Origin of the sequence: Castellaniella sp., assembly GCF_049651205.1 — a bacterium.
In the GTDB taxonomy this organism is placed as follows: Bacteria; Pseudomonadota; Gammaproteobacteria; order Burkholderiales; family Burkholderiaceae_B; genus Castellaniella.
On record NZ_JBASBR010000012.1, the window covers coordinates 115344 to 229570 of the forward strand.

The 114227-nt window shown below is 59.2% G+C and carries 105 protein-coding genes, 3 tRNA genes and 1 pseudogene (2 of these 109 cut by a window edge); 54 read left to right on the forward strand and 55 right to left on the reverse strand.

Features of this window, described 5'->3' with window-relative positions:
• Positions 1–673, forward strand: partial view of an HAD family hydrolase gene (locus WA928_RS07870; RefSeq protein WP_424302512.1) — the 3' portion only. It extends 8 nt beyond the left edge of the window; the window shows 673 of its 681 coding nt (coding positions 9–681); the start codon falls outside the window, past its left edge; it ends in the stop codon at positions 671–673.
• Here the strand turns inward: WA928_RS07870 and sstT are convergent.
• Positions 630–1862 carry a serine/threonine transporter SstT gene (gene sstT, locus WA928_RS07875; RefSeq protein WP_424301862.1) on the reverse strand — a complete coding sequence of 411 codons (1233 nt, stop codon included), beginning with the start codon at positions 1860–1862 and terminating at the stop codon, positions 630–632. The two genes, WA928_RS07870 and sstT, sit on opposite strands and share 44 nt — an antisense overlap.
• A 131-nt stretch (positions 1863–1993) precedes the next feature.
• On the opposite strand from sstT, the gene WA928_RS07880 reads away from it, so the two are divergent.
• On the forward strand, positions 1994–2983 hold the full coding sequence (locus tag WA928_RS07880; protein WP_424301865.1) for a diaminopimelate dehydrogenase: 990 nt from the start codon (positions 1994–1996) through the stop codon (positions 2981–2983).
• 10 nt (positions 2984–2993) lie between these two features.
• A complete protein-coding gene (locus WA928_RS07885; protein WP_424301868.1) occupies positions 2994–3554 on the forward strand; it encodes a DUF924 family protein in 561 nt (186 codons plus the stop codon).
• Here WA928_RS07885 and WA928_RS07890 read toward each other — a convergent pair.
• Positions 3546–4472 carry a DMT family transporter gene (locus WA928_RS07890; protein ID WP_424301871.1) on the reverse strand — a complete coding sequence of 309 codons (927 nt, stop codon included), beginning with the start codon at positions 4470–4472 and terminating at the stop codon, positions 3546–3548. The genes WA928_RS07885 and WA928_RS07890 overlap by 9 nt on opposite strands.
• 132 nt (positions 4473–4604) lie before the next feature.
• Between WA928_RS07890 and WA928_RS07895 the strand changes: the two genes are divergently transcribed.
• The gene (locus WA928_RS07895) at positions 4605–4943 is read left to right on the forward strand and encodes a carboxymuconolactone decarboxylase family protein (RefSeq protein WP_424301874.1); all 339 of its coding nucleotides are present in this window, start codon (positions 4605–4607) and stop codon (positions 4941–4943) included.
• A 64-nt stretch (positions 4944–5007) separates the two neighbouring features.
• Here WA928_RS07895 and WA928_RS07900 read toward each other — a convergent pair whose 3' ends face one another.
• Both WA928_RS07900 and WA928_RS07905 read right to left on the reverse strand, forming a co-directional pair.
• Positions 5008–5796, reverse strand: coding sequence for a lipoate--protein ligase family protein (locus WA928_RS07900; protein WP_424301877.1), 789 nt, complete (start codon positions 5794–5796; stop codon positions 5008–5010).
• On the reverse strand, positions 5793–6098 hold the full coding sequence (locus tag WA928_RS07905; RefSeq protein WP_424301880.1) for a biotin--protein ligase: 306 nt from the start codon (positions 6096–6098) through the stop codon (positions 5793–5795). Before WA928_RS07905 ends, WA928_RS07900 begins: the two co-directional genes overlap by 4 nt.
• A 143-nt stretch (positions 6099–6241) precedes the next feature.
• Between WA928_RS07905 and WA928_RS07910 the strand changes: the two genes are divergently transcribed.
• The gene (locus tag WA928_RS07910; protein WP_424301883.1) at positions 6242–7690 is read left to right on the forward strand and encodes an MDR family MFS transporter; all 1449 of its coding nucleotides are present in this window, start codon (positions 6242–6244) and stop codon (positions 7688–7690) included.
• A 704-nt stretch (positions 7691–8394) separates the two neighbouring features.
• The gene (locus tag WA928_RS07915; RefSeq protein WP_424301886.1) at positions 8395–8730 is read left to right on the forward strand and encodes a hypothetical protein; all 336 of its coding nucleotides are present in this window, start codon (positions 8395–8397) and stop codon (positions 8728–8730) included.
• A 348-nt stretch (positions 8731–9078) separates the two neighbouring features.
• On the opposite strand, the gene WA928_RS07920 is transcribed toward WA928_RS07915, so the two are convergent.
• The 3 genes from WA928_RS07920 to serS all read right to left on the reverse strand — a co-directional run bounded on the left by WA928_RS07920 (position 9079) and on the right by serS (position 11147).
• Positions 9079–9291, reverse strand: a complete 213-nt coding sequence (locus tag WA928_RS07920) for a cold-shock protein (RefSeq protein ID WP_417252237.1) — start codon at positions 9289–9291, stop codon at positions 9079–9081.
• 290 nt (positions 9292–9581) lie between these two features.
• Positions 9582–9672, reverse strand: a tRNA-Ser gene (locus WA928_RS07925).
• Between the two features lie 137 nt (positions 9673–9809).
• Positions 9810–11147, reverse strand: a complete 1338-nt coding sequence (gene serS / locus WA928_RS07930) for a serine--tRNA ligase (RefSeq protein WP_424302515.1) — start codon at positions 11145–11147, stop codon at positions 9810–9812.
• A 121-nt stretch (positions 11148–11268) separates the two neighbouring features.
• On the opposite strand from serS, the gene WA928_RS07935 reads away from it, so the two are divergent.
• The gene (locus WA928_RS07935) at positions 11269–11880 is read left to right on the forward strand and encodes a HutD family protein (RefSeq protein WP_424301889.1); all 612 of its coding nucleotides are present in this window, start codon (positions 11269–11271) and stop codon (positions 11878–11880) included.
• On the opposite strand, the gene WA928_RS07940 is transcribed toward WA928_RS07935, so the two are convergent.
• From WA928_RS07940 to WA928_RS07950, 3 genes are read right to left on the reverse strand one after another with little or no spacing between them, the layout of a single operon-like run.
• On the reverse strand, positions 11780–13162 hold the full coding sequence (locus tag WA928_RS07940) for a replication-associated recombination protein A (protein ID WP_424301892.1): 1383 nt from the start codon (positions 13160–13162) through the stop codon (positions 11780–11782). The two genes, WA928_RS07935 and WA928_RS07940, sit on opposite strands and share 101 nt — an antisense overlap.
• Positions 13162–13812, reverse strand: coding sequence for an outer membrane lipoprotein chaperone LolA (lolA, locus tag WA928_RS07945; protein WP_424301895.1), 651 nt, complete (start codon positions 13810–13812; stop codon positions 13162–13164). Before lolA ends, WA928_RS07940 begins: the two co-directional genes overlap by 1 nt.
• Positions 13813–13817: 5 nt before the next feature.
• Positions 13818–16172: a DNA translocase FtsK gene (locus WA928_RS07950; RefSeq protein ID WP_424301898.1), complete on the reverse strand. Its 2355-nt coding sequence runs from the start codon at positions 16170–16172 to the stop codon at positions 13818–13820.
• Positions 16173–16217: 45 nt separating this feature from the next.
• Between WA928_RS07950 and trxB the strand changes: the two genes are divergently transcribed.
• The 3 genes from trxB to WA928_RS07965 are packed head-to-tail and all read left to right on the forward strand — an operon-like array spanning position 16218 to position 18259.
• Complete coding sequence (trxB, locus tag WA928_RS07955; protein WP_424302518.1) at positions 16218–17177, forward strand: thioredoxin-disulfide reductase; 960 nt, start codon at positions 16218–16220, stop codon at positions 17175–17177.
• Positions 17164–17934: a Smr/MutS family protein gene (locus WA928_RS07960; RefSeq protein ID WP_424301901.1), complete on the forward strand. Its 771-nt coding sequence runs from the start codon at positions 17164–17166 to the stop codon at positions 17932–17934. Before trxB ends, WA928_RS07960 begins: the two co-directional genes overlap by 14 nt.
• Positions 17924–18259 carry a DMT family transporter gene (locus WA928_RS07965; RefSeq protein ID WP_424301904.1) on the forward strand — a complete coding sequence of 112 codons (336 nt, stop codon included), beginning with the start codon at positions 17924–17926 and terminating at the stop codon, positions 18257–18259. Before WA928_RS07960 ends, WA928_RS07965 begins: the two co-directional genes overlap by 11 nt.
• A 183-nt stretch (positions 18260–18442) precedes the next feature.
• Here the strand turns inward: WA928_RS07965 and WA928_RS07970 are convergent, their stop codons facing one another.
• The 3 genes from WA928_RS07970 to WA928_RS07980 all read right to left on the reverse strand — a co-directional run bounded on the left by WA928_RS07970 (position 18443) and on the right by WA928_RS07980 (position 23672).
• Entirely contained in the window at positions 18443–21082 is a 2640-nt protein-coding gene (locus tag WA928_RS07970; protein WP_424301907.1) for a bifunctional diguanylate cyclase/phosphodiesterase, read from the reverse strand.
• 80 nt (positions 21083–21162) lie between these two features.
• Positions 21163–23355: a DNA/RNA helicase domain-containing protein gene (locus WA928_RS07975; RefSeq protein ID WP_424301910.1), complete on the reverse strand. Its 2193-nt coding sequence runs from the start codon at positions 23353–23355 to the stop codon at positions 21163–21165.
• Entirely contained in the window at positions 23352–23672 is a 321-nt protein-coding gene (locus WA928_RS07980; protein ID WP_417252246.1) for a nucleotide pyrophosphohydrolase, read from the reverse strand. Before WA928_RS07980 ends, WA928_RS07975 begins: the two co-directional genes overlap by 4 nt.
• A gap of 219 nt (positions 23673–23891) precedes the next feature.
• Here WA928_RS07980 and WA928_RS07985 point away from each other — a divergent pair, with 219 nt between their 5' ends.
• From WA928_RS07985 to WA928_RS07995, 3 genes and pseudogenes are all read left to right on the forward strand, one after another.
• A complete protein-coding gene (locus WA928_RS07985; RefSeq protein WP_424301913.1) occupies positions 23892–25262 on the forward strand; it encodes an 8-oxoguanine deaminase in 1371 nt (456 codons plus the stop codon).
• Positions 25263–25342: 80 nt separating this feature from the next.
• A complete protein-coding gene (locus WA928_RS07990) occupies positions 25343–25534 on the forward strand; it encodes a hypothetical protein (RefSeq protein WP_424301916.1) in 192 nt (63 codons plus the stop codon).
• Positions 25516–25932 (forward strand): annotated as a pseudogene (locus tag WA928_RS07995) (solute carrier family 23 protein); the annotation flags it as partial. The gene WA928_RS07990 and the pseudogene WA928_RS07995, both read left to right, overlap by 19 nt.
• Before the next feature lie 150 nt (positions 25933–26082).
• Here WA928_RS07995 and WA928_RS08000 read toward each other — a convergent pair.
• From WA928_RS08000 to icd, 5 genes are all read right to left on the reverse strand, one after another.
• Positions 26083–26919, reverse strand: a complete 837-nt coding sequence (locus WA928_RS08000; RefSeq protein ID WP_424301919.1) for a universal stress protein — start codon at positions 26917–26919, stop codon at positions 26083–26085.
• A 114-nt stretch (positions 26920–27033) separates the two neighbouring features.
• Positions 27034–27462, reverse strand: a complete 429-nt coding sequence (locus tag WA928_RS08005) for a universal stress protein (RefSeq protein WP_424301922.1) — start codon at positions 27460–27462, stop codon at positions 27034–27036.
• Positions 27463–27574: 112 nt separating this feature from the next.
• A complete protein-coding gene (locus WA928_RS08010) occupies positions 27575–28246 on the reverse strand; it encodes an anti-virulence regulator CigR family protein (RefSeq protein ID WP_424301925.1) in 672 nt (223 codons plus the stop codon).
• Positions 28247–28365: 119 nt separating this feature from the next.
• A complete protein-coding gene (tehB, locus tag WA928_RS08015; RefSeq protein ID WP_424301928.1) occupies positions 28366–28932 on the reverse strand; it encodes a tellurite resistance methyltransferase TehB in 567 nt (188 codons plus the stop codon).
• 154 nt (positions 28933–29086) lie between these two features.
• The gene (gene icd, locus WA928_RS08020) at positions 29087–30343 is read right to left on the reverse strand and encodes an NADP-dependent isocitrate dehydrogenase (RefSeq protein WP_424301931.1); all 1257 of its coding nucleotides are present in this window, start codon (positions 30341–30343) and stop codon (positions 29087–29089) included.
• A gap of 211 nt (positions 30344–30554) precedes the next feature.
• On the opposite strand from icd, the gene WA928_RS08025 reads away from it, so the two are divergent.
• Positions 30555–31004, forward strand: a complete 450-nt coding sequence (locus WA928_RS08025) for a DUF1841 family protein (protein ID WP_424301934.1) — start codon at positions 30555–30557, stop codon at positions 31002–31004.
• Positions 31005–31059: 55 nt separating this feature from the next.
• Here the strand turns inward: WA928_RS08025 and WA928_RS08030 are convergent, their stop codons facing one another.
• Together WA928_RS08030 and WA928_RS08035 are read right to left on the reverse strand one after the other, a co-directional pair.
• The gene (locus WA928_RS08030) at positions 31060–31416 is read right to left on the reverse strand and encodes a c-type cytochrome (RefSeq protein WP_350380311.1); all 357 of its coding nucleotides are present in this window, start codon (positions 31414–31416) and stop codon (positions 31060–31062) included.
• 9 nt (positions 31417–31425) lie between these two features.
• Positions 31426–31782: a c-type cytochrome gene (locus tag WA928_RS08035; protein ID WP_424301937.1), complete on the reverse strand. Its 357-nt coding sequence runs from the start codon at positions 31780–31782 to the stop codon at positions 31426–31428.
• Positions 31783–31945: 163 nt separating this feature from the next.
• On the opposite strand from WA928_RS08035, the gene WA928_RS08040 reads away from it, so the two are divergent.
• Entirely contained in the window at positions 31946–32806 is an 861-nt protein-coding gene (locus WA928_RS08040; protein WP_424301940.1) for an AAA family ATPase, read from the forward strand.
• 59 nt (positions 32807–32865) lie between these two features.
• Entirely contained in the window at positions 32866–34035 is a 1170-nt protein-coding gene (locus WA928_RS08045) for a vWA domain-containing protein (protein ID WP_424301943.1), read from the forward strand.
• A gap of 17 nt (positions 34036–34052) precedes the next feature.
• Here WA928_RS08045 and WA928_RS08050 read toward each other — a convergent pair whose 3' ends face one another.
• The gene (locus WA928_RS08050; protein ID WP_424301945.1) at positions 34053–35384 is read right to left on the reverse strand and encodes an aspartate aminotransferase family protein; all 1332 of its coding nucleotides are present in this window, start codon (positions 35382–35384) and stop codon (positions 34053–34055) included.
• 211 nt (positions 35385–35595) lie between these two features.
• Here WA928_RS08050 and WA928_RS08055 point away from each other — a divergent pair, with 211 nt between their 5' ends.
• Positions 35596–37062 (forward strand): PLP-dependent aminotransferase family protein, encoded by a 1467-nt coding sequence (locus tag WA928_RS08055; protein WP_424301948.1) that lies wholly within the window; start codon positions 35596–35598, stop codon positions 37060–37062.
• Here WA928_RS08055 and WA928_RS08060 read toward each other — a convergent pair.
• Positions 37011–37976 carry a LysR family transcriptional regulator gene (locus WA928_RS08060; protein WP_424301951.1) on the reverse strand — a complete coding sequence of 322 codons (966 nt, stop codon included), beginning with the start codon at positions 37974–37976 and terminating at the stop codon, positions 37011–37013. The genes WA928_RS08055 and WA928_RS08060 overlap by 52 nt on opposite strands.
• 104 nt (positions 37977–38080) lie before the next feature.
• Between WA928_RS08060 and WA928_RS08065 the strand changes: the two genes are divergently transcribed.
• Both WA928_RS08065 and WA928_RS08070 read left to right on the forward strand, forming a co-directional pair.
• Entirely contained in the window at positions 38081–39592 is a 1512-nt protein-coding gene (locus tag WA928_RS08065; RefSeq protein WP_424301954.1) for a CoA-acylating methylmalonate-semialdehyde dehydrogenase, read from the forward strand.
• 140 nt (positions 39593–39732) lie between these two features.
• Positions 39733–42489: a M16 family metallopeptidase gene (locus WA928_RS08070; RefSeq protein ID WP_424301957.1), complete on the forward strand. Its 2757-nt coding sequence runs from the start codon at positions 39733–39735 to the stop codon at positions 42487–42489.
• Positions 42490–42509: 20 nt separating this feature from the next.
• Here WA928_RS08070 and dnaJ read toward each other — a convergent pair whose 3' ends face one another.
• The 4 genes from dnaJ to hrcA form a co-directional block, all read right to left on the reverse strand.
• Positions 42510–43640 (reverse strand): molecular chaperone DnaJ, encoded by a 1131-nt coding sequence (gene dnaJ / locus WA928_RS08075; RefSeq protein WP_424301960.1) that lies wholly within the window; start codon positions 43638–43640, stop codon positions 42510–42512.
• 148 nt (positions 43641–43788) lie between these two features.
• The gene (gene dnaK / locus WA928_RS08080; protein ID WP_424301963.1) at positions 43789–45711 is read right to left on the reverse strand and encodes a molecular chaperone DnaK; all 1923 of its coding nucleotides are present in this window, start codon (positions 45709–45711) and stop codon (positions 43789–43791) included.
• A gap of 77 nt (positions 45712–45788) precedes the next feature.
• On the reverse strand, positions 45789–46352 hold the full coding sequence (gene grpE, locus WA928_RS08085; RefSeq protein WP_424301966.1) for a nucleotide exchange factor GrpE: 564 nt from the start codon (positions 46350–46352) through the stop codon (positions 45789–45791).
• A gap of 165 nt (positions 46353–46517) precedes the next feature.
• On the reverse strand, positions 46518–47531 hold the full coding sequence (hrcA, locus tag WA928_RS08090; protein ID WP_424301969.1) for a heat-inducible transcriptional repressor HrcA: 1014 nt from the start codon (positions 47529–47531) through the stop codon (positions 46518–46520).
• Positions 47532–47651: 120 nt separating this feature from the next.
• Between hrcA and WA928_RS08095 the strand changes: the two genes are divergently transcribed.
• A complete protein-coding gene (locus WA928_RS08095; RefSeq protein ID WP_424301972.1) occupies positions 47652–48563 on the forward strand; it encodes an NAD kinase in 912 nt (303 codons plus the stop codon).
• A gap of 5 nt (positions 48564–48568) precedes the next feature.
• Positions 48569–50218, forward strand: a complete 1650-nt coding sequence (gene recN, locus WA928_RS08100; protein WP_424301975.1) for a DNA repair protein RecN — start codon at positions 48569–48571, stop codon at positions 50216–50218.
• Between the two features lie 47 nt (positions 50219–50265).
• Here recN and fur read toward each other — a convergent pair whose 3' ends face one another.
• Complete coding sequence (gene fur / locus WA928_RS08105; protein WP_424301978.1) at positions 50266–50691, reverse strand: ferric iron uptake transcriptional regulator; 426 nt, start codon at positions 50689–50691, stop codon at positions 50266–50268.
• A gap of 180 nt (positions 50692–50871) precedes the next feature.
• On the opposite strand from fur, the gene WA928_RS08110 reads away from it, so the two are divergent.
• Complete coding sequence (locus tag WA928_RS08110; RefSeq protein WP_424302521.1) at positions 50872–51429, forward strand: outer membrane protein assembly factor BamE; 558 nt, start codon at positions 50872–50874, stop codon at positions 51427–51429.
• A gap of 2 nt (positions 51430–51431) precedes the next feature.
• Positions 51432–52223 (forward strand): 4-hydroxy-tetrahydrodipicolinate reductase, encoded by a 792-nt coding sequence (gene dapB, locus WA928_RS08115; protein WP_424301982.1) that lies wholly within the window; start codon positions 51432–51434, stop codon positions 52221–52223.
• Here the strand turns inward: dapB and murB are convergent, their stop codons facing one another.
• The gene (gene murB, locus WA928_RS08120; RefSeq protein WP_424301985.1) at positions 52224–53234 is read right to left on the reverse strand and encodes a UDP-N-acetylmuramate dehydrogenase; all 1011 of its coding nucleotides are present in this window, start codon (positions 53232–53234) and stop codon (positions 52224–52226) included.
• A 231-nt stretch (positions 53235–53465) separates the two neighbouring features.
• Between murB and WA928_RS08125 the strand changes: the two genes are divergently transcribed.
• Positions 53466–53541, forward strand: a tRNA-Gly gene (locus WA928_RS08125).
• A 108-nt stretch (positions 53542–53649) separates the two neighbouring features.
• On the opposite strand, the gene WA928_RS08130 is transcribed toward WA928_RS08125, so the two are convergent.
• Genes WA928_RS08130 through WA928_RS08145 form a run of 4 tightly spaced genes read right to left on the reverse strand, consistent with a single transcriptional unit; the run spans position 53650 to position 57968 of the window.
• Positions 53650–54522, reverse strand: coding sequence for a carbohydrate ABC transporter permease (locus tag WA928_RS08130; protein WP_424301988.1), 873 nt, complete (start codon positions 54520–54522; stop codon positions 53650–53652).
• A 2-nt stretch (positions 54523–54524) separates the two neighbouring features.
• On the reverse strand, positions 54525–55460 hold the full coding sequence (locus WA928_RS08135; protein WP_424301991.1) for a carbohydrate ABC transporter permease: 936 nt from the start codon (positions 55458–55460) through the stop codon (positions 54525–54527).
• Between the two features lie 3 nt (positions 55461–55463).
• A complete protein-coding gene (locus WA928_RS08140) occupies positions 55464–56501 on the reverse strand; it encodes an ABC transporter ATP-binding protein (protein WP_350383720.1) in 1038 nt (345 codons plus the stop codon).
• Between the two features lie 12 nt (positions 56502–56513).
• Positions 56514–57968 (reverse strand): ABC transporter substrate-binding protein, encoded by a 1455-nt coding sequence (locus tag WA928_RS08145; RefSeq protein WP_417276489.1) that lies wholly within the window; start codon positions 57966–57968, stop codon positions 56514–56516.
• Positions 57969–58285: 317 nt separating this feature from the next.
• Between WA928_RS08145 and WA928_RS08150 the strand changes: the two genes are divergently transcribed.
• The gene (locus WA928_RS08150; RefSeq protein ID WP_424301996.1) at positions 58286–58741 is read left to right on the forward strand and encodes a hypothetical protein; all 456 of its coding nucleotides are present in this window, start codon (positions 58286–58288) and stop codon (positions 58739–58741) included.
• 29 nt (positions 58742–58770) lie between these two features.
• Here WA928_RS08150 and WA928_RS08155 read toward each other — a convergent pair whose 3' ends face one another.
• Positions 58771–59397, reverse strand: a complete 627-nt coding sequence (locus tag WA928_RS08155) for a VTT domain-containing protein (protein WP_424301999.1) — start codon at positions 59395–59397, stop codon at positions 58771–58773.
• 302 nt (positions 59398–59699) lie between these two features.
• Between WA928_RS08155 and WA928_RS08160 the strand changes: the two genes are divergently transcribed.
• The 3 genes from WA928_RS08160 (at position 59700) to WA928_RS08170 (ending at position 61434) form a co-directional block, all read left to right on the forward strand.
• A complete protein-coding gene (locus tag WA928_RS08160; protein WP_424302002.1) occupies positions 59700–60296 on the forward strand; it encodes an undecaprenyl-diphosphatase in 597 nt (198 codons plus the stop codon).
• Between the two features lie 147 nt (positions 60297–60443).
• A complete protein-coding gene (locus WA928_RS08165) occupies positions 60444–61115 on the forward strand; it encodes a 7-cyano-7-deazaguanine/7-aminomethyl-7-deazaguanine transporter (RefSeq protein ID WP_424302005.1) in 672 nt (223 codons plus the stop codon).
• A 97-nt stretch (positions 61116–61212) separates the two neighbouring features.
• Positions 61213–61434, forward strand: a complete 222-nt coding sequence (locus WA928_RS08170) for a YgdI/YgdR family lipoprotein (RefSeq protein ID WP_424302008.1) — start codon at positions 61213–61215, stop codon at positions 61432–61434.
• 7 nt (positions 61435–61441) lie between these two features.
• Here WA928_RS08170 and WA928_RS08175 read toward each other — a convergent pair whose 3' ends face one another.
• Positions 61442–62578 carry a metallophosphoesterase gene (locus WA928_RS08175; protein ID WP_424302011.1) on the reverse strand — a complete coding sequence of 379 codons (1137 nt, stop codon included), beginning with the start codon at positions 62576–62578 and terminating at the stop codon, positions 61442–61444.
• Positions 62579–62685: 107 nt separating this feature from the next.
• Here WA928_RS08175 and WA928_RS08180 point away from each other — a divergent pair.
• Positions 62686–62759 (forward strand) — tRNA-Cys (locus tag WA928_RS08180).
• Between the two features lie 48 nt (positions 62760–62807).
• On the opposite strand, the gene WA928_RS08185 is transcribed toward WA928_RS08180, so the two are convergent.
• The gene (locus WA928_RS08185) at positions 62808–64289 is read right to left on the reverse strand and encodes a M20 family metallopeptidase (protein ID WP_424302014.1); all 1482 of its coding nucleotides are present in this window, start codon (positions 64287–64289) and stop codon (positions 62808–62810) included.
• 141 nt (positions 64290–64430) lie between these two features.
• On the opposite strand from WA928_RS08185, the gene WA928_RS08190 reads away from it, so the two are divergent.
• The 6 genes from WA928_RS08190 (at position 64431) to WA928_RS08215 (ending at position 68673) form a co-directional block, all read left to right on the forward strand.
• Entirely contained in the window at positions 64431–64658 is a 228-nt protein-coding gene (locus WA928_RS08190) for a hexameric tyrosine-coordinated heme protein (protein ID WP_417252281.1), read from the forward strand.
• Positions 64658–65299 carry a DUF2946 family protein gene (locus WA928_RS08195; protein ID WP_424302017.1) on the forward strand — a complete coding sequence of 214 codons (642 nt, stop codon included), beginning with the start codon at positions 64658–64660 and terminating at the stop codon, positions 65297–65299. The genes WA928_RS08190 and WA928_RS08195 overlap by 1 nt, the downstream gene beginning before the upstream one ends.
• A gap of 66 nt (positions 65300–65365) precedes the next feature.
• A complete protein-coding gene (locus WA928_RS08200) occupies positions 65366–65953 on the forward strand; it encodes an NUDIX hydrolase (protein WP_424302020.1) in 588 nt (195 codons plus the stop codon).
• A 35-nt stretch (positions 65954–65988) separates the two neighbouring features.
• Positions 65989–66807, forward strand: coding sequence for a leucyl/phenylalanyl-tRNA--protein transferase (gene aat, locus WA928_RS08205; RefSeq protein WP_424302023.1), 819 nt, complete (start codon positions 65989–65991; stop codon positions 66805–66807).
• Between the two features lie 61 nt (positions 66808–66868).
• Entirely contained in the window at positions 66869–67600 is a 732-nt protein-coding gene (locus tag WA928_RS08210) for an arginyltransferase (protein ID WP_424302026.1), read from the forward strand.
• A 23-nt stretch (positions 67601–67623) separates the two neighbouring features.
• Entirely contained in the window at positions 67624–68673 is a 1050-nt protein-coding gene (locus WA928_RS08215; RefSeq protein ID WP_424302029.1) for a quinone-dependent dihydroorotate dehydrogenase, read from the forward strand.
• Positions 68674–68684: 11 nt separating this feature from the next.
• On the opposite strand, the gene WA928_RS08220 is transcribed toward WA928_RS08215, so the two are convergent.
• The 6 genes from WA928_RS08220 to WA928_RS08245 all read right to left on the reverse strand — a co-directional run bounded on the left by WA928_RS08220 (position 68685) and on the right by WA928_RS08245 (position 76697).
• Positions 68685–71849, reverse strand: a complete 3165-nt coding sequence (locus WA928_RS08220; protein ID WP_424302032.1) for an efflux RND transporter permease subunit — start codon at positions 71847–71849, stop codon at positions 68685–68687.
• An 11-nt stretch (positions 71850–71860) separates the two neighbouring features.
• Positions 71861–73066 (reverse strand): efflux RND transporter periplasmic adaptor subunit, encoded by a 1206-nt coding sequence (locus WA928_RS08225; RefSeq protein WP_424302035.1) that lies wholly within the window; start codon positions 73064–73066, stop codon positions 71861–71863.
• Between the two features lie 286 nt (positions 73067–73352).
• On the reverse strand, positions 73353–73919 hold the full coding sequence (locus tag WA928_RS08230; RefSeq protein ID WP_424302038.1) for a phasin family protein: 567 nt from the start codon (positions 73917–73919) through the stop codon (positions 73353–73355).
• Positions 73920–74080: 161 nt separating this feature from the next.
• The gene (locus WA928_RS08235; protein ID WP_424302041.1) at positions 74081–74884 is read right to left on the reverse strand and encodes an IclR family transcriptional regulator; all 804 of its coding nucleotides are present in this window, start codon (positions 74882–74884) and stop codon (positions 74081–74083) included.
• A 126-nt stretch (positions 74885–75010) separates the two neighbouring features.
• Positions 75011–75859, reverse strand: a complete 849-nt coding sequence (locus WA928_RS08240; RefSeq protein WP_424302044.1) for a competence/damage-inducible protein A — start codon at positions 75857–75859, stop codon at positions 75011–75013.
• A 46-nt stretch (positions 75860–75905) separates the two neighbouring features.
• Positions 75906–76697, reverse strand: coding sequence for an EI24 domain-containing protein (locus WA928_RS08245; protein WP_424302046.1), 792 nt, complete (start codon positions 76695–76697; stop codon positions 75906–75908).
• On the opposite strand from WA928_RS08245, the gene WA928_RS08250 reads away from it, so the two are divergent.
• Positions 76696–77124, forward strand: coding sequence for a thioredoxin family protein (locus WA928_RS08250; RefSeq protein WP_424302049.1), 429 nt, complete (start codon positions 76696–76698; stop codon positions 77122–77124). The two genes, WA928_RS08245 and WA928_RS08250, sit on opposite strands and share 2 nt — an antisense overlap.
• 20 nt (positions 77125–77144) lie before the next feature.
• Here the strand turns inward: WA928_RS08250 and WA928_RS08255 are convergent, their stop codons facing one another.
• On the reverse strand, positions 77145–78524 hold the full coding sequence (locus WA928_RS08255) for a DEAD/DEAH box helicase (RefSeq protein WP_424302052.1): 1380 nt from the start codon (positions 78522–78524) through the stop codon (positions 77145–77147).
• 122 nt (positions 78525–78646) lie between these two features.
• On the opposite strand from WA928_RS08255, the gene WA928_RS08260 reads away from it, so the two are divergent.
• Together WA928_RS08260 and WA928_RS08265 are read left to right on the forward strand one after the other, a co-directional pair.
• Entirely contained in the window at positions 78647–79567 is a 921-nt protein-coding gene (locus WA928_RS08260) for a branched-chain amino acid transaminase (RefSeq protein ID WP_424302055.1), read from the forward strand.
• A gap of 11 nt (positions 79568–79578) precedes the next feature.
• Positions 79579–79809: a zinc-finger domain-containing protein gene (locus WA928_RS08265; protein WP_424302058.1), complete on the forward strand. Its 231-nt coding sequence runs from the start codon at positions 79579–79581 to the stop codon at positions 79807–79809.
• Between the two features lie 44 nt (positions 79810–79853).
• On the opposite strand, the gene WA928_RS08270 is transcribed toward WA928_RS08265, so the two are convergent.
• Entirely contained in the window at positions 79854–81320 is a 1467-nt protein-coding gene (locus WA928_RS08270) for a M48 family metalloprotease (protein ID WP_424302061.1), read from the reverse strand.
• Positions 81321–81335: 15 nt separating this feature from the next.
• Positions 81336–82193, reverse strand: coding sequence for a cytochrome c oxidase assembly protein (locus tag WA928_RS08275; RefSeq protein WP_424302064.1), 858 nt, complete (start codon positions 82191–82193; stop codon positions 81336–81338).
• 83 nt (positions 82194–82276) lie between these two features.
• On the opposite strand from WA928_RS08275, the gene WA928_RS08280 reads away from it, so the two are divergent.
• Genes WA928_RS08280 through recQ form a run of 7 tightly spaced genes read left to right on the forward strand, consistent with a single transcriptional unit; the run spans position 82277 to position 89383 of the window.
• The gene (locus tag WA928_RS08280; protein ID WP_424302067.1) at positions 82277–83431 is read left to right on the forward strand and encodes an FAD-dependent monooxygenase; all 1155 of its coding nucleotides are present in this window, start codon (positions 82277–82279) and stop codon (positions 83429–83431) included.
• Positions 83432–83449: 18 nt separating this feature from the next.
• Positions 83450–84463 carry a tRNA dihydrouridine synthase DusB gene (gene dusB / locus WA928_RS08285; protein ID WP_417252298.1) on the forward strand — a complete coding sequence of 338 codons (1014 nt, stop codon included), beginning with the start codon at positions 83450–83452 and terminating at the stop codon, positions 84461–84463.
• Positions 84464–84503: 40 nt separating this feature from the next.
• The gene (locus WA928_RS08290) at positions 84504–84743 is read left to right on the forward strand and encodes a helix-turn-helix domain-containing protein (RefSeq protein ID WP_350383786.1); all 240 of its coding nucleotides are present in this window, start codon (positions 84504–84506) and stop codon (positions 84741–84743) included.
• Between the two features lie 27 nt (positions 84744–84770).
• Positions 84771–86363: a bifunctional phosphoribosylaminoimidazolecarboxamide formyltransferase/IMP cyclohydrolase gene (gene purH / locus WA928_RS08295; protein WP_424302070.1), complete on the forward strand. Its 1593-nt coding sequence runs from the start codon at positions 84771–84773 to the stop codon at positions 86361–86363.
• On the forward strand, positions 86363–86911 hold the full coding sequence (gene ruvC / locus WA928_RS08300; protein ID WP_350383791.1) for a crossover junction endodeoxyribonuclease RuvC: 549 nt from the start codon (positions 86363–86365) through the stop codon (positions 86909–86911). The genes purH and ruvC overlap by 1 nt, the downstream gene beginning before the upstream one ends.
• A gap of 47 nt (positions 86912–86958) precedes the next feature.
• Positions 86959–87543: a Holliday junction branch migration protein RuvA gene (ruvA, locus tag WA928_RS08305; RefSeq protein ID WP_424302073.1), complete on the forward strand. Its 585-nt coding sequence runs from the start codon at positions 86959–86961 to the stop codon at positions 87541–87543.
• 7 nt (positions 87544–87550) lie between these two features.
• Entirely contained in the window at positions 87551–89383 is a 1833-nt protein-coding gene (gene recQ / locus WA928_RS08310) for a DNA helicase RecQ (RefSeq protein ID WP_424302076.1), read from the forward strand.
• A 1-nt stretch (position 89384) separates the two neighbouring features.
• Here recQ and ruvB read toward each other — a convergent pair whose 3' ends face one another.
• From ruvB to WA928_RS08330, 4 genes are all read right to left on the reverse strand, one after another.
• Positions 89385–90443 carry a Holliday junction branch migration DNA helicase RuvB gene (ruvB, locus tag WA928_RS08315; protein WP_424302079.1) on the reverse strand — a complete coding sequence of 353 codons (1059 nt, stop codon included), beginning with the start codon at positions 90441–90443 and terminating at the stop codon, positions 89385–89387.
• 106 nt (positions 90444–90549) lie between these two features.
• Entirely contained in the window at positions 90550–92307 is a 1758-nt protein-coding gene (locus WA928_RS08320) for a ClcB-like voltage-gated chloride channel protein (RefSeq protein ID WP_424302082.1), read from the reverse strand.
• A complete protein-coding gene (locus tag WA928_RS08325; protein WP_424302085.1) occupies positions 92304–93353 on the reverse strand; it encodes a cytochrome d ubiquinol oxidase subunit II in 1050 nt (349 codons plus the stop codon). The genes WA928_RS08320 and WA928_RS08325 overlap by 4 nt, the downstream gene beginning before the upstream one ends.
• Complete coding sequence (locus tag WA928_RS08330) at positions 93350–94711, reverse strand: cytochrome ubiquinol oxidase subunit I (RefSeq protein WP_424302088.1); 1362 nt, start codon at positions 94709–94711, stop codon at positions 93350–93352. Before WA928_RS08330 ends, WA928_RS08325 begins: the two co-directional genes overlap by 4 nt.
• A gap of 32 nt (positions 94712–94743) precedes the next feature.
• Here WA928_RS08330 and WA928_RS08335 point away from each other — a divergent pair, with 32 nt between their 5' ends.
• The 4 genes from WA928_RS08335 (at position 94744) to minE (ending at position 98469) form a co-directional block, all read left to right on the forward strand.
• Complete coding sequence (locus WA928_RS08335; RefSeq protein ID WP_424302091.1) at positions 94744–96495, forward strand: glutamine--tRNA ligase/YqeY domain fusion protein; 1752 nt, start codon at positions 94744–94746, stop codon at positions 96493–96495.
• Between the two features lie 6 nt (positions 96496–96501).
• On the forward strand, positions 96502–97278 hold the full coding sequence (gene minC / locus WA928_RS08340; protein WP_424302094.1) for a septum site-determining protein MinC: 777 nt from the start codon (positions 96502–96504) through the stop codon (positions 97276–97278).
• 109 nt (positions 97279–97387) lie between these two features.
• The gene (gene minD / locus WA928_RS08345; protein ID WP_350383816.1) at positions 97388–98203 is read left to right on the forward strand and encodes a septum site-determining protein MinD; all 816 of its coding nucleotides are present in this window, start codon (positions 97388–97390) and stop codon (positions 98201–98203) included.
• A 2-nt stretch (positions 98204–98205) separates the two neighbouring features.
• Positions 98206–98469: a cell division topological specificity factor MinE gene (gene minE / locus WA928_RS08350; protein WP_350383819.1), complete on the forward strand. Its 264-nt coding sequence runs from the start codon at positions 98206–98208 to the stop codon at positions 98467–98469.
• A 69-nt stretch (positions 98470–98538) separates the two neighbouring features.
• On the opposite strand, the gene WA928_RS08355 is transcribed toward minE, so the two are convergent.
• From WA928_RS08355 to ettA, 5 genes are all read right to left on the reverse strand, one after another.
• Positions 98539–99423: an AEC family transporter gene (locus tag WA928_RS08355; protein WP_424302099.1), complete on the reverse strand. Its 885-nt coding sequence runs from the start codon at positions 99421–99423 to the stop codon at positions 98539–98541.
• Positions 99424–99493: 70 nt separating this feature from the next.
• Positions 99494–101299, reverse strand: a complete 1806-nt coding sequence (locus WA928_RS08360) for an acyl-CoA dehydrogenase C-terminal domain-containing protein (RefSeq protein ID WP_424302102.1) — start codon at positions 101297–101299, stop codon at positions 99494–99496.
• A gap of 193 nt (positions 101300–101492) precedes the next feature.
• Positions 101493–101717 carry a glycine zipper 2TM domain-containing protein gene (locus WA928_RS08365; RefSeq protein ID WP_424302105.1) on the reverse strand — a complete coding sequence of 75 codons (225 nt, stop codon included), beginning with the start codon at positions 101715–101717 and terminating at the stop codon, positions 101493–101495.
• A gap of 116 nt (positions 101718–101833) precedes the next feature.
• Positions 101834–102406: an isochorismatase family protein gene (locus WA928_RS08370; protein ID WP_424302108.1), complete on the reverse strand. Its 573-nt coding sequence runs from the start codon at positions 102404–102406 to the stop codon at positions 101834–101836.
• Entirely contained in the window at positions 102403–104076 is a 1674-nt protein-coding gene (gene ettA / locus WA928_RS08375; RefSeq protein WP_424302525.1) for an energy-dependent translational throttle protein EttA, read from the reverse strand. Before ettA ends, WA928_RS08370 begins: the two co-directional genes overlap by 4 nt.
• Before the next feature lie 110 nt (positions 104077–104186).
• Here ettA and WA928_RS08380 point away from each other — a divergent pair, with 110 nt between their 5' ends.
• Positions 104187–104609: a hypothetical protein gene (locus tag WA928_RS08380; protein ID WP_424302111.1), complete on the forward strand. Its 423-nt coding sequence runs from the start codon at positions 104187–104189 to the stop codon at positions 104607–104609.
• On the opposite strand, the gene WA928_RS08385 is transcribed toward WA928_RS08380, so the two are convergent.
• Together WA928_RS08385 and WA928_RS08390 are read right to left on the reverse strand one after the other, a co-directional pair.
• Complete coding sequence (locus WA928_RS08385; RefSeq protein ID WP_424302114.1) at positions 104610–105575, reverse strand: glycosyltransferase family 2 protein; 966 nt, start codon at positions 105573–105575, stop codon at positions 104610–104612.
• Positions 105576–105698: 123 nt separating this feature from the next.
• Positions 105699–105827: a hypothetical protein gene (locus WA928_RS08390; RefSeq protein ID WP_257215248.1), complete on the reverse strand. Its 129-nt coding sequence runs from the start codon at positions 105825–105827 to the stop codon at positions 105699–105701.
• A 209-nt stretch (positions 105828–106036) separates the two neighbouring features.
• On the opposite strand from WA928_RS08390, the gene uvrA reads away from it, so the two are divergent.
• The 4 genes from uvrA to WA928_RS08410 all read left to right on the forward strand — a co-directional run.
• Positions 106037–111676, forward strand: a complete 5640-nt coding sequence (gene uvrA, locus WA928_RS08395) for an excinuclease ABC subunit UvrA (protein WP_424302117.1) — start codon at positions 106037–106039, stop codon at positions 111674–111676.
• Positions 111673–112869 (forward strand): aminodeoxychorismate synthase component I, encoded by a 1197-nt coding sequence (gene pabB / locus WA928_RS08400; RefSeq protein ID WP_424302120.1) that lies wholly within the window; start codon positions 111673–111675, stop codon positions 112867–112869. Before uvrA ends, pabB begins: the two co-directional genes overlap by 4 nt.
• The gene (locus WA928_RS08405; protein ID WP_424302123.1) at positions 112862–113644 is read left to right on the forward strand and encodes an aminotransferase class IV; all 783 of its coding nucleotides are present in this window, start codon (positions 112862–112864) and stop codon (positions 113642–113644) included. Before pabB ends, WA928_RS08405 begins: the two co-directional genes overlap by 8 nt.
• Positions 113645–113803: 159 nt before the next feature.
• Positions 113804–114227 carry the 5' portion of a C40 family peptidase gene (locus WA928_RS08410; RefSeq protein ID WP_424302126.1) on the forward strand. Its footprint extends 230 nt past the window's final position, so only the first 424 of its 654 coding nucleotides appear in the window; the start codon lies at positions 113804–113806; the stop codon falls past the right edge of the window.

The window sequence follows — 114227 nt, forward strand, 5'->3', positions numbered from 1 at the left end:
CATGATTCTGTTTGATTTCGACGGCACCCTGGCAGATACTGCCCCCGACCTTGCAGCAGCCGCCAATCTGCAACGCGGATATCGCGGCTTGCCCGCCCTGGATTACGCCCTGTTGCGTCCATATGCCTCGCATGGGGCCCGGGGCCTGCTGAAAGCAGCCTTGGACATCGACGCCAGCCACGCCGACTACGAGCAGTGCCGCCAGCAATTTTTGCAGGATTACGCAAAGACCATGCTGGAACACGCACAGTTGTTTGCCGGGATTGACGAACTGCTGGAACACCTGTTTCAGGCAGCCATGCCTTGGGGGATTGTCACCAACAAGACCGAGGCGCTGGCTTTACCCATGGTGCGCCATCTGGGGCTTGAGAGCCGCTGCCGTGTCACCGTGGGGGGCGACACCACCGCCCACATCAAACCACACCCAGAGCCACTGTTGCATGCCGCCCGGCAGACAGGTTTCTTGCCTCAGCACTGTCTGTATGTGGGCGACGATGAGCGCGATATTTTGGCCGGCAAGGCGGCTGGCATGGCCACTGTGGCCGCCGGCTACGGATATTGCTCGCTGGGCGACCCCGAGCGTTGGCAGGCCGACGCAGTGGCCCACCAACCCTCTGATCTATGGCCGATTATTCAGGGCTGGACACAGGACGGAAAGATCCGGCCGCGGTAAACAGCACATCTGTGGATGAGTTCAGGGCAGTTTCTGCAGAGTCCTGCAGCACGCCAATAATGAAGCCCACACCTACTACCTGCATGGCGAGGTCGTTGGAGATCCCGAACAGGCTGCATGCCACGGGGATCAGCAATAATGACCCGCCAGCAACCCCCGAGGCCCCGCAGGCACTCACGGCGGCCACCACGCTCAACAACAATGCCGTAAAGAGATCAACCGAAACCCCCAAGGTGTTGACGGCCGCCAGCGTGAGCACGGTGATGGTTACCGCCGCACCAGCCATGTTGATGGTGGCACCCAGAGGAATCGACACCGAATACGTGTCTTCTTCCAGGCCAAGTTTTTCGCACAAGGCCATATTGACGGGGATATTGGCCGCCGAGCTGCGTGTGAAAAACGCCGTGACGCCGGATTCGCGCAGGCAGGTGAACACCAGAGGGTACGGATTGGAGCGGATGCGCCAGAAGACAATCAGCGGGTTGACCACCAACGCCACAAACACCATGCACCCCAACAACACCCCCAGCAGGCGGGCATAATCCAGCAAGGCGTCAAAGCCGGTATCGGCGATGGTGGCTGCCACCAGGCCAAAGATCCCCACGGGTGCTGTGCGAATCACCACACGCACAATAAACGACACACTCTCGGACAAATCCAGCAACATGGTTTTGCTGGCGCCATGCGCGTGACGCAACGCAATCCCCAGACCAACCGCCCAAGCCAAAATACCAATGTAGTTGGCCTCCAGCAAGGCATGAACCGGGTTGTCCACGACACTCAGCAAGAGATTTTTCAGCACTTCCAGCACACCGCTGGGCGGGCTGACGGCAGCATCCGTGAGCTGCAACTGGATCGTCAGGGGAAACATAAAGCTGGCCACCACTGCCACCAATGCGGCTGCAAACGTACCCACCAGATACAACATAAGAATGGGGCCTAGCTGCGTCTGCGAACCTTTATGGTGATTGGCAATTGACGCGGATACCAGCACAAACACCAGGATGGGGGCAATCGATTTAAGCGCAGTAACAAACAGATTGCCCAAAAGCCCCACAGATCTGGCCGCCTCAGGGAAACCATAAGCCAGGGCCACACCAGCAAGTAAACCGATGAGAATTTGGCCGACGAGACTCCCGTGTGTCACAAAATGCAGCAAGGGGTGGGATGAATGGGCAGAGCGCGCCATAAGAGTGTTCCATACCTGATAAAAATTGGCCGCCATTCTAGCACTCCCCTGCCAGACTGCCGGACGACGAGTGGATACAATAAGCGGAGTGCATCCTGCACAGGGCCCAGATACATCAGATAAGGAACTTCATGGATTCATCCCCGATTCGCATCGGCATCGCCGGCTATGGCAACCTCGGACGTGGCGCGCAGGCCGCCATCGCACAGCAGCCCGATATGCAGCTGATGGGCGTATTTACGCGCCGTAATCCTGCCTCGCTGCAACTGGCCGATCCTTCCGTCCCCGTGTGGTCGATCGACGAGGCTGCCGCCCGACGGGATGAGATCGATGTCCTGATTTTATGCGGTGGATCCAAGGATGACCTCCCCGTGCAAGGGCCTTCCCTGGCACAGTGGTACACCACCATCGACAGCTTTGATACGCATGCCAAAATCCCGGAATACTTCAGTTCGGTAGATACCGTGGCACGTGCTCACGGCAATGTTTCGATTCTGGCCGTTGGTTGGGATCCGGGCCTGTTTTCCATCAACCGCCTGATGGGCGAGGCCATCCTGCCTCAGGGTGCCACCTACACGTTTTGGGGCAAAGGGCTCAGCCAGGGGCATTCTGACGCCATCCGCCGGGTACCCGGGGTAGCCGCCGGTGTGCAATACACACTTCCGGTACAAGACGCTGTCAATCAGGTTCGGGCCGGGCAGCAGCCCCAGCTCAGCACCCGCCAGAAACACACTCGTGAATGCTTTGTGGTGTTGCAACCCGGTGCAGATGGCGATCAGGTACGCCAGGCCATTGTCACCATGCCCAACTATTTTGCTGATTACGACACCACAGTGCATTTTATTGATGCCGACACTCTGCATCGCGAACACTCCGGCATGCCACACGGTGGTTTTGTCATCCGCAGTGGGCAGTCTGGCCACGGCGATGGACAGGTCATGGAATTTTCACTGAATCTGGCCAGCAATCCGGGGTTTACCTCGAGTGTGCTGGTGGCCTATGCCCGTGCCGCCTGGCGCCTGAAAATAGCCGGCGAAACCGGCGCCCGAACCGTCCTTGATATTGCTCCCGGCTTGCTGTCACCCAAATCTGCGGCCGATTTGCGCCGCGAACTACTCTAGAGTCTGTCTCATGCCCACACGCCGTCCCTCAACCAAGCAAGCAAGCGATGCCCACGCAATGGTCGATTTTTGGCGGACGGCGGGGCCAAGCAAATGGTTTGCAAAAAACACGCAATTTGACGCGGATTTCCGTGAACGTTTTGCCCAGGCGCACTTTGCCGCTGCGCATCAAGAGCTGGCCGGCTGGCTGCAAGAGCCAGAGTCTTCCCTGGCTTTGATTCTGCTGCTGGATCAATATCCACGAAACGCTTTTCGGGACACCGGGCATATGTTTGCCACCGACGGCCTGGCGCTGTGCTATGCCCGGCAAGCACTTCGGCACCTGAAAGACATCGAGCCTGATCTGCGCAATTTTATTTGCCTGCCTTTCATGCACTCCGAGAACCTGCTCACGCAACAGGAATCCATCAATCTTTATCGCCAGCATGCACCGGGCTCCATGCGCTGGGCCCAGGAGCACCACGATATCATCGCGCGCTTTGGCCGGTTTCCCCATCGCAATGCAGCGCTGGGCCGCACCACCACCCAGGCAGAACAGGCGTTTCTGGATGCCGGCGGGTTTTCAGGCTGAATGTGCCCGCCACTGAGCGTACCAGCCATAGCCACTGAGCAACACAACCCCAACCACAACCAGTGCGGCACCCAGCAAAAAACCCGGACCAATGGGTTCATCCAGTAGCCACGCACCCAGCACCACGCCAAACAAGGGGGTTAAAAACGAGAATACCCCCAGGCGTGACGCCAGGTATTTACGCAGCAACCAAAACCACGTCAGATAGCTGATAAACGCCACAAATACAGTCTGAAACGCCAGGCCGGCCCACACCAGCGGGCTCGGATGAAACGTGGTTTGCCCGGTTGACACGGCAAAGAGCATGATCAAAAAAGAACCCACCACCAGCTGATACATCAGCGACTGGCTCGCGGGCAAAGCAGCCAAAGGCGTTACCCTGACCACCACCGTAGTGGCTCCCCAGGCGGCGCCGCCCAGCAGGGCCAACAGATCTCCCCAGAGCATGGCTGACGCCATCGGGTGGGCGGCAGGGTTCTCACGCACCAGAAACGCAATACCCACGCCGACAAATGCCACTACCACCCCACTCCACTGAATCCAGGCCAGGCGTTCTTCGGCCAGTTTCCAGTGCAAACCTATGGCCGCAAAAATGGGGGCGGTATAGAGCAATACCACCACATGACCCGCCGTGGTAAAGCGCAGGCTTTCACCAATAAAGACGAACTCGAGTGCATACAGGGCACCTACACAAATACCAGGGCGCCAGAGCAAGAGCGCCTGGCTGATGGGTTCCCGGCGCCACAGCATGACCATTGCCACCAGCACGCCACCAAAGGCCGTACGCCAGCCAATCTGGAAAACCGGTGAAAAGTCATCTGTGGTGGCCTTGAGGGCAATTTGCTGCATGGCCCAGATGAGACACAACAGCAGCATCAGCCCCGATGCCCGGCCGTCCATGGGTTGGCGTTGAGCCACCAGAATTTCCTTAGGTAAAGAGAGCTATTGTAGGGCCCCTGTTGCCAGAAGGGCTTCGCTGGCCGGGACAATCCAGGCGGTCTATCATGAACCCATCATTGTTCAACCTGTCCCTGCAAAGGAGTTGCCCCCATGGACTCACCTATGTACCCCAATGCCACCGCCGATCTGGCCAAACAGCGTGCCAAACTTGCCCCCGAGCCCCTGGCTGCTTTCAAGGCATTCAGCAAGGCGGTATTTGCGGCCGGCGCCCTGGACGCGAAAACCAAGCAACTGATTGCCGTGGCTGTGGCGCATGTCACCCAATGTCCGTATTGCATCAAGGGTCACACCGAGGGTGCCTCACGGGCCGGGGCAACCGACGCCGAGATCATGGAAGCAATCTGGGTGGCCGCCGAGATGCGCGCAGGCGGTGCGTACGCACACTCCAACCTGGCGCTGCAAACGCTGGATCACCTACACAACAAATGACACGGCTGGTGCCAATGCATGCGGTATAAGGCGTGGCCCCACCCACTGATGTGGGGGGCTCGCCTCAGGGTACCTTGCTGATCCAGCTGAAGGTACCAAATTTCTCTTCGATCAGGCGGTTTGCCGTGGCAAGCTCGGTGGGGGTCAGGGTGGATTCCTGCAAGCCATTACGCTGTCGGAAAACATCGATCATCTTCTGGATCAGGCTCTCGCGCGAGAGCCCGGTTTGGCTGCGCAGGGGATCTACCCGCTTGGCGGCCGATGTCGTGCCTTTATCCGAGAGCTTCTCGCGCCCTATGCGCAACACCTGCAACATCTTGACCGCATCGATATCGTAGGCCATGGTGACATGGTGCAATACCGCCCCACCGCGGCGAGCCTGTGCCGCCCCACCGATTTTTCCAGCCTCAGAGGTAATGTCGTTGAGCGGCTGATACCAGGCCTTGATGCCTGCGTCGCCCAGGGCCTGCAGCACAAAATCATCCATATAGGCGTATGCATCCTTGAAACTCATCCCCTCAACCAGGGACAAGGGGGCATAAATTGAGTAGGTGATGGTGTTGCCTGGTTCGATAAACATGGCGCCACCACCACTAATACGGCGCACCACCTGAATCCCGTGGGCTTCGGCGGCGTGGGCTTCTACCTCGTTTTTGAGCGACTGAAAAATACCGATGACGACGGCGGGCGCCGCCCACTCCCAGATCCGCAAGGTGGGTGGCCGGCGACCGGCGGCAACCTCGTCCAGCAAGACCTGATCAAGGGCCATATGCTGCAAGGGCTGCAAGGGCTGGGGATGCACCAGTTGCCAGTTAAAGTCTGTCCATTGACTGCGCGCGCCTGGGGTTTTCATGCCAGTGCCCTCCGGACAACCACGGCAATGCCCTCGGGGCTGATGCCAAACATCTCGACGTTGGCATCCAGCGCCTGCCGGACATGGCGGGCAATGCTGGCCTCGTCGGTCTCTGCGGGCAAGCCCTCGAGGGCGGCATTGATGCAATCCAGCGCCTCGGGGGGTTCGAGGAAGAAATCCCCGGACAGGCGAACCTGGGCCAGGAGGCCGTTATCAACCGCCAGATCAACCACCACCAGTTTGCCCCCGGGTATTTTGTACTCGCCGTGTCCTGGTGGATGTTCTGGTGTTGTGCTGGTCATGGGAAATCCTGTGCGTGGCGTCGGCTAAGATGAGGTCTTACTACCCAGCCGCCATTATGACCGCGAACCCCAGCAAAAAACAGGATTCACCCCAAGACGAGGCAGGCCAAATCACACGGGTTCCTCATCGCGGATGGATTTTGATGGCCTTGATGCTAACCATGTCCCTGGCGGCGATGGACATCACCATCGTGGCGACAGTTGTGCCCCAGATCGTCAACGATCTAGGCGAGTTTGATCTTTTCAGCTGGCTGTTTTCCATCTATCTGCTGGCACAAACCATCACCATCCCCATTTACGGCAAGCTGGCAGACATTTACGGCCGCAAACCCGTACTGATGGGTGGTACCGCGCTATTTCTGCTTGGATCCGCCGCCTGTGCGCTGTCGTGGGGCATGATTCCCCTGATTGTGTTTCGCGCCTTGCAGGGCCTGGGGGCAGGATCAATCATGGCAACCGTCAACACCCTGGCGGGTGATCTGTACTCCACGCGCGAACGTGCCCGCGTACAGGGATGGCTCTCCAGCGTATGGGGAGTGGCAGCCATCGTGGGCCCGACACTGGGAGGCGCCTTCGCCGAATATGCCACCTGGCGCTGGGTGTTCCTCATCAATCTGCCGATCGGGCTGGCCGCCATCGGCCTGATTGCCCGCTATTTGCACGAACACCCCTCCACCAAAAAACACACCATCGATTACGCCGGTGCGCTGCTGATGATGCTGGCCGGCGCAGCCGGCGTCTTTGGGTTGCTGCAAGGCGGCAACGCCTGGCCCTGGCTATCCCTGCCCAGCCTGGGTACATTTGCCCTGGTCGCCCTTCTCATCGCCGCTACGGTGGTGCGTGAGCGACAAGCAGCGGAGCCCATCATGCCGGGCTGGGTCTGGCGCCAGCGCATCATGCTGGGATCCAATCTAGGGGTACTTGGCATGGGGCTCATCATGATGGCCCCCGGCACGTATCTGCCTGTGTTTGCCCAATCGGTGATGGGACTTGGGCCCATCAGCGCCGGGCTGGTGCTGGCCAGCATGAGTCTGGGCTGGGTGGCAGCCTCGGCCTGGTCCGGGCAACTTTACCTGCAATTTGGTTTTCGCAATACAGCGTTGTTTGGGGCAGCCATGATCCTGGCTGCTGTCATCGGATTTATCGGTTTGCCACCCAATCCTGCTGTCTGGCTGGTGACAGCGGATCAAGTTTTACTCGGAGCAGGCTTTGGCATGTTGTCCACCCCCTTACTGGTGGGAGTGCAATCCAAGGTGCCCTGGGGCCAGCGCGGTGTTGCCACCAGCGCCAATATGTGGTCTCGTTACCTGGGCCAAAGCCTGGGGGCGGCACTGGCAGGGGCTCTATTTAATAATGCGATGAACAATACCCTGGCGGGCGCACCCGCCGCATTGGCTGCTACCCTGCCGGCAGCCACCGAAGTGATGACCGCCTTGCAGACACTTCCCACTCACTCCGACAGCGGGCGCTTCCTGCTATCAGCATTTGACACTGCCACACATCATGTTTACCTGGGCATGCTGGCAGTCGCGCTGCTGACCATTTTGGTTGTGCTGCTGGTACCCCGACATCAAAAGGCAGCGCAAGCCTAAGCCACAAAAAGCAAACGGCACTCAGGGTGAACTCCTGAATGCCGCAGCGACTTGATCTTCTTTAGGGCCTGGCGGACAGAGTGGGATTCGAACCCACGGTACGGGAAAACCGTACGCCTGATTTCGAGTCATACAACATAGCAATGCCTGTAACAAAAAAACCTTATTTATCAGCGTTCTTCTGATGTTATCCAATTTTTATAATACTGTATAAAAACACAACAAATCAAGGAGCAGCCATCATGTACACGATCACCCTTCAAGACGCCCCCGCCGACCTACCTGCACAAGCACGGCAGGACGCGGAACAGCGCTTTCGCCGGACGATGGAACGAACCCTCGGCGGGCCAGAGCAGACGCTTGAGGCCTATCGGGCCTAGGCGACGGCTGAAGACACCGCAGAGAGCGAAATGGCGCCGAATGATGTGGTGCCGGCCAAACGATGGGTCGCTGCAGCCGGCCGAGCGCGGGGTGATGCGTTCCAGGCGCTGGGGGAGACGAAAGCTTGGTTTGAGGTACGGGTGGCAAAGCCTGGCTATACGCTCTGATCAAGCGATGGCTATAGCGCGACGCGTAAGGTTGCCCCAGCGTCCGGCAGAACCTCCCTCACACTGCACAAAGATCACTGATACAAAGTAAATCTCGCTATCTGCCTCTATATGTCCCAGACTGAGCGAAGTGAGGTGGATAGCCACTTGAGATCCATGACTAATCTAACAGATCGTGGCAACGCCTCCGTCAAAATCGCACGCTCAGCACATGCGGCCCTTTGCACACTGACTTCGTCGAAATCAGAGCGTCTCGCGATGGCAACCCTGGCCCAGACACACAACAAACCGGCCAGGCTATTTGGAACTCTAATGACCCTTTATCTCTCACCTGCCGCCTTTTTCGTTCCGAAATTGCAAGCAGCCAACACGAACCACCCGCCCGCGCCGCCTTCGCCGTTCGATGAAATCGAGCGCAACAGGCAGTGCGTTAAAGACCGCACTCATTTTCTCAAACTGATGAAAGAAAGATTTCCCGGGTTGCCATATTGAGGTGATAACCCGGTCACACAGTGACACCGTTCAAAGCCGCCTTCTGACGGCTTCGGCCTTGGTGATGTCGTGGGCACCGTTGACGTCCAGCCCGCTGTTCTGCCTGTAAGTTGTGGGTCGTGTGCCTTTGGATCACAGCACGTAGTTCTCGGGCTTGCCGATGGCTTTTGGGCCACAGGATGGCCATGTAGACATCAGAGAGCGTATGCAGCCGGCCAGCGCAGGACTCGAAGTACATCCGCACCCTGATCAAGTAACCTGGTCAACAAAAAGCCGAACCCAATGTTTCAAAAGGTTCGGCCACATTCGACTGCTCTATGCGCTCGCCAACTCAGGCGAGCAGAGCTATCAAATAACTTTGATCATTGACGCTTGAGGGCCTTTCTGCCCTTGCTTTGCTACAAACGATACGCGCTGATTTTCTTCAAGGCTCTTGTGGCCCTCCGCGCCCTGGATGTCGCTGTAGTGTGCGAAGAGGTCCTTGCCACCTGATTCGGGCATGATAAAGCCGAATCCCTTGTCGTTGTTGAACCACTTCACGATGCCGATTTCTGTATTCAATGTAAGTCCTAAGTAGAAGGGAAAGATATCCCCGTACACACTATAGGGCCTGGGGCAATATAAAGCCAGCTCTGTTACTCAATAACGCACAGCGCCACCCCGCCCGCCAAAAAGCTGGGGCCAGCAAATAGGAGATCGCCATGCTCACTTATGCGTCCTAAACCTGCATCCTGCGCGCGATCGTTTCGCGCCGCAGGCCCACCACACGACCCTTACCCCAACACGGAAAAAGAAAACGGCACTCAGGATTGCCGCCTGAATGCCGTAGCTGCTTGATTTTATTGGTGTTCTGGCGGACAGGGTGGGATTCGAACCCACGGTACGGGAAAACCGTACGCCTGATTTCGAGTCAGGTACATTCGACCACTCTGCCACCTGTCCGGACTTGAATGCGGTCAAGCTGCGCATTCTAGCACAAAACAGGGCGGCTACCGCGATGCGGCGCCCGGCAGAAACGCGCATCAAACACACCGCGACCATGCCCGGGGGGGCGCCAGCCGCATGCCAGTTACGCAGCCTTAAGCTCGAAGCTCGGTGAGGCCACCCATGTACGGTTGCAGGGCTTCGGGCACTCGTACGCTACCATCGGCCTGTTGGTAGTTCTCGAGCACAGCCACCAAGGCACGGCCAACCGCCAACCCGGAGCCATTGAGCGTATGCAGGTACTCGGGTTTGGCCTTGGGGCCTTCGGGGCGGAATCTTGCCTGCAGGCGCCGTGCCTGGAAATCCAGGCAATTGGACACGGAGGAGATTTCGCGCCAGGTGTTTTGAGCCGGCAGCCAGACTTCAAGATCATAAGTTTTGGCTGAACCAAAGCCCATGTCACCCGCACACAGCAGCACGACCCGATAAGGCAGGCCCAGCGCCTGCAGCACGTGCTCGGCATGGCCTACCATTTCGTCCAGCGCCAGCCAGGATTGCTCCGGATGCACGATCTGCACCATTTCGACCTTGTCGAACTGATGCTGACGGATCAGGCCACGCAGGTCGCGCCCGCCACTGCCCGCTTCCGAGCGAAAACAAGGGGTGTGGGCAGTGAGTTTGAGCGGCAAATCATGCACATCGACGATGCGATCGCGCACGGTGCCGGTGAGGGGGATCTCGGCGGTTGAGATCAGATAAAGATCTTCGGACTGGCCTTCGTCATCCGGGGTGCTGCCCTGGCCGCCCCGGGTGACCCAAAACATGTCTTCCTTGAATTTGGGCAACTGGCCTGTGCCAAACAAGGTGGAGCTATTGACGATATAGGGGGTGTAGCACTCCTGGTAGCCATGCCGGGTGGTTTGAAGATCCAGCATGAACTGCGCCAAGGCCCGGTGCAGGCGCGCCACAGGCCCGCGCAACATCATGAAACGGGCTCCCACCAAAGAGCGGGCCGACTCAAAATCCAGCCCCATGGGCTCGGCCAGTGCCACGTGATCTTGTGGCTCGAAGCCCAGGGGCGCCGGATTACCCTCGGCGTCTGCCTTGCCCGGTAACCAGCGACGCACCTCGACGTTATCGGCCTCGGAGGTGCCGTCTGGTACGCTTTCATCGGGCAGATTGGGAATGGTCATGAGCCACTGGGCAAGCTCTTGCTGCACCAGAGACAGATCCTGCTCAAGCGCTTTGAGACGATCCGGGAGGGCCTGGGACTCGGCCAGTGCCACGGAGGCATCCTCGCCGCGAGACTTGAGTTGTCCAATCTGTTTGGCCAGGGCATTGCGGCGGGCCTGCAGCTCTTCAGTTTGAACCTGCACCGCTTTGCGGCGGGCCTCGAGGGCGTGGTAGCGATCAGTGTCGAAGTTCAGGCCGCGTCTGGCCAGGGCACGTACAACTCGGTCCAGGTCTTTGCGCAACAGATTGGTATCTAGCATGATGGTGGCAGAAAAATGAAATCGCGCCAGAAACACCTGGCGCATTTGGAACGGCATATTGTATTAAATTAAACCACGACACTTAAACCTTCACCGCTTTGCCTCCTGATACCCTCTTCCGATGCAAGACATACACCGCTTTATCCCCGCCAGCCAACTGACAGACTTCCCATCTTTGGACGGCCATCCAAGCACCCGTACTATCGTGACAAGCCCCGATGACGGAAGCAGCCAACCTTTGTGGTGCGCACAGATGCTGCGCCTGGATACCAGCGGGCTGGTCGCCGGCCAGGAGGGCATGGACTGCATTGGCGTCCTCACCAGTGGCGGGCCATTGCTGCTGATCCGGACAGCATCAGGCAACGAAACCACGGTAGCACCGGGCGGGCGCCTGTATTTTGCAGGCGAAACGCAGTTTCAGGCGGCCAGCCCCGACGGCCCCACCGAGTGGTTTCAGCTGATGCTGGCACGCAAGCAGGCGCATGGCTGTGTAGATGTGCGTAGAGGCGATCAGGCGCTGCCCCTGCGGCCTGGCGAAACCCTTTTGCATTGCGTACAGGGCCAGTTTCGGGCTGAGCTTCCGGCGCATCTGGGGGGCCATCAAACCTTGGCGGCCGGTGATACCGTGCACCTTACTTTGGATTACGTGCCTTTTTTTCGTTTGAATCTGCTTGCCCTGACGCCGGATGCGCGCCTGGTGGATACGCGTGTGAATCAATATCCCACTGCCTGAGCTGATTGAGCTTGTCGCCGATCTTGATTTCGAGCCCCCGGGGAACCGGCTGATACCAGCCGGGCTCATCCATACCATCGGGCAGGTAGGTTTCGCCCGCAGCATAGGCGTTGGGCTCATCGTGGGCATACCGATAGGCGTGGCCATAGCCCAGTTCTTTCATCAGGCGCGTGGGGGCATTGCGCAGATGCACAGGCACTTCGCGGCTGCGATCTTTTTGCACAAACGCCCGTGCCTGCTTGTAGGCCATGTAACCCGCATTGCTTTTGGCCGCGATTGCCAGGTAGATGACTGCCTGTCCCAGCGCCAGCTCGCCTTCAGGGCTGCCCAGGCGCTCGTACGTAAGTGCGGCATCGTTGGCAATCTGCATGGCGCGCGGGTCTGCCAGGCCGATATCCTCCCAGGCCATGCGCACGATGCGTCGTGACAGATAACGAGGATCCGCCCCCCCATCGAGCATCCGTGTCAGCCAATAAAGTGCCGCATCCGGATGAGAGCCGCGTACCGATTTGTGTAGGGCAGAGATCTGGTCGTAAAACTGATCACCGCCTTTATCAAAGCGCCGGGCATTGAGCATCAGGGCGTTTTCGATGAATGCGGCATCTATCTGGCTGACATCACTGGCCCCGGCCGCTGTGTGGCATTGCTCCAGCAGATTAAGCAGCCGGCGGGCGTCACCATCCGCATAAGCAATCAGGGTATCCACTGCGTTATCGGAAAACCCGAGTGAGGCAAGGCAGGTTTCTTGTGCACGCTGAAACAACTGCCTGAGCTCGGGATCTGAAAGCGGCTTGAGCACATATACCTGTGCCCGGGACAGCAATGCCGAGTTGACTTCAAAGGACGGGTTTTCGGTGGTGGCACCGATAAAGGTGACCAGGCCACTTTCGACAAACGGCAGTAGCGCATCCTGCTGCGCCTTGTTGAAGCGATGAATTTCGTCGACAAACAGGATAGTGGCGCGCCCCTGCACCTGCTGCTGCCTGGCCTGTTGCATGGCCTCCCGAATATCCTTGACCCCGGAAAACACCGCTGACAAGGCAATAAAGGCACAATCAAACGCGGTAGCCATCAGGCGGGCCAGCGTGGTCTTACCCACGCCTGGAGGCCCCCAGAAAATCATGGAATGGGGCTTGCCCGACTGAAACGCCAGCTGTAGAGGTTTGCCTGGCGCCAGCAGGTGAGGTTGCCCAATGACTTCGCCGAGCGTGCGCGGGCGCAGGGCCTCTGCCAAGGGAATATTTTGGGGTGCTGCACCCAGCAGCTCGCCTTGTGTGGCCATCAGTTCATCTTGACGAGGTCAACACCCTCGGGCACAGCAAACTGAAACTGCGAGGCCGGAATACCCGGATTTGCCTTGAGTGCCATGAACTGAATGTGCGTGGTTTGCCCAAAGGCATCCAGAAGCTCAAGCCGCTTGGGCAAGCCATCCGCAAACCCGATGTCTACATAGGTAAATCCGGCATCCGGCGTTTTGGGAACGGCCCGCAACCATTGCAAGCCATCACGATCCGGCTGTGACTGCACATTGAAGGCGTCATCCAGAGAGCCCGAGCCAAACAGCAAGGCGGCAGGTGATGCTCCCACCGCCTGTCCGGCCTGGCGCTGGGTCACCTGAGCGAGATCGGGATCGTATTGATAGACGTGCTGGCCGTCGGAGACGATGAGCTGGGCATAAGGTTTACGCACCTGCCAGCGAAATTTGCCAGGCCGCTGAAACGCAAATGTGCCCGTCTGCGACCGCGCCTTGCCGTCTGGGCCTTTTTGCTCTTGCTGAAACTCGCCGGTGGCCGATTTCACCTGATCGACAAAGGTTTGAAGCTGCACCTGAGCAGTATCGACTGCGTGGCTGACGCCCGGTGCCAGTGCCAATGCGCAGGACAGCAACAGGCCGGCCCATAAAGGTTGACGCAAAAAAATAAGGGAACTCATGGACATTACTCGTCTTCGCCAGATTTGGCCGGCACAAGGAGGTCGCGGTTGCCATTGGGCTGTTGCGGGCTGACCAAACCCGCACGCTCCATTTGCTCGAGAATGCGTGCCGAGCGGTTATAGCCAATCCGCAGATTACGCTGCACAAACGAAATGGAGGCCCGCCGGCTACGCATGACGACCTCGACTGCCTGATCATAAAGGGGGTCGTTTTCCTGATCAGTAAAGCCCGTGACAGAACTGACACCATCACCGGTTTCACCCTCGAGCGCGCCCTCAAGCAGGCCCTCGACGTAATCAGGCTCGCCGGATTCTTTAAGAGACTCGACGACACGATGGACTTCGTCGTCGTGCACAAAGGCCCCGTGTACGCGTGTGGGCACACTGGTGCCTGGCGGCTGATACAACATGTCCCCCTGCCCCAGGAGAGTTTCGGCACCCATCTGATCCAGAATGGTGCGTGAATCGATTTTGGACGACACCTGGAAAGCTATACGCGTGGGGATATTGGCCTTGATCAGGCCGGTAATGACATCCACACTGGGACGCTGGGTAGCCAGAATCAGGTGGATGCCTGCAGCCCGCGCCTTTTGCGCCAGACGCGCAATCAGCTCTTCGACCTTCTTGCCCACCACCATCATCAGATCGGCGAGCTCGTCGATCACCACCACGATCATGGGCAGGGTACCCAGGGGCTCGGGCGCATCGGGCGTCAAAGAAAAAGGATTGGGGATGGGTTCGTCTTTTTTCTGGGCGTCGCGAATCTTGGCATTGAATCCTGCCAGATTGCGCACGCCCAGCTTGCTCATGAGCTTGTAGCGTTTTTCCATCTCGGCCACACACCAGTTCAGTGCATTGGCCGCATGGCGCATATCGGTAACCACCGGCGCCAACAAGTGAGGGATGCCCTCGTAGACGGACATTTCGAGCATTTTTGGATCAATCAGGATCAGCCTGACCTGGCTCGCATCGGCCTTGTACAGCAAGGACAGGATCATGGCGTTGATGCCCACTGACTTACCTGAACCCGTGGTACCCGCCACCAGCAAATGCGGCATCTTGCCCAAATCGGCCACCACTGGATTGCCAGCGATATCCTTGCCCAGCGCCATCGTCAGCAACGAACCACTGCTGTGATAAACCTGCGACCCCAGGATCTCGGTGAGACGCACCATCTGCCGGCGTGGATTGGGCAGCTCGAGCCCCATCAGGTTTTTTCCGGGGATGGTCTCGACCACCCGGATGCGCACCAGACTGAGTGCACGTGCAAGATCTTTGGCCAGGTTGACGATCTGGCTGCCCTTGACGCCTACCGCCGGCTCGATCTCGTAGCGTGTGATGACCGGGCCCGACTGTGCAGATACGACCGTGACGGTTACGCCAAAATCGGATAGCTTTTTCTCGATCAGGCGGGAGGTGAATTCGATGGTTTCAGGCGAAACGCTTTCTTGGGCCTGCTCGACGGGATCCAGCAAAGACAAGGCAGGCAGGCTGCCTGCCAGCGCGGGATCTTCTTTGGCGGTAAACAGGGCCTGTTGTTTCTCTTGCTGTACCCGTGGCGACAGGGGCACGGTTTTGACGGTGGGCTCGATGCGCACGGGCTGCTCGTGCACCAGCTGTGTCTGGCGGGTCTCAACGATTTCCTGGCGCTCGGCGGTAGCAGTTTTGCCAGCCCGACGATCCTGCAAGGCATTTTTCCAGTCAAGCAGACGACGGAAGAAGAGCTCGATGCCCAGGCCAACGCGCTCGGAGACATTAAGCCAGGAGAAACCAAAAAACAGACTGGAGCCAACAATAATAAAGGCCAGCAGGAGCAAGGTGCCCCCCGCCTGCCCCGCCACCTGGGCCAGGCCGGCCGCCAACAGATGGCCCAACTGCCCGCCTGCCCCGGCTGGCAGCGTTACCCCCCAGCTTTGCAAGCGCAGGGACTCGATGCCCATGCATCCTAGAAACAACAGAGTAAAGCCGATACCGACCTCCCAGCGAACCCGGGGGAGTAGCTCCGGCACCCGTGTGGGCAACACAATGCGGGTGAGCCGGTAGAAGCCCGCCACCACGTGGCGCAGCATCAGGAGCACCCACAGCCAAGCAGAGGCGCCAAACAGATAAAGCAGTAAATCAGCTACGTACGCGCCAAAGGTGCCTCCCCAGTTGTGGGTGACACCGGTATAGATCGAATGCGACCAACCGGGGTCGGCCCGCTGCCAGGTAGCCAGCACGAGGATCAGCCATACGGCGACCGCAGCCAGAAGGATCCATCGGGCCTCACGTAGCAGACTGCTCAGGCGTGTTTGCAGTGCTGAGGGGCCGTTGCGGACATTGCGCGTCGAGCGCGGAGTGCTTACCGGGATTCTTGCCATCTGGCCATTATAATTGCGGGGTTGATCATGAACGGATTTTCTGTGATGTCTAATGTAAAGCACGCCAAAGTGATGATTTTGGGCTCTGGTCCGGCTGGTTACACTGCCGCAGTGTACGCAGCCCGCGCCAACCTGTCTCCGGTTTTGGTTACCGGCCTCGAGCAAGGCGGCCAACTGATGACCACCACCGAGGTGGACAACTGGCCGGCCGATGTCGCCGGCGTCCAGGGCCCAGACCTCATGCAGCGCTTTATGGAGCACGCCCAGCGATTTAACACCGAAATGGTGTTTGACCACATTGCCAGCGTTGATCTCTCAAAGCGCCCGTTTGTACTCAATGGTGACACAGGCAGCACCTATACCTGCGATGCCCTGATCATCGCCACCGGGGCATCCGCCCAGTATCTGGGCCTCGAAACCGAGCAGGCTTTCATGGGCCGCGGGGTATCCGCATGTGCCACCTGCGATGGCTTCTTCTATAAAAACCAGGACGCGATCGTGGTGGGTGGCGGCAACACTGCCGTCGAAGAAGCCCTGTACCTGTCCAACATTTGCCGTACAGTCACCTTGGTGCATCGTCGCGACAAGTTCCGCGCCGAGCCCATCCTGGTCGACAAAATGATGGAGAAGGTCACTAACGGTAATATGCGGCTGAAGCTGTTCCACCAGTTGCAAGACGTGCTGGGCGATGATTCTGGCGTCACCGGCGCACGCCTTGTGGACACACAAACCGGGAAAACCGAAGATCTCGCCGTCACCGGCGTCTTTATTGCCATCGGCCATAAGCCCAACACGGCCATCTTCGAAGGCCAGGTTGCCATGGAAAACGGCTATATCACCACGCGCAGCGGCCTGCAGGGTCTGGCCACCATGACATCCATACCGGGTGTCTTTGCTGCGGGTGACGTCCAGGACCACGTCTATCGACAAGCCATCACCAGTGCCGGTACGGGCTGCATGGCTGCCCTGGACGCTCAACGCTGGCTGGAGAATGAAGGACTCTAAATCAACGCTGTCCGATTTACGCCAACTGCAGGCCGGTGCCAAGCAGGCTGCGACACACCAGTCCACAAAGCCTGCCGCTACCCAACCCCGGGGCAACAGCTTGCAGCGGACCTCTGGCACAGGCGCCAACCCGCCTGCCGGGGCAGTCTCGTCAACTGTTGCCATACTGGATGCAGAAGACCGTGCACTGTTCAAACAAGCGGTGCGGTTAGTGCGCCCGCTGGCCAACCACGGCCCGAGGTCGCGCACACTGACACTCCACGCATCAGAATCCCAGCTTCAGGCCAGGCGGGAACACGCACAGGGTGGGCCTGAGGCACCCCGTCCTGCGTTTGGGCCCAGCCAGCAAGCTGAGGCTGCCTACCGGTTCTTTAACCCGGACGACCAAGCGTTTCTACGTCATGGATGCGGGCCAGACCTTTTACGCGGCCTGCGGCGCAACAAATGGCCAAGCCAGGCCACGCTGGATCTGCACGGAAACTCGCAAGAACAGGCGGCTGAACGCCTCGACCGTTTTCTGGATTCTTGCCTCACACACCAGATCCGCTGCGTTCGTATTGTGCATGGCAAAGGCATCGGATCTCGTGGAGAGCCCATCCTGAAAGCCTTTGTACGCCAACACCTGTGCCGCCTGAGTGCCGTACAGGCCTGGATCGAATGCGCCGAACGGGACGGCGGTTCTGGTGCCGTCTCTGTCTTGCTGCGGACACCCAAAGAGTCTCGCCACACAAGGGAAGCCCCATCTGATGAATACTAGCTGGCTGTATCTGATCATCGCCATCGTGGCCGAGGTGATCGCCACATCGGCACTAAAAGCCTCCAATGGCTTTAGCCGCACGATTCCTTCTGTGATTACCGTCATCGGCTACGGGGTGGCGTTTTACCTCCTGGCACTGGCCCTGCGCACGATTCCTGTCGGCGTTGCCTACGCGGTGTGGTCAGGGGCAGGTATTGTGGCCATTGCCCTGATTGGGCTGGTATTTTTTGGCCAGGCACTGGATACCGCGGCCGTGATTGGTATCGGCCTTATTTTGGCCGGCGTACTGGTATTGAATGTGTTTTCGAGCGCGGGCGGGCACTAAAAAAATAAAACTAGACATATAAATGAGCAGAGCCAGCGATAATATCGCTGGCTCTGCTTGTTTTTATTTTTTATGAGTACTGCCTACAAATGAAAGCGCCGTCTATGCTGCGCTGGTGCCCGATCAGGGCTGTCTCCTCACCTGCATGCCCAGCATTATGCAGGTTGAACGGATAAATAACACCTAGGGATGTCCCGTAGGCTTGTGAGGCTCAGCACCCTCGCCCCCTGGAAGGAAGCCTCCGGGGTGGTTCTGGAGCTGCCAATGCTCTGCAGGCTGGGCACTACCGTACAGCAACCCTTGTGCGCGTTCACAGCCCATGGCAATGAGATGGTCACGCTGCGACACAGTTTCAACCCCTTCTGCCACCATACGGATGTTCAGCGCGCGGGCCAGACCAATCACAGCCGACACAATTGCGGCACTACGCGACGGTTGCCCCGAGCCTAGCTGGGAAATAAAAGAGCGATCAATTTTGAGCGAGTTGAGTGGAAATTGATGTACATGGCTAAGTGACGAAAATCCGGTACCAAAATCATCCAGCGCAACCTGTATCCCCGCTTTGTTCAGGGTACCCAAAATACGGGCAGCCGCCACTGGGTCTGACAACAGGGAGCTTTCAGTGACCTCGGCGCAGACCTGTTTGAACGGTATTTGATGAAACGACAGCAGCTCAAGAAAGCGGCTGGCAAAATCCTGTCCGTGGAAATGATGCGGGGACAGATTGAGATTGATGACTTGATCGGCCCCCAGAAAACTGGGGACGACCTGGCAGACCTTGTCGTAGATATGCCAGTCGAGGGCCTCGATGAGGCCGGTTTTCTCGGCCACGGGTAAAAAGAGATCAGGGCCCAATACCCCTTTGTCGGGATGAAACCAGCGGATAAGCGCCTCAAAGCTGACAACACGGGTATCTGCCAACCGCACGATCGGCTGAAAATACGGTACAAACTGCCCAGTTTCAAGCCCGACACGCAACTGCTGCTCGACATCCAGCACGTTGGTTGCGGTGTCATGCACATTGGCATCAAACATCACAAAACAGCGGCGGCCGGCCGCCTTGGCCTGATACAGGGCAGTATCGGCATCATGCAGCAGCTCATCGACAGAACAGTGATACCCCTGACCCATGGCAATGCCAATACTAAGGGACACATACAGCCGGCGCCCGGCAATTTCGATGGCTTCCTGCATGCGCGCCTGTATCCGCTGCGCCACCTGGCATGCATCAGCAGGCTGTCGGCAATCCACCAAAACAATTGAGAACTCGTCTCCGGCCAGACGGCCGAGAATATCGGGCGAGCGGACGCAGTCGGCCATCCGGATGGCGACCTCCTGCAAGACACGATCGCCTACCTGATGCCCCAACCCATCGTTAAACAGCTTGAAGCGGTCTACATCCAGATATAACAGGGCAAACTGGCTGTCGGCCTGCCGCTTTTGCCGGGCCAGCGCGATTTCGAGCTGGTCGCGCACATAAACCCGATTGGGCAGGCGAGTAAGGGGATCGTGCATGACCTGATGCTGGAGCTGTTGCTGCACGTGCTCGCGCACGGCTATCTGGTGCTGGAGCTCGATGGTGCGCTCACGTACCCGTTGCTCGAGCTGGATGTTCAACGCCTGCAACGCCTGATCCTGCTGACGCCGCAGCAAGGTAGCAGCGATCTGATACGAAACGAACGTGAGGAGATCGGCATCCTGTCGGGTGAAATGCAGATTGGTGCGATAGCTTTGCACAACCACCACACCAATCACCCCTTGGGTGCCCGTCAGGGGGGCCCCTAACCAGCAAACTGCCGGCTCGCCGTAAGTGGCAGCATGTACCTCACCTCGCGCAATCAGCTGACTGATTTCAGTGTCCGAGAGCAGCACGGTTTGCGCACAACGCATGGCGTACTCGCTCATCCCCCGTCCGAGCGGGCGCTGACCAATACGGCCTCCCAGTTCGTCTACGTAATAGGGGAAATCCAGCCATCGATTATCAGCAGATTTGAGTGCGATATAAAAATTTTCGACGTTGATGAGCTCGCCCACAGCCTGATGCAGGCTGTGATAAAACTCTTTGGAGCTGATCTGCTCGTGGCTGAGGGCCGCAATGCGGTACAGCGTTGATTGCAGGTGTGCTGCCCGCTCGCGCTCTTGTACTTGCTCCTGCAAGCGAGCGTTTACCTGGGCAAGCTCTCTGGTACGCTCGGTCACCCGGCGCTCGAGAGCCTCCTGGCCCATCTTGCGTTCGACGGCATTGAGCACATGCTCGGCCACAAACGCCAGCACGTCCTGGTCGGACTGCGAATACCCCCTGCCCTTTTGATAGCTTTGTACGGCAAGCACGCCGTACACCTGGCCATCACGGCGCATAGGCACGGCCATAAAGTCTATCGACGGGCTGCCGACATTATGGTGACGATCCAGCCCAAGCGCTGTTGTAATTTGCAGCGATGACCCACGCATGGGCTTGCCATGACGAATCATGCCCACCGTGATGCTGTTTTGAAGTTCTGCCGCGGTGAATTCCTGATCAGGGTGATAAAGCTCGCCGTCAACCTCATCCACAAAATATATAAACCGGAGCGTATCGTGCTGCGGGTTATACAACGCAATAAAGAAATTCTCGGCGTACATCAGCTGCGCAATGCTGCGATGCAAGCCGCTCAGCAGGCTTTGCATGTCGGACGCAGACCCGGCCATATCGGCAATATCAAACAGCGCCCTCTGCAGGCGCTCGGTGTGCCTGAGCCGCTGCAAGGATGCACGCAATTGCTTCACCAACCCAGCCTTGGGAGGTGTTGCCCCCGCTGATGCGTTAGGATGCACGCGCGCCATGATACCTCCCGGTGACGCCGAGACGAAATTATTATTAGTGCAGTATAGCGGTAGTAAAAAGCCTGGCGAGCACCAACCGTCTATTTATCCAGCACACACACAAAAATACCTACCACGCGATAACGGGCCTCATCATCTGCAGATAACTCGATTTTCCTGAATTCGGGATTATCCGATCGTGGTTTCAGACGGATCATCGTATGCTGCCAGCCCTCTGCAGACGCAATCTTCAGGCTTTCGTATTCTTTAACCGTGTACCTTGAACCCAGATCCGCATCTTCTGGTGTATCGCACTCGACAAGCACAATCCTGCCCTGGCGGCTGCCCCCGTGATCCAGTCGAAAAAGGCAAATGGCACCGTTGGGGATCACTTGGTTCATGGACTCACCGGTTACCTGACAGGCAAAGAGATCCTTGGCAGCCTTCATACCAGGCGGCACGCCAATCCAGGTAGTATCTTGCACAGCCTGCAGTGCGCCAAAGCCTCCTGCCGCCGCTTTCAGATCGTACAGTGGCACTGCGTTTTCATAGGGAAGCAGCTTGGGGGCCTGCCGCAGTTGCACACGGGACGCCGCTGGCTGATATTGCGGAATATATTGCCGCAGGTATTGCCGCAGGCCGGTGTCGCAGGCATAGACGAAAGTACCCCGAATACCACGCAGCAGGATCGTTTTATAAATATTCAGGATGTATTCTTTGATGGTCTGATCAGGCATCGCACGCTGCTGGCCGTTACGGTCGTGGTACTGCGCACGATCAATGGTCAGACAACGCTGCGTCGGGTCATAGCGGATTTCAGGGCCAAAAATAATACCGGCATAATTCAAATCGTAGCCTTGGGTGGTGTGGATGCAGCCGACGTCTTCATGGGCTCCCGGAGTATTAATCCAGTCGTTTGCCGTGCGGTTCCAGCGCAGGGAAACCCCATCGAGCGTCATATCAAACTGATCCGACTGCTTTTTGCTTGCCCACGGCCAGGCATAACCAGCAATCAGGCGGGACAAGCCAAACGATTGGTCCCGCGCACGAACCTCCCGAACCATATCCACCATCGAATCAAACAGCAGAAATTCATAATCCGGTGATCGATATGGCGCACTTTGGCCGAGCTGGATGCTTAATAAACGGTCAATAAACTCAACATACGAAACACCTGCCTTGACCCGAAACTGGGACGACAGCGTCAGATTTCGCGTGTCACGTGAGGTACGCAGCCGCTCGAAGACGGCCGCCGGTGCATCCGAAGGCTTGACAGACTGAGCCTGGTCGTAGAAAAACACGGCCTGGCGGGCTTGCTTGCCTACCCAATCCACCTCCGAACATGTTTGCGGATCCAGACCGAGCGTGCGGCATGCGGTATCAAAGACACCAAAATAAGCCCCCAGATTGACCCGCCTACGCAAGCGATGTGATTCATCAACCAGCACAAGGTCGTACTGATCTCGAGCAAGCTCCGCAGGTGCAATCACCATGCCGGGACTTAAGCCGGCCACTTGCCTGAACGCCTTCTTGAGGGTGGCGCGGAAAGAAGCCATGGGCACAACCAGGGCCATCCGCAAGGCTTGATGGCGGTCACGAAACTGGGTAACCAGATCACGCAAAAGAAGCTCGTCTTCGGAGAACTCGCGCAGACTGAGCTCCTCTGCCTTTGAATTCAGCAGCTTGAACAGGAAGATCGCCAGCACCGTTTTACCCGTGCCCGCACCGCCTTCAACCATCAGAGTTTTGATGCCGGGTTGCAAAAGCGACTGCAAAACTGCCAACAGGCCCTGGCGCTGATCGTATGACAAGGATTTGTAAGGCGAGTACTTGAAGATGTCCGAATTATCAATGGACTGGAGCGAGTGCTGTGCCAGGCCCGCCGCCTGCAGTTGATCCCAGGTTTTACGGAAAATACCGTCGTAGAGCTCGTCTTGCTGATAATAATGATGGCTGGCGAGCCCCAGATTGCCGTTCAACAACCGAAACCGGCCATCTGCCGCCATATATTTGATCAGGCCTGATTCAATATCCAGCGTGGCCGATTTATTGAACAGGCCGCTGCTGATCAGATGAACGGCATCCAGCCCCTGCTTGGCCGGCGTCTTCAGGTGTGTGGCCATGCGGGTGCTTGTATCACTGGTTTCGCCCACATAAGCAATGCCAGACGCCTGGTTACTGAGCACGTACACCAGCGGCCAGTGGTTGGCTGCATACACGTTGTCTTGCCAGGCATCCAGTTGCGACAGCGCCAGGGGATACCCATCGACGCTAACCAAGGGCGGCTGGTTCATAGCTCGGTGTATTTCCTGGCAGAACCTCGGGCGAGATCCACCGGGTAACGTGATTCGTTTCTGGCAATCTTGGCCAGCACAATATCGCGGACATCCAGCTGGCAGGCATCGGCCAACAGCAAGGCATAAGAAAACACATCGGCCAGCTCATCTGCGATCCGGTCTTTATCCGCAGCCTCGGCTGATTTCCAGAGAAAGGTTTCAAGCAGCTCGGCGGATTCGACATTCAGGGCAATGGCGAGATCCTTTGGATTATGAAACTGTTGCCACTGACGTGCATCTCTGAACGCCCGCAGTTTCTCGATAAGCTCATCCATCTGTTTGCCCTTGAAAAATCCCCTCAAGCCGCATCATAACGTGGGCAGTCGGACAAGGTACCCGACACGGGGACAGCCAGAAAGGCACGTCGTTGATGCTCATGCGCAAAACTGCGTTATTTGGAAACACAAATGTCGAACATCACGCCCCTCCAATGACTCTGGCTCGGCGCCTACCTATCATGACCCAACGCCTTTGACGACAGGATGTACGCACAGATGAGCGCTTCAAGCAGCACACAGCAAACCCTCTGGATACGCCAACCCCTGGCCTGTTCAGACCCGGCTGCCGCAGGCGGGATCGTCGTCATGGGCGACAAAATTATCGAGCAGGTCGCGGCCGGACAACAGCCCGCACAACGGGTGGATACAGTGTTCGATGCCTCGCAGCATGTACTCCTGCCGGGGTTGGTGAACACCCATCATCATTTTTACCAGACGCTGACACGGGCCTATACAGCTGCCCTCAACAAGCCACTGTTTCCCTGGCTAACCACGCTATATGACGTTTGGGCAGGGCTGGACGACGAGCAACTGCGCGTAGCCAGCGAGCTGGCCATGGTTGAGCTGCTGATGTCAGGCTGCACAACGATAGCCGATCACCACTATGTGTTTTCAGGGGCCTTGCAACACGCCATCGACAGTCAGGTAGAGGCAGCCCGATTGGTAGGCGTGCGAGCGGCCCTCACCCGGGGTTCGATGAGCGTCGGGCGCGACGAGGGCGGCCTGCCACCGCAATCTGTGGTGCAGGACGAACAAACCATCCTGGATGACAGCGCCCGCGTGATCAAGCAATATCACCAGCCAGGCAACGGCGCAATGGTGACGGTTGCGCTGGCCCCCTGCTCTCCGTTTTCAGTTAGCCAGGCGCTGATGCGTGCCAGTGCTCAATTGGCCCAGGCGCAGCAGGTACGCCTGCACACCCACCTGGCCGAGACAAAAGACGAAACCGCATATTGCGAGCGGCTGTTTGGCATGCGTCCACTGGACTATCTGGACGACTGTGGTTGGTTGGGCCAGCAAACCTGGCTGGCACACGGCATCCATTTCAACGACAGCGAGATCCAGCGTCTAGGCACCGCAGGCACCGGTGTGGCCCATTGCCCTTCTTCCAATATGGTGCTGGGCAGCGGCCTGTGCCGGACCATCGAACTGGAAGCGGCAGGTGCGCCAGTTGGGCTGGCGGTCGACGGATCGGCCTCCAACGACCACTCCAACCTCGCCCAGGAGATGCGCCAGGCACTGCTGCTGGGCCGCTTGCGATATCTGCCTGACCAAGTAACTCACGAAACGGTCATCCGCTGGGCCACACAGGGTTCTGCCCGCTGTCTGGGCCGCACGGACATTGGCGGCTTGAAGCCCGGGCAACAAGCCGACCTGGCCCTGTTCGGGCTGGACGGCCTGCGATTCTCGGGCGCCGAAAACCCCTTGGCGGCCTTGCTGTTATGCGGGGCGGATCACGCAGACCACGTCATGGTGGCCGGCCAGTGGCGCGTCCGTTCGGGCCAGCCCGAGGGCATCGATCTGGCGGCTCTGCGTAGCCGGCACGAGGCTGCGGCACGACGGCTATGGGGGCATATCCGGCACTGACCAATCCCCTTGCCTACTTACTATATTTCTGGCCGGCAATGCACCGGCCACTGATCAGCACACCGATCTGGAGACATTTCATGAGCAACACATTGGAAATACATAAACAAGGACGTCCGGAAGACGAGAACCCCGGGCTCCTGGCCAACCTTGCTTTCGGGTTTCAACACGTACTGACGATGTACGGCGGCATCATTGCCGTGCCACTGATTATCGGAGAAGCGGCGGGACTGCCACCGAGTGAGCTGGGGCTGCCGCGATCGTCTCAATGACTATCGTGATTTTAGTGACCCTGGTTGAAACCTCGGCCGACATCCTGGCTGTTGGCGACATTATTGAGACCAAAATTGATTCACGTCGCCTGGGTAATGGCTTACGGGCCGACATGCTTTCCAGCATGATTGCGCCGGCCTTTGGATCATTCACGCAGAGCGCTTTTGCCCAAAACGTAGGGCTGGTAGCCGTTACGGGCGTGAAAAGCCGCTATGTCGTAGCCTTTGGCGGTCTGATCCTGATTGGTCTGGGTCTGGCACCCGTGATGGGCAGGCTGGTAGCCAGCATTCCCGCACCAGTGCTGGGAGGTGCCGGCATTGTGCTATTTGGCACAGTGGCTGCCAGCGGGATCCGAACCCTGGCCCGGGTTGACTACGAGAACAACGCAAACCTGGTGTTCAACCATATGGGCAGACATCAGACATCCCATGCGGCGCAACCCCCCGCAACCATGAAAGCAGCGGGTTAAGGCTGCGCACGTGCCGCCTTAAGGCCTGCACCTGGCGATCCGCGTCCGGGCTGTCAGCCAGACAGCCCGGACACAGCCTTAATTGGACAGCAAGACCGGCACTGTCATGGTAGACAGCAGCGTACGAGATGCCCCCCCCATGATCCACTGCCGCATCCGGCTATGCCCGTATGCCCCCATGACAATCAGATCGCTGCCGAGATCGGTGGCGGTATTGAGAATGACATTACCTACGCCAAAGCCTTCGCTGTCTTTTAGCAAATGGCGTGGCTGCGGATAGCCCAGGCTGACGCAGTAGTGATCGAAATCGGCCTCAGTGAGCCCTTGCTCTTCGAGCATTTCAACGTCGCGGTCGATTTCGAGCACCGCCAGCTTGCGGCACTGCTGCAGCAGAGGCGCAGCGTCGGCAAACGCACGGGCAGCCTCGCGGCGCTGATCCCAGCAATACAGGATTTCCTGGCCGATTGTCTCAAACGTACCGTGATTGGGGATCATCAATACTGGACGCCCGGCAGCCATCATTACAGTTTCTGGCAAATTAGGACTTAGCGCAGACATGCGCTCTGAGCTGGGGTTTTTGCTCATGATCAGGAGATCGCAGTAACGCGCGTGCAAGCTGAGAGCGGTGTCGGTTTGCCCGGTAAGACTACGCCATTGCGAGCGAACACCCGCAGTCGCAGTTGCATCGAGAAACCGCTGATGAACCGCATCATGATCGGTTTGGTAACGCTGTTGCAAAATGTTTGTTACGTCAGGCGGCAGCAGGTTTTCTTCGTGCAATCGCCCAAAATTGCCGCCCGAGGCATATAGCCCGACAAGCTCGGCATCATGGTGCTTGGCCAGCAACAAACCTGCATCGATGCGACGGCTGCAGTCGTGATCATCACTTAAGTGGACGGCAATACGACCTAACATGAAGATTCTCCTGGTATTTTAAAACCCGCAGACGAAAAGCTTTGACGACATGATCATCATATCGACAAGCGCACAAAGGGTAAACAGAAGCGCCTTACGCTGCCCACAAGCAACTTACACAGGCGATTTAACGAGCAATACCGGGCATTTGGAAAGCGACAACACCCGCCCTGCCACCGAGCCGATGACAGCATCAAGCAGCATCCCGCGCCCATGCGCACCCATGACGATCATGCGTGCATTAGTTTTTTGGCTGTAGTCGACAATCTGTTGTGGCGCAAACCCAACCAACGAGTGAGACTCGAAGGGTAGTTTGGCTTCTTTGAGCACCTGGGTGGTGGGGTCGAGCACCTTGGCGGCTTCTTCGGCGTACCAGTCGTCGATGGTGTCTTTATCGATGAACCGCCTAACACGCACTGGAAGCTCTGGGGAGACATGCAAAACATGCACTTTGGCGCCTTCAGTGAGCAAACCTTGGGTGACAAACCTGGCGGCGGCCAGACTGTAGCCCGAACCATCTGTTGCCAACACGATATCAGACATAGTGCACCTCGATGTGTAGAGTGATGAATCATCACGGACTGTCGAAAACGGCTGAACATATCAAGCACAAAATGATGATAACAAAAGAGATTTGGGCTTCTATTGATCCTCGTCAATCAAAGACGTCATATAAAACATCGGCAACAACCGCTGTAGCCACCGCCACCAGAATCAAATCCGTACCAGCAACCCGCCATTCGTACCCAGGGTATCTTGGCAGGCGGCCCAAGAGCGGGCCAGGCGCCATCTTCTTTGCGATTCCCGGAGGGATGGGTTTGCCTCGTGCGAGGTTTTTCCGGATCCCAGGAGGCAACGCAGAATAGCCGCTCAAGCCGAAATCCAGCGCATACCTGTGCGCCAGGGCAGCGGTTATTCCGGCATAGACGAGATCGCCAAAAAGGTTATCACCCTGTAATCGGCCATGACGATCCCTATGATCGTCAAAATAGCCAAAATAGCGGCCCTTGTCGTCATAACGGCGGCCGGCATCATCGCCGCGCTGATTGCCCGCGGCCCCACGGCCAGCCTGGGCGCCGTCATTGTGATAGCTGCGTGCATCCGCCCCGCCCTTGCTTGCATTGCCAGCGCCCACATTATCCTTGCCTGAGCTTCCCTGACCAGAATGTACAGACGCGTGCGGATTGCCCTTGCCGCCATTGCCCCCACTGACAGAATTACTTGCGTGGTTGCCAGACCCCTTGCCCTCAGGAGGTGCCGACTGAGCCGGTAGCGCCACTACACAAGCGGCCAATACGGATACTGTTAACGCAATACGCACTTTCATGCTGAGTTCCTTGAATACCAAGACAACTCAAGGGTACCGTCTGTTCTGGCCCAAGAGGCACCCATCACGTAACTACTTGTAGGGCCAGCCACCCATGCTGACAGCTTATTTTTTGGTAGTCAGGCGGTCTTGCGCGCCAACATAGTGGCAAATCGCAACCGGGCGCCGTTGTGCATGGTGCCGACGTCCTCGTTGTATTTCACCAGATCCCAGCCTTTATACGCAGCACTTAGCTGGCTTTCTCCGAAAGTGAAGGGGAAGTTCATGGGGCAAGGGTAATCAGGCGTATCCATGGCACACACAATCAGGTTGTACCCGCCAACGCAAGTGTGCTGTTGCATATCGGCCAGTACAGCATCCACCTTGGCGGCATCGATAAACATCAGTGTCACCGTGCACGCGATAAAATCGTAATCAGCGTCCAGACCGGCCTCGGCGATGTCGTACAGGCGCGGCGTGAGGGTATCGAGGCCCTCTTGGCCGACGACAGACTGCAACTGCTGGATGGCAGATGGGTTGATATCTACGGCAGTGACCGTAAAACCTTGCTGGGCCAGATACAGTGCATTGCGCCCCGTAGAGCACCCCATATCCAGAGCCAGGCCAGGCTTGACAAGCTGACAGGCTGACACAACTTCGCTATGTGCTGGGTTCAAGCCATATTTTTGATTCAGATCTGCAGACACGTGCACTCCTTGTTTGATACCCCGGTAGTGTAGGACACGCCCGCCTGATCCGGCCCTAAAACCATGCTTCCGTGATCAGCCCAGACACAAAAAAGCCCCGTTCTCCTGGGAAAACGGGACTTTTATAGACCTTAATGGATCAGATCAAAACTGATTACATGTTGTCGATCATGACCTGACCAAACCCGGAGCACGATACCTGGGTAGCGCCTTCGAGCAGACGGGCGAAGTCGTAGGTGACCTTTTTGGACAGAATGGATTTTTCCATGCTGCTGATGATCAAGTCAGCGGCTTCTGTCCAGCCCATGTGACGCAGCATCATCTCGGCCGAGAGGATCTCGGAACCCGGATTGACGTAGTCTTTGCCAGCATACTTGGGGGCCGTGCCGTGAGTAGCTTCGAACATGGCCACGGAATCGGACAAGTTGGCACCCGGTGCAATACCGATACCACCCACCTGGGCCGCCAGCGCATCGGAGACGTAATCGCCGTTGAGGTTAAGCGTGGCAATGACATCGTACTCGTTGGGACGCAGCAAGATTTGTTGCAGGAAGGCGTCGGCAATGACGTCCTTGACCGTAATGTCGCGGCCGGTTTTGGGGTTCTTGAACTTGCACCACGGGCCGCCGTCGATCAGTTGGGCGCCGAACTCGCGTTGGGCAAGACCATAGCCCCAATCGCGGAAGCCACCTTCGGTGAACTTCATGATGTTGCCCTTGTGCACCAGAGTAACCGTGGGGCGATCGTTGTCGATGGCGTACTGGATGGCCTTGCGTACCAGACGCTCGGTACCTTCGCGCGACACGGGCTTGACGCCAATGCCCGAAGTCTCGGGGAAGCGGATCTTGTTGACACCCAGCTTTTCTTGCAGGAACTGGATCAGCTGACGCGCCTTGTCGGATTCGGCCTCGAACTCGATACCTGCATAGATGTCTTCGGAGTTTTCGCGGAAGATCACCATATTTGTTTTCTCGGGCTCGCGCACCGGAGAAGGCACACCCTTGAAGTAACGCACCGGGCGCAGGCAGACGTAGAGATCCAGTTGCTGGCGCAGTGCGACGTTAAGCGAGCGAATGCCCCCGCCAACCGGCGTAGTGAGCGGGCCTTTGATGGACACGACGTAGTCGCGAACAGCCTCGAGGGTTTCTTCGGGCAGCCAGACATCAGGGCCGTAAATCTTGGTGGATTTTTCGCCGGCATACACTTCCATCCAATGGATCTTGCGCTTGCCGCCATAGGCTTTGGCTACCGCCGCATCCACCACCTTCAGCATCACTGGGGTGATGTCCTGCCCGGTTCCGTCGCCTTCGATGTAGGGGAGGATGGGTTCATCAGGAATATTGAGGGAAAAATCCGCATTGACCGTGATTTTCTGACCACCGGCCGGGACTTTGATGTGCTGATAAGACATGAGTGCTCCAGTGTTGCTGGGGTTGTTGTTCAAAAGAGGGATCTGTGCGTGGCGTCGCAGTCTTATATAAGAGTTTAACGTAAAGTGGTACGAATGGCCTGACAAACCACCACAGCACTCCACACATGTTGGAATCCCGCCCCTAACATCTTTTAAAATACCGCCCTTAAAATATAAGGCATTCGCTCACTATTGGCACGCAATCTGACCCATGTTCAATCCATCCAAAGAGCAAGTCCGGGAATTTTTTACCAGCGCGTGGCGCAAGCGCCGAGACGGCGGGATACTAACCCCCCTGGAAACCATGGCCGCCGACCTCGTCGAGCGCCACCCCGAGTACCACGATGATTTGCAAGATCCAGAAGCCGCCACACGCGACTATCCTGTAGAGGCGGGCCGCACCAATCCATTTTTGCATCTTTCCATGCACCTAGCCATTCAGGAGCAGCTCTCGATTGATCATCCGCCCGGGATCCGAGCAGCCTGGACAGCACTGCTACACACACATGATGAACACGAGGCAGCCCACATCATCATGGAAGCATTGGGCGAAGTGGTGTGGGAGGCCCAGCGGCTGGGTAAGCCCCTGGACAACGACCACTACCTCGAACTTATCCGCCGCCATGCCACAACAGGCCCTTCAGCTGGGCGCGGGACGTAAAAAAGGCCCTTTGACAGGGCCTTGATTGCACCGGGCGGCCGCCCGGACACCATACTTATTTGCGCACAGCCAGCGGCGTGGGCAAGGTAGCCAACCAGGACGAGATATTGTCGATATCGGTGGCAGACAACTGCATGGCCATTGCACCCATCACAGCGTTTTTACGGACATTGGCAGAAGCAGGCTCGCCTCTTTGGCCCCGTTGATACGCCACCAAAGCGTGCGCCAGGTAGTCCTGGTGCTGACCCGCCAGAATGGGGTACTCGGGCATGATGGGCGACTTGGCATCCGCCCCGTGACACGACGCACAGGTGAATTTCTCGAAGGCAGCCTTGCCAGCAGAGAGATCAGCTGCTTGTGCGCTGACAGCAAAAAAACCGCAACCCAACAGGGCAATCCAGAATGTTTTCATGGGGTCTCCCTATTTGAGGCTGGAGTAGTAGGCTGCAACATCGGCCATGTCCTGCTCGGACAAGGTCTTGGCAATGGCGTCCATGGTGGGGAAGGATCGCGCACCATTTGAGTATTCTTTAAGTGCCGCCACAATATAGGCCGCGTTTTGGCCGGCGATCATGGGGACATGGTACAACTCGGGATATGCTGCCTTGTACTCGGGGATGCCATGGCAACCAATGCACATGGACACCTTTTGAGCACCCGCCTGAGCATCGCCCTTGATTGCCGGTGCGTCTGCCGCCAGAGCCGCGCCTGCAAACAAGCAGGACACCAGCACGGCAGCAGCCTGAAAGCCCTGCCCTCTTATTGCTTTTGACTTCATATGGCCTCTTGTCTCGTGTTTCGAATTTTAATGTCGGCATCGACCACCCAGTTTCGGGCCGATGAGGCATGTTGATTGTACGATAGTTACCCTGACACAGACAGTCATTAACCATTTACCCTTAAAGCATCGACTTCACGGCACGTTTGCGTGTCTTTTAAACATGACAAATTCTGCAGCTTCCAGTGAATCTCTGCGTTTTGAAGGCAGCGCCCGCTATGTTGCCACCAGCGCTTTAAAAATGGCCGTCAATGCGGCACTGACGCTGCAGCGGCCTTTGCTTGTCAAGGGAGAGCCAGGCACTGGCAAAACCCTGCTGGCCGAAGAAGTGGCCAAGGCCCTGAACCGGCCTTTGCTGCAATGGCACATCAAGTCCACCACTAAGGCACAGCAAGGCTTGTACGAATACGATGCCGTGTCGCGCCTGCGCGATTCGCAACTGGGAGACGCACGGGTCCACGATATTCACAACTATATTGTTCAGGGCGTGCTGTGGCAGGCGTTTGCTTCTGAAGAACCTTGCGTGGTGCTGATCGATGAAATCGACAAGGCCGACATCGAGTTTCCCAACGATCTGTTGCGTGAACTCGACCGCATGGAGTTTCATGTATACGAAACCCGGCAAACCATCCAGGCGCGTCATAAACCTCTGATCATCATTACCTCAAACAACGAAAAAGACCTTCCGGATGCTTTTTTGCGGCGGTGTTTCTTTCATTACATCGAGTTCCCGGATCGTGCCACGCTCAGCGACATCGTGGCGGTTCATTTCCCAGCATTGCAAGAGAACATCCTGTCGGCCGCCCTGGATGTGTTTTTTCGGCTGCGCGAGGTACCCGGCCTGAAAAAACGCCCCTCTACCTCCGAGTTTCTGGACTGGCTGCGCCTGTTGCTGGCCGAAGCCACCCCACCCGCCTCACTGACCCAAAGCGACATCCCCCCGCTGGCGGGTGCCTTGCTCAAAAACGAGCAGGATCTGTCGCTGCTCAAACGTCTGGCAGCGATGACCCAACGCGGGCGCTAGGACGCAACGGCCATGCCAGGGATCCGGCGGTCAGGGACATATGTGCGGGGTCTGCCAACATGCTGACCGATTTCTTTACGCAGCTGCGGGCAGCCGGCATCCCGGTGTCCATCCAGGAATACCTGAGTTTGCTGGAGCTCCTGTGCAGCCCGGCCGCCCCCATCAGCACCGAAGAGTTTTATCACCTGGCGCGCATGGCGCTGGTCAAGGACGAGACCCGCTACGACCGCTTCGACCAGGTGTTTGCCCAGTTTCTCGGGCAGTGGCAGCAGCGGGCGGGCCAGCAGGCCATCCCCGAGGAATGGCTGGTTCAGACATTTCGCAAACACCTGACAGACGCCGAAAAGGCAGCCCTGCAAAAACACGGCTGGGATCGCCTGATGGAGATGCTGCGTGAGCGTCTAGCCGAGCAGAAAGAGCGGCATGCAGGTGGCAACAAATGGATCGGTACAGGGGGCTCATCACCCTTTGGACACGGTGGCTATCACCCCGAGGGCATCCGGATCGGCGGGCCTTCCGCCGGCAACCGCACCGCCGTCAAGGTGTGGGAACAGCGCCATTACCGGGATTACGACGATCAGCAAGCCCTGGGCACCCGCAATTTCAAGATGGCCCTGCGGCGTCTGCGCCGCTTTGCCCGGCAAGGTGCGCAGACGGAGCTGGACATGCCCGGCACCATCCGGGGGACGGCCGAGCAAGCGGGCCTGCTGGACCTGCACTGGATGCCGGAGCGCCACAATACGGTGAAAGTACTGATGCTGCTGGATGTGGGTGGCAGCATGGACGACCACATTGCCCGGATCGAGGCGCTGTTTTCTGCTGCCCGCAGCGAGTTCAAGCACCTGGAGGTGTTCTATTTTCACAACTGCGTATATGAATCCGTGTGGCGGCACAATGGGCGCCAGCGCGACCAGCAGCTATCCACCTGGGATATGTTGCGCACCTATGGCGAAGACTGGCGTCTGATCCTGGTGGGTGATGCCTCGATGAGCCCCTATGAGCTCCTGTATCCAGGCGGATCGATCGAGCATAACAACGAAGAAACCGGCGCTACCTGGCTGCAGCGCTTACTGGGCCAATGGCCACACGCCGTGTGGCTGAATCCAGAGCCTGCAGGCTCGTGGCCCTATCGGCAATCCATCGCTATTGTGCGCGAACTGATGCACGAGCGCATGTTTGCCATGACAATGGAAGGCCTGGAACAGGCCATGCGCCTGCTATCAAAGTAGGCGCATGGCTGCACGGATCAGGCCACCGTGGCCAGCACCTCGGACAAGGTCTGGAAGATCTGCGTGATCTGCTCTTCAGTGATGATCAACGGAGGCGAAATGGCGATGATATCGCCCGTATAACGCACCAACACACCTTTTTCGAAGCATTTTGCAAAGACTTCAGCCGCCCGCGCGCCGGGGGCACCGTCTCGGGGGGCAAGTTCGATGCCGGCCACCAGACCCAGATTGCGCACATCAATGACATGCGGCTGGCCTTTGAGTGCATGGGCAGCAGTCTCGAAAGGCACCGACATTGTCTTTGCACGATCGAAGAGTTTTTCGTCGTGATAGATCTTGAGTGTGGCTCGAACAGCTGCAGTGGCCAGCGGGTGCGCCGAATACGTGTAGCCGTGGAAGAATTCAATCCCGGTGGCACTGGCTTCGATAATGGCGTCGTGCACCGACCGGCGTACGGCCACCGCGCCAGCAGGTACTGCGGCATTGCTGATGCCTTTGGCCATGGTGATGAGATCAGGCGTGACCCCGAAGAATTCGCTGGCGGTGGCGGCACCTAGGCGCCCAAAACCGGTGATGACTTCGTCGAAGATCAGCAGGATGCCGTGTTTTTCGGTGATTGCACGCAGACGCTCGAGATAGCCTTTGGGCGGCAACAGCACACCGGTGGACCCCGCCAGAGGTTCGACAATCACGGCGGCAATGGTAGAAGCATCATGCAGGGCAATGATGCTTTCGAGGGCGTTGGCAAAGTGCTCGCCACCCCAGGCCGGCTGGCCGTGCGACCAGGCGTTATGAGCCAGATCATGGGTGTGGGGAAGGTGATCCACGCCCGGCAGCAAGACACCCGAAAACGCCTTGCGATTAGGAGAGATACCCCCCACGGAGATACCCCCAAAACCCACGCCATGGTAGCCGCGTTCGCGGCCAATCAGGCGGGTACGCTGCCCTTCTCCGCGGGCCCGGTGATAGGCAACAGCAATCTTGAGTGCGGTATCCACCGACTCGGAACCCGAGTTGGTGAAAAACACGCGATCCAGGCCTTTGGGCATCAGTGCAGCCACGTCTGACGCGGCTAAAAAGGAATCCTCGTGGCCGATCTGAAAGCTAGGCGCGTAATCCAGATTGGCGGCCTGCCGGCTGATGGCATCCACAATGGGTTGGCGGCCGTGGCCCGCATTGACGCACCACAAGCCAGAGGTACCATCCAGGATGGTATGGCCATCGCCTGCGGTGTAATACATGCCCTTGGCGGACGTCAGCAACCGCGGGTGTGCCTTGAACTGGCGGTTGGCCGTAAACGGCATCCATAGGTTGGAAAGATCAGGAGCGTGCTTGGCTTCGGTATTCATGGCAGCCTCGTGAGACAGAAACTAGAAAGAAAAGAAACGTGAACGGAATGAACCCATTCTGGTCCGGGCATATACCGAAAGCCATAGACGGTGATACGATCAGGAGATAACTGTATTGCTCCACTGGCATGTACTGTATTGGCCAGGGCTCCTGTACCCCGCATCGGGGAGACGGTGAAAGCAAACGCCACTCTTTCGGCCCCCTAAAAAGATGATTCTGTTCACTCCGGATCGTCGGCGCAAAGACGCACCGACCTTGGTCGAGCAAACGGTCTCGGCAATCGAATCCGCAATCCGCGAAAAGACCCTGCGCCCCGGCATGATCTTGCCCTCAGTGCGCCAGTTTGCCCGGGATCACAGCCTGAGTACTTTTACGGTGATGACGGCCTACAACAGCCTGGTGGCACGGGGCTTGCTGCAATCACGCCCGGGCGCCTGCTTTCGGGTAAGCCGGCAGCGGCAGGTGGCTACCGCACCCGTGCCTGACTGGGTCGTCCCCCGTATTGGGGCCTCCTGGTTGCTGGCCGATGTATTTGCCGATCACTCGATTTCAATCAAGGCAGGCTGCGGCTGGCTGCCGCCAGACTGGCACGACGAGTCCGGCCTGCCCCATGCCCTGCGCCAGCTCAGCCGGGTACCCGTGAGCCAGCTGTCTTCATACGGCCATCCGCAGGGCTACCACCCGCTGCGAGAGCACATTGCACACGGCCTGCTTGAGCATGGCCTGGATGTGGATGCCACACAGATTTTGCTGACACACGGTGCCACGCAAGCACTGGATATCGTTGTTCGCACTCTGCTGCGCCCGGGCGACCATGTCGCTGTCGAGTCTCCCTGCTATTCCAACCTGTTGCAGATCCTGGCCATCAATCACATCACCGTGCATGCGGTGCCACGCACCCACGATGGCATCGACGAAGCCGTACTGCACAACCTGGCCCAGCACCACCCGATACGGGCCATGTTTGTAACTACTGTGCTGCAAAACCCGACGGGGGCCAGTTTCTCCATGGCTGGTGCTTTCCGGCTGTTGCAACTGGCCGAGAAGCACTCGGTTCTGGTGATCGAAGATGACGTGTCACGCGATCTTCTGCCTGAACCCGCCCCTCTGCTGGCCGCTCTGGCAGGGCCTCATCGCGTCATTTATATCTCGGGCTATGCCAAAAGCGTGATGCCTTCCATGCGCGTCGGCTACCTCAGCTGCTCACGCGAACTGATCGAACAATTTACCCGCACCAAGATGTCACTGGGCCTCACCTCGGCTGAAATCATGGAACGCGCGGTCTACCATGTGCTTAGGGATGGTCGGTACAGCACCTATTTACGCGGCATACGTGAACGCCTGCACAACGCGCATGATGCAGTTGGCACCACGCTGCTCGAACAGGGGTTCGAGATCCTTGAAGAGCCGGGTGCAGGCCTGTTTCTGTGGGCTCGCCCCAAGAATCGGCCTTGCACCAGCAACACCATGACAACCCGGGTAGCACGCGCCCTTGAAGCAGGCATCTGGCTGGCTCCCGGCCACTATTTCCATCCTGAAGGCCGCGAAGAAGGCTGGATGCGTTTCAATGTGGCCTACTCCGACCACCCGCGCCTCTGGCAGTTTTTCGAAGACGAAGCCCTATATCAGGACGAGGCCCTGCCCTCAAAGCCGCCTGCAAACGCCTCCAGCAGGTAATCCAGCAAGACGCGCACATTGCGGGGAGTACGGGCGGCATACGGGCGCAAGGCAAAAATATGGTGTCCAAACACACTGACCGGCCGCCAGCCAGGCAGCAATTCAAGCAACTCTCCCGCCTGCACGGCATGTTGTGCAGAGAAATCCGGTAATAGGGCAATCCCCCGGCCCGCACATGCCATGTCGCGCAGCACTTCACTATTATTCGCAACAAAGACCGGCCGCACCGGAATGGTCGCAGCACGGTCTTCTGGCTGCCCATGCCGACGCTCGAAAATCCAGTGCGCAGCACCTTGCTGACGGGGATAGTGCAACTGCAGATGTGTTTCCAGCTGCCAGGGATTTTCAGGCACGCCGTACTGGGCCAGATAGCCGGGGCTGGCCACCAGCAGTGTACGGGTACGACACAGCTCACGCGCCACGTAGGTATCTGGCGGCACCTCGATATGTCGCAAAGCCAGATCAAAGCCCTCAGAGGTGAGGGACACCAGGCTGTCGCGCATATCCAGCTCGAGGCGGATCTGCGGGTAACGCTGCATGAATTCCGGTAACCGCCGCACCAGTTGCTGGCGGGCAAAGGCCACCGGCGCAGTGATACGCAATGTGCCGGCAGGAACAACCGACAGCGACTGCACACCTTCGAAACTATGGGCAATCTGTGCAAAGGATTCGCGGGTATCTTCCACCAGCCGCCGGCCGGCATCAGTGAGACGCACCGATCGGGTGGTGCGAAGCACCAGCGGCACACCTGCGGCTTGTTCGAGCTCGCTGATCCGTTGGCTGATAGCCGACTTGCTAACTGCCAACCGGCTTGCAGCAGCCGTAAAGCTGCCCTGTTGCGCCAGCACAATTAGGCAGTGGATATGCGGCCAAAGCCTATCGATATTTTTGTAATCCATCTGCGTATTGTTCATTAAATCAAACAATGATTCCAGCTTATCTGGCTATGCAGCGCAGATGTGCATTCCTACACTGGGTCCAGGCACAGTTAAACAGCAAACCGAATGCGGAGATTTTCATGCAGGCATATATAGACACAGCCGATGTAGGCCATTACATAAACGGCCAACGAACGCCCGGCAAAGGCCAACGCACCCAGGCCATCCACAACCCGGCCACCGGCGAAGTAGCTCGCACCTTGAGGCTGGCCAATCCAGACGACGTGGAGCAGGCCGTCAGCACTGCAGTGGCCGCGTTTCCAGCATGGGCCAATACACCGGCGCCACGCCGCGCCCGTGTGATGTTCAAGTTTCTGGAACTGATGAATGCGCACCGCGAAGAACTGGCGGCCATCATCACTGCCGAGCATGGCAAGGTGTTCAGCGACGCCATGGGCGAAGTGGCCCGCGGCATCGACATCATCGAATTTGCCTGCGGCATCCCTCAGTTGCTGAAGGGTGATTACACCGAGCAAGTGGCCACCGGGCTGGACAACTGGACCGTGCGCCAACCCCTGGGGGTAGTGGCAGGCATTACACCATTCAATTTTCCGGCCATGGTGCCCTGCTGGATGTTTCCGCTGGCGATTGCCAGCGGAAATTGCTTCATTCTCAAGCCCAGCGAACGCGACCCGTCAGTGTCGCTGCGCATAGCCGAACTGCTCAGTGAAGCTGGTCTGCCAGCTGGTGTCTTTACTGTACTGCAAGGCGACAAGGACACGGTTGACGCACTCCTGAGCCACCCGGACGTCCAGGCCGTCAGCTTCGTGGGCTCTACCCCCATTGCACGCTCCATCTATGAGCGCGGCGCCCACCACGGCAAGCGGGTGCAGGCATTGGGCGGGGCCAAGAACCACATGGTGGTGATGCCCGATGCCGATCTCGAGCAGGCAGTCAATGCCTTGATCGGATCAGCCTACGGCGCAGCAGGCGAACGCTGCATGGCGGTATCCGTGGCGGTACTGGTGGGCGATGCAGCAGATCGCATCGTGCCCATTCTGGCTGAACGCACACGCAACCTGAAGATCTCGCACGGCATGGATCCCCAGGCCGAAATGGGGCCTGTGATTACTCAGGATGCCTTGCATCGCATCCGCAACTACCTGGACATCGGTGTCAGCGAAGGCGCCCAGCTGGTGCTGGACGGTCGGGATCTGTCCGTGGCGGGTCATGAAAACGGCTACTTCATCGGCGGCAGCCTGTTTGACCACGTTACGCCGGACATGCGTATTTACAAAGAAGAAATCTTCGGCCCAGTACTGGCCTGCGTGCGTGCACCGGACATCGACGCCGCCATCCGGATCATCAACGAGCACAGCTTTGGCAACGGTGTGGCCTGCTTTACCCGGGACGGCCATGCTGCCCGCGAATTCTCGCGGCGCATTCAGGTGGGGATGGTTGGCATCAACGTGCCCATCCCGGTGCCCATGGCCTGGCATGGTTTTGGAGGCTGGAAAAACAGTCTGTTTGGCGATATGCATATCTACGGCGAAGAGGGGGTGCGTTTCTACACCCGACAAAAATCCGTGATGCAGCGCTGGCCGGAAAGTGAAACCAAGGGGCCCGAGTTTGCGTTTCCGACGCATAATTAAATAGGTCCATCCCTGGTCGCCCGCCTTCTGCGGCCAGGGGTCTTATTGATCGCTGCCCCTGGCAGCTTTTTTTTTGGCAATCCGCATGTCTGTCGGCCATGTTATGGTCAGAACACCTTGTTCAACGCTGCTGCGCCACCATGATTCAATCCAGCTTTTTGCGGTTTTTCCTGACGCTATCCGGCATTCTGGCCGGCATCGGCCTCGTTCCGGCGCATGCCGGCCAGGAGGCGCCACAAACCGCTACGGCGGCACAAGAAATCGTCATGATCAAGGGCGTGACAGAGTACCGGCTGGACAATGGCCTGACGATCTTGCTGGCACCCGATGATTCTGCCGCGCAGACCACGGTCAACATGAGCTATCGGGTGGGTTCGCGCAACGAAGGGCCGGGAGAAACCGGCATGGCCCACTTGCTCGAGCATCTGATGTTTCGGGGCAGCCCCGCACATCCCGACGCACTTGCCGAGTTTGCACGTCGGGGCCTGGCCGCCAATGGTTCCACCACGGTAGACCTAACCAACTACTACGCAACGTTTGCCAGCAACGAAGACACCTTGCGCTGGTATCTGGCCTGGCAGGCCGATGCCATGCTCAATGCACGAATCAGCCGCGCCGACCTGGATGCGGAGATGCCAGTCGTACGCAACGAGATGGAGCAAGGTGAAAACAGCCCATTTGGCACCCTGCTGCAACAAACCGATGCGGCCGCCTATGTCTGGCATGCCTATGGTCGCAGCGTCATTGGTGCACGCTCTGATGTTGAACACGTGGATATCGACCAGCTGCGGCGCTTTTATCATCGCTACTACCAGCCTGATAACGCCGTGCTTATCGTGACAGGAAACTTCAAACCCATCCAGGTTTTGTCGTGGGTCACGGAAGATTTTGGGGCAATCCCCCGCCCCGAGCGGCAGTTGCCGCCAGAGTACACCGTCGAGCCTGTGCAACAGGGCGCCCGCTCAGTCACCCTGCGACGCATTGGCGGCAGCCCGCTGGCGATTGTCCAGTACCATTTTCCTGCAGCCAATGCAGAAACCTATACCGCCCTGTCCATGGGCGTGGACATGCTGGCCGACAGCCCGGCAGGCCCCCTGTATCAGGCGCTGGTCCAGCCGGGCACAGCCAGCGATGTCTTTGGTTTTGCACGAGCACTGCGCTACCCCGGCTACGCCGTCTTTGGAGCCCAACTACAACCCGACACGGATCCCCGGGCAGCCTTGCAGACACTCGAGACCACGCTCGAAACCAGCGGCATCCAGCAATTGGATCAGGCCGCACTCGATCGCAACCGCACCGCCTGGCTAAACCGCTGGGAGAAAATCTACAATCAATCGGCACTTCTGGCCGACGCGCTATCCAATGCCGTATCAAGCGGCGACTGGCGGCTATTTTTCACCAGGCCCCTGCAAGTAAAAGCGCTGACGCTCGAAGACATACAGAAGCAGCTGCATCAATGGTTGCTGCCCAGCAACCGCACCAGTGGCTTGTATCTGCCTACCGACAAGCCCCGTTATGCCCCCCAGGACACCGCAGATAGCCTGCAGCACTGGGCCAGCCAGCTGAAAACCGGCACGCCCCGACCGGATATCGCGGCCTTTGACACCCGCCCCGAAGCGCTGGACGCAGCCACACAGCGCAGTACCCTGGATCTGCCCAACGGCACCGTAAAACTGGCGCTGCTGCCCAAGCCCACACCCGGCCAGCAAGTGCATGCCTATTTGCAGATGCGTTCGGGCACCGTGCGGGAAATGCAGGGATTGGGCCTGGTTCCCGAGGTCACCGCAGCGATGTTGCGCCGAGGAGCCAAGGATCTTACCCGCCAGCAAATCGATGATCGCCTGACTGCGCTGGACACCAATCTGCAGTTCAGCCAATCAGGCAACACGCTTACCATTTCCCTGCGCAGCTCAAAAGCCCATTTGTCCGATGCCTTGGCGCTTACTTTCGAACTGCTGCGCACGGCCAGCTTTCCCGCCGCAGAACTGCAGGAAATTAAAAACAGCGTACTGGGCAACCTGACAGACCAGGCCGCCAGCCCGGCCTGGCTGGTGCGCAATGCCTTGCAGCGCCACGACCAGCCCTGGTCGCCCGAAGATATCCGCTATACCCCCACCAGCGAAGAGCTGCGCAGCGACGCCCAGGCGCTCACCCGCCAGCGGCTTGAAGATTTCTATCAGCGGTTTTACGGCGCCGGCAATATGCTGGCATCGTTCGTGGGCGACTTCGACCCGGCAGAAGTGAAGCAATCCCTCCAAGCCGGGCTTGCGGGTTGGCAGCAAGCACCTGCTTATCAGCGGATTCCCGACCCCTGGTACGCTGTTACCCCAAAGACATACCTGATCCCCGCACCAGGGAAAGCCAATGCCAACTACCTGGCCAGTGTGCCCCTGAAGATCCAGGATAATGACGCACAATGGCCAGCGCTCTGGCTGGCCAATTATCTCTTGGGAGGATCTGAGGACTCCCGGCTATGGCAGGCAATCCGGGTGAAGGGCGGCCTATCGTACACCGTCGGCAGCAGCCTGCAGGTGTCGGCCTGGGAGCCATCCGGGTCTTGGACCTTCTTTGCCACCATGGCCGCACAAAACAGCCAGACCCTGCAAAAACAGATGCGTCAGGCCCTCGACGACACGTTGCAATCCGGCTTTACCCAGAAAGAGGTTGACCAAGGGGTCAAATCACTGCTGAACTACCTGAAGCTAGGCCGGGCCAGCGACCGCTGGCTGGCCGACCACTGGCTTGGATATCTGGACACGGGCCGCAGTTTTGCGCATCAGCAAAAAGTCATCCAGCAACTGCAGGCGCTGACCGCCGATCAAGTCAATGCGGCCCTGCGATCCTGGCTCAAACCCGATGAACTCAGCATCGCCGTGGCCACTGACGAGCCCGGTTAAGAGCGCACATTCAGGCCTGATCAGGAGAAGAAATTCTTCACCTTGTCAGTCCAGGATTCGCTTTTTGGTGAATGACGATCCCCCCCGGTGCTGAGTGAGGCCTCAAACTGGCGCAACAGGGTTTTTTGCTCGTCATTCAGACGCACAGGCGTCTCGACAGCCACATGGCAATAAAGATCGCCGGGGTAGCTGGAGCGAATCCCCTTGATCCCCTTGCCACGCAAACGGAAGGTCTTGCCCGTTTGGGTGCCCTCGGGGATGGTGATCTCGCCACGGCCGGCCAGCGTGGGCACTTCCAGCGTCCCACCCAGGGCTGCCTTGGTAAACGGGATTGTCAGCTCACAGTGCAGGTCTTCGCCGTCACGCTCAAAAATACCGTGTGGCTTGATGCGGATCTCTACGTAGAGATCGCCCGACGGGCCTCCGTTGACACCGGGCTCACCATTGCCTGACGAGCGGATACGCATGCCATCGTCGATGCCCGCGGGGATCTTGACCTGCAGCGTCTTGTTTTTACGGTTGCGGCCCACGCCATCGCAATCTGCGCAAGGATCCGTGATTTCCTTGCCGGTGCCATGACAAGTGGGGCAGGTTTGCTGCACACTGAAAAAGCCCTGCTGCATGCGCACGGCACCGTTGCCGCCGCAAGTGTGGCAGGTTTGTGGTGCAGTGCCCGGTTTGGCACCAGAGCCATGGCACGTATCGCAGGTTTCCCAACTGGGAATACGGATCTCGGTATCGAAGCCGTTGGCGGCTTGCTCGAGACTGATCTCAAGGTTGTATTTGAGGTCAGCTCCGCGGTAAACCTGAGGCCCACCCCCTGCCCGGCGTCCGCCTGCGCCACCAAAGATTTCGCCAAAGATGTCACCAAAGGCGTCGGCAAAGCCACCGGCGCCCCCCATGCCGGCGCCACCGGCTGCATTGGGATCTACACCCGCATGACCAAAGCGGTCGTAAGCAGCCCGTTTTTCCGGATCAGACAGCATCTCGTAGGCCTCTTTGGCCTCTTTGAACTTATCTTCCGCCTCTTTGCTGTCCGGGTTGCGGTCGGGGTGATATTTCATCGCCAGCTTGCGATAAGCCTTGCGGATATCATCGTCCGACGCGTTCTTGGCGACCCCCAGGACTTCGTAGAAATCTCGTTTTGCCATTGGTTTTAATCGTTATCCGTGTGCACTGCTGATAAAAGGCTACATGCCCGGGCCGGCAACAGGGCCGGAACCGGGCAGGCAGCAGACGGATCTCCCCGGCACACAGGCTGCCCGTCGCCAGGCAGCCGCGCGTACTGGATCAGAGAGATCAGTCGGGTTTCACTTCTTTGAAGTCGGCATCCACGACATTGTCGTCTGCCGGCTTGGCACCATCGGCCGCAGCGGCGCCTTCGGCAGCTGCCTTGGCCTGCATGTCGGCGTACATTTTCTCGCCCAGCTTCTGCGAGGCCGTGGCCAGCGCTTCAGATTTGGCATCAATGGCCGATTTATCATCGCCCTTGGCCGCTTCTTCAAGATCCTTGATCGCCGCTTCGATGGCTTCTTTCTCGGAGGCCTCGAGCTTGTCGCCGTACTCGGTTAGCGACTTGCGCGTGGCGTGCACCAGGCCATCCGCCTGATTACGTGCCTGGGCAAGCTCGGCAACACGGTGATCTTCCTCGGCGTTGGCCTCGGCATCCTTGACCATGCGCTCAATTTCGTCCTCGGTGAGGCCCGAGCTGGCCTTGATCGTGATCTTGTTTTCTTTGCCTGTGCCCTTGTCTTTGGCAGACACATGCAAGATACCGTTGGCATCGATATCAAACGTGACTTCGATCTGTGGCAGGCCACGCTGTGCAGGCGGGATACCCTCGAGATTGAACTCGCCCAGCGCCTTGTTGCCGGCAGCCACTTCGCGCTCGCCCTGGAACACCTTGATGGTGACGGCAGGCTGGTTATCATCCGCCGTAGAGAACACCTGCGAGAACCGTGTGGGAATCGTGGTGTTTTTCTTGATCATCTTGGTCATGACACCACCCAGTGTCTCGATACCCAGAGACAGCGGCGTGACGTCGAGCAGCAGCACATCCTTGCGATCGCCGGAGAGCACAGAGCCCTGGATGGCAGCACCCGCAGCTACGGCTTCGTCAGGGTTGACGTCCTTGCGGGGATCGCGGCCGAAGAACTCTTTGACCTTCTCTTGTACCTTGGGCATGCGGGTCATGCCGCCCACCAGGATCACGTCGTCGATCTCGGACACCTTGACACCGGCATCCTTGATGGCCGTACGGCAGGGCTCGATCGTGCGCTCGATCAGATCCTCGACCAGGGCTTCCAGCTTGGAGCGCGTGATCTTCAGGCTCAGGTGCTTGGGGCCCGAGGCGTCGGCCGTGATGTACGGCAAGTTGATTTCGGTTTGCTGCGTGGAAGAGAGCTCGATCTTGGCTTTCTCGGCAGCTTCTTTCAGGCGCTGCATCGCCAGCACGTCCTTGGATAGATCGGTGCCGGATTCTTTCTTGAACTCGTCGATGATGTAGTTGATGATGCGCATGTCGAAGTCTTCACCACCCAGGAACGTATCCCCGTTGGTAGACAGGACCTCGAATTGCTTCTCACCGTCCACATCGGCAATCTCGATGATGGAGACGTCGAACGTGCCGCCGCCCAAGTCGTAGACCACAATCTTGCGGTCGCCGCGCTCGGCTTTGTCCAGGCCAAAAGCCAGTGCAGCTGCGGTGGGTTCGTTGATGATGCGCTTGACCTCCAGCCCGGCAATCTTGCCCGCGTCCTTGGTGGCCTGCCGCTGGCTGTCATTGAAGTATGCCGGTACCGTGATCACGGCTTCGGTGACTTCCTCACCGAGATAGTCTTCGGCTGTCTTCTTCATTTTGCGCAGGATGTCGGCAGATACCTGCGGGGGAGCCAGCTTTTTGTCCTGGGCTTCTACCCATGCGTCGCCGTTGTCGGCCTTCATGATTTTGTACGGCATCAGGTCGATGTCTTTTTGCACCGCCTTTTCGTCAAACTTGCGCCCGATCAGGCGTTTGACGGCAAACACCGTATTTTTTGGATTGGTAACTGCCTGGCGCTTGGCCGGTGCACCCACCAATACTTCACCATCCTGCATGTAAGCAACAATAGATGGCGTGGTGCGAGTGCCTTCGGAGTTTTCAATGATCTGAACCTTGGAGCCGTCCAGCACAGCCACACAGCTGTTGGTCGTACCCAAGTCGATCCCGATGATCTTGCTCATGTTTGATCCTGTCGATAGTTAGATAGGTGGGCGGCTTGGCCGCCGATGCTTTTGATGTGGGGCCGATTGCCTGAAATTCAAGACTGCCCTGCAGAGACCATGACCAGTGCCGGACGCAGCACACGGTCGGCAATCAGATAGCCCTTTTGCAGGCATTGCGCCACGGTGCCTTGCGGCTGATCAGACGGTACCGTCGAGATGGCCTGATGGCGATGAGGATCAAAGGCTTCGCCCGGCTGCGGAGCAACTTCATGCATCTGGTTGCGCTCGAAGGCGGTGTTGAGTTGCCGCAAAGTGGCCTCTACGCCCTGTTGCCAGTCGGCAGCGGTTTGATCTGGTTGCGCCAGTGCTGCTTCGAGGCTGTCACGAACAGGAATCAGGCTTTCGGCAAAGGATTCGGTGCCAAACTTGCGTGCCTTGGCGACGTCCTCCTGAGCCCGGCGACGCACGTTTTCGACTTCGGCATGCGCGCGCAGCAGTTGGTCGTGATACTCCGCCAGCTTGGCCTGAGCCTCAGCCAGGAGTGTGGGGAGGTCTTCTTCTGGCTGCCCGGGGGGCGCCGATTCGGGGGTCTCCGGGGTTTCAGCCGGATCTTGGGCTTGTGCAGCCTGAGGATCCAGGTCTTCCTGGGGTGCCGACATGGTGAGTTCTCCAACAGAAAAATACGGATGGGTATATATATAAGGGGAAAGTGCGGGATTTCAAGAGTGCAGATATGCACGATGGAAGACGCACGCCAGGCGGCTCAATCTCCTGCCCGATGCCTACGAACCTGTTGCTGGCGCCGCAGCCCGCCAGGCAAGGGATCAGGACGAGGCCTGGCCCAGGGCGCTGGAGAGCATGCGGGCCGTGATGTCGACGATGGGGATGACTCTTTCGTAGGCCATACGGGTGGGCCCTATGACACCCAGCGTGCCGATCACCTGGCCGTCCACGCCATATGGCGCGGTAATCACCGAGACGTCTTCAAGTGGCATCAGGCGGGAGTCTCCACCGATATAGATTTGCACCCCCTGCGCCTGGCTGGAGACATCCAGCAAATGCAGGAGATCGGTTTTTTGCTCGAACAGCGCAAACAGGCGCCGCAAACGATCCATATCGGCGGTCATCTCTGAGATCTCGAGCAGCTTGCCCTCGCCCGAGATGACCACGGATTCATCCGCACTATCCGTGGTACTGATGCCGGCATCCACTGCCTGCTGCATCAGCCGCGAGATATCCGTACGCAGCGAGGCAAGCTCGGCGGCCAACGAAATACGAACCTCATGGAACGACCGGCCGGAGAAATGGTGGTTAAAGAAGTTGGAAGCTTCGAGGAGCTCGATTTCGGTGTACTCGCGCGGCACAAACAAAATGCGATTTTGCACATCGCCATCTGGTGTGACGATGATGAGTAAGACGCGCTTATCGGAGAGCCGGATGAACTCGATGTGGCGAAACACCTGAGTGCGTTTGGGGGTTAGCACCACGCCCGCGAACTGCGACAAATTGGATAGCAGCGTAGCAGCCGCCGTGACCGCTCGGCCAGGTTGCGCTGCCGGCAGGTATTCAGCGATGGGCAGATCGGGCGAGAACTCGTAGGGCCGTACCGTGAGCAGAGAATCCACAAACATCCGGTAGCCCCGCGGGGTAGGCACCCGGCCGGCTGAGGTATGTGGGCTGTGGATCAGGCCCAGGTCTTCGAGGTCGGACATCACATTGCGGATGGTTGCCGGAGAAAGATCAAACACTTTCGACAAGGTACGAGAACCCACGGGCTGGCCGTCCGCGATGTAGCGTTCTACCAGTGCCTTAAGCAACGATTTAGCTCGATCATCCATATTGTGTGTTTCTCGGTGTCCGGGATATGCCTGACACACCGCCTTGCGGCGCATGCGCCTGCATCCCCCTATAATCGGATACCGACTATTATCCCTTAAACGCGCGAGGTACCGGGTTTCATGCACTTCAATACCGTGGCCCTGATCGGCCGCTATCAAGATAGCGGCCTGGACACCCCCCTGAGACGGCTGGGTGCCGTGCTGCAGGCACTGGGCTGCAAAGTGCTCATCGAAGCCGAAACCGGCCGCAATACCGGCGTTACCGATTTCCCGCTGGCCGACTACACAGCCATAGGCCAGCAGGCTGATCTGGCCATCATCATGGGCGGCGACGGCACCATGCTGGCAGCCGCCCGGCGTCTGGCCACCACAAACGTCGCCATGATTGGCATCAACCACGGGCGTCTAGGGTTCATCACCGATATCCCGCTGGACAGCGCTGATGAAGCCATCACCGGCATCCTCAACGGCGCCTACGTCGAAGACGAGCGCGTACTCCTCGAAGGCCGTGTGCTGCGCGGCAACCAGGAAATGGCCTCCGGACTCGCGCTCAACGACGTCATCATCAACCGTGCAGGCCGCGGCGGCATGATCGAGCTCAAGGTAGAGTGCAATGGGGTGTTTATGCATAGCCAGCGGGCCGACGGCCTGATCATCGCCACACCCACAGGCTCCACGGCATACGCCCTGTCCGCTGGCGGGCCGATCTTGCATCCTCAGGTCAATGCCCTGGTGCTGGTGCCGGTGGCACCGCAAACCTTGTCCAACCGCCCCATCACCCTGCCCGAAGATTCCCACCTCAATATCACCATCCGGGCCCTGGGCCGGGTAGAGTCCGGCGCCAGCGTGCACTTCGACATGCAAGCATTGTCCAACTGCCAGGAAGGCGATCAGATTGTTGTCCGGCGCAGCCCGCACCGGGTACGGTTTCTGCACCCGCAAGGCTATAGCTATTTTTCGACACTGCGCAGCAAGCTGAACTGGAACCGCATGCTGCACCCCTGGGACGACCCGGACGAAACCAGCCGCTAACCACCATGCTGCGCACCCTGCACATTCTCGACTTTGTCATCGTCGACCATGCCGAAATCAGCTTCGAGCCCGGGTTTACCGTGTTTTCGGGCGAAACAGGGGCCGGCAAGTCCATTCTTATCGATGCCCTATCGCTGGCCCTGGGGGGTCGCGGAGACGCCAGCCTGATCCGCACAGGCGCCACCCGCACCGAGATCAGTGCCATCTTTGATACACCGCCCAGCGCCAGCCAATGGCTGGCCGAGCAAGCTGTCGAAGGCCCCGAGATCATCCTGCGCCGCATCATCGACACGCAAGGCCGCAGCCGGGCCTATATCAATGGCTCATCCACCACACTGGGGCAATTGCGCGACCTTGGCGCACTTTTGGTGGATATCCACGGGCAGCATGCCCACCAAAGCCTGCTGCACGCGGCCAGCCAGCGCAGCATACTCGACGACCAAGGCGGCCTGCAGGCGCAGGTAGCGGCCGTCTCCGACGCATGGACTGTCTGGCGCGAGGCCCAGACTGCCCTGCTGGCAGCCCAGGATAACGCCGCCGGGCAAGCCCAGGTTTTGCAGCATCTGCGGCAGGACGTCGAGTTTCTCGATGAGCTTTCTCCCGAGGAAGGCGAATGGGACGAGCTATGCAGCCGCCAGACCCGCCTTGCCCACGCGCAGGCACTGCTGTCCGGGGCAGGCCAGGCAATCGAGGCGCTGGAGGGTGAATCCGCCTCGGCGGCCCAGGCCATTCAGGCCGCCATCCAGACCCTGCAATCACTCACGCGACACGACTCGCGTCTCGAAGAACATTGCCAGACGCTCGAATCTGCCCGCATCCTTTGCGCAGAAACCGTCTCTGGTCTGGAGGCCTACGCCAGTCGGCTTGAACTGGATCCCGAGGCTCTGGCCCAGGCAGATGCGCGCATGAGCCAAATGTTTGCCGCCGCCCGTCGGTTTCATGTCGAACCCGAAGAACTCACTGCCCTGCATGCGTCGCTACAAACCAAGCTGCAAGACACCACAGCCGGCCAGGACATCCAGGCCCTGGAGAACGCATGCCAGGCAGCACAAACCCACTATCACACGCACGCACAAGCCCTCAGCGTGGCACGTCAGGCCATCGCCGAAAAGCTCTCGGCGGAGGTGACCGCAGCCATGCAAACGCTGTCTCTGGAAGGGGGACGTTTCGAAGTGGCCCTGCAGGCATGCAAGCCCTCGGCACATGGCCTGGAAACCACCGAATTCCTGGTTGCCGGCCACGCAGGCGTGCCCACACGCTCATTGGCCAGGGTAGCCTCAGGCGGCGAGCTTGCCCGGATCTCGCTGGCTCTATCTGTGATTGCCAGCCAGGCGGCACGGGTGCCCACTCTGATTTTTGATGAAGTGGATACCGGTATCGGGGGTGCAGTTGCCGAGGTTGTCGGCCGTCTGTTGCGCCAACTGGGGCAGCGCCATCAGGTGCTGTGCGTAACCCACCTGGCCCAGGTGGCGGCATGCGCATCGCATCACTACCAGGTCAGCAAAGCCACGCGCCAGAAACAGGTGCGATCCAGCATCCAGACTCTGGACGAATCCGCCCGCATCGAAGAAATCGCCCGTATGCTGGGCGGCCTGAGACTGACCGCAGCCACACGGGATCACGCCCGCGAAATGCTGCGTTTGTCGGCGCAATAAGGCTCGTCAAGAAGAATTACCGGGCGGCTAACACCAGGCAAGCGGCATCAGACCTTTTTCTGCTTGGCGCACTGAGGGCACATGCCATAGAGCATCATATGGTGGCTCTCGAGAATAAAGCCGTTATCCTTGGCCACCCGCACCTGGCGTTTTTCGATCTCGTCATCCGAGAACTCGACCACGCGCCCACAATTGGTGCAGATCAGGTGATCGTGGTGATCTCCGTCGTTGAGTTCGAAGACCGCCTTGCCGCCATCAAACTGGCTGCGCAAAAGGATGCCGGCTTGCTCGAACTGCGTCAGCACCCGATACACCGTAGCCAGCCCGATATCGACGTCTTCGGCGATCAATGCGCGATAGATATCCTCGGCGCTGTGGTGGCGAGTTTCAGCCTTGCGGAAAATATCCAGGATCTTCAGGCGCGGAAATGTCGCCTTCAGACCCATGTTTTTGAGCTCAATCTGATCGTTCATGGTTGAAGTATCCTGGGTACTGCCGCAGAAAGCAAGCACGACGGCAACGCAAAAAACAGGCGCCGGCACAATGACGAATTAGGCGCCACGTGCATGCGTCCATTCGAATTCCCTTTATGATAGCGGTTTTGGTGGCCGCAATCTGCGTGCCGATGATCCACTATGGGGGCTTTTGTGCATATCCGAGCAAGTCACTTTTCCCGCCAGGCGGGTATCTGCCTGACAGCCAGCCTGCTAACCATTGTTCTGGCCGGCTGCGGCACCACCAACTGGGGATTTCCCTATCGGGCTGCTGTACAGCAAGGCAACTGGATAACCTCCGAGCAGGTATCCCAGCTCGAAGTCGGCATGACCCGCGATCAGGTCAGATTCATCCTGGGCACGCCCACGTTGCAAGACGCCTTCCATGCCCAGCGCTGGGACTACCCGTACTACAACCAGCCCGGATATGGCTCCCAAGAGTTGCGCAACTTTACCGTCTGGTTTGAAAACGACCTGCTGGTGCGCTGGTCGGGTGACGAACAACCCAACCGTCAGCCTTTCCAAAAAACCGATACTGGTAAAACCGCCATACCCTCCGACGACACCAGCCACGCAGATGACGCAGCCCGTGAGGCTGCCTCTCCTGGCGTTAGCCCTGACACTGCCCCCAATGCAGGGTTGTCAAACACCGGCAGCCAAACTTCCGGCAGCACGGTACTGCCCCTGTCCACTCCCGATTCCACCAAGGCTCAATAACCATGCGGATTGCAATTACTGGTGCCTCTGGCCGTATGGGCCGCATGCTGATCGAGGCCGTACTGAACTCCACCGACCTCACCCTCGCGGTGGCCCTCGACCGCCCGGGCAGTGAATCTCTAGGGCAAGATGCCGGTCAGTCGGTCGGGGTACGTACCGGGGTAGTCATCACCGATGACATGAACACGCTGTCACAGGCCGATTGCCTGATCGACTTCACGCGCCCGGAAGGCACACTGGCGCACCTTGAAATCTGTGCTGCCCACGGCGTGAAATGCGTTATCGGCACAACGGGCTTTGATGCCGAGGGCAAACAGGCCATCCGGGTTGCCGCACAAAAAACCGCCATTGTCTTTGCACCCAACATGAGCGTGGGGGTCAATGCCACCCTCAAGCTGCTGGATATGGCTGCACGGTTGCTTAACAGCGGCTACGACGTCGAAGTTTTCGAGGCCCACCACCGCAATAAGGTGGATGCCCCTTCGGGCACCGCGCTGGCCATGGGCGAGGCTGTTGCCAACGCCTGGGGTGTCTCGCTGGACGACGTTGCCGACTGGGCACGCCACGGCCACACCGGCCCGCGTGAAACCGGCCATATCGGCTTCTCGGTGGTACGCGGCGGCGATATTGTGGGCGACCACACCGTTTATTTCTGCGGCACCGGCGAGCGCATCGAAATCACTCACCGATCCAGCAGCCGTGCCACTTATGCACAGGGCAGCTTGCGCGCAGCACGCTACCTGGCCCGCAAAGAGTTTGGCCTGTTTGACATGCAGGATGTGCTGGCCAGCTGATCAGTCCAGCATCACCGGCTCTTGTTCAAGCGCCACCCCAAACTGATCGGCCACAGCCTGTTGCACAGCCTGTGCCAGCGCCACGACATCCGCTGCGCAAGCGCCCCCATGGTTTACCAACACCAGCGCTTGGCGCGGGTGCATCCCCACCGGGCCCAACTGGCGCCCTTTCCAGCCTGCCTGCTCAATCAGCCAGCCGGCCGCCAGCTTCACACGGCCACCGGCCTGAGGGTAGACACGCAGGTCTGTAAACTGCCGGCGTAGCGCCTGCGCCTGCTCGGCGTCCACCACGGGATTCTTGAAAAAACTGCCTGCATTGCCCTGCACTGCCGGATCGGGCAATTTATGCCGGCGGATCTCACAGACGGCATCAAAGATCTGCAAGGCTGTAGGTGTTGTTTTGCCCCAATCAGCCACATAGCGCTGCAAATCGGGATACGCCAGCCGTGGTACCCATTGCTTGGGCAGGGCAAAGCGCACCCGTGTGATCAGCCAACGGCCGGCGCCATCACGCTTAAAGCGGCTGTCACGGTATCCAAACCCACACTCGGAGGCCGGCAAGATAGTTTCAAGCCCTGTATAAAGATCCCAGGCCACCACAGAGTGCAGACACTCGCTAAGCTCCAGACCATATGCCCCGATATTTTGCACCGGTGCCGCACCGACAGTACCAGGGATGAGTGCGAGGTTTTCCAGCCCTGGCCACCCCTGCTGCAAGCAATACGCCACAAATGCGTGCCAGGGCTCGCCCGCCGCGGCTTCTATAAGCCAGCAGTCTGCTGTCTCCTGCCACAGCCGTATCCCCTTCAGGGCCACCTGTACTACCCGGTGGCCAGGCTGCGGCAGCATCACGACATTGCTGCCGCCACCCAGTACAAATAAAGGCGCGCCAGGCAGGTCACAGAGTGAAGGAAGATCAGCTTCATCTTCCAGCCGCGCAACCTGGGCGCGGGCAGGCAAGCCCAGCGTATTGCACGGCTGTAGAGACTGTTCCGTAAAGGCAAGCGACATATTTGGCAGCAGGCTGCCAGGCAGCCCGAGAAGTCAGCAAAAGCGTAAGCATACCCCGCACCTGAGGGCATTTGACAGGGCCAACAAGGATATCGTATAGTTTCGCTCCTGCAAGTTCTCGTATCCGTGCAGCGCGGGGAAACCCACCAAAACACGGGTCTTTAAAGCCTTCACCGGTTTGACAGACAAAAAAATGCGATATAGAATGCGTGGCTTAGCTTGATAGCTAACGCGGGAATAGCTCAGTTGGTAGAGCGCAACCTTGCCAAGGTTGAGGTCGCGAGTTCGAGACTCGTTTCCCGCTCCAAATTTAAAAAGGCCCAAACTTCGGTTCGGGCCTTTTTGCATTTGGGTGCGGCCAACCAAGGTGGTGGCGATGGGCATACCGGTCATGGCCCATCTCTGGCACCTACGGTTAATTTCGCGCCACTGCCGTCAACCCGGCCACCAGTTGATCGATAAAGAAGGTGTACAGCACCGCAACCGGGATACTGGCGATCAGGGCGCCAGCTAGCAGCGGGCCCCAGTGATAGACGTCTCCCCGGATCAGCTCTGTCGGCACGGCGATGCTGATGGTCTTGTCGGCCGAATGCGTGACAAAGGCCAGGGCGTAGATGAATTCGCTGGTGGACAAAGTAAAGGCAAACACCACTACAGTCATCAGGCCCGGTACGGCCAGGGGCAGCACCACATGGATAAAGGCACTGAAGCGGCCATGACCATCGATCATGGCCTGTTCCTCGATATCGCGCGGGATGCCCTTGAAAAACCCCATCAACAGCCAGGTGCAAAACGGCACCGTAAACGTTGGATAGGCCACGATCAGCGCCCACAATGAATTCTGCAGCCCCAGCGTGGCGATCACCTTGGAAAACGGGATGAACAACAGGGTGGGCGGCACCAGATAGCTTAGAAAGATGCCGATGCCCAGAGTTTCGCCCCAGCCCCCGGCGATGCGCGCCAGGCCGTAGGCGGCGGGCACGGCCAGGGCCAGTGTGATGATGACCACGGCCACACCAACATACAGAGTGTTCAGCAGCCACTGCACAAATTGAGTTTCCCCAAACAACAGGCGCAGGTTGTCCAGGGTCGGGAGTTCGGAAAACCAGAAGGGATTGGCGCTGGGCGTAAAAATATCAGCCTGCGTCTTGAAGGTCGTGATCAGCATTACATAAAAAGGCAAAGCAGCAAAAATCACGAACAGCAGCGTGGCCAGGTATAGCCCGCCACGCCGCGCAGTGTGGTGGCTGTGGCGCCGGCCGGATTCTGCGGATCGCATATCACCCATGGCTAGATCTCGCGCCGCCGGATCAGCGACAGGATGACGATGGACACCGCCGCCAGCACGGGCAGCAGGAACAACGCCGTGGCAGCGCCGCGCCCCAGGCCCCCCCCCTGCACGCCCGTAAAGAACGCCAGGGTGGGCAGAACCTGGGTGGCGTTGGCCGGGCCACCACGCGTCAGGATAAAGACCGTGATGATGTCCGTAAACACGAACACGAAGGTGAACAGGATGGTGACCCCGAACACCGGGATCAGCATGGGCAGGATGATATGAAACAGGCGGCGAAAATAGCCCGCACCGTCGATTTCGGACTGTTCCAGAATGTCGCGCGGCACACCGTTCAGGCCCGCCAGGATGATGACGGTGCCCAGCGGCAGCAGGCGCCAGACATTTACCAGGATGATGGAAAACAAGGCAAAACCACTGCGCCCCAACCAGAACGTATTGTCAAAATCGCCAAACAGGGCACCCTGGTGGCCCAGCAGGCCCAGGCCGCGCAGAACCCAGTCGATGGGGCTGAAGGTTGAATCAAACATCCACAGCCAGGCAATCACCGACAGCGAGGCCGGTGCCGTCCAGGGTAGCAGGATCAGAAAACGGATCAGCCACTTGCCACGCACGGGCCGCACCAGCAGTTCCGCCTGGATGGTGCCCAGAACCAGAACGCCGATCAGGGTGCTCAAGGTGATGTTGAAGGTATTGCCGATGGCACGCAGGAAGTCGGGCGTATCCAGCAGCGCGGTGAAGTTCTCCAGGCCTACAAAACGCATGACGGGACTGCCCGTGGTGACGTCATTGAGGCTGTAGACCACGGCCAGCACGATGGGGATACCCAGCAACAGCACGATGTACAGAATGGCGGGCAGCACCATGCCCATAGCCAACAGGGTGTCGCGCTGGGCCAGGCTCAGGGTGCGGGTGCTGGGATTGGCGGCCGCCATAACCTAGGCCCCGCCGGCAGGTTGATCTGTGCGCAGGCCGGTCTTTGGATCAAAGCGCCGCATGCGGGCCTGCAGCACGCAAAAGGTGTGTTGCTGGCCCGCAGCCAGGCCGTGAGACTTGCGCTCGGGCAGCTTCAGGATCAGGTCGGTCTCGGTGCCTTGCAGTGTGCCGTAGATCAACACATCGGCGCCCAAGGCTTCGACTTGCTGGATGGTAATGGGCAGCGGGTGTTGTTCGGCCGTGGGCTGTGTGCCCTGCGGCAGCCACGCGTCCTCGGGGTGAAATCCCCAGAGGCTGTCGGCCTGGGGGATCAGGTTCATGGGGGGCGAGCCCATGAACTGCGCCACAAAGGTGTTGGCCGGCTCGTGATAGATCTCGTACGGGGTGCCGATTTGCTGGATGCAGCCATGGTTCATGACGGCGATACGCTGCCCCAGGCCCATGGCCTCGACCTGATCATGCGTAACGTACAGTGTGGTGATGCCGGTTTGCTGGTGCAGGCGCTTGAATTCGCGTCTGGCGGAATGGCGCAGCTTGGCGTCCAGGTTGGACAAGGGTTCATCCATCAGAAACAGGCTGGGAGTGCGCACCAGGGCGCGCGCCAGGGCAACGCGCTGGCGTTCGCCGCCCGACAGTTCGCGCGGCTTGCGTGCCAGCAGTTTTTCGATCCCGAACAGTTCTGCGGCCCAGGTAACTTTTTCCTGGATCTGCGCTTTGGACAGATGGATGGCTTCCAGGGGGAAGGCAATATTTCGAGCAACATTCTTGTGGGGATACAGGGCGTAACTCTGGAAGACCATGGCGATATTGCGGACGCGTGGTGGATCCTCATTGGATATCCGTCCGTCGATGCGTACCAGGCCGCTGCTGGGGCGTTCCAGCCCGGCGATGGTGCGCATCAGGGTAGATTTACCCGAGCCCGAGGCCCCAAGCAAGACCAGGAATTCACCGTCGGGGACGTCCAGACTGACGTCGTCGACAGCTTTGACGCGGCCATGGTCATAGGTGGTGCTGAGGTGCTCGATACTCAGGCTGGCCATGCGTGCTCCTCATCAGGCTTTTTTGCCGCCGATCAGGCCGCGGCCACGCCATTGGGCATAGATGGATTCGGTCTGCTTGGCGGCTTCGTCGACGGCTTGTTCGGGGGTCAGGTCACCGCGTGCGGCCTTGGCCATCATATTGGGCAGGATGAAGGTGTTGAAAACTTCACCGACAGCGGGATTGGAGTAGCCAGGGTGGCCGAGGTTGGTGGTCCATTCGGTGGCGCTGGTCAGGGGCCCCAACTTGCCTTCGGCCTCGCCCTCCAGGCGGAAGGGGTCTTTGGCAAACCAGGCGTCGTTCAGGTTCTTCAGGGTTTTGGCACCCTCAACACCAGGGTAACCACGGTCGCCCGCCGGGACGGCGGTGCCAAAGTAGCTGGGGGTGTTATAGAGCTTGCTGTGATACATGGCCTGGTCGTAGTTTTCAGTCAGGTGCAGGATGAATTGTTTGGCCAGGTCTTCGCGGGCTTTGGCGAATTTGGGAATGATGTAGTTGTACAGAACGTGGACGTTGGCCCAGCGATCGCCACGGGGCCCGGCCAGAGGGCCGGTAAAGAAGACGTCTTTGGCAATGTCAGGTTTGGTCTGTTGGGCGGACCGGTAGGCGGAAATCGAATTGACGATGTACGAGGCCTTGCCTGCGATCAGGTCCTGGTTGTTGGATGCGGCATTCCAGGCAAAGACCGCCGGAGTCATGGCTCGGTGGAATAGGTCAACCATGTATTTGACGGCTTCAATGGCGCGTGTGCGGTTCTCACCGACGCCCAGGATGACGTTGTCCTGGTCGTCCTGGACGGATGCGCCCCACGACCATAAAACGGATCGGGCGACCATGTTCGAGTCCAGTTCCTGCGACATGCCGATACCCACTTGAACGCCCTGCTCTTTGCGGATTTTTTCGCCAATGTCCAATAGCTGCATCCAGGTGTCGGGGCCGCCTTTCATGCCCGCCTTTTCCCAGAGGCTGCGGCGGTAGTCACCGCAGTCGATGGTCCAGCCGTGGCAGAAGGCATACCAGGATTTGACGACGGGGTTATAGGATATTCGGGGGATGACGCCAAAGACTTTGCCGAATTGTTTGCTGGCCTGTTGGTTGATATCCGCCATATCCAGCACATTAGGGGTGAATTGGGCAGCTTCGGGGCCTAGTTCGATGATGTCGTGGCCTGAGTTGGCGGACATTTCGGATGTGGTGGCGGTGACGAGGTCGCCGATATTGATGTGGTCAACGATGACTTGTACGCCGTGGGCATCACCCCAGGTTTTGGCAAAGGCATCGAACCAGGTGTCATAGCTGGGAACGAAGTGGCTCCATTGCAGGATCCTGAGGGTTTTTTCAGCAGCCAGGGCATTCAGTGGAAATAGAGGTGCGCCGATGGCGGCCAGGCCTGCCAGACCGCCTGCTTGCAGGAAATGGCGGCGGGCGGTGGATAGAGGGTTGCTGCGACGGGGTGTTGTGTACGACATGATCTGCCTCCGGATGGGGGGGCGGGGCAGGGTCGTCGGTGCGCTGCTCTGGCGGCACTACCCCCCTGGTGGAGTGGGGAAGGGCTGCATGGCGGTCGTATTGTTACCAGGCGCGTCAGGCAAGAGTTTAGGCTCAGTTTAGCGCTGTTTGTTCCATGGATAACTTGTATCTAAGGGTAAACGATTAGTATCAATAGCATCGGCTCGTGTCGCTTGGACACCTCATTCGGGCCTTTTTATGTTTTATGTTCGCAGGTGATGCCATTGCGCCTGCCGTACCTTTAAGATGCAAGGGGTAAATACTTGGAGCGACAGCAATGAACCAGCCATCCTTGATTATTGAGCACGAAGCTTACGAACTCTGGCTGGATGAGAAACTGCTGACGCGCCTGGCCGGCGGGGCCGCGACACTTCTTCCAGCAGCAGGCTCACGGCAGTTGCGGGAGATCGACATCGAGGCCGCCATCGAGCGTGCCGAAGACTGGTTGATGCCGTTCAGCAAGGCGCTGCAAGGGCTGCAGCTAAAGATCTGCGACAAAACAGGCCGACTGAAAAGCTATTTTGATGAACACCAGCCCTACTCGGTAGAGCAGATAGAGCGCATCTTCTCGAATGTCCACTACGAAGTCGCCCACGTGCGGGAGGTCGAAAGGAATAGCGTTGCAGACATCGTGCTTGTGCGCGAATTTGCACATCATGGCAGGCTCTCGGGCATTGTGCTGAACAGTGCAGACCCGGGCCCACAAGACACCTCAGAAAAAGAAAAAGCTTAAGCTTCCCTGCCGCAACCGAGCCATCCCCCTCACTGCCCCCGCCGTGCCCGATAAAGCTTCAAACCTATCGGCGCAATCGACAACACAACCACGGCAACCGTCAATAAACCAAGGTTGTCCCGTACCCATGGAACCTGCCCCAGCGCATATCCGGCGGATACCAGCAGCGTGCACCAGAGGAGTCCGCCCATGGCATTAAATAGCGTAAATCGGCTGGGAGACATCCTGGCCATGCCGGCAACAAAGGGGACTGCAGACCGGACCACCGGGATGAACCGGGCAAGCACGATCGCTGCGCCGCCAAACCGCTCGAAGAAATCGTGTGCCTGTTTCATGCGGCCGGGCGACACCCAGCGGCTGTTGGCAACGGCGTTTCCAACCCGCGAACCACCGATATGAAAGTTGATCTGATCACCCATGATTGCAGCCGCCGCAAGCAAAAGAATGGGCCCAACCGGCGAGATCGCCGAGAGCCCCAGAAATGCGCCGGTGGCAAACAACAGCGAATCTCCAGGTAAAAACGGCAGCACCACCAATCCCGTCTCTGCGGCAATCACCAGCGCAATCAGTGCAACGCCGTACAGCCAATTTTGCTGAAGCAATGCCATCAAGGCCTGATTATTGATGATCCAGTCAAAAATGCCGCTCGTAATCATTGTGTCATTGTTCCCACCAAATTTCGGTTTCGCAGTCAGGATGAACGCACAAAATTAGCGCCAGATTAGAGTGCCGCGGAACCAGCGATGGATTGCGGAAAGCACCAAATAAATTGAATGGCGCGAACCGGTAAAATAAGACATTGCGGCGCAGATACTCATCCTGAGTCTAAGTGTGCACTAAATATCAGGGGGTAAAACACTGACTACCCACATCAAGTTGGCGAGTCCGGGCCCTGGTACACCTCACAACCCTACATAAAAGGTCTGCTGTAGAGCACCCACCTCGCCACAGGAATCTTATGGACGTTTTAAACAACACAGTTTTCCTTTGGCTGAATGCGTCAGCCTACCCCACCCCCTGGATTGTCGACCTGGCAGTTGTATTGGCAGACTGGGCCATCTGGTTGATCCCGCTCACCCTTTGTGCAGGTTGGCTTTATGGCAACGAAAATTCACGCCGAACAATGCTGATGGCAGCTGTCGCAGGCGGCTTAGGCCTGTTTGCCAATCAGATCATTGGCATGATGTGGATGCACCCCCGCCCCTTCATGGTGGGCTTGGGGCATACGCTAATCACCCATGCCCCGGATTCTTCCTTTCCCAGCGATCACCTGACCCTTTGGTGGGCCGTGGCCTTCAGTCTTTTGGCAAGCAGCAGGGTACGCCGGCTAGGCGGCGTACTTGCAGTTTCAGGGATCCCTGTGGCGTGGTCACGCATCTATCTGGGTGTGCATTTTCCGCTGGATATGGCCGGCGCTGCAGTGGTGGCCGCCATTTGTGCCTGGGGGGTCCGGTTTGAAGCACACTGGTACCTAACACCCCTCTACAACCTCGCGCTGGCCCTTCATCAAAGGCTTTTTCGCGGCCTGATCAAAAGGGGCTGGGTCGCGCCCTGACCACCACCGGCTTATTAAAAACCATCACACGCACCGGCGTGCCACGCACGGCGGCCCGGCTGCCGATGCCGCCCAATACCCTTTTGCTTATAATGCATACCGTTTTACCCATGGGTTCCCTCACCCCATCCACCAAAAAGGTTCTTCATGACCCCTGCGCTCGTCCCTACCTCACGTGTATCTGGCACCCTGGTGCTGCTGGTGTTCTTTCACGTCCTGATCATTATCGCCAGCAATTATCTGGTGCAGCTGCCCATCAATCTGCTGGGCTTTCATAGCACCTGGGGTGCCTTCAGCTTTCCCTTCATTTTTCTGGCCACAGATCTCACGGTTCGCCTGATTGGCAAGCAAGCTGCACGGCGCGTGATTTCGCGCGTGATGATCCCGGCACTCATCGCTTCCTACATTATCTCGGTGCTGTTTCACGAGGGGCACTTCAATCAGCTAAGCGCCCTGGCCAGCTTCGACACCTTTGTGTTCAGAATCGCCTTTGCCAGTTTTGCCGCCTACGTACTGGGGCAATTGATGGATATTCTGGTGTTCGACCGCATTCGTCGAGGTCCGTTTGCCTGGTGGGTAGCCCCCGCCGCATCCGCTGTGGTGGGCCAGGCACTGGACACCTTGCTCTTTTTTGGCGTCGCATTTTGGCACAGTAGTAACGCTTTTATGGCCGAACACTGGGTTGAGATCGCATTGGTGGACTACGCGACGAAGTTAACAGTCAGTCTGTTACTGTTCGTGCCGCTGTACGGGATCTTGCTAAACGCCATCGTACGCTTCATCCGGCGGCATCAACCTTTGCAGGTCACCACCGCCTGATCTCCAAAACAAGGGGGTTTGTAGAACCCCCTTACAGCGTATCAGTCGCTGCTTTGATAAGGTATTTGGGAAGCCATTCAAAACCAGGAGATGCCTGATGTCAAAGCAACTTTCGATGATCCTCGCCATGACTGCTGCCAGTTTGACACTAGCGGCCTGCTCGACCCCCACCACCGTCACCACACGTGACGGCCAAACCACCTACACCGCAGACAAGCCGGACGTCGATCAGGATAAAGATTTCATCACCTATGAAAAAGACGGCCATGAAGTTCAGGTGAATAAATCTGACGTAAAGCAGATCGAAGAAGTGGACTGATACCGCCTTAACGGTCGGCGCGCAGGGTGATTCGTGTGATTTCTGACGGACGGCCCAGCCGCACCGCCAGGCCGTTCCAGAGCCCGGTGCCACTGCTGACATACAAGGCCATCTTGCCTACCGTATAAAGGCCGGACACAAACCCGTTATTGGCTCTCTGAGTAAGGTAGTGCAATCCGAGAATCTGCCCGCCATGGGTATGTCCCGACAACTGCAGGGTTACCCCGGCCCGGGCATTCTCGGGCGCACTGCCAGGGCGATGTTCCAGCAACAAGACCATCGCATCGGCCGGAACCCCCTGCATGGCGGCATGCAGATCCGGGCCCGGCAGGCCAAACCGCTGTGCTTGCACATCGGTGAGGCCCACTACCGCCAAGGTAGCGCCCCCGTGCGGGATCAGGACATGGCTGTTTTCCAGCAAGGTCAGCCCCAACGCACGGTAAGCGTGTATCCACTGCAGATAGTTGGAGTAGTACTCGTGGTTACCGGGGATGGCAATCACACCATCCGGTGCGCTCAGGCGCGCCAGGGGCTGAACGTCGTCGGCCCGTGCAGCCACAGTGCCATCCGACAAATCTCCGGTGATGACGATCAGATCAGGCTTGAGCTGATTGGCGCGCGCCACCACCGAGGCCTGCCAGGATCGCGGCAGCAACTGGCTGGCGTGAAGGTCTGTCAGTTGCACAATCTCGTAGCCGTCCAGTGCGGCCGGCAAGTGGGGGATTGTGACGCTGACCTGCCGCACATCGGGCACTCGTATTGCCTGCCAGACACCCAGCGTGGCCAGGCCCAGTGCCAACACCCCCAACCCCAGACGTACCGCGGGCGCACCCAGCACCCAACGCCCTGACTGACGCAGCGGCAACCAGACAAGCACCCCGATGATGTCCCGCAGAAGCAGCAAGATGGACAGCAGCAACACAAAGGCAAATGCCCAGACCAGCACCACCAGCACGGCATGTGGCACTTCTGGTGAAGCCAGAGAACCAAAATACCGGCTCGTAATCTGGTGAACCTGCGAAGCCAGCAACAACAACAGTACCAGCCCCAAACGCACCCAAACGCTGCTGCCCATTGGCCAGACAAAGCGCCACACAATATATAGCCACATCGTCCCGGTGATTGCCGGCAGTAAAGACCCCATTAATGATTCATCCCAAAAACAGACTGAGCACACGGTGCGGGTGCGCCATGTGCTACGTAAATTTATCGTATAATGCTTGACTTGGCTGGATCTACCAGCATGTCAGCGGCGCAATGGCAGAGTGGTTATGTAGCGGACTGCAAATCCGTCAACGTCGGTTCGATTCCGGCTTGCGCCTCCAATCAAGGGCTTACTTTTCAGGTAGGCCCTTTTTTGTTGCCGCCACCTGTCAATGGGCATCGGCATCAACAGGCAAGCCTGCGGGCAATGCAGATAAGGCTTGGGCCACGGCTGCCGTCAGGCGTTTGCCATATGACAGATGCAAGAACTCGTTGGGGCCATGAGCATTTGATTTTGGCCCCAAGACACCACACACCATGAACTGCGCCCGCGGAAACCCCTGGCGCAACAAATTCATCAAGGGGATCGTACCGCCTTGGCCGATATAACCGCACGGTGCATCAAAATACTGATGCGAGGCGTGGTCCAGTGCATCCGCCAGCCATGGGGCAGATTCAGGCGCATCCCAGCCACTGGCCACGCCCGGATCGGGCTGAAACACCACCCGTGCTTGATAAGGCGCCTCTTGCTCGAGCAGTGTCTTGAGCTTTTGGGCAGCCTGCACCGCATCCACCAGCGGGGGCAAACGCAAAGACAGCTTGAATGCAGTGTGCGGGCGCAGCACATTGCCGGCATTGTCCACAGACGGCATGCCATCCACACCGGTAACCGATAAGGCCGGCCGCCAGGTACGGTTTAGCAAGGCCTGATCGGGCTCGCGCGTCATGGGCAGGACAAAATTGCCATCCGCCCCGCACGCCCAGGGAAAACGTCGCCAGACTTCATCACCCAAAATACGAGCCGCCTGACGGGCCTGATCCTGGCGCTGCAAAGGAATCTCGCAATGAAAGCTGCCAGGCAATACACGGCCTGTTCCACTGTCTTCAAGGCGATCAAGCAGATGACGCAATACCCGGAAACTGGAGGGCACGACGCCACTGGAGTCCCCCGAATGCACGCCTTCGTCCAGCACCTGAACCTCGAGGGTGCCGGTAACCAGCCCGCGCAATGAGGTGGTCATCCACAGTTGATCGTAGTTGCCGGCGCCCGAATCCAGGCACACCACCAACGCAATATTGCCCAGGCGTGAGCGAAGCGTATCGATATAAGGCAAGAGATCGTAGCTGCCGGATTCTTCGCAGGTTTCGATGAGCCCCACACAACGCGGCCGGGGAATGCCCTGACGATCCAGCGCCTCGATGGCGGTGAGAGAGGCATACACGGCATAGCCGTCGTCTGCACCGCCACGGCCATAGAGCTTGCCATCCTGGATAACCGGCTGCCATGGCCCCAGGCCCTGGCGCCAGCCGGAGAACTCAGGCTGTTTATCCAGGTGACCATACAGCAGTACGGTGTCACCATTGTCAGCCCGGGTAGCCGGGGCCTCGAAGGCGAGCACTGGTGTGCGGCCCGGCAGTTGCAGGATCTCGACCTTCAAGCCGGCCACCCGACGGGATTCCAGCCAAGTGGCTGCATCGCGCACTACCTGGCTGATAAACCCATGCGCCTGCCAGTCGGCATCAAAGGCGGGGCTTTTGGCAGGCACGGCAATATATCGCTGAAGGGCTGGCGTAATTTCGTGATCCCACTGCTCGTCGACAAAACCTTGTAGTGCAGCCGCATCAAGGTGTGTAGCTACCGGCATATCCATGACAGATTCCCAGACACTCAGACAAACTGCCATTTTACGCTGTGCGCCACCGCCATACCCGCTTTTGCTCCGAGGCAAGGATGCAATCGACACGAATTCATGCCATTCTTATAAAACCTTATTTAACAGGAGGCACCCAAGATGGCTGACATCTGGCTCAAGACTCTAATCACCGACACGCCCCAAGAGGGTTACGAACTGGCGATCAAGCTGGCTCGCATGGGGGTCAAGTACACCCAACCCTCTGCCGAAGTGCGCGATAAGCTGCGCCCTGTTTACGGTGAAGACGCCAATGCCCTGATTGCATCATCCCAGGTCGTAGCGACCAACTTCCAAACGATTGCAGCTGCCAACGGCTACTGGAAATAATGGACGACACCGTACTGGCCTCCATGGCTCGCTGGCCCAATGTGCCAGCAGCCTTTGGCTGGCTGTCCTTATCGCCTCGCGGCCAGTGGTGCCTGCACCCCGCAGGCCAGGGCTGGGGGCATACAGAAACCGAGCCCGGCCAGCCGATTACCAACCCGCAAATCGTGACCTTTATCGGCCGCAACTATCAGTCCGACGATACTGGCCGCTGGTTTTTTCAGAATGGTCCACAAAAAGTATATGTGCGCCTGGACGCGGCTCCCTGGATTCTCGAATTGCATCCCGGGCCAGACACCGGCCTGCATTGGCAAACCCATATAGGCCTGCCATATGGCCCCATCAAGCAGTGGTGGGTAGACGACAACGGCTATCTCTATGCACAGGCCCCGCAAGGCGCAGGACGCGTTCTGGATCGTGATCTCGCCCGGGCAGCAGAGGCGCTGGTGACGCTCGAGCACCAGACGCTGGCAGATTGCCTGGACACATTGCCCTCATTGCAAAGTCTGCAGACGCAGCCACTGGCGGTTGGTCTTGTTCCCGGGCCCCAGCCACTGTCTGGCATAAACATAGCACCTGTGGGATGGCTGCCCACCCAGGAAGTAGCCAAAACCCTGGGTTTTCAAGCACAGCCTGCCCCCTGATTTCTCCGCGTCTACCCTCGTCTCGAGGTACTGCGCAAACCCGTGGCAAGCGGCTAAAATCAGTTCATGAATCAAACTGATCCCGCCTTCTACCATCCGGCTCCCCGTACACAGCAGTTCTGCTCTCAATGTGGCCACCGTCTCAGCCGCGAAACTCCACCTGACGACAATCGTATCCGGGATCTTTGCACCCATTGCGGTGCGGTGCATTATCAAAATCCGCGCAACGTCGTGGGTATCGTGCCTGTTTTGCAAGACCAGATCCTGCTCTGCCGGCGGGCCATCGAGCCCCGTTATGGCAAATGGACGCTCCCAGCGGGCTTTATGGAACTCGGAGAAACCACCGAGCAAGGCGCGATACGTGAGAACCACGAAGAATCCGGCGCACGCGTCCAGGTGCGCTCTTTATTCACCGTGGTGGATGTGCCGTCTGTCAATCAGGTGCATTTCTTTTATCTGGCAGACGTCCTGGGCCCTCATCTGGCTCCAGGCCCCGAAACCCTCGAGGCCGGTTTTTTCAAGCTCGATGAGATCCCCTGGAACGACTTGGCGTTTCGCACAGTCAGCACCACCATCGAACACTATCTCGAAGATCGGCCACAAGGCGTGTTTCCCACACATCATTACGCCATCGACCTGCGCTTTCCTGATTAGGCCGCGCAACCTCGTACATCAGCCGATACAGTGTCATGTCGATTATCTGGGTAGACCCCAACACGCTCCTGCCTGAGATCAATCAAACCTCTCCCCGCGGACTGGTGGCAGCGGGGGCTGATTTATCGACCACACGGCTGCTTGAGGCATACCGCAAGGGGATATTTCCATGGTACGGCCCGGGTGAGCCCGTGCTCTGGTGGAGCCCGGATCCACGCATGCTGCTGATGTGCGGCGATTTTCATATCAGCCGCTCGCTGGCCAAACGCGTCCGCCAGTTTGATCGTCCTCCCCTACAGCCAACCCACCCGGCCGGCCAAGCAGGCCTGGCCATCACACTAGACGCAGCATTTGATCAGGTCATTGCACACTGTGCACAACGCAGTTCACACCGGCTTGGCCTGGGCGCGGCCCGCCATACGCAACACTGGCCGGCACCCGCCGCACCACTACCAGGCGGCACCTGGATTACGCCCGATATCCGCCAGACCTACAGCGCATGGCATCGCCTAGGATATGCCCACAGCGTGGAAACCTGGATCAATGGGCAACTGGCGGGCGGCTTATATGGTGTGTGTATTGGGCGCTGCTTTTTTGGTGAGTCGATGTTCAGCCTGGCCACAGACACCAGCAAGGTAGCGCTGGCATATCTGGTTCGGTTTCTGATGGCTCAGGGCATCCCCTGGATAGACTGCCAACAGGAAACCCCTCATCTGGCCAGCCTGGGCGCACAAGCCATCTCCCGCGATGAATTCCTGAGCCGTCTGGCACAGGGGCGCGATGACACGCAGCTGCACTGGCCATCTGGCCGCCTGACAGCCGATGGGCGCTTGATACCCCTGATCAAGCCTTGAGCAACTGGTACAAGCAGTACGCACAGTGCCACAATGTAGGCAGAGGATATGGGGCTATCTCATGAGCAAACCCAGTGAGTCGATTTTCCGCCGCCTGCAGTTTTACACAACGGCCGCCTACCCCTGCAGCTACCTGCCGGGGCGTATGGCGCGATCCGAGGTGGCCGCACCCGCCCATCTGGTGGATGATGCTGCATATTCGCGCCTGATCGAACAAGGCTTCAGGCGCAGCGGCCTGTTTACCTACCGCCCTGCCTGCAACGGATGCAGGGCCTGCATTCCCCTGCGGGTGGATACTCAGCGGTTTGTCCGCAACCGTACCCAGCAAAAACTGTGGCGGCACATGCAGGAAGCACTTCGCGTGCAGCTGGCTCCGCTGCACTGGGATGCCAGCCACTTTGCGCTGTACCTGCGCTACCAGCAGCAGCGCCACCCGGGCGCGGGGATGGATCAGGACGACCAGGCGCAGTACACGCAGTTTCTGCTTACCAGCCGGGTACACACCGAGATGGCAGAGTTTCATGATGCCGGCGGCCAACTGCGCATGGTGGCCATCATGGATTATCTCGACCACGGCCTGTCTGCTGTGTATACCTTTTATGATCCCGACTGGCATGGCAGCCTGGGCACCTATGGCATCCTGTGGCAACTGGACTATTGCCGACGGCACCAATTGCCCTGGCTATACCTGGGCTATTGGATCGCCGAAAGCCGTAAAATGGCTTATAAGTCGCGGTTTCGCCCCCACCAGATTCTTCAGGATGGTGTGTGGGTCGAGCCCTCCGATCCCTGATGTCCTGAATCCCCCGGATACCCATGTCTCTTTTGTTCAACGCCTATCCACTGGCCCGTGCCGCACTCTTCTCCATGGACCCCGAACAGGCGCACGAACACACGCTACGCGCCCTGCAGCACAGCCATCAGTGCACCCTCACGCGGCTGCTGTCGGCCACCGCACAACCTACGCTGCCGCGCACTGTGATGGGTTTGCCCCTGCGCAACCCCATTGGCCTGGCAGCCGGGCTGGACAAAAACGGTGCCTATATCGATGCGTTGGCCGCACTGGGCTTTGGTTTCATCGAGGTGGGCACCGTGACACCGCGTGCTCAACCAGGCAATCCCAAGCCACGCATGTTTCGCCTGCCCCGGGCCCGCTGCCTGATCAACCGCATGGGCTTTAACAACAACGGGCTGGACACCTTTATTGCCAACGTAAAGCGCAGCCAATGGCGCAGCAAAGGCGGCATCCTGGGATTAAACATCGGCAAAAACGCAGCCACTCCCATCGAACACGCGGTAGACGACTACCTGCGCTGTCTGGACGGTGTGTACCCGCATGCCGACTACATCACCATCAATATTTCATCCCCCAACACAAAAAACCTGCGCAGCCTGCAAAGCCACAATGCGCTGGATGCCTTGCTGGCCGCATTGCAATCCCGCCGCCAGCAACTGGCCGAGGCCCACAAGTGCATGCGCCCCCTAGTGGTAAAAATCGCACCCGACCTCCTGGCCGACGAAATCACTGCGGTGGGCCAGCTGATCAGCCATCACGGCATCGATGGCGTCATTGCCACCAACACCACACTATCGCGCGATGCCGTACGTGGCTTGCCACACGAAGACGAAGCCGGGGGGCTTTCGGGCCCACCCGTGCACGCGATGTCGCTGGTGGTGATTCGTCAATTGCGCCAGCAACTGGGCGACAAGGTGGCAATCATTGGCGTGGGCGGGATCGAATCCGGCCAGCAAGCGATTGAAAAAATCCAGGCAGGAGCCGATGCCGTACAGCTGTATACCGGACTTATCTACCGAGGCCCGGCACTGATTCGCGAGTGCGTACAGGCACTAGACCCCCTGTATTAATAGGCTGCCCCTCAGGCCACGCGATGAGTGGCCTGACGACGCGCCCGCAGACGCCGCGCCTGCTTAAGCGCCCGCCCCCGCACGTAGTGATGATGAGCGCGATCCAGATACAGATACACCACGGGCGTGGTGTACAGGGTAAGCACCTGAGACAAGATCAAGCCACCCACCATGGTGTAGCCCAGGGGCTGGCGCAACTCTGATCCGGCCCCCGAACCCAGCATCAGCGGCAGGCCGGCAAACAGGGCACATAAGGTGGTCATGAGGATCGGACGAAACCGCAGAAGGCAGGCCTGGTAAATGGCTTCTCTGGGCGAAAGCCCCTGCTCACGCTCTGCCACGATGGCAAAGTCGATCAGCAAAATGCCGTTTTTCTTTACGATACCAATCAGCAACAGGACCCCAATCAGGGCAATCACACTGAAATCCATGCCGCTGATCATCAAAATCAGCAAGGCCCCCACACCGGCTGCCGGCAAGGTAGACAGAATGGTAAGCGGGTGGATATAGCTTTCGTAGAGCAGGCCTAGCACGATGTACACCGCAATCAACGCAGCGGCAATCAGATAAGGCTGCGTGGCGAGAGACTCCTGAAACGCCTGGGCAGTGCCCTGAAATGCGCCTTGAACAGAAATAGGCACTGCCATTTCAGTCTGTGCCTCCTGGATGGCATCCACCGCCTGCCCCAACGAATACCCACTGGCCAGGTTGAACGAGATGGTTACCGCTGGAAACTGCCCCTGGTGATTGATGGACAGATAGCCCGTCTTCGAGGTATCTACCGTTACCAGGCTGGATAACGGTACTTGTTGGCCCGTGAGCGGCGAGCTGATATACAGGCGCGAGAACACATCGGGATCACGCTGCCATTGCGGCGTAATCTCGAGCACTACGTTATAGCTGTTGATCTGGGTAAAGAACTGCGCCACCTGGCGCTGGCCCAGTGCATCATAGATGGTGCTGTCGATCATGGCGGGGGTGATGCCAAACATGGCCGCCCGGGCGCGGTCGATCGTGACAACCGCCGTACTGGCACCATTTTGCTGATCGGTCGCCAGATCAGTGAGTGGTGCCAGGGTACGAAACCGTTCAAGCAGCCGTGGGGCCCAGATATTAAGCTCGTCCAGGTTGGCGCTGGTAAGGGTGTACTGATATTGCGTACGCGACAGGCGCCCACCGACGTTGATGTCCTGCCCGGCCTGCATGAACAGGCGCACACCCGGCACTCGGGCCAACTGCGGGTTCAGGCGCCGGATAACTTCGTCGGCCGTTGCCGTGCGCCCCTGGCTGCGTGGTGTGAGGCTAATGAAAAACCGCCCGGTATTAAACGTAGGGGCATTGCTGGTCATGCCAAACCCTGTGATATCCGGGTCTTGCCGCAGGACATCCGCCAGCGCCATCATGCGTTCATTCATGGCCTCAAAAGAACTGTCTTGCCCCGATTCAGCAATCCCAAAAATCGTGCCGGTATCCTGCTGCGGAAAAAACCCTTTGGGGATCACGATCAGCAAGGCCACAGAAGCCGCCAGCGTCAGTAAAAACACGCAAAGCGTGGCAAAGGCGTGATTCAGCACCACATCCAAAGACCGGCGATAAGCCCCCAGCAGCCGATCAAAACCTGTCTCAAAGATCTGGTACAAGCGGCCATGCCGCCCGGGTGGCTGCTGACGCAAAAAACGCGAACACAGCATCGGCGTCAGGGTAAGGGTCACCAGCACCGAGATGCCGATGGTCATGACCACCGTGACGGCAAACTCGCGAAACAGGCGCCCCACAATGCCCCCCATAAGCAGCAGGGGGATAAACACGGCCATCAATGACACGGAAATCGAGATAATTGTGAAACCAATTTCCTGGGCCCCTCGCACTGCCGCCTCAAAGGGCCGCATGCCTTCCTCGATGTGACGCCAGATGTTTTCCAGCATGACCACGGCATCATCAATGATGAAGCCCACCGAAATGGTGAGCGCCATGAGGGACAGGTTATCCAGGCTGTAGCCTGCCAGATACATCAGCGCGAAGGTACCCATCAACACCAGCGGCACGGCCACACTGGCAATCAGCGTACCCGCCACATTGCGCAAAAACATGAATATCACCAGCACTACCAAGGCGATGGACAACAGCAGCGTAAATTCCACCTCGTGCACGGAGGCCTGGATATTTTGGGTACGATCGATTAGGGTGCTGACGTGAATGCTGGCCGGCATGGATGCCATCAACTTTGGCATCTCGGCCTTGATGCGTGCCACGGTATCGATCACATTGGCACCGGGCTGTTTGGTCACCCCCACCACCAAAGACCGCCCATCCAGTGCCACGTCTCCGGGCTGCGCGCCTTTTCCGGCAAAGGCCCAGGCGGCCTGCTTGGTGTCCTCCGGGCCTGGGATAGCCTGCCCGATATCCCGGATCCTGACAGGTGCCCCATTGCGCCAGGCCACAATCGCATCGTTCCAGTGCTCGACACTGAGCAATTGGTCGTTGGTATAGATGGTGTAGCTTTGCCGCGCCCCGTCTACGGTGCCCTTGGGCTGATTGACCGTAGTGCTGGCCAGCACGCCTCGGATGGATTCAAGATCAAGCCCCAGTGCGGAAATTTTCTGGGGATCGATCTGTACTCGAATTGCGGGCTTTTGTTGCCCGAAGATATTGACCTGGCCCACGCCTTCAACACGTGAGAGCTGTTGCGCCAGGATGTTGTCTGTGTAGTCGTTGACCACCGTGATGGGCAATACATCTGATTGCACCGACAGGATCAGGATGGAAAAGTCAGCCGGGTTGACCTTGCGAAACGTAGGCGGGCTAGGCATATTGGCAGGCAGTTGCCGCGCGGCAGACGCAATTGCTGTCTGCACGTCCAGGGCAGCACCATCAATGTTGCGATCCAGATCAAACTGCAAGGTGATGCGCGACTCTCCCAATGCATTTTGCGAGCTCATCTGCACTAGGCCGGGAATCGTCGAAAACTGACGTTCCAGAGGCTGAGCCACGCTGGTTGCCATGGTTTCCGGATTACCGCCGGGCAATTTAGCGGTGACCTGGATGGTGGGAAAGTCTACCTGGGGCAAAGGCGCCACAGGCAACAAAGAGAAAACCGCCAGCCCCACCAAAAACAGGGCTAGCGCCAGCAGCGAGGTGCCAATGGGACGCTGAATAAACGAAGTCGAGAACTTCATGCCCGGCCCCGTCAGGATGCCGCCGGCGCGGTTGCCTGGGAGGCAGCCGGCTTGTGGTCGGCGGATTCCGGCTGAATCTCGGCGATTCGCGCGCCGGGATGCAGCCGATATTGCCCATCAGTCACCACACGATCCTCAGCCGCAAGGCCTTGCTCGATGACACTGAAACCATCCTGGCTGAATGCCACCTGCACGGCTTGTGCCCGTACAGTGTTATCCGCCGACACCACATACACAAACAGGCCCTGAGCACCCCGCTGCACTGCGGCGTCGGGTACCGTCAGTGCGTGCTTACGCACGCCCAAAACCAGCCGCACATCCACCGCTTGGCCAGGCCACAACACTGCATCCGGATTATCAAACCTGGCCTTGAGGCGCAACGTGCCACTGCTGGTGTCTACCTGGTTATCCACCAGCACTAGATGCCCCTCTTTCAGCACACCAGACTGCCCACGCGGCAGCACTTGCACCTTGATTGCTGGTTGAGCAGCATCCAGGGCGTCAGCGCCCTTCAAGGCAGCCTGGATCTGTGCGTATTCGGTATCCGGCACGGTAAAGTTGATGGCAATGGGGTCTGTCTGGTTGATAACCACCAGCCCCTGGCCATCCGCCGCCCGAACAAGATTACCAGGATCCACCAGCCGGGCCCCTGTGCGTCCGGCAAACGGCGCCACAATCCGGGTGTAATCCAGCTGTACCCTGGCGGCTTGCACTTGTGCATCATCCGCCTGCACGATGGCTTGCAAGGTTGCTACCTGCGCACGTTGCGTATCCAGAGTCTGGCGATTGATGGCAGACTGGCGGGCCAGTTCGGTATAGCGTTTGAGGTCTTGCCGGGCGTTATCCAGCTGCGCCTGATCGCGGCTACGCTGTGCCAGCGCAAGATCCAGTTGAGCCTTCTGGGCACGGTTGTCCAGTTGGGCGATCAGTTGTCCTTTTTTTACCTGTTCGCCCTCGCGAAATCCCAGCGACTGCAGCTGCCCATCAATACGGGCACGGATGGTGGCCGAATGCCATGCCTGGACGATACCCAGGCCAGGCAAGCGGATAGCGACATCCTGCACCCGGACCGGTTGCACATGCACACGCACCGCCGCCACCTGGACTATGCTGGCCTGCGACTTGGCCTTGGGCTGACTCAGCCACCAGATCATCGCCCCCAGAACCAACAGGACAGGCACACCCACAACCAGCAGCGAACGACGAACGGACGACATTCAGGAAATCTCTCGGGAGGTTGAAAACCGCCTGGAGCCGCCCTGTGCAGCAGACGACGTGCGGCTGGAACACCAAATGGCGCCCTGTGCGAGTATACGGTCAAGCCGCACATTGAGGGTGAGCCAATCGCAGCACTTACGGAAGGCAATACCAGCGGGTAAAGGTTGGGCCCAATATAAAAGGCCCCCAAAGCTGGATCTTATCCATGCCTTGGAGGCCCTTAAGGATGTTGCTACGGAGCGTTCTTGCAGGCCCGCCTGATGGCAGGCCCCATGCAGCCAGTGATTAGTTGGCCGAACGACGGCCGCGCGCTGGCTTGCTGGCCTTGGAGGCGTCAGCCGCAGCCTTGAGCGTGGCGTTGGTGGCGGCAGCAAAGTTGGACTCGGCAGCACTAGCGGCTTGGCGGGCAGCCTTGGTTGCCGACTCGTAAGCGTTGGTGGCCGTGGCCAGCGAGGACTTCAGCAAGGCAACTGCACCTTCAGAGCCGGTGGGGGCGTTGCGGGCAAACTGCTCTACCGCGTCGGACACGCGATCCTGGCTGTCGGCCAATTGGGTTTCAGCCAATTTGCTGAGCTCGCCTTGCACACTGGCAAGGATCTCGTAAACATCCTTGCCATAGGCAACAGCCTGCTCGGGGCGAACCAAACCGGAGGTGAAAGCCAGAAGCTCTTGGGCATCCTTGAGTTCGACGGCATCTTGCGATTTCTGAGCAGCGTCGTCCAGAACAGCCTTGGTGGCTTTCAGGTTAAGGTCGACCAGCTTTTCGAAGCCGCTGAAAAACGTACCTTGAACAGCCAGGAAATTGTCGATGACGGCCTTTTGTGTGGCCAGCAGTTGGGGGTTTGCACTCATGATGACTCCTTGTCAATAAGTAGAAGGCTTCCTCAGAGGCGATATGCCCGGCACCTTCTCGACTGTCAGCAAGAATTGCTGCAGCGCACAATTGAAAGTTTAAATGAATCAAAAAGGATGTCAACACTTATTTGCTGCAATGCAACAAATAAGTGTGTCATTTAGTGTGCAGCTTCGTAGCCCAATGCTTCTGAGATGCTGGATGTGGCCGCCATCAGCAACGGGATCCAGTCGTCACGCATGCGCTCTGCCGGCGCCGACAGTGATAAACCGGCCAGCAAGGTGCCGGTGTCGTCGTACACACCCGCTGCAATGCAGCGCACGCCAAGCTCGAGCTCTTCGTTGTCGCGCGAATAGCCGTGACGTCGCACCAGGGCCAGTTCGCGCTCGAGTTGCTCGAGTTGTGTAAGGCTGTTGCGGGTATTGCCCGCCAAGCCTGTACGCATGGCATAGCTACGCACATTGCGTGCATCCCAGGTGGCCAGAAACAGCTTGCCGGTGGAGGTGAGATGCAAAGGGGCACGGCCACCGATGGCGCGCACCACCTGCATGCCCGAGCGCTCGCTCCAGGCGCGTTCGATATAGACGATTTCGTCGCCTTGCGCCAGGGACAGGTTGACTGTCTGCCCGGTTTGACGATGAAGCTCGCGCATGGGGCCTAACGACGCGGTACGGACATCCAGGCGCCCCTTCACCAACGACCCAAGCTCCAACAACCGCATGCCCAGGCGATACAGACCACTATCCACCCGCTCGACATAGCGGCCAACGGCCAGATCGGCAAGGATCCGGTGCGTGGTGGATGCATGCAGGCCGGTGGCGGCTGCCAGGTCTTTTAGTGCAATGGGATCACGCTGGCCGGCCAGCACATCCAGAATGCGCATTGCCCGATCCAGCACCTGGATAGTGACCGCACTGGTGTCCGCGACCGGGTCGTGCAACGCCGGGGAGGAAGAGGAAAGCATGGAAGCCGGACTTTGCGAATGAGCCATAGAGAAAATTGTTGCAACGCGACAAATTCCATACTATGAAAAATTGGGAAGGATGGCAAGCCCTGTCATGCAGGCTTTTGTGTCTCCCTGGATAAAGAATCAGGCAGGTGGATTTAGCCGGCCACCCAGCGTCTGCACTTCGGCGCGCAGCCAGGCCAGGGCTTCTGCCGCAGCAACGGGCTCGCCCTTGACCCCAAGCTCGATATGCGGATAGCCGCCTGAATCGCCGACATTGGGCAGGCTGAACGCGCGAATCCCCGGCCACCGCAGCTCCAGCGCCTCCAGGGCAGACGTGATGCGGGACTCGGGCAAGCCAAACAATAGAAAGGAATGCTCGACCCGCGCCTCGTGGTGATGCCAGCCGGCATAACGGGTATCGAGTGTCCAGGCCATCATCGGATGCGCCATAACCGGAAATCCGGGCATGAAACTGTGATTATGAATAAAAAACCCGGGAATACGGTTATACGTATTGGGAATGATTTCGGCGCCTTCCGGGAACACACCCATCTGCAGCCGCTGCCGGTTTTCAGGTGTAGACATATCCGCACTACCCTGCCCCTTGGCCGCCATATCGGCACACCGCTGGGCAATCAGCCGCTCGGCCTCTGGGTGCAGCACCAGCCCAACCCCTAATGCACGCGCGGCCGCCTGACGGGTGCGGTCGTCTGGGGTGGCACCGATACCACCGCAACAAAAAACCAGATCCGGTGTGGCAAAGCTGCGCTGCAGGCAGGCGGTGATTTCGTCTTCGTCGTCGGAGATGAACTCGGCCGCGTTGAGTTGCATCCCGCGTGCCTGCAACAGATTGATCAGGGTGCTGAAATGTTTGTCCTGTCGCCGCCCGGAGAGAATTTCATCACCAATGGCAATCAGTCTTACACGAGGAGACCGGCGGGGGCTGGCAACGATATCGGTTGGTGTGTTTGTACGGGCGGACGAGGTCATGGAAGGTTTCCGGTAAATGCAGGAAAATAAATGAGGATGCAGCCAATCAGACGTCGATCAGGGTTTCGGTACGCAGCCGCCGGATCGCATCCAGACTGAAATGGGCATAGACCAGTGCCGAGAACACTGGCATGACCAGCCAAAACAAGGGCATCAGATTGATGACTGCAAGAATGCCGGCCATCAGCCACAGGGATCTGGTGTGTCGACGCCAGAGCAGGTGCCGCTCGGGGCCACTGGCATGCTCGATCATGGCATCCACCCGCAGCATGCGATTGACTGCAAATGCCCACCAGAACACCGGCAGCACCAGGGCCATCGGCGGCAACAGCCATAACGGCATGGTAAGCACCCAGCCCACACAAAACAGAAAGCCGACCCAGACGGCGTTCCAGGTGCCCAGAACGGTTGCATGCTGGCCTTGCCGCCGCAGCCCAGGATAATCACGCTTCTCGAGGTGCTGCAATACCAGCGGCATGACAAACACTGCGGCAATGCCCAGGCCCAATATGCCCGCCATCGGCAGCAACAGGCCGGCAGCCAGCAGCGGCACCAGCCACAACTTAAGGGAAAACAGGCCAACCGCAACCAGCCAGCCATCTACTGTATTGAACACGCCCCATGATGAGGCTTCCTGATCCAGCCAGCCTGTCAGTGGCGTCCAAAAGAACCACAGCAAAAGGGCAGCACCAAGGACAGCAATGAGAAACGGCAAAAACAGGGCCACCAGCATGCGCGGATGCAGTTGGCTGATCAGCGCGCGCCGAAACGCCTGCCCAACCAGGGTTAGGCCGTTGGGAGAATGCGGGTCGCGCACGACGAGATCCTGGTAGCTCATGAATACACACACTGAAAATAACTGGGAAATTTCATACTATATTGCCCTGATGAAAGTATTCAACCCCCACTCTGATCTGGCAGCGCTGCAGCAGCAGCTGGCCGACAGCCACAACATGTGCGTGGTCTGTTATTGCGCGGCCTGGTGCCGTACCTGCGACACTTACCAACCGGCATTCGAGGGCCTGGCTGCACAGCACCCCGACTGGACGTTTATCTGGGTAGACGTCGAGGACAGCCCCGAGTGGCTGGGCGATGAGGATGTCGAGAACTTTCCGACGGTGCTGGTTCAGGATGCAGGTGGGACGCGGTTCTGGGGCACTCAGCTCCCGTATATCGACCACCTGAAACGCCTACTGGATGGGGCAAACCGCCTACCAATCGTGCAGGCGGGGCCCGGTGACATCCGGCTTCTGGCTGCCGGTTGACCGGCAGGCAAACTGGGCTCTTAGCTGGGCTTGCCCTTGCCACCCAACAATATCCCCACCGACTGACGCGAAGGGGTTACGACAGAAGGGGTCTCCTGGCTGGGCACAGACGAAATCGAAGGCTCGTAGGGTTTGTCGAAAAAATCATCCACAGGTGCTGCCGGCGCATGCCAGCTGCCGCCGCTGTGCCGGGGGGCAGCCACCGGCCGCCGCCGGGGCAGGCGGGGAAGATCAAGCTCGCCACGGGGTATCTTGGTTTTGATGAGCTTTTCGATATCCAGCAAATGACGCTCTTCGTCGGGTGCAAAAAAAGCAATGGCCTCGCCCAGGGCGCCGGCACGGCCGGTACGGCCGATGCGGTGGACATAGTCTTCGGGGTTACGGGGCAGGTCGTAGTTGATCACGCACGGAATACCAGCCACATCCAGGCCGCGCGCGGCCACATCGGTAGCCACCAGGACTTCGAGGGTGCCCGCCTTGAAGGCCTCGAGCGCTTTCATACGCTCGATTTGCGACTTGTTGCCATGAATGGACTCGGCCCGCACGCCGTCTTGCTCTAGTTGGCGGGCCAGACGGCTGCAACCAATTTTTGTGTTGGAAAACACAATCACCTGAGTGAGCTTGCGCGACTTGACCAGATGCACCACAGCACGCCGTTTGGCATCGCCTTCGAGGCCATAGGCGATTTGAGACACCGTATCGGCCGTGGCATTGGCGCGCGCAACTTCGACTTCGACGGGGGTGCGCAAAAAGCCACGGCCCAGCTTGCGGATCTCGGGACTGAAGGTGGCCGAGAACAACAAGCCCTGCCGCCCGGGGGGCAGCAGACGCATGATGCGATCGAGGTCTGGCAAAAAGCCCATATCCAGCATGCGGTCGGCTTCATCCAGCACCAGAATGCCTACCTGCCCAAGATTGACGTTGCGCTGTTCGACGTGATCAAGCAGCCGTCCCGGCGTGGCGATGAGGATCTCGCAGCCCTGGCGCAGTTGATCGCGCTGAGGGCGGATATCGACCCCGCCAAATACCACCGCTGCACGCAACGGCACGTACTGGCTGTAGCGCTGTACGTTCTCGTGGATCTGGTCAGCGAGCTCGCGGGTAGGTGTGAGAATCAGCGCCCGCACAGGGTGGCGGGCAGGAGATGCACTGGTATTGGCAAATGGCATCAGCCGGTGCAGGATGGGTAAGGAAAACGCGGCTGTTTTACCCGTGCCGGTTTGGGCTGCCCCCATGACATCACGGCCACTTAATGCGATGGGGATTGCTTTGGCCTGGATGGGTGTCGCAGACACATATCCGGAGGCCTCGATGGCTTTCATGATGCCTGGATGCAGGCCAAACTGGCCAAACGCAACAGGCGTATCGGCAATAGAATCTTGGGGGATGGTTTCGGTCATTCGTCGTAAAAGATGCGCCAGCCCAAAAAGGCCCAACGCGTGCATGAACGAAGTATTTTAACGTGCATCTCCGTTGCGCGGGCAATTGGTACAATAAAGCGCTATTAATCTGGGAGATCGCAATGTCCATGGCTGACCGCGACGGGGTAATCTGGTATGACGGCAAGCTCGTGCCTTGGCGCGATGCAACCACGCACGTCCTGACTCATTCTCTGCATTATGGGCTATCTGTCTTCGAAGGTGTACGTGCCTATAAAACCGACCACGGCACGGCCATTTTCCGCCTCGAAGATCACACGCGCCGCCTGTTCAACTCGGCACATATCTACCAGATCAAGATTCCGTACACCCGCGAAGCCATCTCCTCGGCTCAAATCGAGGTTGTGCGACGCAACGAGCTTGAGTCCTGCTACATCCGCCCCATCGTGTTTTATGGCTCCGAGAAAATGGGGGTGTCGCCCAAAGGCGCGCAGGTGCATGTGGCCATCGCAGCCTGGCCCTGGGGCGCCTATCTGGGCGAAGAAGCCCTCAAACAGGGCATCCGGGTCAAGATTTCCTCGTTTGCACGCCAGCATGTCAATGTCACCATGCCCCGCGCCAAGATTGCCAGCACATACGCCAACTCCATTCTGGCCAACGCCGAGGCTCAGGATCACGGTTACGACGAAGCCATCTTGCTGGACACCAGCGGATTCGTGGCCGAGGGCTCGGGCGAAAACCTGTTTATTGTTCGGGATGGCGTGCTCTACGAACCCGATATCGCCTGCGCGCTCACGGGCATTACCCGGGCGTCCATCCACCAGCTCGCCGACGACCTCGGCCTGAAAGTAGTATCCCGCCGACTTACCCGCGACGACCTCTACATTGCCGACGAAGCCTTCTTCACCGGCACGGCAGCCGAAGTCACACCCATTCGCGAAATCGACGGCCGCCAGATTGGCGCCGGCGAGCGCGGCCCTATTACAGCTCAGTTGCAAAAAGCGTTCTTTGATGCGGTATCGGGCAAGACGCCCAAATATCATCACTGGCTTTCGAAGGTATAACAGGAAACACCATGAGCAGCATTCCCAATACTTCTCACAAACAAGAACCCGTCGTCGTCGGTGCCGAAGACCTCCCGGTATTTTGCCCAGGCCCGAAATCACCGCTTTGGTGTATGCACCCGCGCACCTATATCGAAGTAGTCAAAAACGGCGTCGCCAAGTGCCAGTATTGCGGCACCGAGTACATTCTGCGCGAGGGTGACCACCCTCACGGCCACGAGCAAGCAGGCATTCGCATCTAAAGCCACGGCCCATCCCTGCTTCAGGCAGGGGTGGCGCCCATCGCTTATTTCCGGAAAGGCTCCAGCAGAGCCCGACGGTTTTCCAGATGATCTCTCAGAGCCCGGATGCGTGTATCTAGGCGCGATTGTTCGTAAAAATCGTCGGACAGGCGGCGCGCCTGCTGCAGGTGTTCCATGGCCGTGGGCAAAGCGCCCGTTTGCTCGAAGTAGGTAGCCATGGCCTCGTGGGCCTGTACCTTGTGGCCCTGGTGCTCCAGACTAGTAGCCAGCAGTTGTTGAAACTCTGGCACATGGCTCCATTTCTTGATGACTGTCCTCAGAAACTCAACCGCCTGGGCATGCTTGCCGGCAGCCTGCAGGGCACGGGCATGAGCATCAGCCACCGCCTGGCTATTGGGCCACTGTTTCCAGGCTTGCGCTGATGTATCCACTGCCGCAGCCGCACTGCCGGCACGTGCCAAACTGATTTCCAGCAGCGCCAGTTGCGGCGCCGGCTGCACGGCATTGGCCTGATCCAGCAACTGTCCGGCCTGGACAAGATCACCGGATTTCCAGTGCAGCCACGCCAGCCCGTAAAGGGCCGCGGCCTGGCGGCTGCCACTGGTCTTTTTCGCTTCGCTTTCGAAAGACTGCTGCAAGCGGCGCGTGTCTTCGTTGCTGCGCGCCTGAATCAGCGCCAAACGGCTGCGCACAAACCAATACTGAGCATCCAGGGTGTCCTTGCCCGATGGCAAGTTGGCCACCCGGTTTTCGATATCGGACATGCGCTGGATGGACAACGGATGGGTGGAGGCATACCCGCCTCCTGCACCTTCGTTGAGCCGGGATGCATTGGTGAGCTTGCGAAACATGGTGAGCATGCCACGGGGATTGAACCCCGTTTGGTTCAACATCTGGAAACCGGCCCGGTCGGCTTCCTGCTCGGCGCTACGAGAAAAGCCCAATTGACGATCAATGGTGGCGGCTTGCCCAAAGGTAGCCACCCCCATCGCTAGATCGCCCTGCCCAGCCAGCGCAGCCAGCAAGGCCCCTACCAGGCTGGCCACCATCAGGCCTGTGCCTTGTGACTGTTGTGTGATGCCCCGGGCGATATGGCGCTGCATGACGTGGCCAATCTCGTGAGCCAGCACACCGGCGAGTTCAGACTCGGTGTCTGTGGTGGTCACAAGCCCGCTATTAATCCCGATATACCCCCCTGGCAGTGCAAAGGCATTGATGGAGGGATCGCGCACCGCAAACACGGTGATGTCCTGCGACAAGGACTGAGGAGCATGTGCCGCCAGCTTTCTGCCCAGCTGGGTCAGGTACTGATTGATATCCAGATCAGCAATATAGGTCGGGTCGTGGCGGCCTTGCTCCATGATGGCCTGCCCCAGCAGACGCTCGACGCCGGGAGAGAGCTCTGCCGAGGAAGCCGCGCCCAAGGTGGGCAGGCCCACGGGCTGTGCCCAGGCCGGCACAGCACACGATAAAGCAGCAATCAGGCACAGGGTCTGTCCGGTACGGCGCATGATGAAACCACTCAGCTAGGATGCCACATGGGCGGCGGCACGGGGCACCCGCCGCCGTGGCGGCGGCAAGCGCCCCTTGGAAGACAGGCGCATCAAGGTACCCAGCGCATACATCAACCCGAAGGCTTCGATCAGGCCCGCAGGCACCCACATGATCAGCCCGCCTAGTACTTGATCATCCAGCGCAGAGATGCCGGGCAGCGCACGGCCACAGAGATCGAAAACCGGGTAAAGATCGTGCCCTGTAAAGGCAATGACAGCACCGGCAACCATTTGCGGCACCATGGTAAACACGGGAGAAAACACCCGGCCGCCAGGGCTGAGCGCAGCCGGAGGGCGGGGCCGCCGGTCGAGGATGAGGTTCCAGTACAGCACACCACTGATCACAACCGACCAGTTCATGAAGCGGTAAATCCGCCAGTCGAGCATGGAATAAAACTGCACCGTGGGCTGCAACCACACCAGCACCAGCAGCACAAACAGGAACGGCACCAGGATCCGGTGAGTGGACAGATGCTCAAGGGTGTGTACCCAGCCGCTTTGGCGGGCCTGGGCCAACCGCACACGCCAGCGTAACGGCAGGCCGGCACGCATCACCTGCCCTGGATAAGCTCCCATGATGAGCAAGGGGCCCAAGTGGTGCAATACCAGGTGTTGCAGCCGATGGATGAAAAACATGCGTTCTGCGTAGTAATCCAGCCGCGTGTGCAAAGACAGATACAGCAGTATCCAGCCCACCCAAAACAGCACTTGGCGAATCTTGCCCACAGAGTGCACGCGGCGGCCGCGCACAAACAGCACTGCCGACAACAGAAATGCCAGCACCAAAGAGGGAGAGAACTCCCAAGGCCGCAACCAGGCAAGCAGATCCATACCAGCGGAGCCATCAGAATGGTTAATCCGACTAGTGTAAAGCATCCTAAAATAGACGTTTTGCCTGCTGTTTTCTGCCTGCCATGCCCAGTACAAACTACGATATTGCGATTCTTGGCGCCGGCCCTGTGGGCTGCGTGCTGGCCTTAAGCCTGGCGCGACATGCCCCAGACCCTGGCCGCATTGCCTTGATGGGCCCGGCACCTGCCCAGCGCGCGGCGGGACAATCCATCGACCCACGCGCAATTGCCATCAACCATGGCAGCCGGCAGTTTTTGCAGCAACTGGGTGCCTGGCCGGGACACTCTGCCGATATCAGTACGGTGCATGTTTCCCAGGCGGGCCACTTGGGCCGCACCCTGATTGACCATACCGAACTTCACGTGCCGCGCCTGGGCAGCGTAGTGGCCTACGATGAACTCCTCGAATCGCTGCACACCGCACTGGCACAAAGCGGCATCACCCGCATTTTGCAACGGCCCTCGCGCCCTCAAGCAGGGCAGCCGGTGATCCTCAAAACGGCCGACGACACCCACCACAGCACGCGCCTGGCCCTGATCTCCGATGGCTCCCGGCCACAAGGTCTCCACCGCGATTACCAGCAACACGCCATACTGACCACCGTGCGCGCCAGCCAGGCAATCCCGGGCAGAGCCTTCGAGCGCTTTACACAAACCGGGCCTCTGGCACTGCTGCCCCATCCAGCCGGCCAGGGTCTCTACAGTGTCGTGTGGTGTGTACGGCCGGCACAGGCCACTGCCTTGTCGGTGATGGACGACACAACTTTTGACACCCGACTTCAACAGGCGTTTGGCACCCGTCTGGGCACGCTGCGTCGCCTGACACCGGTCAATACCTTTCCCCTGGCGCTGCACGCCGGGCCCAGCTTGCAAGGTGAGGGCGTGGTGGCTGTTGGCAATGCCGCGCAAACCCTGCACCCGGTGGCGGGACAAGGGCTCAACCTTGGCCTGCGCGATGTCGCGCAGCTATCGCACGTGCTACAACCCTGGCTGGTTCAGCCTGCGCAGGCACTGCAGCCATTGCTGCAGCAATATGCCCGTCAACGCAAAATCGACCGCACCGTTACGCTGGCCATTACCGATACCCTGCCCAGAATATTCGCCAGCCGCTATGCACTACCACGCCACCTCGCTGGGCTTGGCCTGGTACTGCTTGATCTCATCCCGGGCCTGCGCCAACCTCTGGCCCACCACCTGCTACAAGGCCAGCGCCAATAGCCTTCTACAATGACGCTCATGCAAATCGGCCCCTGGACGCTTCCCCACCCTGTCTGTGCCGCCCCAATGGCGGGCGTCACAGACCGCCCTTACCGGCGCCTGTGCAAGGCGTTGGGGGCGGCGTATGCCGTGTCCGAAATGGCAGCCAGCAATCCGCAACTCTGGGACAGCGTAAAAACGTCCCGACGTATCAACCACGAGGGCGAACCCGATCCCGTTGCCGTGCAGATTGCAGGCGCCGATCCCGATATGCTGGCCGAGGCCGCAGTGTTCAACATCGGCAAGGGTGCCCGGATTATCGACATCAATATGGGCTGTCCGGTCAAAAAGGTCTGTCACGTGGCGTCCGGCTCAGCTCTGTTGCGCGACGAAGCCCTGGTGGCACGCATCCTGAAAAAAGTAGTGGCCGCCTGCCAGCCACTGGGTGTACCCGTTACCCTGAAAACCCGCACAGGCTGGGATCGCAGCAGCCGCAATGCAGTGCGCATTGCCCGCCTGGCCGAAGATTGCGGCATCGCCGCCCTGACGCTACACGGGCGCACGCGTTGCGATCTTTACACGGGCGAGGCCGAATACGAGACGATCCGTGCCGTGCGTCAGGTCATCCGTATTCCCCTCATCGCCAACGGGGATATCAACACCCCAGAGAAAGCACGGGCCGTTCTGGACTACACTGGGGCCGACGCGATCATGGTGGGCCGGGCGGCTCAAGGTCGTCCATGGATTTTTCGGGAAATTGCCCACTATCTGGCGCACGGCAGCCATCTGCCACCTCCCACCTATGGCGAGCTACGCGACCACCTGCTCAATCACCTCGAAGACCATTATTCGTTTTACGGCGAACACACAGGCGTCCGTACTGCCCGCAAGCATATCGGCTGGTATCTGGCCGATCTCCCTGGGGCTGACGTCCTGTTGCCAGCTGTCATGGCCCTAGAGAGCACCCAGCAACAATTCAAGCTGCTGCGCCATTGGCTGGACGCACAGCCCGCGGATGCTGCAGCCGTCCCTGAAAGCCCCTTACTGCATTAACGTTTTTTACCGACGTTCACCTCGACAACCTTTGTACCTCATGCCTACCTCTACGCCCCTGGAACAAGCCGTGCGCGATCAACTGGATCGCTACTTTAAAGACCTGGGTGGCTCCGCACCCAGCGACATGCTGGCGATGGTCAACCTGTGCGTCGAACGCACGGTCTTGCAGGTTGCCCTCGAGCGCACCGATGGCAACCAGACACGCGCTGCCGAGATGCTGGGCATCACCCGTGGCACCTTGCGCAAAAAATTGCATATCCACCAGATCAGTGCCTGAGCCCTTTTTTTCTTTCATTTTGCTGCCATGACTATCCAGACTGCTTTGATTTCCGTGTCCGATAAAACGGGCGTCCTCGAATTTGCCCAAGCCCTTGCCCAACGCGGCGTGGCCTTGCTGTCTACCGGCGGCACGGCACATTTGCTGCGCGGGGCCGGGCTGACAGTCACCGAAGTGGCGACGCATACTGGCTCGCCCGAAATCCTGGACGGACGCGTCAAAACTCTCCATCCCCGAATCCACGGAGGCCTGCTGGCCCGCCGCGACGATCCGGCACACATGCAGACACTCAAAGATCAGGACATTCCCACCATCGACCTGCTGGTGGTCAACCTATACCCGTTTGAGCAAACTATCGCCAAAGCCGACTGCCTCCTGGCGGATGCCATCGAGAACATCGATATTGGCGGCCCGGCCATGCTGCGCTCGGCAGCAAAAAACCATGGTTCAAACCAGGGCGGTGTCACCGTAGTAATCGACCCCGCTGACTACGCACGGATACTGACGGAGATGGACGGCCCCGCCGGACAACCTTCGTATGGCCTACGGCTTGAGCTCGCGGCCAAGGTGTACGCCCACACTGCGGCATATGACGGTGCCATTGCTGCTTACCTCAGCAGCCTGTCCGACCGTGAACCCGCCCCGTCGCAAGTGCCGCAACGTGACACCTGGCCACGGGTACTGACCGTACAAATGGATCGGCAGCAAGCCCTGCGCTACGGCGAAAACCCCCACCAGGATGCCGCGTTTTACCACGACAAACGCGTGGGCTTGGGCCTGCTGGCCGGCTACCGGCAGATCCAGGGTAAAGAACTTTCCTACAACAATATCGCCGATGCCGATGCGGCCTGGGAATGCGTGCGCAGCTTTGACAGTACCGCCTGCGTCATCGTCAAACATGCCAACCCCTGCGGCGTGGCCCTGGGAACCGATGCACTCAACGCCTATCAGCAGGCGTTCAAGACAGACCCCACCTCTGCCTTTGGTGGCATCATTGCCTTCAATACCCAGGTGGACGAAGCGGCAGCGCAGGCTATCACCGGGCAATTCCTCGAAGTACTGATCGCTCCAGACTACACTCCAGCAGCCTTGCAGCTGCTGGCAGCCAAAAAGAACGTCCGCGTGCTTCAGTTGCACGCGGGCGATGCCCGCAACGCGTTCGATATCAAACGTGTGGGCGGCGGCTGGCTGGTACAGGATCCCGACGGTCATGTCGCCACCGAATCCAGCGTGAAGGTGGTCACCACCTTGGCGCCAACGGCTGCCCAAATGCAGGATCTGCTCTTTGCCTGGAACGTCGCGCAATACGTCAAATCCAACGCCATCGTGTTTTGTGGCCAGCACATGACACTGGGGGTGGGCGCGGGGCAAATGAGCCGCATCGACTCCGCACGCATTGCCTCCATCAAGGCCGAGAAAGCCGGTCTGTCGCTGCAAGGATCAGCCGTGGCCTCGGATGCCTTTTTCCCGTTCCGTGACGGCCTGGACGTGGTGGCCGATGCCGGCGCCAACTGCGTCATCCAGCCGGGCGGCAGTATCCGCGACGACGAAGTGATTGCTGCCGCCAACGAGCGCGGCATTGCGATGGTCTTCACCGGCACCCGGCATTTCCGCCACTGATGCGCATCCTGGGGGTCGATCCTGGTTTGCGGCGCACGGGCTTCGGCGTCATCGAAGTCCACGGCGCACAACTGCGATACGTGGCCAGCGGCACGATTGTCGTGCCTACGGCCTTGCCCCTGCATGCCAGGCTTAAGGTCATTCTCGACAATCTACGAGAAGTGGCTCGCGACACCCACCCCGATCAGGCGGCGCTCGAGAAGGTGTTCCTGAACGCCAATCCTGCGTCTACCCTGCTGCTGGGTCAGGCACGCGGCGCCGCGCTGTGCGCCTTGGCTGATACCGGCCTGTCGGTGCAGGAGTACACCGCCTTGCAGATCAAGAAGGCGGTAGTGGGCACCGGGCGAGCCACCAAAGAGCAAATCCAGACCATGGTCCGGCATTTGCTCAGCCTCAATGGCGAACCCGCACCCGATGCCGCCGATGCACTGGCCTGCGCCATTTGCCATGCCCATTGCGCACCACTCGCCGGCCGTTTGCAGGCGTTGGCGCCCGAGACGCTATCGTCCGGTACCCGTCGGCTGCGAACCGGCCGTCTGGTATCCTGAGCACCACCCATCCTCTGTTTGCCTCTTTTGTTTTCCAGGATCCCACCATGATCGGCCGCATCACCGGTACCCTGCTCGAACTCTCTCCCCCTACTGTCTGCATCCAGACGGGCGGGCTGGGCTACGAGGTAGATGTGCCCATGAGTACGCTCTACAAGCTGCCTGCGGTGGGTCAAACCGTTACCTTGTACACGCACCTGGCCATTCGCGAGGACGCCCATGTCCTGTACGGATTTTCCACAGCGGCCGAGCGCAGTGCATTTCGGGCACTCATCAAGGTCAGCGGCATCGGTGCCCGTACAGCGCTGTCTGTGCTCTCCGGTCTAAGCGTCGACGATCTGATAGAGGCCATCGATCAGCAAGAGACCGGCCGGCTGATCAAAGTACCCGGTATCGGCAAAAAAACAGCAGAGCGCCTGCTGCTTGAGCTGCGCGACAAACTCACCCCTCTGGCCAACCCGACACACGCCGGTGGCAGCCCAACCAGCCATGCGGGCAATGATGTGCTCAACGCACTGCAGGCCTTGGGGTACTCTGCCGCCGAGGCCCGGCGAGCCAACAACGCGTTGCCCGAAGGCCTGTCCGTCTCCGAGAGCATCCGCCAGGCCCTGAAAGCACTCTCGCGGGGCTAGGCCGGACATGCAGGATCGCTATCGCACGGCACTGGACGCCTTGCACGATGTGTTTGGGTACGGCGCCTTTCGGGGAGAACAACAAGCCATCATCGAGCACATTATCGGCGGCGGAGACGCGCTGGTATTGATGCCCACGGGTGGTGGAAAATCACTGTGTTACCAGATTCCATCCTTGGTGCGAGAAGGCACCGGTGTGGTGATCTCGCCCCTGATCGCCCTGATGCAAGACCAGGTAGACGCCCTGCAAGAGCTGGGGGTACGTGCCGCCTTTCTGAATTCGAGCCAGACATCGTCTGAAGCCCGGGCGGTGGAACAGGCCTTTCTGGGCGGCAGGCTGGACCTTCTGTATGTGGCCCCTGAGCGGCTACTGACCCCCCGCTGCCTGGATTTGCTAGGCCACGGATCCATTGCACTTTTTGCGATTGACGAGGCCCATTGCGTGTCTCAGTGGGGACATGATTTTCGGCCCGAATACCAGGGCTTGAACCTGCTGGCAGAGCGCTGGCCAGAGATCCCTCGGGTGGCACTCACCGCCACGGCCACGGACGCCACCCGCAAGGATATTGTCCATTGCCTGTCACTGGATGAAGCCCCCCAGTTCGTTGCCAGCTTTGACCGCCCCAACCTCTGCTACCGCATCGTCGAAAAGCAGGAAGTCCGGCGGCAATTATTGGATTTCATCCGTACCGAACACGCAGGTGAATGCGGCATCGTCTATGCGCTCTCCCGCACCCGGGTTGAGCAGACGGCCGAGTTTCTGACCCGGCACGACATCACGGCACTGCCTTATCACGCCGGGCTGGATGCCCGTACCCGCGCCGAGCATCAGGCACGATTTTTACGCGAAGACGGCGTGGTGATGGTGGCCACCATTGCCTTTGGCATGGGCGTCAACAAACCTGACGTGCGTTTTGTGGCGCATATCGATTTGCCGAAATCCATCGAAGGCTACTACCAGGAAACCGGACGCGCCGGCCGCGACGGCCTGCCGGCCGATGCCTGGCTGGCCTATGGCCTGCAGGATGTGGTGCAACAACGGCGCATGATTGACGCCTCTGACGGCGATGCATTGCACCAGCGCCGCCAGGTACGTCAACTGGACGCCATGCTGGCACTGTGTGAAACCGTCACGTGCCGCCGCCAGGATTTGCTGGCGTACTTTGGCCAAACCATTGCACCTTGTGGCCACTGCGACACCTGCCTGGATCCACCCGCAGCCTGGGACGGCACAGTGGCCGTACAAAAGCTATTATCAACGGTGTACCGGTTATGGCGCGAACGCGGCCAACGCTTTGGTGGTGGGCACATCATCGATATCCTGCGTGGCCAGATGACGGATCGCGTCACGCAAAACCAGCATGACACCCTCAGTGTGTTTGGTGTGGGCGATACGCTCTCGGTGGATGCCTGGCGCAGTATCTTGCGGCAAACCCTGGCTCTAGGGCTACTGACCGTAGACCTGGAAGGCTACGGCACGCTGGCCCTCACGGATGCCAGCCGGACGGTACTTAAGGGCGAGCGTACGCTGATGCTGCGCCCTGTGGCCGTAAAACGCGCCAAGGCCAGCCGCCAACGCACGACTACTGCAGCCCAGCTGGATGCGCTGCCACCCGACGCCCTGGCCAGATTTGAACACCTGCGCGCCTGGCGCGGACGTGTGGCCAAAGCGCATAGCGTGCCCGCGTATGTCATCTTCCACGACGCCACCCTGCGCGAGATTGCCCTGAACAACCCGGACAGCCTGGACAGCCTGAGCAACATCAGCGGAGTGGGCAGCCGCAAGCTGGAAACCTACGGCACCGATGTAATTGAGTGCGTACGACAGACCCAGGCTTGAATCAGAAAAGCCTAGGCTCGCCGCCTGGTGCCTCAAGGCCCAGGTGTTGCCAGCAGAGACGCGTAGCCATGCGCCCGCGAGGCGTACGCTGCAGATAGCCGTGCTGAATGAGATAGGGCTCGATGACGTCTTCGATGGTGTCGCGTTCTTCGCCAATGGCTGCTGCAAGGCTGTCTACCCCCACCGGGCCACCATCAAACTTGTGCACAATGGCTTCGAGCAGTTTGCGATCCATGAGGTCGAGCCCTTGGGGATCGACCTCGAGCATTGCCAGCGCGGCTTGAGCCGTTTTGGTGTCGATGTGTCCATCGGCACGCACCTCGGCGTAGTCGCGCACACGCCGTAGCAAACGGTTGGCAATACGGGGAGTACCGCGCGAACGGCAGGCGATCTCGGCAGCGCCATCAGGAGTAGTGTGTGCCCCCAGCAAGCCGGCACTGCGCTGGACAATATGGGTGAGGTCTTCGGCTGAATAGAACTCGAGCCGCGACACAATGCCAAAGCGATCGCGCAAGGGATTGGTCAGCATCCCGGCGCGCGTGGTGGCACCCACCAACGTAAAGGGCTGAAGATCGATCTTGACGCTGCGCGCAGCCGGGCCTTCGCCGATAAGGATATCGATCTGGAAGTCTTCGAGGGCTGGATAGAGGATTTCTTCGACGACCGGCGACAAGCGATGGATCTCGTCGATGAACAGAACATCGTTGCGTTCGAGGTTGGTGAGCATGGCGGCGAGGTCGCCCGGACGCTCGAGAACGGGGCCTGATGTTTGGCGCAGCTGCACGCCCATTTCGTGAGCCACAATGTGGGCCAGCGTGGTTTTACCCAGGCCCGGAGGGCCAAACAGCAGTACGTGATCAAGGGATTCCCCGCGTTTGCGGGCAGCAGCAATAAAGATATCCAGTTGCTCACGCACGCGCTGCTGGCCCACGTACTCTTGCAGGGCTTTGGGCCGCAGGGCGCGCTCGATGGAGTCTTCGGCGTGCGAGCTGAGATCAGCTGCCACCAGCCGCGAAGCGGGAAGATCGGGTGCCGACAGGGAATCAGGTTGTATGGCCATCAGATAGGGTGTGCAAAAAAGCGTACCGGCGATGGCTACAGGCCATCAAACTGTTTAAAACCACAGTATATCCCATGCTTTGTGTGTCCCAACCCTACTGCCGGGGCTAAGGACGCCGCCGGGGCGACAGCACAAACGCGTCTTCGCTGTCTACCGCACGCTTCAACTGAGAATACCGCTCGAGCATGTCTGATTTATAAACCACGCCCAATAGGCGCGCGGAAGCATCCCGGCTGACCACAGGCAGGCGCTCACCCGAAAAGGCACTGAACTGAGCCTGTGCTTCGTCCAGATCGAGATCCGGATATAGAGGCTTCACAAAGTCCAGCCGCAGCACATCGCCACAGGCTTTGGATCCGACATCGATCTCGCCCAGCATCATGCGGGTGAGATCCTGCTGTGCAATGACACCCTGCCAGCCGCCGGCCTCATCCACTACATACAGGTACCGCACGGGATAATCCAGAAACATCTCTTGTGCAGCGCGCACCGGTGAGCTGGTAAGGACGACGGTTTCAGCCGGACGCAGCAGGCTGTCGAGGCGCGCCTGGCGAAGGCGCTGACGCAAGGCCTGATTGTCTTCGTGGTGCAAGGTGACGTCATACATCACCGCCTGGGCCAGGCCCCTGGACACGAAATACGCCACTACGCAGGCCAGCACCAGGGGCAGCACCATCTGGTAGCTGAGCGTCATCTCAAAAATCATCAGGATTGCCATAAACGGCGCACTGGTGGCCGCAGCCAGAAACGCACCCATCCCCACCAGCGCAAACACGGCACCATGACCGGCCAGCATCGGCCAGGCATCCCCAAGGATTTGTCCAAAAAGCACCCCGAAAGCCCCGCCCACAAACAGGGTGGGTGTAAACACGCCGCCTACTGCGCCAGAACCCGCTGTCAACGCAGTGGCCAGCACCTTGCAAACCAGCATCAGCAATACGGTTTGCCAGGCCCAGTTGTCATGCAACAAGGACAGCACCACACGGTTACCGTTGCCCGCCATGTCCGGCAGCTGTGTAAGCAAGGCCCCCAGCAGCAAGCCGCCCAGGCCCAGGCGCAGGGGCAAGGGCAAACGTGTGCGGGCAAACAAAGTTTTGAAGCCATGCAGGCAGCGCAAGAACTGTGCGGCCCCCACGCCTGCCAACACGCCCAGGGCCAGGCAGGGCAAAAGCAGTTCTGGCGGCGCCGCGGACAGATCAGGCATGGGATAGCGGGCGCTGTACTCTCCTGACAGATGCATCACCAGGCTGGAGGACGCCGCCGCCACCAGCAGCGGCCCAAAATTTTGAAACGACATCGACCCGAGGATGATTTCACCGACGAATACCGCCCCGGCCAGGGGTGCCCCATAGGCTGCCGATACACCCGCCGCAGCCCCGCAGGCGGCCAGCAAGCGCAGGCGGGCGGTGTCAATCCTCAGGATGCGGCCCAACCCTGACGACCAGAGCGCCGCGAGATGCACCATCGCCCCTTCCCGGCCGATGGATCCACCGGAGGCAACGGTGCACAAGGAAGAGAGCGATCGCAACAGCCCCTGCCCCAGGGACATGCGACCATCGCCAATTGCCACGGCCTCCATGTAGCCCGAATGCCGGTCGTTGGAGACGCGCTGGGCAGCCAACAACAAACCGCCGGCACACACACCGCCCACGGCAGGCACCAGCAACTGCAAGCGCCAGTCGAGGCTGCCCATTACCTGGGTAATCAGCCCCGGTTGCTCGGCAAAGATGCGCTGAATGGCATGGATGCCCGCATGAAATGCCAGGGTGACCAGCGCCCCTCCCACCCCGGCCAGTGCCGCCCAGCACAGCATGGCAACCACACTGCCTGTGTCCAGATTGAGACGACGGGAGTGGGGGCTCATGGGTGGAAATCCGGCGGGATAGGCGCGCGAGAACGTCCCAGCATGCGCCAATATACCCAGAGGTTGAAAATCAGGGCCACCGGAAACGCAACGACCGTCGCCGACAGGGTAAGCCGCAAAGTAGCCACTGGTGCCGCCGCATCCCAAAGGGTGACCTCATCAAGCACGACATAGGGAAAAAAGCTGTACGCGAGACCAGCCAGCAATATCGTGATGATCACCAGCACCAGCACGTACGGCACGGCTGACGCCCGGTAGCTTTGGGCAATCATGCGTTGCAGGATCATGTCGGCAAACACAAAACACAGCAGCAGGCCACCCCAGACCACAAACACGGCAGACCAGTGATCGCCATCGCCCCACTTGAGAAACACGCCGGCATTGGAAAAATCCAGTACCACCGACAAGCCCACTGCCCCCACGGCGCTCCAGCGCAAGTTTCGGCGTGCCCAGCCAACTGCCCGGGCACGAAGTTCGCCCGCCTCACGCATCATCAGCCAGGCGGCCCCCAAGAGGCTGTAGGCGGCCACAGCACACAAGCCCATCAACACCGCAAACCCCGTATAGCCAGGGCCGGTTTCGTAAGCCACGGCGACCCGGGCCAGCAAATAGCCATGAGAAAAGGCCACCAGGATGGCACCTACACCAAAGCCCAGCTGCCACCGGCCCTGCTGGTAAGCAGGTGCGCGCAAACGCCACTCGAAGCAGACTGAGCGCAGGATCGTCCCCAGGCCCAGCAACGATAAGGGAAAATACAAGCGTCCCAGGGTTTGCGACCAACCATAGGGAAACGCCACCGCCCAAAGCCCCAGACCCAGAAACAACCAGAACTCGTTGGCATCGCGCCAGGGGCCAAGCAAGGACAGCATGCGTGGACGCAGGGCAGCAGGTGCCACCAGCGACAGACACCCTACTCCAATGTCAAAGCCGTCCAGCACGACCCCTGCCACCAAAATAGCAAAGAATATGCCCATCAGGGCCAGAGGCATCCAGAACGCGGGGTCTTGTGCGCCCAGCCCCACCAGGGCTGCGAGAGAATCGATCATGCGCGCCCCCGATGCCGGGCCACCGGCACTACACCATATCGCAAGGTATGGCCCAGCAGTTGACGAAAGCCCAGCGCCAATGCCGCATAGACCACCAGTTGCACAAGCAGTATGGCCCACAAGGTGCCGGTATCCTGCGCCGCACCGATCTGGCGAAAAGTGACAGCACCTTCGACAGCATAGGGCAGACTGCCCATCAGCAGGTGGGTCCAGCCGGCAATCTGCACAGCCAACGCCAGCCAGAGACTGGTACGCAGCATGTTGCGCCTGGCAGCAGACAAACTGTCGGGCTCGAACCCCAGACGTCGTGCCAGCCAGAAGGCCCACAGGGCAAGCAGAAAGAGCACACCGGTAAACATAAGAGCCAGCCGCGAAGAAGCAAACGTAATCCACACCGGAGGCCTCACGCCAATCATCTCATCCAGGCCGGTCAGCACCTGATTACTGACAGTGGCGGGCGGGCCGGATTCTGTGGCGGGTGGCAAGAAACTTTGCGGCAAGGCTGGCCCCTTGAGGGACCAACGGCTGTCACCGGCCGGCACATCCAGCCAGGCAAATAACGCCGGGCGGACCGGCGGGCCACTTTGCCATTGTGGCAAGGTGGCAGCCAAACGCGCGGGCTGTACGGGCAAAAGCTGGCGTCCCAGCTGGGTTGCCAGGGCCAGTTGCAGCACAATCATCAATAGCAGCAGCCAGGTGGCGCCTGCAAACACAGTGCGGTCACCTTCGTCACTGGGGCGCGCGCGCGTGCGCTGCGCAGTAACGGCCAGCATCAATGCAGCCACCAGCATCAGGCCGCCGGTGAGCAGCAGCCCAAACATCTCGGGGGCCACACCGCCAAACAGCAACACCGCCCAATCGGTAATCTGGTAGTGGTTTTCTGTGGACAGCGTGCCCACAGGCCGTTGCATCCAGGCCAGCAGTACCATCAGCCACCACGCGGTCAGAGAGGCACCCACGGCTACCATCCCCACCACCGTGGTGTGCGCCGCCCCCGATAAAGTGCGTTGCCCATAAAGCATGGCGCCCAGGAAACAGGACTTGAAAACAAAGGCAGTGAGGACAGCCAGTGCTACCAACGGCCCGACGACCTCGCCCATGCGATCCATCAGCAATGGCCACAAGGTACCCAGCTGCAGCAGCAAGGGCAAACTGGTGGCAAACCCGACAATCAGGGCCAGCGCGTAAATGCGCACCCAGAAGCGGTACGCCAGCAATGCGGCGCTTTTCCGGCGTGCCTGTACGCGCAGGACGAACAGCACCCACGCCAACCCGAGCTCTAGCGCCAGGAAGAACAACATGAACCCCAGGCCCAAATAGAACTGGGTAAGCGACAGAACCCATGCGGTTTGAGTCATAATGTGCGCTAGTTTATTATGCAGCGGATTGTATGACCACCGACGTCGCGCCTGTTTCCAATTTTTTGCGCACTATTATTGATAACGACCTGAAATCAGGTCGCTACCACGGACGGCACTGGGCGCCGCCGCCGTGCGATGCGCAAGCCCGTCTGGCCGCAGCACCGGATACTGCCGGGATCCGGACGCGTTTCCCGCCCGAGCCCAATGGCTATCTGCATATCGGCCACGCCAAAAGCATCTGCCTTAATTTTGGCTTGGCTCACGATTACGCTGGTATTTGCCACCTGCGCTTTGACGACACCAACCCCGAGAAAGAAGAGGACGAGTACGTCCACGCCATCATCGAGATGGTACGCTGGTTGGGGTTTGATTGGGTCAATAACGGCACATCTCACCAGTATTTCGCCAGCGACTACTTCGAAACCCTGTACGGTTTTGCCGAAGCCCTTGTACAGGCGGGCCACGCTTATGTCGACGAGCAGTCGGCCGACGAGATGCGGGCTACCCGGGGGACGCTCACAGAGCCAGGCACCAACTCGCCCTGGCGCGACCGCCCTGTGGCAGAGTCCCTGGCGTTGCTGCGCGACATGCGGGCCGGCAAGTTTCCCGATGGTCGGATGGCCCTGCGGGCACGCATTGATATGGCTTCGCCCAACATCAATTTGCGAGACCCCGTCCTGTACCGCATCCGCCATGCCAGCCATCACCGCACAGGTGACACCTGGTGCATTTACCCGATGTACGCGTGGGCACACCCCGTCGAAGATGCCCTCGAGGGCATCACGCACAGTATCTGCACGCTCGAGTTCGAAGACCAACGTCCTTTTTACGACTGGATCCTCAACCGCCTGGCCGAACTCGGCCAATTGGCAGAGCCGCTGCCCCATCAACACGAGTTCTCACGCCTGAACCTCAGCTACGTGGTCACCAGCAAGCGCAAGCTGCGCCAGCTGGTTACCGAAGGCCATGTCAACGGCTGGGACGACCCTCGCCTGCCAACCTTGGCGGGCCTGCGTCGGCGCGGTTATACGCCGGGTGCCATCCGCCTGTTCTGCGAGCGCCTGGGTGTCTCCAAATCCGATTCACGCATTGATTACAGCGTGCTCGAGCAAGCCCTGCGCGACGATCTCGATCCGGTTGCCGCGCGCGCCGTGGCGGTGCTCGATCCCCTCAAATTGATCATCACCAATTTCTCCGAAGACCACATCGAGCCCTGCTCCGCGCCCATCAACCCGCACCAGCCAGAGGCCGGCTCACGCCAGTTTCCGCTCAGCCGCGAGCTCTGGATCGAACGCGACGATTTCCGCGAAGACCCGCCAAAAAAATACTTCCGGCTCTTTCCGGGCAATCTCGTCCGTCTCAAATACGGCTACGTGGTGCGCTGCACCGGCTGCGTCAAAGATGCCAACGGCGTGGTCACCGAGGTGCAGTGCGAATACCTGCCTGATACGCGCAGCGGCACACCCGGGGCCGACTCGGTCAAGGTCAAGGGTGCTATCACCTGGATCAGCGCCGCACACGCCATCCCGGCCGAGATCCGCCTGTACGATCGCCTGTTTCGCGACGCCCATCCCGATCGCGGCGACCAGGACTTCCTGCAGGCACTCAATCCGGATTCATGCCGTATCGTGCACGGTTGGCTGGAGCCTGGCACCAACACACAAGCCGGTGCCAGCTGGCAATTCGAGCGCCTGGGTTACTTTGTGGCCGACCGCCACGACTCATCACCCGAGCATCCGGTCATCAATCGTGCAGTCACCCTGCGCGACACCTGGGTATAAATGCCCATGGCCAATCGTTCTGAAGCCCTCGACTTCAAAAGTGCCACGCTCTACACCTTGCGCGCAGTGCTGCACACGCCCGACACCAAGGCTTTGCTGCAAGCGCTTCAGCAGCGCATGCAGCAAAGTGCCGGTTTCTACGAAAACGAAGCCATCATCCTGGATGCCCAGGGTCTGGATCAGGCACCCGACTGGAAAGCCCTGGTCTCGGCCATGCGCAAGCATCAGCTCTATCCCATCGGGGTTCAGGGCAGCGACGACATCGTCGCCTCGGCCCTGAAAGCCGGCCTGCCGCTCCTGGACGCTGCCGCCAGCCGGGCAAGTTCAGCCGCAGGTAACACAACAGAATCACCCCCCACACCCGAGGCTGAGGCCACACCGACGCAGGCCAAGGCAGCCAATCCGGCGGACATCACCCCCAGCCCCACACCGGCAAACACCCCATCCGCTGCTGCGCCCACGATGGTGATCCGCCACCCCCTGCGTTCAGGTCAGCGTATTTACGCACGAGGGGGTGACCTCATCGTCATGGGGATGGTCAGCCAGGGCGCGGAAGTCATTGCCGACGGCCACATCCATGTGTACGGGCCGCTACGCGGCAAGGCCATCGCAGGGGCACAAGGCCGCACCGACGCCATGATTCTCACCACACAACTCGATCCCGAGCTGCTGGCCATCGCCGGGGTTTATCGGGTGGTCGAGACACGGCTGCCCGACTCATTGCATAATCAGGCGGCACAAGTGGTACTGGATGGCGATACATTGCGCATCCGTACACTCTGACGCATCTTTGGTCACACGGTGATACCTCTCACTGGCGGCCATGACACAACCTCAACGACATTTTGCTTTACGATGTCATGAATTTTGAATACAGGGGAATACCGACACCATGGCGCGCATCGTTGTAGTCACTTCCGGCAAGGGCGGCGTGGGTAAAACCACTTCCAGTGCCAGCTTCTCTGCCGGCCTCGCCATGCGGGGACACAAAACCGTGGTTATCGACTTTGACGTCGGCTTGCGTAACCTGGATCTCATCATGGGTTGCGAACGCCGGGTCGTCTACGACTTCGTCAATGTCATCCAGGGTGAAGCCACCCTGAACCAGGCACTGATCCGCGACAAGCAAGTCGATACGCTGTATATCCTCCCGGCCTCACAAACGCGAGACAAAGACGCGCTCACCCGCGAAGGCGTCGAAAAAGTGCTCGACGATCTCCAGGCCATGGATTTCGAATACATTGTCTGCGATTCTCCCGCTGGTATCGAAACCGGGGCAGTGATGGCGTCGTATTTTGCTGATGACGCATTGGTGGTTACCAACCCCGAGGTCTCTTCGGTGCGCGACTCCGACCGCATCCTGGGGATTCTCTCGGCAAAATCCCGGCGCGCCGAAAAAGGCGAAGAGCCCATCAAAGAGCACTTGCTGCTTACCCGCTACAACGCCAAGCGCGTGGCCGACGGTGAAATGCTGTCGCTGGGCGACATCGAAGACATCCTGCGGATCCGCCTGATCGGCGTCATCCCCGAGTCCGAAATCGTGCTGCAAGCCTCCAACGAAGGCGTGCCCGCCATCCACAAAAACGAATCCGACGTGGCCCAGGCCTATCAGGACGTTGTCGCGCGCTATCTGGGCGAAGACAAGCCATTGCGTTTTGTCGACTACGAAAAACCTGGTCTGTTCAAGCGGCTTTTCAGGGGTAAATAAGCATGTCGATTTTTGATTTCCTGCGCGGCCAAAAAAAAACCTCTGCCAGCATTGCCAAGAACCGCCTGCAGCTCATTCTCATCAACGAGCGCAGCAGCGACCGCAGCCCTGATTTCATGCAGCAAATGCAGCAAGAACTGATTGCGGTCATTTCAAAGTACGTGCAAATCAACCCTGACGACATCAAGGTCAACCTCGACCGCCAGGACTCCCTGGACGTCCTCGAAGTCAAGATCGAAATGCCTCAGGCAGACGCCCGCAGCTAAGGCAGCTTATCCCAACAGCAAGGCCCGCCTCCGCGCGGGCCTTATGCTTGCCAGGCCACTCTCAGCCAATTAAAGCCAGATCAGCGTGGCCCACACCATCAGAGGGATCGTGGCGACCGAGATCAGATTGCCCAGCAGCACCACGCTGGCCACTGTTCTGGGCTGAACACGGTACTGTTCGCACAAAAGATAGTTGAGTACTGCAGGTGGCAGCATCACCGACAGGGCCACCATCCGCGACCACTCGGGGGTAAGCGGTAGCAGCCACAGCACCAGAGGCAGCGTCAGGGCCCCAGCCAGCAAATACAGCAGGTTGATGCGCAAGGCCAGGCCAAGCTGATCAATGCGCTCCTGAGCCAGGCGCACCCCAAGCCCAAACAGCATCAAAGGGATGGCAATCTGGCCGATCAGCTCGACAGTAGTCATCACAAAGGACGGGATCCACTGACGATAAGGCGCCAACAAGACACCAAAAAATGCGGCCCATACATTGGGGTTTTTCAGCCAAAGCCACCGATTGCTGCCACGGGACAACAAAAATAGCCCCAGAGAGAAATGCAGTAGATTGGACAGGACAAACAGCACGACGATATCGCCGAGCAGATCCCTGCCATAGGCCAGCATCATCAGGGGGATGCCAATATTGCCCGTGTTGCGAAACATCCCCGGCACCAGAAACGCCGCACGGGATACACCCGCCTGAGGCACCAGTGCCAGCAAGATCCCAGGCACCAGAATGATCAGGATCCCCGCAGCCACCAGAGGCCAGCCCTGCAGGAGATTCACCGGGTTGTCGAGCAATGCCGAAAACACCAGAGACGGACAAAACACCATGACATTGGCGTAATTCACAAACGTCATGTCGGGCGCGCGTGTCTGCCGCCGCCCGAAGACGTAACCCACGGCGGTTACAGCAAACACGGGCAAGACAATGTTCAGCAGAGTGAGAAACATGCGGGCGACTCAGGCACAAAGCCGCAAGTGTACTGCCAGACCAGGCCCGGAAACCCCCGGGCCTGATTGATCAATAGCCCAGGGCAAAATCCTCGGCAGCCAGATCCATCAGAACACCCGGCCCTGCCTTCATCGCCTGGGCGTGCGCCAGCGTGCGCGGCAGGATCCGCTCGAAGTAAAACCGTGCCGTGTGCAGCTTGGCCTGATAAAACGCCTTGTCACCTTCGCCAGCCTTGAGTTTTTCGGCAGCAACACGCGCCATATCGGCCCAAAAATAAGCCAAGGTGACATAGCCCGAGTACATCAGGTAATCCACCGATGCCGCGCCCACTGCTTCGCGGTTGGTCATGGCCGACATGCCGATTTTCATGGTCAGGCTGCCCCACTCCTTGTTCAGCTCGGCCAGGGGCTTGACGAACTCGGAGATCGCACGGTTGCCACTGTTGGCCTTGCAAAATTTGTGCACAACCTTAGTAAACGCACGCAGGGTTTCACCCTGTGTAAGCAGCACTTTACGTCCCAGCAGGTCAAGCGCCTGAATCCCGGTGGTACCTTCGTACAGCATCGAGATACGGCTGTCACGCACGTTTTGCTCCATCCCGTGCTCGGCAATATAACCATGGCCACCAAACACCTGGACACCCAGGTTGGCCGCTTCAAAACCGGTTTCGGTCATGAAGGCCTTGGCGATCGGTGTGAGGAAGCTCAGCAGTTTTTCGGCCAACTCGCGTTGCTCGGCATCCTGGCTGTAGTGGGCGATGTCCACTTGCTGCGCGGCGTAATACAGCAAGGCACGGTTGCCTTCTGCAAACGCTTTTATCGTCAGCAGCATGCGGCGCACGTCCGGGTGGACAATGATCGGATCAGCGGGCTGATCGGGAAACTTTGCACCGCTCAGGGCGCGCATCTGCAAGCGATCCTGGGCATAGCGATGGGCACCCTGAAACGCCACCTCTGCGTGGGCCAGCCCCTGGATGGCCGTGCCCAGGCGAGCCGTGTTCATAAATGTGAACATGCAGTTCAGGCCCTTGTTTGCCGGCCCGATCAGAAACCCGGTAGCACCGTCGAAATTCATCACACACGTGGCGTTGCCGTGAATTCCCATCTTGTGCTCGATGGCACCGCAGCTGACCGCGTTGCGCGTACCCGGTTGACCATCGGTATCGGGCAAAAACTTGGGGACGATAAACAGCGAAATGCCTTTGGTGCCCGCAGGCGCATCCGGCAGGCGGGCCAACACGATATGGACGATATTTTCAGCCATGTCGTGTTCGCCGGCCGAAATGAAAATCTTCGTGCCGGTAATGCGGTAGCTACCATCAGCCTGGGGTTCAGCCCGGGTGCGCAGCATGCCCAGATCAGTTCCGCAATGGGCTTCTGTCAGGCACATCGTGCCCGTCCATTGCCCCGAGACCAGTGGTTCAAGATAGGTTTTTTGTTGCTCGGCCGTACCATGCGCCTGTAGCGTGTTCATGGCACCATGCGACAGGCCCGGATACATGCCCCATGCCCAGTTGGCTTCACCCATCAGCTCGCTGATCGCCATGCCAAGGGATTCGGGCAGGCCCTGGCCGCCATGGGCCGGATCGTGCGACAAAGCCGGCCAGCCACCCTCAACATACTGCTGATAGGCGTGCTTGAAGCCATTGGGGGTTTTGACACCGTCAGCCGACCACGTGCACCCTTGGCGGTCACCCACCTGATTCAAAGGCGCCAGCACCTCTTCACAGAACTTGGCACCTTCTTCGAGGATGGCCTTAACCATATCCGGGCTGGCATCTTCACAACCTGGCAAGGATTGATAGTGAGCGGGGTAGTCTAGAACCTCATCACGCACAAATCGCAATTCGCGCAGAGGGGCTTTGTAATCGGGCATCTCCAGGTCTCCGGATGGTCGCCGGCCGGGCGACAGACACCCGGTACGGCAGTTTTGATATTAATTCAAACGATCGTTTGAATTTAAGTCGAGATTGCACCGGAAGTCAAGAGCAAAAATAAAGAGCCCCACCCGGGGCTCTTTGGCAGCGCCCGCCCGATGTCTGCAGTAAATGCAAACATCAGAGGTACTGTTAGTTTTTACCGACCTGATCGCCGATAATACCGCCAATTGCTGCACCACCCACGGTGCCCAGAATGCCACCACCGGTGATCACCGCCCCCGCGACACCACCAAGGCCGGCGCCGGTTACGGTGGATTTTTGGCGATGGCTCATGTTGTCCCAGGAGGAACAGCCCGCCATAGCTGCAGCCAGGGCCACAACTGCACCGAGTTTTCCGAGGGTACGAATGGTCATAGAGGTTCTCCTACTGTTGATTACTCGTAGGTGTTATACCCCAGGCCCCACGCGACAAATGTGAACCAACGCTACAGATGTTTCGCCCGTAGCCGGGCTACTCTGTGTGCCAAGGCTTATTTGACCAGCGACAACACCGCCTTGAAGGCGGGGTGCGTGGGGGTCTCCAGCCACTCGTACAGCGCCATTTCGATGGTGGCAATTTCAAGCCCATACTGTTGCCAGCGTTGGCACGCTATGTCGTGGTCGAGGGTTTTCCGGGAGCCGACTGCATCGACCAGTAATACCGGCTGGTATCCGGCACGCGCCAGGCCTAGGCCAGTTTGTAACACGCAGATATGTGCTTCTGTGCCTGCCAGCAACACTCGGGGCCTGCCAGCGGGCCAATCCTGCAGAAACGCAACTTCCCGACACGCATTGAAGTGCGTTTTGGCCACGATATGATCGACATGGCGGGAAAGCTCCGGGTGAGTGGCTCCGATTTTTTCAGGCCAGTGCTCGGTTGCCCAGACAGGCACCGATAACAGACGGGCCGCCTGCGCCAGGCGGGCTACCCGTTGGCGCAGGTTTTCTGTGTCATGAATGGCAGGCAGCAGCCTCTCTTGCATATCCACAATCAGCAGCACGCTGGATTGCGCCGAGAACAGAGCATCCTGACAGCGCAGGTGGCCGGGCACAGATTTGTTCATTTGAGGGCCTTGTACCGAATGCGCCGCGGACGCGCGGCATCATCGCCCAGACGCTGGCGCTTGTCTGCCTCGTATTCCTGGTAGTTGCCGTCAAAGAACACAACCTTGGAGTCTCCCTCAAAAGCCAGGATATGGGTGGCGATACGATCCAGAAACCAGCGATCGTGGCTGATCACCATCACGCAACCGGCAAATTCAAGCAAAGCGTCCTCGAGCGCACGCAACGTTTCTACGTCGAGGTCGTTGGAAGGCTCATCGAGCAGCAACACATTGCCACCGGCAATCAGGGTCTTGGCCAGATGCAACCGCCCTCTTTCACCACCAGACAATTTGCCAACCTGCTTGTTCTGATCAGCACCCTTGAAGTTGAAGCGCCCCAGATACGCCCGCGCCGGCATCTCGAAGCGCCCCACGGTAAGCAGATCAGCACCATCCGAGATGCTGTCGAACACCGTTTTATCATCGGGCAGGGAGTCGCGCGACTGATCGACATAGGCCAGCTGCACGGTTTTACCCAACACAACTTCACCGGAATCCGGTGCCTGCTGGCCGGCCAGCATCCGGAACAGCGTAGACTTGCCGGCGCCATTGGGACCAATAATGCCCACAATGGCACCTGCGGGTACCTTGAAGCTGAGATCATCAATCAGCAGGCGATCACCAAACGATTTGGACACGTGGCGAAATTCGATCACTTCGTTGCCCAGGCGCTCGGCCACCGGAATAAAGATTTCCTGGGTTTCGTTGCGCTTTTGGTATTCGTGCGAAGAGAGCTCTTCGAAGCGAGCCAAACGGGCTTTGGCCTTGGCCTGGCGGCCCCTGGGGTTCTGACGCACCCACTCGAGCTCTTTGCGGATGGTGCGCTGGCGGGCAGACTCTGCCGCTTCTTCGTGCTTGAGACGATCTTCTTTTTGCTCGAGCCAGGAACTGTAATTGCCTTTCCAGGGAATCCCATGCCCGCGATCAAGCTCGAGAATCCACTCGGCCGCATTATCCAGAAAATAGCGATCGTGGGTAACGCCCACCACCGTCCCAGGGAACTGCCTGAGAAACACCTCGAGCCACTCGACGGATTCGGCATCCAGGTGGTTGGTTGGCTCGTCCAGCAACAGCATGTCGGGTTTGGACAGCAACAGGCGGCACAAGGCCACCCGGCGCTTTTCACCGCCAGACAAGGTGGCCACCGAGGCATCCCAGGGCGGCAGGCGCAGGGCATCGGCCGCAATCTCCATCTGGGTTTCGATATCATCGCTGCCACTGGTGGCTGCCGCCGCAATCACCGCTTCGAGATCCGCCTGCTCGGCCGCGAGGGCATCGAAATCAGCATCGGGCTCGGCATAGGCTGCGTACACTTCGTCGAGCCGCTGACGGGCCTGGAATACCTTGCCCAAACCCGCTTCAACTGCCTGACGCACCGTGTGCCCGGGATCCAGCTGCGGTTCTTGAGGCAGATAGCCAATCTGCAAGCCCGCCATCGGGATAGCTTCGCCTTCGATGTCGGTATCCACCCCTGCCATGATTTTCAGCAGGGTGGATTTGCCCGACCCATTAAGACCCAGGACGCCGATCTTGGCCCCTGGAAAAAAAGACAAGGAAATATCGCGGAGAATCTGCCGCTTGGGGGGCACAATTTTGCCCACCCGATTCATGGAATACACATACTGCGCCATGGCGTCACCGTGAAAGCTTGCAGCCAAGGGATTTGGCCGCATAAAGCCCTGATTGTAGGCCGCCCGGTACAATCGGAGAAATCTGCACTTTGTGCCTCACGAGAACCACCATGGCTTCCATGCTTGTCTTCAATTCTGACGAAACCAACTTGCTGGGCCGCACGGCAGACGCTCTGTGTGCCTACATGGGTAAACCGGTGATTGCCGAGATCGTGGCCGAGCCCGACGAAGGCTTCGAATGGGCCCTATTTGCCATCCCCTTAAGCCCGGAAGAGGCCTCCAAAGAGCTGGCGCATGTCCAGGTGGGCGGGCCAGGCGCCCGTTTCGCCGGCAATTGCGGCGGGCTTGATCTCAGCGATGGCCAATCGCTGGATTGCGAGCTTCTGTGGGCGATCCAGCTGTCCAACATCACCGGCAACCGCTACATCAAGGTAGATGCAAACGGTGAGGAGACCGGTTGGTCTGACGATCTCGCGGAGTTGCTGCCGTTTCAGTTGTCCGAGCCACAATTGCCGGACGACGAAGACGACTGATCAGGTGGTGAGGGGGCGTTTTTCGCCGGCGACGGACTCTCGCAGTTTGTCACGCACAAACAGGACAGCCCCTATGGGCCACATCAGCACAACCAGCAGCCACGACATGGGATGTGTCAGACGTCGGCCCTGTGGCCGGGCTACCCCGCGCGTGCGCAAGTGCAGCGAAAAACGTGTATAGCGGGCACCTGCCGCCAAAAATGAGCCCGGCTGATAGCGTAGCCATGGCAAGCAGCACTGCACGGTATCGTAGGCCAGCAACCAAAGCCCCAGCGCATGCCGGCTGCCATCCGCCGCCCGTCCCTGACGCGACAGGCTGTCCGCGCTGTCGTGATACACCCTGAAGACCTGATTGACGAAGCGGGTGAGATAACCCGCCCGCGCAATGGCACGCCACACCAGGCTTTCGGGGACAAACCCCGGGATGTCTTCAGGAAACGGAAATTGCCGCAACACATCCGTGCGCAGGCAGCCAAATTTTTCGCCACGCACATGGTGGCGAAAAGTCATGTCCAGCGAGGTGACATCCATCACATCCTGCGGGTACATGTCTCCCACAACGCGGCCATCGTCATACGCGCACAGGCCCGTGATGGCCACGTACTGAGATCGCAGACCAGGCGCGATCTGATCCCACACCTGCGCCATCTGATAGAGCGCGTTGGGGTCAAGCTCGTCATCGCTGTCGATAGCCACCAGCCATTCGCCACGGGCTTCCCGTACACCATGATTAAAAGCTGTTTTTTTATGTTGATTAGGTTGCCAAACGTAACGTATTGGGAAACTGGCTTCCTGTTGCCAACTTCGTACCAGGGTACGGGTTTGGTCGGTGGATCCGTCGTCAACCACCACCCATTCAAAATCCTGAAATGACTGCTCTTGGAGCGATCGGTACACACGGCCCAGCGTGTGGGCCCGGTTGAAGGTGGGAGTGACCACGGAAAACAAATGACGCCAGCCAGCCATGCCGGTGAACTCCTCTTGTCTTCTTGGCCTCATGATACCGGCAAAAAAAAACCACGAACGCGGATGTCCGTGGTTTCCCCGATGCCGAATTGTATGTAAACAATACGGCATGCCAAGCGTAAATTAGACGCGCTTGACCTTCTCGAGCATCTTGAAGATGCCCTTGGGCGAGCGAACAAAAAGACGCTTGAACGCTTTACCAAGGCAGCGGCGTTCGAGCGTATTGCGCCGCGTGCGTTTGATTTCTGCCATGGAATTCTCCTGGGTGTAAGGCATGCCTAAATGCAAAACACGCTATTTTAGCAAACTTCATCGCAATCTTGCATGTGTTGGCGATGGATGGGCGTCATCTGGTAACAAATCCATCCCGCCAGCATCAGCACTGCGCGCCCGGCAAGACCTGTTTTAGTGGATCAGGGGTATCCCGCCCATGAGTGCCATGGCCGGATTATCATGGCGCAATGAACGCACCCATCCGCATTTTTGGCGCCCGTCAGAACAACCTGAAAAATCTGGACGTCACCATCCACACCGGCGAACTCCTGGTCATCACTGGGGTCTCGGGTTCCGGTAAATCATCTTTGGCCTTTGACACTCTGTACGCAGAGGGCCAACGCCGATACGTGGAAACTTTCTCGCCCTACGCGCGGCAGTTTCTGGATCGTATGGACAAGCCACAGGTTGATCGCATCGAAGGCATTCTGCCGGCCATTGCCATCGATCAGGTGAACCCGGTGCGCAACTCGCGCAGCACCGTGGGCACGATGACCGAGCTGAATGACCACCTGAAGCTGCTGTTTGCGCGTGCAGGACACTTGCACTGCGCCCAGTGCTCGCGGGCCGTACGGCGCGATAACCCCGGCAGCATACGGGCGCAGCTGGACGCATTGTGCGCCGCCGCTGATCCTCGTCTGGTGGTTACCTTTCCGGTCAATGTGCCGGGCAATTTTACCGAAGACGAGGTGCGTGGCTTTCTTGAGCAGCAGGGCTACACCCGGGTATACCAGGCCAAAACAGACCATGCGCCAGAAGCAGGCCAGGCAACACCCAAATCCGCCGGCCTGTCCCGCCGCCTGCAGGTGATTCAAGACCGCTTCCGCCTGGGCAACGCAGAGCCCGAACGCGTGGATGAAGCACTGGAAACCGCCCTGCACCAGGGAAACGGCCGTCTGACCATCCACGCACTGTTCGACGACCACGAAGAAGCCTGGCGATTCAGTGCCGGGCTGCATTGCGCACAGTGCGACATCGAGTACAGCAACCCTTTGCCCAGCACGTTTTCGTTTAACTCGCCACTGGGCGCCTGCGAAGCATGCAAAGGCTTTGGCCGCGTGATGGGCATCGATTACGGCCTGGTCATCCCCGACGAAACCCGCACCCTGAAAGACGGAGCCGTCAAACCCTGGCAAACGGCCAGTTATAAAGAATGTCAGCAGGAGATGGAGCACTATGCCCAGAAGGCCGGCATCCGGCTGGACACGCCCTGGCAGAACCTTACCGATGCAGAAAAAACCTGGGTGATCCACGGCACCCCCGACTGGAAAGGCGGCCGCTCTGCGTGGAAACACCAGTGGTACGGGATCCAGCGCTTTTTCGATTGGCTTGAAACCAAAGCCTATCGCATGCACGTGCGGGTGCTGCTATCCAAATACCGCAGTTATACGCCCTGCCCCAGCTGCCAGGGCTCGCGACTGAAGCCAGACGCCACCTTGTGGCGGCTGGGCCAAAGCACCGAGGCCATTCCGGGATACCCACGGTTCAGTCCGGTGCACGCCCATTGGTCTACAAAACAGCTGGCTGGCCTACCTGGCCTGGGCATCCACGACCTGATGGGGCTACCCATCGAGCGTGTTCGCGACTGGTTTGAACACATCGAGCTCGGCCAGCTGCTGGACGAGCCACTGGCCGAGCTTCTGGATGAAGTACGCACCCGGCTGAAGTTTCTGTGCGATGTCGGCCTGGGTTACCTCTCCCTCGACCGGCAAAGCCGTACGCTGTCGGGTGGCGAGGTGCAGCGCATCAACCTCACCACCGCTTTGGGCACCTCGCTGGTGAACACGCTGTTTGTGCTCGACGAGCCCTCCATCGGCCTGCATCCCCGTGATATTCACCGCATTGTGCAGGTGATGCAGCGCCTGCGTGATCATGGCAACACGCTGGTGGTGGTCGAACACGATCCGCAAGTGATGGTGGCCGCAGACAGGATTCTGGACATCGGGCCAGGCCCGGGCGAACGCGGCGGCGATATTGTCTTTGACGGCACACCAACACAGCTGTGTGAGTCCCACACCCTGACTGGAGACTACTTCAGTGGGCGGCTGCGCATTGAAGCCCCGCGCCCCATGCCCGTAGCCAACAACACTCCGCGTCTGTTGCTGCAAGGCGTACAGGCCCATAACCTCAAACACCTGGATATTGCCATCCCGCTAGGCCGCCTGGTGTGTCTCACCGGGGTTTCGGGGTCGGGCAAGTCCACGCTGGTGCAACAAGTGCTTTACCCGGCACTGCTCAAGCGGCTGGGCCGCCCCACCGAAGCCCCCGGGGCTTACGACGCACTACTGGGCGCCGAGCAGATCGCTGACGTGGTGATGGTCGACCAGGCACCGATTGGCCGCACAGCCAGATCCAATCCGGCCAGCTATGTCGGCGCATTTGACGCCATCCGCAAACTGTTTGCGGGCACAGAGATGGCCCGCGAACGCGGCTACACCCCCGGCACCTTCAGCTTCAATACCGGCGACGGCCGCTGCCCCGGTTGCGGTGGCACAGGCTTTGAACACGTCGAGATGCAGTTTTTGTCTGATGTTTACCTACGCTGCCCCGACTGCAATGGCCGGCGCTTCCGTCCACAGATTCTTGAGGTGCGTCTCGAGCACCTGGGGCGCACCGCATCCATCGACGAAGTGCTGGATATGACGGTGAGCGAAGCGCTGCTGTTTTTCGAGGGCCTGCGAGACGTGCAGTGGGGGCTGGCCCCCCTGGCTGATGTCGGGCTGGAGTACGTCCGCCTGGGCCAACCGGTACCCACGCTTTCGGGAGGTGAAGCCCAGCGGCTCAAGTTGGCCGGCCATCTGGCCACAGCGGCGAAATCCCGAGCACCGCAAGGCATGCTCAAGGGCAGCCTGCTGCTATTTGACGAACCCACCACCGGCTTGCACTTTGATGACATTGCCCGCCTGATGCGCGCGTTTCGAAAATTGCTGGCTGCGGGCCACTCCTTGCTGATCATCGAGCACAATCTGGATGTCATCCGCGCGGCCGACTGGGTGATCGACCTGGGCCCGGAAGGTGGCGACCAGGGCGGGCAGCTGCTGGCTGAAGGCACGCCAGAGACGCTGATGCAGCACGCCGACTCCTACACCGGGCAGGCCCTGGCGGACTACATGCGTCAGCTCGATGCCCCGCGTCTCACCCTGGCTGAGCCCTCGCCCGCACGGCGGCAAGACCCCGCCAGCCCGGATATCCACATCGTCAATGCGCGCGAGCACAATTTAAAAGGGATCGACGTTCACATCCCCCGCCAGGCCTTTACCGTGATTACCGGTGTATCGGGTTCAGGCAAATCCACGTTGGCCTTTGACATCCTCTTCAACGAAGGCCAGCGCCGTTACCTCGAATCGCTTAACGCGTACGCCAGGGCTATTGTTCAGCCCGCAGGCAAACCGGACGTTGATGCCATCTATGGCATCCCGCCTACGGTGGCCATCGAGCAGCGCACCAGCCGTGGTGGGCGCAAGTCTACCGTTGCCACCATGACGGAGATCCATCATTTTCTGCGCCTGCTGTATGTGCGATTAGGGACACAGATGTGCCCGGATTGCCATGTGCCGGTAGCTCCGCAGACACCCGGGCAAATTGTTGCGCAACTACTGCACGATCACGCCGGCGAGCATCTGGGCCTGCTAGCGCCGCTGGTGGTAGCCCGCAAGGGGTATTACACCGATCTGGCCAAATGGGCGGCCTCACATGGTTACTCGCATTTGCGGGTGGATGGCCAATTCATACCGGTCAGCCCTTGGCCACGACTGGACCGCTACCAAGAGCACACCATCGAGCTTCCGGTTCGCGACCTGATCGTGGATGTGCGCGACGAGAGCAGTCTGCGCGAGGCGGTGCAGGCGGCACTGACATTGGGGCACGGCACCTTCCGGGTGCTGGCCGGTCTGACTGCGCCGGAGCCCAATACGCTGGCTGAGCGCCGGGCAGCAGGGTTGGCAGCCAACCCCCGACCACTGACGTTCTCCATCAAACGTGCGTGCCCCAGTTGCGGCACCAGCTTCCCCGAGCCCGATCCACGGCTGTTTTCATATAACTCCCGCCATGGCTGGTGCCCGGAATGTTTCGGCACCGGGCAGATGCTGGCCGGATTTACCGAAGAACAAACGGGCGAAGAATCTGCCTGGCTGGAAGCCCCTGCAGACGATACACCCACCGAATGCCCTGCCTGCCATGGCCAGCGCCTCAATCCGGTGGCACTAGCCTTTCGCTGGCATGACCGCTCCATTGCACAACTGGCCGCCTTGCCAGTCAGTGACGCCCGGCGATTCTTTTCCAGTCTGGGCACTCAGGGGCGCGAGGCCGAAATCGCGCGCGATATTCTCAGCGAAATCCGTGGCCGGCTGAACTTCATGATGGATGTGGGCTTGGGCTATCTGGCACTGGATCGGGCCGCCCCCACTCTCTCGGGTGGTGAGGCTCAGCGGATTCGCCTGGCGGCCCAACTGGGCTCCAACCTGCAGGGCGTGTGCTACGTGCTGGACGAACCCACCATCGGCCTGCACCCGCGGGATAACCGCATCTTGCTGGAAGCCCTGGGGCGGCTGGAAGGCAACGGCAACACGCTGGTGGTGGTTGAGCACGACGAAGAAACCATTCGTCGGGCCGAGCACGTGATCGACATCGGCCCGGGCGCGGGGGTGCGCGGAGGCATGGTCGTGGCCCAGGGCACTGTCGAAGACATCGCACACAACCCAGCTTCACTCACGGGCCGGTACCTGCGCCATCCGCTGCAACATCCCATGGGCGTGCGGCGACCCGTCGATGCGGAGACGCCGGCCATCGAGATCATCGAGGCCAGCCTGCACAACCTGCAGCGCACCAGCGCCCGCGTGCCCCTGGGCCGCTTGACCGTCGTTACCGGGGTTTCCGGCTCGGGAAAATCCACGCTGGCTCGCGAAGTACTTCTGGACAACCTCAGCCGCCGTATCAACAGCCGCCTGTCCGTACCCTGGCAGGGCTGCCGGGATATCCATGGCTGGGAAGCCATCGATCGCGTCCTCGAAGTCGATCAGACGCCCATCGGCAAGACACCCCGCTCCTGCCCCGCCACCTATGTGGGCTTTTGGGACGACATCCGCACGCTATACGCCAGCACGCGCGAATCCAAGCTGCGTGGCTGGACACGCTCGCGGTTTTCATTCAATACCGGCGATGGCCGTTGTCCCGAGTGCGAAGGCCAGGGCATGCGCACCATCGAGATGAGCTTTTTGCCAGACGTCAAGGTACCCTGCGAAGCCTGCCATGGCGCACGATTCAGCCAGGAAACCCTGGACGTCCAATGGAACAGCCGCAGCGCAGGGGATGTTCTACGGATGGAGGTGGATGACGCCATCGGCCATTTTGCGGCACACCGCAAGATATCGCGAGCCCTGCGGCTGATGCAGGATGTAGGGTTGGGTTATCTCACGCTGGGGCAGCCATCTCCCACACTCTCAGGCGGTGAAGCCCAGCGTATCAAGCTGGTCACCGAACTCACCAAAGCCCACCTGGATGAAGGCCTGCTGCACACCGGCCGCGCATCCCGGGCCCCGCATACCCTGTATGTCCTTGACGAGCCTACCGTCGGCCTGTCTACCGCCGATGTGGAAAAATTAATCCGCGTGCTGCATCGCCTGGTTGAGGCGGGCCACTCGGTGGTGGTGATCGAGCACAATCTGGACATCATTGCCGAAGCCGACTGGATCATCGACCTGGGTCCCGAGGGGGGGGATCAGGGCGGGCAGGTTGTTGCACAGGGCAGCCCCGAGGCACTGGCCGACACGGCCACCCACACCGGGCGGATTTTGGCCGAGTTTCTACAGCGCAACGCACATCCGGCATGACAACACCCAAAGATCTGGCAGCGCCCTGCAACAACACCCCCGTGTGTGTGTTTGAAAACCGTCTCACCGGCTGGCACCTGGCCTTGCATCAGTTGCAAGGCCGGATTGCCGTGCACCGGCCGGCGGATCTGCCCGCTGCCTGGGCGGCCATCGAACAAGCCCGTCAGCAGGGCTACTGGGTGGCCCTGCTGCTGGACTACGAGCTGGGCGAATGGCTGGATGCTTCCTCGGCACGCCCGGACAAAGACACGACAAGCGATACCCCTCGCCTGACCGCCCTGATTTTTGCGCGAGCCAGCGAGCACAGTGACGAACCACCCGCCAAGCCAGACCTGCCGCCGGCCGCGGATACACCTGTCACACCAGATAATCCCGATACGGCCTGGCGCACGACTCCCACCATCTCCCAGGCCGCCCACCAGCAAGCAGTGGACACCATTCGGGGCGGTATCGCACGCGGAGATTACTATCAGGTGAACTACACGCTGGCCCTGACGCTGGACTGGCCGCCCCACAAGACACCAGACGAGATCTATCGACAATTGCTGGATCACCATCCGGTGGCCTACGCCGCCTGCATCCAGGACGAATCGCGCTGGATCGTTTCACTTTCGCCTGAACTGTTTGTCGCTAGACACGGAGATCGTCTAGTGACACGCCCCATGAAGGGCACTGCACCACGCGACCCGGATCCGGTGCGCGATCAGGCCCTGGCAAATGAGCTCTTGCACAGCGCCAAGAATCGCGCAGAAAACATCATGATCGTGGATTTGCTGCGCAATGATCTGGGACGCATCGCGACGCCCGGCAGCGTCAAGGTAAGCAAGCTGTGTCAGCTTGAAGGCTACCCGTCTGTCTGGACCATGACCTCCACCATCCAGGCAGAAGCCCCGCAAGCCACGCTGGCAGATGTGATTCAGGCACTGTTTCCGTGCGGATCAGTCACTGGCGCTCCAAAAATTGCCGCGATGCAGGCCATCCGGCAGTTGGAGCAACGCCAGCGGGGCATCTACTGTGGCAGTGTGGGCTGGCTGGCCCCCAACGGCGATTTTTCCCTGAATGTGGCCATCCGGACACTGGAAATCCGGGAGAATCAGGCACAATTTGGCGTGGGGGGCGGGATTGTGGCGGATTCGGACGCTCAGGAAGAATGGCAGGAATGCCACTGGAAAGCGAGGATTCTTCATGCCTGATGTCTTGCATCCAACACCAAACAGCACACCTGAGCTCATCGAAACCATGCGGTTGCGTGCGGGCCGCATTGCCCTGTGGCCCTTGCACCGCTCACGCCTGTTGGCGTCGGCGGCCAGCCTGGGGTACAAAGCCGACGCGCAGGCACTGGATGCCAAGGTACTGGCGTGCATCCAGAAAACCCTGTCCGATGCAAGCCGGCAGCACCCCGTACCAAACGCCCCAGACGCCACTGCGGTGGGCCAGTCGTGGCGGATACGCCTGCTGCTTACCCAAAACGGAGAAGTACGGCTGACGGCCACTGAATTACCAGAAACCCCCAGCCCGGTGATCATCGCCCTGGCCTGCGATACCCTGCCTCAGAGTAACGATTCATCCTCCGCTGCAGATCCGGCCATGCATTGTCTGGACGCATCCAACCCGTGGTTACGCCACAAGACAACGTTTCGGCCGTGGTACCAGGCGGGGCAACAATGGTTGCAAGAGCACCCAAGCTGCTTCGATCTCATTTATGCCAACCAATCCGGCCACCTATGTGAAGGCAGCCGCAGTACGATATATGTTCAGGATCTGCAAGGGCGGTGGCTGACCCCCCCTGTTACCGAAGGACTGCTGCCGGGAGTGATGCGCCAATCCCTGCTGAACAACGGCCACGTCAACGAGGCCCGGCTTAGCCTGCAGGACATACGCACGGCGCCCGCCCTGCGCGTCTCGAACGCGCTGCGGGGCTGGTTGGATGCCCGGCTGGCCGGGCCGGCAATCCTCCTGAATATCTAACAGGGATACTGACAGGAAACACAGTCTGGTCGGAAGAACAGCTTTACCCTGACGTCACCATCTATTAGAATCGGTTGGTCGCCCGCAGGGCGGGCACTTTTTTAACCCCGGTGATACTCGGCTTTTATGCCGTACACCGCAGCAAGAATCCATCCGCCCATGCCGCCGCCTCATTCCCGATCGTCCATATTTTCCAGCCCCTGGATCTCCCGCTTCACCAAGTTGGCATTTTGTGCAGGGCTTGCTGTGCTGGCCGGTTGCGCCACACAGCCCCAACAAACAGCCCAAGCCAATTCCAACCATCTGCTGCGCGACAGCTATCTGCTCAGCACGCAGTCAGACCCCCTCGGGGCATGGCTCGACAGCCAGGACAACCTGGCAATCAACTACCCACAATCGGGGTCTACCACCACCCCATCTCCCAAGACACTGGCCAGCACCGCGATGAAATTTCTCGGGGTGAAATATCGTTATGGGGGCGACGCACCCGGCGAGGGCTTTGACTGCAGCGGGCTGGTGGCTTATGCGGCCGAAAAATCACTGGGCCTGAAACTGCCCCGCACTGCTCGCAGCCAGGCGCAAG

What these genes read in the sequence shown, in the direction of transcription:
- WA928_RS08055 (WP_424301948.1), top strand. Translation starts at nt 35,596, where the DNA reads ATGATTCTGTTCACTCCGGATCGTCGGCGCAAAGACGCACCGACCTTG.
- WA928_RS08160 (WP_424302002.1), top strand. Translation starts at nt 59,700, where the DNA reads ATGGACGTTTTAAACAACACAGTTTTCCTTTGGCTGAATGCGTCAGCC.
- WA928_RS08190 (WP_417252281.1), top strand. Translation starts at nt 64,431, where the DNA reads ATGGCTGACATCTGGCTCAAGACTCTAATCACCGACACGCCCCAAGAG.
- WA928_RS08245 (WP_424302046.1), bottom strand. Translation starts at nt 76,697, where the DNA reads ATGAGCTACCAGGATCTCGTCGTGCGCGACCCGCATTCTCCCAACGGC.
- WA928_RS08225 (WP_424302035.1), bottom strand. Translation starts at nt 73,066, where the DNA reads ATGTCGTCCGTTCGTCGTTCGCTGCTGGTTGTGGGTGTGCCTGTCCTG.
- WA928_RS07965 (WP_424301904.1), top strand. Translation starts at nt 17,924, where the DNA reads ATGAATACTAGCTGGCTGTATCTGATCATCGCCATCGTGGCCGAGGTG.
- WA928_RS07900 (WP_424301877.1), bottom strand. Translation starts at nt 5,796, where the DNA reads ATGAAAACCCCAGGCGCGCGCAGTCAATGGACAGACTTTAACTGGCAA.
- WA928_RS08165 (WP_424302005.1), top strand. Translation starts at nt 60,444, where the DNA reads ATGACCCCTGCGCTCGTCCCTACCTCACGTGTATCTGGCACCCTGGTG.
- WA928_RS07905 (WP_424301880.1), bottom strand. Translation starts at nt 6,098, where the DNA reads ATGACCAGCACAACACCAGAACATCCACCAGGACACGGCGAGTACAAA.
- WA928_RS08390 (WP_257215248.1), bottom strand. Translation starts at nt 105,827, where the DNA reads ATGGCAGAAATCAAACGCACGCGGCGCAATACGCTCGAACGCCGCTGC.
- lolA (WP_424301895.1), bottom strand. Translation starts at nt 13,812, where the DNA reads ATGAGTTCCCTTATTTTTTTGCGTCAACCTTTATGGGCCGGCCTGTTG.
- WA928_RS08385 (WP_424302114.1), bottom strand. Translation starts at nt 105,575, where the DNA reads ATGGCTGGCTGGCGTCATTTGTTTTCCGTGGTCACTCCCACCTTCAAC.
- ruvA (WP_424302073.1), top strand. Translation starts at nt 86,959, where the DNA reads ATGATCGGCCGCATCACCGGTACCCTGCTCGAACTCTCTCCCCCTACT.
- WA928_RS07960 (WP_424301901.1), top strand. Translation starts at nt 17,164, where the DNA reads ATGAAGGACTCTAAATCAACGCTGTCCGATTTACGCCAACTGCAGGCC.
- WA928_RS08155 (WP_424301999.1), bottom strand. Translation starts at nt 59,397, where the DNA reads ATGATTACGAGCGGCATTTTTGACTGGATCATCAATAATCAGGCCTTG.
- WA928_RS08045 (WP_424301943.1), top strand. Translation starts at nt 32,866, where the DNA reads ATGCTGACCGATTTCTTTACGCAGCTGCGGGCAGCCGGCATCCCGGTG.
- WA928_RS08260 (WP_424302055.1), top strand. Translation starts at nt 78,647, where the DNA reads ATGTCCATGGCTGACCGCGACGGGGTAATCTGGTATGACGGCAAGCTC.
- WA928_RS08185 (WP_424302014.1), bottom strand. Translation starts at nt 64,289, where the DNA reads ATGGATATGCCGGTAGCTACACACCTTGATGCGGCTGCACTACAAGGT.
- recQ (WP_424302076.1), top strand. Translation starts at nt 87,551, where the DNA reads ATGCAGGATCGCTATCGCACGGCACTGGACGCCTTGCACGATGTGTTT.
- WA928_RS07975 (WP_424301910.1), bottom strand. Translation starts at nt 23,355, where the DNA reads ATGAACCAGCCGCCCTTGGTTAGCGTCGATGGGTATCCCCTGGCGCTG.
- uvrA (WP_424302117.1), top strand. Translation starts at nt 106,037, where the DNA reads ATGAACGCACCCATCCGCATTTTTGGCGCCCGTCAGAACAACCTGAAA.
- WA928_RS07980 (WP_417252246.1), bottom strand. Translation starts at nt 23,672, where the DNA reads ATGGATGAGCTTATCGAGAAACTGCGGGCGTTCAGAGATGCACGTCAG.
- WA928_RS08255 (WP_424302052.1), bottom strand. Translation starts at nt 78,524, where the DNA reads ATGACCGAAACCATCCCCCAAGATTCTATTGCCGATACGCCTGTTGCG.
- WA928_RS08060 (WP_424301951.1), bottom strand. Translation starts at nt 37,976, where the DNA reads ATGAACAATACGCAGATGGATTACAAAAATATCGATAGGCTTTGGCCG.
- WA928_RS08040 (WP_424301940.1), top strand. Translation starts at nt 31,946, where the DNA reads ATGACAAATTCTGCAGCTTCCAGTGAATCTCTGCGTTTTGAAGGCAGC.
- dapB (WP_424301982.1), top strand. Translation starts at nt 51,432, where the DNA reads ATGCGGATTGCAATTACTGGTGCCTCTGGCCGTATGGGCCGCATGCTG.
- WA928_RS08010 (WP_424301925.1), bottom strand. Translation starts at nt 28,246, where the DNA reads ATGAAAGTGCGTATTGCGTTAACAGTATCCGTATTGGCCGCTTGTGTA.
- ettA (WP_424302525.1), bottom strand. Translation starts at nt 104,076, where the DNA reads ATGGCGCAGTATGTGTATTCCATGAATCGGGTGGGCAAAATTGTGCCC.
- WA928_RS08405 (WP_424302123.1), top strand. Translation starts at nt 112,862, where the DNA reads ATGCCTGATGTCTTGCATCCAACACCAAACAGCACACCTGAGCTCATC.
- WA928_RS08030 (WP_350380311.1), bottom strand. Translation starts at nt 31,416, where the DNA reads ATGAAAACATTCTGGATTGCCCTGTTGGGTTGCGGTTTTTTTGCTGTC.
- WA928_RS07950 (WP_424301898.1), bottom strand. Translation starts at nt 16,172, where the DNA reads ATGGCAAGAATCCCGGTAAGCACTCCGCGCTCGACGCGCAATGTCCGC.
- WA928_RS08195 (WP_424302017.1), top strand. Translation starts at nt 64,658, where the DNA reads ATGGACGACACCGTACTGGCCTCCATGGCTCGCTGGCCCAATGTGCCA.
- WA928_RS07970 (WP_424301907.1), bottom strand. Translation starts at nt 21,082, where the DNA reads ATGGCGCGCGTGCATCCTAACGCATCAGCGGGGGCAACACCTCCCAAG.
- purH (WP_424302070.1), top strand. Translation starts at nt 84,771, where the DNA reads ATGACTATCCAGACTGCTTTGATTTCCGTGTCCGATAAAACGGGCGTC.
- WA928_RS08275 (WP_424302064.1), bottom strand. Translation starts at nt 82,193, where the DNA reads ATGGATCTGCTTGCCTGGTTGCGGCCTTGGGAGTTCTCTCCCTCTTTG.
- WA928_RS08065 (WP_424301954.1), top strand. Translation starts at nt 38,081, where the DNA reads ATGCAGGCATATATAGACACAGCCGATGTAGGCCATTACATAAACGGC.
- WA928_RS07990 (WP_424301916.1), top strand. Translation starts at nt 25,343, where the DNA reads ATGAGCAACACATTGGAAATACATAAACAAGGACGTCCGGAAGACGAG.
- icd (WP_424301931.1), bottom strand. Translation starts at nt 30,343, where the DNA reads ATGTCTTATCAGCACATCAAAGTCCCGGCCGGTGGTCAGAAAATCACG.
- grpE (WP_424301966.1), bottom strand. Translation starts at nt 46,352, where the DNA reads ATGTCGGCACCCCAGGAAGACCTGGATCCTCAGGCTGCACAAGCCCAA.
- WA928_RS08235 (WP_424302041.1), bottom strand. Translation starts at nt 74,884, where the DNA reads ATGCTTTCCTCTTCCTCCCCGGCGTTGCACGACCCGGTCGCGGACACC.
- dnaJ (WP_424301960.1), bottom strand. Translation starts at nt 43,640, where the DNA reads ATGGCAAAACGAGATTTCTACGAAGTCCTGGGGGTCGCCAAGAACGCG.
- WA928_RS08270 (WP_424302061.1), bottom strand. Translation starts at nt 81,320, where the DNA reads ATGCGCCGTACCGGACAGACCCTGTGCCTGATTGCTGCTTTATCGTGT.
- WA928_RS08135 (WP_424301991.1), bottom strand. Translation starts at nt 55,460, where the DNA reads ATGGCGGCCGCCAATCCCAGCACCCGCACCCTGAGCCTGGCCCAGCGC.
- WA928_RS08035 (WP_424301937.1), bottom strand. Translation starts at nt 31,782, where the DNA reads ATGAAGTCAAAAGCAATAAGAGGGCAGGGCTTTCAGGCTGCTGCCGTG.
- WA928_RS08000 (WP_424301919.1), bottom strand. Translation starts at nt 26,919, where the DNA reads ATGTTAGGTCGTATTGCCGTCCACTTAAGTGATGATCACGACTGCAGC.
- WA928_RS08050 (WP_424301945.1), bottom strand. Translation starts at nt 35,384, where the DNA reads ATGAATACCGAAGCCAAGCACGCTCCTGATCTTTCCAACCTATGGATG.
- minC (WP_424302094.1), top strand. Translation starts at nt 96,502, where the DNA reads ATGGCCAATCGTTCTGAAGCCCTCGACTTCAAAAGTGCCACGCTCTAC.
- WA928_RS08215 (WP_424302029.1), top strand. Translation starts at nt 67,624, where the DNA reads ATGTCTCTTTTGTTCAACGCCTATCCACTGGCCCGTGCCGCACTCTTC.
- WA928_RS08380 (WP_424302111.1), top strand. Translation starts at nt 104,187, where the DNA reads ATGGCTTCCATGCTTGTCTTCAATTCTGACGAAACCAACTTGCTGGGC.
- WA928_RS08230 (WP_424302038.1), bottom strand. Translation starts at nt 73,919, where the DNA reads ATGAGTGCAAACCCCCAACTGCTGGCCACACAAAAGGCCGTCATCGAC.
- pabB (WP_424302120.1), top strand. Translation starts at nt 111,673, where the DNA reads ATGACAACACCCAAAGATCTGGCAGCGCCCTGCAACAACACCCCCGTG.
- WA928_RS08335 (WP_424302091.1), top strand. Translation starts at nt 94,744, where the DNA reads ATGACCACCGACGTCGCGCCTGTTTCCAATTTTTTGCGCACTATTATT.
- WA928_RS07895 (WP_424301874.1), top strand. Translation starts at nt 4,605, where the DNA reads ATGGACTCACCTATGTACCCCAATGCCACCGCCGATCTGGCCAAACAG.
- sstT (WP_424301862.1), bottom strand. Translation starts at nt 1,862, where the DNA reads ATGGCGCGCTCTGCCCATTCATCCCACCCCTTGCTGCATTTTGTGACA.
- WA928_RS08280 (WP_424302067.1), top strand. Translation starts at nt 82,277, where the DNA reads ATGCCCAGTACAAACTACGATATTGCGATTCTTGGCGCCGGCCCTGTG.
- WA928_RS08250 (WP_424302049.1), top strand. Translation starts at nt 76,696, where the DNA reads ATGAATACACACACTGAAAATAACTGGGAAATTTCATACTATATTGCC.
- WA928_RS08265 (WP_424302058.1), top strand. Translation starts at nt 79,579, where the DNA reads ATGAGCAGCATTCCCAATACTTCTCACAAACAAGAACCCGTCGTCGTC.
- WA928_RS08095 (WP_424301972.1), top strand. Translation starts at nt 47,652, where the DNA reads ATGCACTTCAATACCGTGGCCCTGATCGGCCGCTATCAAGATAGCGGC.
- WA928_RS08290 (WP_350383786.1), top strand. Translation starts at nt 84,504, where the DNA reads ATGCCTACCTCTACGCCCCTGGAACAAGCCGTGCGCGATCAACTGGAT.
- WA928_RS07880 (WP_424301865.1), top strand. Translation starts at nt 1,994, where the DNA reads ATGGATTCATCCCCGATTCGCATCGGCATCGCCGGCTATGGCAACCTC.
- WA928_RS08210 (WP_424302026.1), top strand. Translation starts at nt 66,869, where the DNA reads ATGAGCAAACCCAGTGAGTCGATTTTCCGCCGCCTGCAGTTTTACACA.
- WA928_RS08360 (WP_424302102.1), bottom strand. Translation starts at nt 101,299, where the DNA reads ATGCCCGATTACAAAGCCCCTCTGCGCGAATTGCGATTTGTGCGTGAT.
- WA928_RS08145 (WP_417276489.1), bottom strand. Translation starts at nt 57,968, where the DNA reads ATGTCGTACACAACACCCCGTCGCAGCAACCCTCTATCCACCGCCCGC.
- dnaK (WP_424301963.1), bottom strand. Translation starts at nt 45,711, where the DNA reads ATGAGCAAGATCATCGGGATCGACTTGGGTACGACCAACAGCTGTGTG.
- WA928_RS08220 (WP_424302032.1), bottom strand. Translation starts at nt 71,849, where the DNA reads ATGAAGTTCTCGACTTCGTTTATTCAGCGTCCCATTGGCACCTCGCTG.
- hrcA (WP_424301969.1), bottom strand. Translation starts at nt 47,531, where the DNA reads ATGGATGATCGAGCTAAATCGTTGCTTAAGGCACTGGTAGAACGCTAC.
- trxB (WP_424302518.1), top strand. Translation starts at nt 16,218, where the DNA reads ATGTCTAATGTAAAGCACGCCAAAGTGATGATTTTGGGCTCTGGTCCG.
- ruvB (WP_424302079.1), bottom strand. Translation starts at nt 90,443, where the DNA reads ATGGCCATACAACCTGATTCCCTGTCGGCACCCGATCTTCCCGCTTCG.
- WA928_RS07885 (WP_424301868.1), top strand. Translation starts at nt 2,994, where the DNA reads ATGCCCACACGCCGTCCCTCAACCAAGCAAGCAAGCGATGCCCACGCA.
- WA928_RS08355 (WP_424302099.1), bottom strand. Translation starts at nt 99,423, where the DNA reads ATGTTTCTCACTCTGCTGAACATTGTCTTGCCCGTGTTTGCTGTAACC.
- WA928_RS08330 (WP_424302088.1), bottom strand. Translation starts at nt 94,711, where the DNA reads ATGACTCAAACCGCATGGGTTCTGTCGCTTACCCAGTTCTATTTGGGC.
- recN (WP_424301975.1), top strand. Translation starts at nt 48,569, where the DNA reads ATGCTGCGCACCCTGCACATTCTCGACTTTGTCATCGTCGACCATGCC.
- minE (WP_350383819.1), top strand. Translation starts at nt 98,206, where the DNA reads ATGTCGATTTTTGATTTCCTGCGCGGCCAAAAAAAAACCTCTGCCAGC.
- WA928_RS08320 (WP_424302082.1), bottom strand. Translation starts at nt 92,307, where the DNA reads ATGAGCCCCCACTCCCGTCGTCTCAATCTGGACACAGGCAGTGTGGTT.
- ruvC (WP_350383791.1), top strand. Translation starts at nt 86,363, where the DNA reads ATGCGCATCCTGGGGGTCGATCCTGGTTTGCGGCGCACGGGCTTCGGC.
- WA928_RS07915 (WP_424301886.1), top strand. Translation starts at nt 8,395, where the DNA reads ATGACTAATCTAACAGATCGTGGCAACGCCTCCGTCAAAATCGCACGC.
- minD (WP_350383816.1), top strand. Translation starts at nt 97,388, where the DNA reads ATGGCGCGCATCGTTGTAGTCACTTCCGGCAAGGGCGGCGTGGGTAAA.
- aat (WP_424302023.1), top strand. Translation starts at nt 65,989, where the DNA reads ATGTCGATTATCTGGGTAGACCCCAACACGCTCCTGCCTGAGATCAAT.
- WA928_RS08005 (WP_424301922.1), bottom strand. Translation starts at nt 27,462, where the DNA reads ATGTCTGATATCGTGTTGGCAACAGATGGTTCGGGCTACAGTCTGGCC.
- dusB (WP_417252298.1), top strand. Translation starts at nt 83,450, where the DNA reads ATGCAAATCGGCCCCTGGACGCTTCCCCACCCTGTCTGTGCCGCCCCA.
- WA928_RS08070 (WP_424301957.1), top strand. Translation starts at nt 39,733, where the DNA reads ATGATTCAATCCAGCTTTTTGCGGTTTTTCCTGACGCTATCCGGCATT.
- fur (WP_424301978.1), bottom strand. Translation starts at nt 50,691, where the DNA reads ATGAACGATCAGATTGAGCTCAAAAACATGGGTCTGAAGGCGACATTT.
- WA928_RS08370 (WP_424302108.1), bottom strand. Translation starts at nt 102,406, where the DNA reads ATGAACAAATCTGTGCCCGGCCACCTGCGCTGTCAGGATGCTCTGTTC.
- WA928_RS08325 (WP_424302085.1), bottom strand. Translation starts at nt 93,353, where the DNA reads ATGATCGATTCTCTCGCAGCCCTGGTGGGGCTGGGCGCACAAGACCCC.
- serS (WP_424302515.1), bottom strand. Translation starts at nt 11,147, where the DNA reads ATGCTAGATACCAATCTGTTGCGCAAAGACCTGGACCGAGTTGTACGT.
- WA928_RS08175 (WP_424302011.1), bottom strand. Translation starts at nt 62,578, where the DNA reads ATGGGGTCTTTACTGCCGGCAATCACCGGGACGATGTGGCTATATATT.
- WA928_RS08240 (WP_424302044.1), bottom strand. Translation starts at nt 75,859, where the DNA reads ATGACCTCGTCCGCCCGTACAAACACACCAACCGATATCGTTGCCAGC.
- WA928_RS08130 (WP_424301988.1), bottom strand. Translation starts at nt 54,522, where the DNA reads ATGGGTGATATGCGATCCGCAGAATCCGGCCGGCGCCACAGCCACCAC.
- WA928_RS08025 (WP_424301934.1), top strand. Translation starts at nt 30,555, where the DNA reads ATGTTCAATCCATCCAAAGAGCAAGTCCGGGAATTTTTTACCAGCGCG.
- WA928_RS08140 (WP_350383720.1), bottom strand. Translation starts at nt 56,501, where the DNA reads ATGGCCAGCCTGAGTATCGAGCACCTCAGCACCACCTATGACCATGGC.
- WA928_RS08150 (WP_424301996.1), top strand. Translation starts at nt 58,286, where the DNA reads ATGAACCAGCCATCCTTGATTATTGAGCACGAAGCTTACGAACTCTGG.
- WA928_RS07985 (WP_424301913.1), top strand. Translation starts at nt 23,892, where the DNA reads ATGAGCGCTTCAAGCAGCACACAGCAAACCCTCTGGATACGCCAACCC.
- WA928_RS07910 (WP_424301883.1), top strand. Translation starts at nt 6,242, where the DNA reads ATGGCCTTGATGCTAACCATGTCCCTGGCGGCGATGGACATCACCATC.
- WA928_RS08200 (WP_424302020.1), top strand. Translation starts at nt 65,366, where the DNA reads ATGAATCAAACTGATCCCGCCTTCTACCATCCGGCTCCCCGTACACAG.
- murB (WP_424301985.1), bottom strand. Translation starts at nt 53,234, where the DNA reads ATGTCGCTTGCCTTTACGGAACAGTCTCTACAGCCGTGCAATACGCTG.
- WA928_RS07940 (WP_424301892.1), bottom strand. Translation starts at nt 13,162, where the DNA reads ATGGCCACACAAGGCGAGCTGCTGGGTGCAGCACCCCAAAATATTCCC.
- WA928_RS08365 (WP_424302105.1), bottom strand. Translation starts at nt 101,717, where the DNA reads ATGACCATTCGTACCCTCGGAAAACTCGGTGCAGTTGTGGCCCTGGCT.
- WA928_RS07935 (WP_424301889.1), top strand. Translation starts at nt 11,269, where the DNA reads ATGCAAGACATACACCGCTTTATCCCCGCCAGCCAACTGACAGACTTC.
- WA928_RS08170 (WP_424302008.1), top strand. Translation starts at nt 61,213, where the DNA reads ATGTCAAAGCAACTTTCGATGATCCTCGCCATGACTGCTGCCAGTTTG.